Annotated in this window: 83 protein-coding genes, 1 tRNA gene, 3 rRNA genes and 1 pseudogene (1 of these 88 cut by a window edge); 60 read left to right on the top strand and 28 right to left on the bottom strand. The window is 69.5% G+C overall.

The genetic code is table 11. The annotated features are described in order from the left end of the window. Positions 1 to 61: 61 nt before the first annotated feature. The 7 genes from OHT76_RS30825 to OHT76_RS30855 all read right to left on the bottom strand — a co-directional run bounded on the left by OHT76_RS30825 (position 62) and on the right by OHT76_RS30855 (position 6730). Complete coding sequence (locus OHT76_RS30825; RefSeq protein WP_328874115.1) at positions 62 to 757, bottom strand: LAETG motif-containing sortase-dependent surface protein; 696 nt, start codon at positions 755 to 757, stop codon at positions 62 to 64. Positions 758 to 907: 150 nt separating this feature from the next. Next, positions 908 to 2029 carry an LOG family protein gene (locus OHT76_RS30830; protein WP_328874116.1) on the bottom strand — a complete coding sequence of 374 codons (1122 nt, stop codon included), beginning with the start codon at positions 2027 to 2029 and terminating at the stop codon, positions 908 to 910. A gap of 26 nt (positions 2030 to 2055) precedes the next feature. Beyond that, a complete protein-coding gene (locus tag OHT76_RS30835) occupies positions 2056 to 2463 on the bottom strand; it encodes a VOC family protein (protein WP_328874117.1) in 408 nt (135 codons plus the stop codon). Between the two features lie 98 nt (positions 2464 to 2561). Further along, positions 2562 to 3914 carry a hypothetical protein gene (locus tag OHT76_RS30840; RefSeq protein ID WP_328874118.1) on the bottom strand — a complete coding sequence of 451 codons (1353 nt, stop codon included), beginning with the start codon at positions 3912 to 3914 and terminating at the stop codon, positions 2562 to 2564. After that, a complete protein-coding gene (locus OHT76_RS30845; protein WP_328874119.1) occupies positions 3896 to 4636 on the bottom strand; it encodes an ABC transporter ATP-binding protein in 741 nt (246 codons plus the stop codon). Before OHT76_RS30845 ends, OHT76_RS30840 begins: the two co-directional genes overlap by 19 nt. A 179-nt stretch (positions 4637 to 4815) precedes the next feature. Continuing rightward, positions 4816 to 6180: an aspartate aminotransferase family protein gene (locus tag OHT76_RS30850; protein ID WP_328874120.1), complete on the bottom strand. Its 1365-nt coding sequence runs from the start codon at positions 6178 to 6180 to the stop codon at positions 4816 to 4818. A 19-nt stretch (positions 6181 to 6199) separates the two neighbouring features. Then, positions 6200 to 6730, bottom strand: a complete 531-nt coding sequence (locus OHT76_RS30855; RefSeq protein ID WP_328874121.1) for an Lrp/AsnC family transcriptional regulator — start codon at positions 6728 to 6730, stop codon at positions 6200 to 6202. Between the two features lie 169 nt (positions 6731 to 6899). Between OHT76_RS30855 and OHT76_RS30860 the strand changes: the two genes are divergently transcribed. The 4 genes from OHT76_RS30860 (at position 6900) to OHT76_RS30875 (ending at position 11946) form a co-directional block, all read left to right on the top strand. Further along, entirely contained in the window at positions 6900 to 8339 is a 1440-nt protein-coding gene (locus OHT76_RS30860) for a gamma-aminobutyraldehyde dehydrogenase (RefSeq protein WP_328874122.1), read from the top strand. A 124-nt stretch (positions 8340 to 8463) separates the two neighbouring features. Then, a complete protein-coding gene (locus tag OHT76_RS30865) occupies positions 8464 to 9645 on the top strand; it encodes a polyamine ABC transporter substrate-binding protein (RefSeq protein ID WP_328874123.1) in 1182 nt (393 codons plus the stop codon). A gap of 52 nt (positions 9646 to 9697) precedes the next feature. Then, complete coding sequence (locus tag OHT76_RS30870) at positions 9698 to 10237, top strand: hypothetical protein (protein WP_328874124.1); 540 nt, start codon at positions 9698 to 9700, stop codon at positions 10235 to 10237. A gap of 65 nt (positions 10238 to 10302) precedes the next feature. Next, positions 10303 to 11946 (top strand): RNA polymerase sigma factor, encoded by a 1644-nt coding sequence (locus tag OHT76_RS30875; protein ID WP_328874125.1) that lies wholly within the window; start codon positions 10303 to 10305, stop codon positions 11944 to 11946. On the opposite strand, the gene OHT76_RS30880 is transcribed toward OHT76_RS30875, so the two are convergent. Beyond that, positions 11891 to 12619, bottom strand: a complete 729-nt coding sequence (locus OHT76_RS30880; RefSeq protein ID WP_328874126.1) for a glycerophosphodiester phosphodiesterase — start codon at positions 12617 to 12619, stop codon at positions 11891 to 11893. The two genes, OHT76_RS30875 and OHT76_RS30880, sit on opposite strands and share 56 nt — an antisense overlap. Before the next feature lie 23 nt (positions 12620 to 12642). Continuing rightward, positions 12643 to 13776 carry an adenosine deaminase gene (locus OHT76_RS30885; protein WP_328876660.1) on the bottom strand — a complete coding sequence of 378 codons (1134 nt, stop codon included), beginning with the start codon at positions 13774 to 13776 and terminating at the stop codon, positions 12643 to 12645. 631 nt (positions 13777 to 14407) lie between these two features. On the opposite strand from OHT76_RS30885, the gene OHT76_RS30890 reads away from it, so the two are divergent. Further along, a complete protein-coding gene (locus tag OHT76_RS30890) occupies positions 14408 to 14905 on the top strand; it encodes a DUF4190 domain-containing protein (protein ID WP_328874127.1) in 498 nt (165 codons plus the stop codon). Between the two features lie 204 nt (positions 14906 to 15109). On the opposite strand, the gene OHT76_RS30895 is transcribed toward OHT76_RS30890, so the two are convergent. Beyond that, positions 15110 to 15664 (bottom strand): NADAR family protein, encoded by a 555-nt coding sequence (locus OHT76_RS30895; protein ID WP_328874128.1) that lies wholly within the window; start codon positions 15662 to 15664, stop codon positions 15110 to 15112. A 211-nt stretch (positions 15665 to 15875) separates the two neighbouring features. On the opposite strand from OHT76_RS30895, the gene OHT76_RS30900 reads away from it, so the two are divergent. From OHT76_RS30900 to OHT76_RS30935, 8 genes are all read left to right on the top strand, one after another. Beyond that, positions 15876 to 17411 carry a gamma-aminobutyraldehyde dehydrogenase gene (locus OHT76_RS30900; RefSeq protein ID WP_328874129.1) on the top strand — a complete coding sequence of 512 codons (1536 nt, stop codon included), beginning with the start codon at positions 15876 to 15878 and terminating at the stop codon, positions 17409 to 17411. Positions 17412 to 17465: 54 nt separating this feature from the next. Continuing rightward, the gene (locus OHT76_RS30905) at positions 17466 to 18713 is read left to right on the top strand and encodes a polyamine ABC transporter substrate-binding protein (protein WP_328874130.1); all 1248 of its coding nucleotides are present in this window, start codon (positions 17466 to 17468) and stop codon (positions 18711 to 18713) included. Continuing rightward, positions 18710 to 19867, top strand: a complete 1158-nt coding sequence (locus OHT76_RS30910; RefSeq protein ID WP_443049856.1) for an ABC transporter ATP-binding protein — start codon at positions 18710 to 18712, stop codon at positions 19865 to 19867. Before OHT76_RS30905 ends, OHT76_RS30910 begins: the two co-directional genes overlap by 4 nt. Further along, entirely contained in the window at positions 19867 to 20790 is a 924-nt protein-coding gene (locus OHT76_RS30915) for an ABC transporter permease (protein ID WP_328874131.1), read from the top strand. The genes OHT76_RS30910 and OHT76_RS30915 overlap by 1 nt, the downstream gene beginning before the upstream one ends. After that, the gene (locus tag OHT76_RS30920; RefSeq protein WP_328874132.1) at positions 20791 to 21591 is read left to right on the top strand and encodes an ABC transporter permease; all 801 of its coding nucleotides are present in this window, start codon (positions 20791 to 20793) and stop codon (positions 21589 to 21591) included. 35 nt (positions 21592 to 21626) lie between these two features. Next, on the top strand, positions 21627 to 23045 hold the full coding sequence (locus tag OHT76_RS30925; RefSeq protein ID WP_328874133.1) for an NAD(P)/FAD-dependent oxidoreductase: 1419 nt from the start codon (positions 21627 to 21629) through the stop codon (positions 23043 to 23045). 122 nt (positions 23046 to 23167) lie between these two features. Beyond that, entirely contained in the window at positions 23168 to 23620 is a 453-nt protein-coding gene (locus tag OHT76_RS30930; protein ID WP_328874134.1) for a hypothetical protein, read from the top strand. Positions 23621 to 23755: 135 nt separating this feature from the next. Beyond that, entirely contained in the window at positions 23756 to 25510 is a 1755-nt protein-coding gene (locus OHT76_RS30935) for a chitinase (protein WP_328876662.1), read from the top strand. Here the strand turns inward: OHT76_RS30935 and OHT76_RS30940 are convergent. Continuing rightward, entirely contained in the window at positions 25449 to 26291 is an 843-nt protein-coding gene (locus OHT76_RS30940) for a phosphatase PAP2 family protein (RefSeq protein ID WP_328876663.1), read from the bottom strand. The genes OHT76_RS30935 and OHT76_RS30940 overlap by 62 nt on opposite strands. A 164-nt stretch (positions 26292 to 26455) precedes the next feature. After that, on the bottom strand, positions 26456 to 27790 hold the full coding sequence (gabT, locus tag OHT76_RS30945; RefSeq protein ID WP_328874135.1) for a 4-aminobutyrate--2-oxoglutarate transaminase: 1335 nt from the start codon (positions 27788 to 27790) through the stop codon (positions 26456 to 26458). A 241-nt stretch (positions 27791 to 28031) separates the two neighbouring features. Here gabT and OHT76_RS30950 point away from each other — a divergent pair, with 241 nt between their 5' ends. The 3 genes from OHT76_RS30950 to OHT76_RS30960 all read left to right on the top strand — a co-directional run bounded on the left by OHT76_RS30950 (position 28032) and on the right by OHT76_RS30960 (position 33499). Beyond that, entirely contained in the window at positions 28032 to 30131 is a 2100-nt protein-coding gene (locus tag OHT76_RS30950; protein WP_328874136.1) for an ATP-binding protein, read from the top strand. A gap of 100 nt (positions 30132 to 30231) precedes the next feature. Continuing rightward, positions 30232 to 31917 carry a PucR family transcriptional regulator gene (locus OHT76_RS30955; RefSeq protein WP_328874137.1) on the top strand — a complete coding sequence of 562 codons (1686 nt, stop codon included), beginning with the start codon at positions 30232 to 30234 and terminating at the stop codon, positions 31915 to 31917. A 136-nt stretch (positions 31918 to 32053) separates the two neighbouring features. Continuing rightward, positions 32054 to 33499 (top strand): aldehyde dehydrogenase family protein, encoded by a 1446-nt coding sequence (locus tag OHT76_RS30960; protein WP_328874138.1) that lies wholly within the window; start codon positions 32054 to 32056, stop codon positions 33497 to 33499. A gap of 63 nt (positions 33500 to 33562) precedes the next feature. Here OHT76_RS30960 and OHT76_RS30965 read toward each other — a convergent pair whose 3' ends face one another. After that, the gene (locus OHT76_RS30965; RefSeq protein WP_328874139.1) at positions 33563 to 33889 is read right to left on the bottom strand and encodes a hypothetical protein; all 327 of its coding nucleotides are present in this window, start codon (positions 33887 to 33889) and stop codon (positions 33563 to 33565) included. A 157-nt stretch (positions 33890 to 34046) separates the two neighbouring features. Beyond that, positions 34047 to 36866, bottom strand: coding sequence for a glycoside hydrolase family 3 C-terminal domain-containing protein (locus tag OHT76_RS30970; RefSeq protein WP_328874140.1), 2820 nt, complete (start codon positions 36864 to 36866; stop codon positions 34047 to 34049). A gap of 324 nt (positions 36867 to 37190) precedes the next feature. Here OHT76_RS30970 and OHT76_RS30975 point away from each other — a divergent pair, with 324 nt between their 5' ends. From OHT76_RS30975 to OHT76_RS30995, 5 genes are all read left to right on the top strand, one after another. Next, positions 37191 to 38885 (top strand): extracellular solute-binding protein, encoded by a 1695-nt coding sequence (locus tag OHT76_RS30975; protein WP_328874141.1) that lies wholly within the window; start codon positions 37191 to 37193, stop codon positions 38883 to 38885. A 27-nt stretch (positions 38886 to 38912) separates the two neighbouring features. Then, a complete protein-coding gene (locus tag OHT76_RS30980) occupies positions 38913 to 39947 on the top strand; it encodes an ABC transporter permease (RefSeq protein ID WP_328874142.1) in 1035 nt (344 codons plus the stop codon). After that, positions 39944 to 40879, top strand: a complete 936-nt coding sequence (locus OHT76_RS30985; RefSeq protein ID WP_328874143.1) for a carbohydrate ABC transporter permease — start codon at positions 39944 to 39946, stop codon at positions 40877 to 40879. Before OHT76_RS30980 ends, OHT76_RS30985 begins: the two co-directional genes overlap by 4 nt. 144 nt (positions 40880 to 41023) lie before the next feature. Continuing rightward, entirely contained in the window at positions 41024 to 43198 is a 2175-nt protein-coding gene (locus OHT76_RS30990; RefSeq protein WP_328874144.1) for a glycosyl hydrolase family 95 catalytic domain-containing protein, read from the top strand. 36 nt (positions 43199 to 43234) lie between these two features. After that, the gene (locus OHT76_RS30995; protein ID WP_328874145.1) at positions 43235 to 43954 is read left to right on the top strand and encodes a glycoside hydrolase family 12 protein; all 720 of its coding nucleotides are present in this window, start codon (positions 43235 to 43237) and stop codon (positions 43952 to 43954) included. A gap of 53 nt (positions 43955 to 44007) precedes the next feature. Here OHT76_RS30995 and OHT76_RS31000 read toward each other — a convergent pair whose 3' ends face one another. Next, positions 44008 to 46053, bottom strand: a complete 2046-nt coding sequence (locus OHT76_RS31000) for a glycoside hydrolase family 31 protein (protein WP_328874146.1) — start codon at positions 46051 to 46053, stop codon at positions 44008 to 44010. A gap of 288 nt (positions 46054 to 46341) precedes the next feature. Continuing rightward, the gene (locus tag OHT76_RS31005) at positions 46342 to 47349 is read right to left on the bottom strand and encodes a LacI family DNA-binding transcriptional regulator (protein WP_328874147.1); all 1008 of its coding nucleotides are present in this window, start codon (positions 47347 to 47349) and stop codon (positions 46342 to 46344) included. 341 nt (positions 47350 to 47690) lie between these two features. Between OHT76_RS31005 and OHT76_RS31010 the strand changes: the two genes are divergently transcribed. From OHT76_RS31010 to OHT76_RS31040, 7 genes are all read left to right on the top strand, one after another. Beyond that, positions 47691 to 49622: an acyl-CoA dehydrogenase family protein gene (locus tag OHT76_RS31010; protein ID WP_328874148.1), complete on the top strand. Its 1932-nt coding sequence runs from the start codon at positions 47691 to 47693 to the stop codon at positions 49620 to 49622. 285 nt (positions 49623 to 49907) lie between these two features. Next, positions 49908 to 51143: a 1-deoxy-D-xylulose-5-phosphate reductoisomerase gene (gene dxr, locus OHT76_RS31015; RefSeq protein ID WP_328876664.1), complete on the top strand. Its 1236-nt coding sequence runs from the start codon at positions 49908 to 49910 to the stop codon at positions 51141 to 51143. 8 nt (positions 51144 to 51151) lie between these two features. Next, entirely contained in the window at positions 51152 to 52444 is a 1293-nt protein-coding gene (locus tag OHT76_RS31020) for a M50 family metallopeptidase (protein WP_328876665.1), read from the top strand. A gap of 169 nt (positions 52445 to 52613) precedes the next feature. Beyond that, positions 52614 to 53771, top strand: coding sequence for a flavodoxin-dependent (E)-4-hydroxy-3-methylbut-2-enyl-diphosphate synthase (ispG, locus tag OHT76_RS31025; RefSeq protein WP_328874149.1), 1158 nt, complete (start codon positions 52614 to 52616; stop codon positions 53769 to 53771). A gap of 220 nt (positions 53772 to 53991) precedes the next feature. Then, positions 53992 to 54840, top strand: a complete 849-nt coding sequence (locus OHT76_RS31030; RefSeq protein ID WP_328876666.1) for a GNAT family N-acetyltransferase — start codon at positions 53992 to 53994, stop codon at positions 54838 to 54840. Between the two features lie 26 nt (positions 54841 to 54866). After that, entirely contained in the window at positions 54867 to 55397 is a 531-nt protein-coding gene (locus OHT76_RS31035) for a GNAT family N-acetyltransferase (RefSeq protein WP_328874150.1), read from the top strand. Positions 55398 to 55468: 71 nt separating this feature from the next. Continuing rightward, positions 55469 to 57172, top strand: coding sequence for a proline--tRNA ligase (locus OHT76_RS31040; protein ID WP_328874151.1), 1704 nt, complete (start codon positions 55469 to 55471; stop codon positions 57170 to 57172). A 198-nt stretch (positions 57173 to 57370) separates the two neighbouring features. On the opposite strand, the gene OHT76_RS31045 is transcribed toward OHT76_RS31040, so the two are convergent. The 3 genes from OHT76_RS31045 to OHT76_RS31055 are packed head-to-tail and all read right to left on the bottom strand — an operon-like array spanning position 57371 to position 59270. Next, complete coding sequence (locus OHT76_RS31045) at positions 57371 to 58276, bottom strand: aminoglycoside phosphotransferase family protein (protein ID WP_328874152.1); 906 nt, start codon at positions 58274 to 58276, stop codon at positions 57371 to 57373. Positions 58277 to 58302: 26 nt separating this feature from the next. Continuing rightward, positions 58303 to 58767 (bottom strand): ferritin-like domain-containing protein, encoded by a 465-nt coding sequence (locus tag OHT76_RS31050; RefSeq protein ID WP_328874153.1) that lies wholly within the window; start codon positions 58765 to 58767, stop codon positions 58303 to 58305. Further along, positions 58764 to 59270, bottom strand: a complete 507-nt coding sequence (locus tag OHT76_RS31055) for a hypothetical protein (protein WP_328876667.1) — start codon at positions 59268 to 59270, stop codon at positions 58764 to 58766. The genes OHT76_RS31050 and OHT76_RS31055 overlap by 4 nt, the downstream gene beginning before the upstream one ends. Before the next feature lie 195 nt (positions 59271 to 59465). Between OHT76_RS31055 and rimP the strand changes: the two genes are divergently transcribed. From rimP to OHT76_RS31100, 9 genes are all read left to right on the top strand, one after another. Next, the gene (gene rimP, locus OHT76_RS31060) at positions 59466 to 59975 is read left to right on the top strand and encodes a ribosome maturation factor RimP (protein WP_328874154.1); all 510 of its coding nucleotides are present in this window, start codon (positions 59466 to 59468) and stop codon (positions 59973 to 59975) included. A 2-nt stretch (positions 59976 to 59977) separates the two neighbouring features. Beyond that, positions 59978 to 60964: a transcription termination factor NusA gene (gene nusA, locus OHT76_RS31065; RefSeq protein WP_186287342.1), complete on the top strand. Its 987-nt coding sequence runs from the start codon at positions 59978 to 59980 to the stop codon at positions 60962 to 60964. A gap of 90 nt (positions 60965 to 61054) precedes the next feature. Further along, entirely contained in the window at positions 61055 to 61333 is a 279-nt protein-coding gene (locus tag OHT76_RS31070; RefSeq protein WP_328874155.1) for a YlxR family protein, read from the top strand. A 147-nt stretch (positions 61334 to 61480) separates the two neighbouring features. Continuing rightward, the gene (gene infB / locus OHT76_RS31075) at positions 61481 to 64600 is read left to right on the top strand and encodes a translation initiation factor IF-2 (RefSeq protein WP_328874156.1); all 3120 of its coding nucleotides are present in this window, start codon (positions 61481 to 61483) and stop codon (positions 64598 to 64600) included. Between the two features lie 132 nt (positions 64601 to 64732). After that, complete coding sequence (locus OHT76_RS31080; protein ID WP_328874157.1) at positions 64733 to 65026, top strand: DUF503 domain-containing protein; 294 nt, start codon at positions 64733 to 64735, stop codon at positions 65024 to 65026. Between the two features lie 32 nt (positions 65027 to 65058). After that, positions 65059 to 65505, top strand: coding sequence for a 30S ribosome-binding factor RbfA (rbfA, locus tag OHT76_RS31085; protein WP_328874158.1), 447 nt, complete (start codon positions 65059 to 65061; stop codon positions 65503 to 65505). Then, entirely contained in the window at positions 65502 to 66407 is a 906-nt protein-coding gene (truB, locus tag OHT76_RS31090; RefSeq protein ID WP_328874159.1) for a tRNA pseudouridine(55) synthase TruB, read from the top strand. The genes rbfA and truB overlap by 4 nt, the downstream gene beginning before the upstream one ends. 244 nt (positions 66408 to 66651) lie before the next feature. Next, complete coding sequence (locus tag OHT76_RS31095) at positions 66652 to 70212, top strand: trypsin-like peptidase domain-containing protein (protein ID WP_328874160.1); 3561 nt, start codon at positions 66652 to 66654, stop codon at positions 70210 to 70212. 119 nt (positions 70213 to 70331) lie between these two features. Next, complete coding sequence (locus OHT76_RS31100; RefSeq protein ID WP_328874161.1) at positions 70332 to 71288, top strand: bifunctional riboflavin kinase/FAD synthetase; 957 nt, start codon at positions 70332 to 70334, stop codon at positions 71286 to 71288. 74 nt (positions 71289 to 71362) lie between these two features. Here OHT76_RS31100 and OHT76_RS31105 read toward each other — a convergent pair whose 3' ends face one another. The 3 genes and pseudogenes from OHT76_RS31105 to OHT76_RS31115 all read right to left on the bottom strand — a co-directional run bounded on the left by OHT76_RS31105 (position 71363) and on the right by OHT76_RS31115 (position 76061). After that, positions 71363 to 74557, bottom strand: a complete 3195-nt coding sequence (locus OHT76_RS31105; RefSeq protein WP_443049935.1) for an AAA family ATPase — start codon at positions 74555 to 74557, stop codon at positions 71363 to 71365. Positions 74558 to 75202: 645 nt separating this feature from the next. After that, positions 75203 to 75304, bottom strand: a pseudogene (locus tag OHT76_RS31110) (SCO5717 family growth-regulating ATPase); the annotation flags it as partial. 463 nt (positions 75305 to 75767) lie between these two features. Beyond that, on the bottom strand, positions 75768 to 76061 hold the full coding sequence (locus tag OHT76_RS31115) for a DUF397 domain-containing protein (protein ID WP_315887579.1): 294 nt from the start codon (positions 76059 to 76061) through the stop codon (positions 75768 to 75770). 307 nt (positions 76062 to 76368) lie between these two features. On the opposite strand from OHT76_RS31115, the gene rpsO reads away from it, so the two are divergent. From rpsO to OHT76_RS31140, 5 genes are all read left to right on the top strand, one after another. Continuing rightward, positions 76369 to 76656, top strand: coding sequence for a 30S ribosomal protein S15 (gene rpsO / locus OHT76_RS31120; RefSeq protein WP_015657483.1), 288 nt, complete (start codon positions 76369 to 76371; stop codon positions 76654 to 76656). 290 nt (positions 76657 to 76946) lie between these two features. Next, on the top strand, positions 76947 to 79172 hold the full coding sequence (locus OHT76_RS31125; RefSeq protein ID WP_328874162.1) for a polyribonucleotide nucleotidyltransferase: 2226 nt from the start codon (positions 76947 to 76949) through the stop codon (positions 79170 to 79172). Further along, the gene (locus tag OHT76_RS31130) at positions 79169 to 80548 is read left to right on the top strand and encodes a M16 family metallopeptidase (protein ID WP_328874163.1); all 1380 of its coding nucleotides are present in this window, start codon (positions 79169 to 79171) and stop codon (positions 80546 to 80548) included. Before OHT76_RS31125 ends, OHT76_RS31130 begins: the two co-directional genes overlap by 4 nt. Before the next feature lie 24 nt (positions 80549 to 80572). Further along, positions 80573 to 81325, top strand: a complete 753-nt coding sequence (gene dapB, locus OHT76_RS31135) for a 4-hydroxy-tetrahydrodipicolinate reductase (protein ID WP_328874164.1) — start codon at positions 80573 to 80575, stop codon at positions 81323 to 81325. Continuing rightward, positions 81325 to 81768, top strand: coding sequence for a hypothetical protein (locus tag OHT76_RS31140; protein WP_328874165.1), 444 nt, complete (start codon positions 81325 to 81327; stop codon positions 81766 to 81768). The genes dapB and OHT76_RS31140 overlap by 1 nt, the downstream gene beginning before the upstream one ends. A 63-nt stretch (positions 81769 to 81831) precedes the next feature. Here the strand turns inward: OHT76_RS31140 and OHT76_RS31145 are convergent, their stop codons facing one another. Beyond that, positions 81832 to 82386 carry a hypothetical protein gene (locus tag OHT76_RS31145; protein ID WP_328874166.1) on the bottom strand — a complete coding sequence of 185 codons (555 nt, stop codon included), beginning with the start codon at positions 82384 to 82386 and terminating at the stop codon, positions 81832 to 81834. Positions 82387 to 82522: 136 nt separating this feature from the next. Further along, positions 82523 to 82762, bottom strand: coding sequence for a hypothetical protein (locus OHT76_RS31150; RefSeq protein WP_328874167.1), 240 nt, complete (start codon positions 82760 to 82762; stop codon positions 82523 to 82525). Positions 82763 to 82963: 201 nt separating this feature from the next. On the opposite strand from OHT76_RS31150, the gene thyX reads away from it, so the two are divergent. The 8 genes from thyX (at position 82964) to OHT76_RS31190 (ending at position 93243) form a co-directional block, all read left to right on the top strand. Continuing rightward, positions 82964 to 83704, top strand: coding sequence for an FAD-dependent thymidylate synthase (gene thyX, locus OHT76_RS31155; RefSeq protein ID WP_328874168.1), 741 nt, complete (start codon positions 82964 to 82966; stop codon positions 83702 to 83704). 210 nt (positions 83705 to 83914) lie between these two features. After that, a complete protein-coding gene (dapA, locus tag OHT76_RS31160) occupies positions 83915 to 84814 on the top strand; it encodes a 4-hydroxy-tetrahydrodipicolinate synthase (RefSeq protein WP_328874169.1) in 900 nt (299 codons plus the stop codon). 152 nt (positions 84815 to 84966) lie between these two features. Then, positions 84967 to 86652 (top strand): ribonuclease J, encoded by a 1686-nt coding sequence (locus OHT76_RS31165; protein ID WP_328874170.1) that lies wholly within the window; start codon positions 84967 to 84969, stop codon positions 86650 to 86652. 498 nt (positions 86653 to 87150) lie between these two features. Next, positions 87151 to 88676: ribosomal RNA gene (locus OHT76_RS31170) — 16S ribosomal RNA — on the top strand. 306 nt (positions 88677 to 88982) lie between these two features. Continuing rightward, positions 88983 to 92104: ribosomal RNA gene (locus OHT76_RS31175) — 23S ribosomal RNA — on the top strand. A gap of 92 nt (positions 92105 to 92196) precedes the next feature. Further along, positions 92197 to 92313 (top strand): 5S ribosomal RNA (rrf, locus tag OHT76_RS31180). Together the 16S, 23S and 5S rRNA genes form the textbook arrangement of a ribosomal RNA operon. 115 nt (positions 92314 to 92428) lie before the next feature. Next, the gene (locus tag OHT76_RS31185; RefSeq protein ID WP_328876669.1) at positions 92429 to 93091 is read left to right on the top strand and encodes a DegT/DnrJ/EryC1/StrS family aminotransferase; all 663 of its coding nucleotides are present in this window, start codon (positions 92429 to 92431) and stop codon (positions 93089 to 93091) included. 79 nt (positions 93092 to 93170) lie between these two features. Beyond that, a tRNA-Thr gene (locus OHT76_RS31190) sits at positions 93171 to 93243 on the top strand. A 62-nt stretch (positions 93244 to 93305) separates the two neighbouring features. Here OHT76_RS31190 and OHT76_RS31195 read toward each other — a convergent pair. Then, positions 93306 to 96056 carry a SpoIIE family protein phosphatase gene (locus OHT76_RS31195; protein WP_328874171.1) on the bottom strand — a complete coding sequence of 917 codons (2751 nt, stop codon included), beginning with the start codon at positions 96054 to 96056 and terminating at the stop codon, positions 93306 to 93308. A gap of 436 nt (positions 96057 to 96492) precedes the next feature. Here OHT76_RS31195 and OHT76_RS31200 point away from each other — a divergent pair, with 436 nt between their 5' ends. From OHT76_RS31200 to OHT76_RS31245, 10 genes are all read left to right on the top strand, one after another. Continuing rightward, positions 96493 to 101898, top strand: coding sequence for a HAMP domain-containing protein (locus tag OHT76_RS31200; RefSeq protein ID WP_328874172.1), 5406 nt, complete (start codon positions 96493 to 96495; stop codon positions 101896 to 101898). A 366-nt stretch (positions 101899 to 102264) separates the two neighbouring features. Then, positions 102265 to 102945, top strand: a complete 681-nt coding sequence (locus OHT76_RS31205) for a response regulator (protein ID WP_328874173.1) — start codon at positions 102265 to 102267, stop codon at positions 102943 to 102945. A 134-nt stretch (positions 102946 to 103079) separates the two neighbouring features. Next, positions 103080 to 105782: a DNA translocase FtsK gene (locus OHT76_RS31210; protein ID WP_443049857.1), complete on the top strand. Its 2703-nt coding sequence runs from the start codon at positions 103080 to 103082 to the stop codon at positions 105780 to 105782. A 244-nt stretch (positions 105783 to 106026) separates the two neighbouring features. Further along, the gene (locus OHT76_RS31215; protein WP_328874175.1) at positions 106027 to 106860 is read left to right on the top strand and encodes a helix-turn-helix domain-containing protein; all 834 of its coding nucleotides are present in this window, start codon (positions 106027 to 106029) and stop codon (positions 106858 to 106860) included. Positions 106861 to 106945: 85 nt separating this feature from the next. Then, the gene (gene rimO, locus OHT76_RS31220) at positions 106946 to 108415 is read left to right on the top strand and encodes a 30S ribosomal protein S12 methylthiotransferase RimO (RefSeq protein WP_328874176.1); all 1470 of its coding nucleotides are present in this window, start codon (positions 106946 to 106948) and stop codon (positions 108413 to 108415) included. Further along, positions 108412 to 109125 (top strand): CDP-diacylglycerol--glycerol-3-phosphate 3-phosphatidyltransferase, encoded by a 714-nt coding sequence (gene pgsA / locus OHT76_RS31225; protein ID WP_328874177.1) that lies wholly within the window; start codon positions 108412 to 108414, stop codon positions 109123 to 109125. The genes rimO and pgsA overlap by 4 nt, the downstream gene beginning before the upstream one ends. Continuing rightward, positions 109122 to 109667, top strand: a complete 546-nt coding sequence (locus OHT76_RS31230) for a CinA family protein (protein WP_328874178.1) — start codon at positions 109122 to 109124, stop codon at positions 109665 to 109667. The genes pgsA and OHT76_RS31230 overlap by 4 nt, the downstream gene beginning before the upstream one ends. Before the next feature lie 109 nt (positions 109668 to 109776). Further along, a complete protein-coding gene (locus OHT76_RS31235) occupies positions 109777 to 110157 on the top strand; it encodes a helix-turn-helix domain-containing protein (protein WP_015657463.1) in 381 nt (126 codons plus the stop codon). A 159-nt stretch (positions 110158 to 110316) separates the two neighbouring features. Continuing rightward, a complete protein-coding gene (locus tag OHT76_RS31240) occupies positions 110317 to 110787 on the top strand; it encodes a Dps family protein (protein ID WP_328874179.1) in 471 nt (156 codons plus the stop codon). A 90-nt stretch (positions 110788 to 110877) separates the two neighbouring features. Then, positions 110878 to 111153 carry a hypothetical protein gene (locus tag OHT76_RS31245; protein ID WP_328874180.1) on the top strand — a complete coding sequence of 92 codons (276 nt, stop codon included), beginning with the start codon at positions 110878 to 110880 and terminating at the stop codon, positions 111151 to 111153. Here the strand turns inward: OHT76_RS31245 and OHT76_RS31250 are convergent. The 3 genes from OHT76_RS31250 to OHT76_RS31260 form a co-directional block, all read right to left on the bottom strand. Beyond that, positions 111101 to 111865 (bottom strand): SDR family NAD(P)-dependent oxidoreductase, encoded by a 765-nt coding sequence (locus OHT76_RS31250; protein WP_328874181.1) that lies wholly within the window; start codon positions 111863 to 111865, stop codon positions 111101 to 111103. The two genes, OHT76_RS31245 and OHT76_RS31250, sit on opposite strands and share 53 nt — an antisense overlap. A 66-nt stretch (positions 111866 to 111931) precedes the next feature. Further along, positions 111932 to 112765, bottom strand: a complete 834-nt coding sequence (locus OHT76_RS31255) for an Fpg/Nei family DNA glycosylase (protein ID WP_328874182.1) — start codon at positions 112763 to 112765, stop codon at positions 111932 to 111934. Positions 112766 to 112791: 26 nt separating this feature from the next. Next, positions 112792 to 115343: the 3' portion of an ATP-dependent helicase gene (locus OHT76_RS31260; protein ID WP_328874183.1), read on the bottom strand. The gene runs 2296 nt beyond the window's last position; 2552 of the gene's 4848 nt are visible here — the last part of the coding sequence; the start codon falls outside the window, past its right edge; the stop codon is at positions 112792 to 112794.

Below are 115343 nucleotides of genomic sequence, written 5' to 3' on the forward strand. Positions count from 1 at the left end.
GTGCCCGGAGCTGGAGCGGGCCACCTTCCGGTGAACCCCGGGTGATGGCCCGCTCCGAGGGTCAGCGCGTGCTGCGCTTGCGCAGGCCGAAGAAGACGGCGCCGCCGCCGACCGCGACCAGGGCGACCGCGATGCCCGCGATCAGACCGGTGTTGGAGTCGGCACCGGTCTCGGCGAGGTTGGACTCACCGGCCGGGGACGGGACGTTGCTGGCGGTGTCCGCCGGGGCGGTGCTGTCGCCCTCCGAGGGTGAGGGGACCGGGGTCTCCTCGGCCGGGGTGGAGGCGGAGTCCGACGGTGTCGCGGTCGGCGTGGGGCTGTCCGACGGGGCCGGGGTGTCCTCCTCCTTCTTGCAGGCCGTGGACGGGGTCGTCAGGTTCGGCTTGATGTCCTCGTCGACCTGGTTGCCGGCCTTGACGTGGATCCGGTACTCCGCGTTCGGCTTCCAGTCCTCGGCGAAGGTGATGGTGACACCTTCGCGCGAGCCCTCGACCACCTGCTCGCCGACCTTCTTCAGATCGGCGCCGTTGTTCTGGAGGTAGACGGTGACGGTGGCCGGGACGCCGGTCGGGTCCACGTCGGTGACGGTGATGACACCGTTGTCGCCGTCGCACTTGGCTTCGGCGGAGAACTCGTTGATGTTGCACGCGAACGCGTTGCCGCCGACGCCGAGCGCGAGCGCGGCCGAGGCGGAGGCGATACCGAGCACGCGAGCGGAGCGGGCGACGGTACGGCGGGGTATGGACAGGACTGCCACGTTGGTCCTTCACATGTTGCGCATATGCGGGGGGTTGAGGGAGCGAAGACGCACCGGCATCTCCACTCCCAAGAGGCTCACAGGTTTATAAGCGCTGCGTAAGTAGTGTCAACGCATATGCGGGCCAAGGACCTTGGCTTTGCCCGCTTATTAACCGCCGAGACGTTTCAGTGCCTCCGGAGCCTCCTCGATCCGGTCGACCAAGGCGATACGGGACTCCATCGACCGCTCCCGCGCAAGCGCCTGGAGCAGCGGCCACGTCGGCAGCTTCTCCGTCCAGTGCGCCCGGTTCACCAGCACCATCGGCGTGGGCTCGCCCCGGGACTCGTAGTAGTTCGGCGTCGCGTTGTCGAAGATCTCCTGTACGGTGCCGGCGGCGCCCGGCAGGAACACGACGCCCGCGTTGGAGCGGGCCAGCAGACCGTCCTCGCGGGTGGCGTTGGCGAAGTACTTGGCGATGTGCGCGGCGAAGGCGTTCGGCGGCTCATGGCCGTAGAACCAGGTCGGGATGCCGATGGAGCCGCCGCCCTTGGGCCAGCGGGTGCGCACCTCGAAGGCCGCGGCCGCCCAGTTGGTGATGGACGGGGTGAACTTCGGTTCCTTGGCGAGGAGTTGGAGCGCCTCGGTGAGCATCGCGTCGTTGAACGGGGCGGCGTACGCGCCGAGGTTCGCCGCCTCCATCGCGCCCGGGCCGCCGCCGGTGGCCACCGTGAAGCCCTCGCGGGTCAGCTCCCGGCCGAGGCGGGCGGCACCGGCGTAGGCCTCCGTGCCGCGGGCCATCGCGTGGCCGCCCATGACACCCACGACCCTTGCCCCGCGCAGGAGTTCGTCGAGCGCGTCGGAGACGGCGTCGTCGTGGATCGAGCGGAGCATCGACGCGAATATGTCGCCGTCGGCCTTGGTCCGCTGGAACCAGGCGTAGGAGAGGGCGTCGGGTGTGTGCTCGTACCCCTTGTCGAGTCCGGCGAAGAGTTCGTCCGGCGAGTAGAGCAGGCCCCGGTACGGGTCGAAGGGCAGGTCCGGGACCGGCGGGAAGACCATGGCGCCGTCCGCGCGGATCTTCACGGCCGCGTCCTCGCGCATCGGGCAGCCGAGGAAGACGGCACCCGCCGTGTCCGTGGTGAGCAACTCGCGGGTGCGGTCCGTCAGATCGACGGCCTGGATCCGGTATCCCGCGAGCGTGCCGCGGGCCGAGACGGTGGCGTCGAACTCCTGGAGCGTCTCGATCTCACGGTCGTTGTGGTGGGCCGCATGGGCGGGCATCGTCTGCACGCGCCCATGCTAGACACGGCGGCTGTTCAGCCCTCGATCGCGGCCGGGTCCATCCATACGATCTCCCAGCTGTGGCCGTCGAGGTCGTCGAAGCCGCGGCCGTACATGAAGTCCATGTCCTGGACCTTGTCCGAGGCGGTGCCGCCGGCGGCGACGGCCTTCTCGATCAGCTCGTCGACCTTCTCGCGGCTCTCGGCGCTCAGACAGATCGCCACTTCGCTGGTCTTCGTGGCGTCCGCGATCTCCTTGTCGGTGAAGGTCGCGTAGAACGGCTTGGTGAGGAGCATCGCCACGATGGTGTCGCTGATCACGACACTCGCCGCGTTCTCGTCGCTGAACTGGAGGTTGAGCGAGTAGCCCAGCTCCGTGAAGAACTTCTTGGAGGCGTCGAGGTCGGCGACGGGCAGGTTCACGAAGATCATCTGCTGGTACATCTGAGGTCTCTCCCATCGGGGTCGGTCTGTTCGGTGGGGTAGACCGGGGGGTGGGGCGGAACTCATCGCGGTTCGAAGATTTTTTTCGTACGGATTTTTCAGCGGGCCAAAGGGAGTGCCGCGAGCTCGGCGACGATCAGCGTGAGTGGGCCGAAGACGGTGAGCAGTGCGCCTGCGCGGAGGGCGGCCGCGCTGCGGAGCATCGTGGGTGGGGCGCCGAGGCGGAGCAGGGCGGCCGTGGTGTCGGCCCGTGCCTGCCGTGCTTCTACGGCGGCGGTGAGGAGGGTGGCGATCGCGCAGCCGGTGACGACCGTCGCGCCCAGGGTGGTCAGGGGGCCCAGGGTGCGGCCGTCCGCTGTGGGGTCGTGGAGTACGGCCATGGCGTAGGCGGCGGAGGCTACGGCGCAGACCACGCCGAGGGGGCGGCCGATGCGGGTTGCCTCCTCCATGAGGACCCGTCCGGCGAGGAGGCGGAGGGCGCCTGGGCGGGCGGACTGGAGGAGACGGCCGCAGAGGTGGGTGAGGCCGGGGCCGGCGAGGGCGAGGCCGACTGCGGTGAGGGCCCAGCCGAGGAGCACCGCGGTGGGGCCTGTGGGGAGGCCTCCTGGCATGGGGGCGGTGGTGGTGGCGGTGCTGGCGTAGGCCTCTACGGCCAGGCCTGCGGCGAGGATGGCTGTGCCCCAGGGGAGGCCGGACGGGGTGGCTGTTGGTTGCGCGTCCGAGGCCGGTGCAGGTGGGGGGTTTTCGCTCGCCCGCGCTTGCGGGGTGCCGCCCTTCTTTGGGTCGGGAGCCGACCCAGCGGCACGACTGCCCGCAGGCTCTGTACGTCGCAGGCGGGCGCCGAATCTGCCGTACGCCCCGAACGTTTCCCGTGCCCCCGAGGCGCCGTACGCCCCGAAGCGGCCGAAGCGTCTCGGGCCCTCGGCTGGGGCTGGCCTCGCCTCCCGTGGTCGTAGCGTCACCGCCACCGACACGGATGCCGCCGCCGGTACCAGGCAGAGCAGGGTCAGCGCCGCCGGAAGTGGCAGGGGTTCCGATGCCGCCAGGAACTCCGCCGCCGCTCCGTCGAACGGCATTCCCGTCAGGTCGCCGCGCAAGTGGAGGAAGAAGAGGAGGGCCAGCATGGAGCCGAGCAGGGTGGACAGGATCGTGGTTGTTGCCGCTACCGCCATCAGGCGGACCGGGCCCAGGCCGATCGCCGCCAGGCCCGGCCGGGGGCGGGTGCCGGGGTCCGTTCGGGCTACCGCCACCGCGAAGTAGACCGTTGCCGCCAGCGGTGCCGCGCACCAGGTGAGGCGGAGGAAGGACGCGCCGGGGGAGTCGGGGTGGGTCATCGCATGGCCGAGGGCGCACAGGAGGAGGAAGCCCGTGCCCGCCGAGGCCATCGACACCAGCAGGCGGCGCAGCTGTACGGCGGGGTGGGCGCGGCGGGTCAGGCGGAGAGCGAGCACGCGGCCCGGCCTTCCGACTCGGCCATGGGAGGCAGGTGGACCGTGTTCACGCGACGGCCGTCCAGGAGCGAGACCGTGCGGTCCGCCAGGGCCGCCGTCTCCGTGTCGTGGGTCGCCAGGACCACCGTGATGCCGTGTGAGCGGGCCGCTGTCGTGAGCGTACGCAGGACATGCGCTCGGTCGGCCCGGTGCAGCGGGGCCGTCGGTTCGTCGGCGAACAGGACCGTCGGGGAAGGGGCCAGCGCGCGGGCGATGCAGACGCGCTGACGCTGGGCCTGGGTCAGTTCGCGCGGGCGCTTGCGGGCACCGTCGCCGATGTCGAGGCGCTCCAGCCACTCCAGCGCGGCCGTCTTGGCGCGCCGACGGCTGGTGCCGCGCAGCATCAGGGGGAGCGCGGCGTTCTCCCAGACGTTGAGCTCGGGGACCAGCACCGGCTCGGGGTCGATCCAGCCGAAGCGGTCGCGGCGCAGCCGTTCGCGGCTGACGAGGCCCATGGTGTGCACCGGCACGCTGTTGAACCACACCTCGCCGCGCCGCGTCGGGGCCAGCCCCGCCAGGCAGCTGAGCAGGGTCGTCTTGCCGCTGCCGCGCGGGCCGCACACCGCGAGGATCTCGCCCTCGCGCACGCCGAGCGAGACGCCGCTCAGCGCGGGTGAGCCGTCCTGGTGTGTGAAGTGCAAGGAGCGTGCCCAGAGCACGTCGTTGTCCGGCGGAGCCTCCATGGGCGTACACCTCGTTCTGGTCCGTAGTGCCTTGCAGTCCCCCGTGCGGGGGAACGAAAGCAGGGCCGATCGGTTACCAGGCACGCTAGGGATCCGGGGCAGCGGCGCTGGACAGCACGCGGCCCGGGTGCACCCTTCTCACTCGCATGGGTGCACCCGGGCCGCGGAACCGCCGGGGGTTAAAGCTTGGTCCACGCCTCCGTCAGCGTCCCGCGCAGGATCTGCTCGATCTCGTCGAACGTGTCCTGGTTGGAGATCAGCGGCGGAGCGAGCTGGATGACCGGGTCGCCACGGTCGTCGGCACGGCAGTACAGGCCGTTGTCGAAGAGGGCCTTGGAGAGGAAGCCGTACAGGACGCGCTCGGTCTCCTCGTCGTTGAAGGACTCCTTCGTGGCCTTGTCCTTCACCAGCTCGATGCCGTAGAAGAAGCCGTTGCCGCGGACGTCGCCGACGATCGGCAGGTCGTGCAGCTTCTCCAGCGTGGCGCGGAAGGCGCCCTCGTTGTCGAGGACGTGCTGGTTGAGGCCCTCGCGCTCGAACAGGTCGAGGTTGGCGAGGCCGACCGCCGCGGAGACCGGGTGGCCGCCGAAGGTGTAGCCGTGCAGGAAGGTGTTGTCGCCCTTGTAGAACGGCTCGGCCAGACGGTCGGAGATGATGCAGGCGCCGATCGGGGAGTAGCCCGAGGTCATGCCCTTGGCGCAGGTGATCATGTCCGGGACGTAGCCGAACTTGTCGCAGGCGAACGTCGTACCGAGCCGGCCGAAGGCGCAGATGACCTCGTCCGAGACCAGCAGGACGTCGTACTTGTCGCAGATCTCGCGGACCCGCTGGAAGTAGCCGGGCGGGGGCGGGAAGCAGCCGCCCGCGTTCTGTACGGGCTCCAGGAAGACCGCCGCGACCGTGTCCGGGCCCTCGAAGAGGATCTGCTGCTCGATCTGGTCGGCGGCCCAGCGGCCGAAGGCCTCGGGGTCGTCACCGAACAGCGACGCCCGGTAGATGTTGGTGTTCGGGACCTTGTGCGCACCCGGGACCAGCGGCTCGAAGGGGGCCTTCAGGGCCGGCAGGCCGGTGATGGACAGGGCGCCCTGCGGGGTGCCGTGGTAGGCGACCGCGCGGGAGATGACCTTGTACTTGGTGGGCTTGCCGGTGAGCTTGAAGTACTGCTTGGCGAGCTTCCAGGCGGTCTCGACCGCCTCGCCGCCACCGGTGGTGAAGAAGACCTTGTTCAGGTCGCCCGGGGCCTCGTGGGCGAGCCGCTCGGCCAGCTCGACGGCCTTGGGGTGGGCGTAGGACCAGACCGGGAAGAAGGCCAGCTCCTGCGCCTGCTTGGAGGCGGTCTCGGCGAGCTCGGTGCGGCCGTGGCCCGCCTGGACCACGAACAGGCCCGCGAGACCGTCGAGGTAGCGCTTGCCCTTGTCGTCGTAGATGTAGGTGCCCTCGCCCCGGACGATGGTGGGGACGGGCGAGTTCTCGTACGAGGACATGCGGGTGAAGTGCATCCACAGGTGGTCGTACGCGGTCTGGCTGAGGTCCTTGGAGCTCACGGTTATCGGGTCCTCACGGCTATCGGGTTCCCCACATGTAGGTCTGCTTCTTGAGCTTCAGATAGACGAAGCTCTCGGTGGAGCGCACTCCGGGGATGGCTCGGATGCGGCGGTTGATGACTTCCAGCAGGTGGTCGTCGTCCTCGCAGACGATCTCCACCATCAGGTCGAAGGAACCCGCTGTCATCACCACGTACTCGCATTCGGGCATCGCGGTGAGCGCGTCGGCGACGGACTCCACGTCCCCCTCCACATGGATGCCGACCATCGCCTGACGCCGGAAGCCCACGGTGAGCGGGTCCGTGACGGCGACGATCTGCATCACGCCCTGGTCGAGCAGCTTCTGGACGCGCTGGCGCACGGCCGCTTCGGAGAGGCCCACGGCCTTGCCTATGGCGGCGTACGGCCGGCGGCCGTCCTCCTGGAGCTGTTCGATGATGGCGAGGGAGACCGCGTCCAGATGCGGCGAGCTGCCGTTCCTGGATTCGCGGGGGGACTCGCGGGAGTCCCTGGGGTCTGCGCTTCGACTGGCCACGAGCTCACTGTGCACGAGGTCTCGACAGTTTCGCAAGGGTCCGGCGATGAAATTCGTTGTTTACGTGAGCGAGTCCTGCGGATTTCGCAGATCTGACGCCGATGGGGCTGTTGAAAACGTCGGAGTGCCGACTAGGGTAGGTGTCTCAGCAATCGGACAGTTTGAACCTGACAGGAGGCCGGCAGTGAGCACCGAGCTGCGTCGTCTGCGCAATTACATCGACGGTGAGTTCCGCGACGCCGCCGACGGACGGACCACCGAGGTGGTCAACCCCGCGACGGGCGAGGCGTACGCGACCGCGCCGCTGTCCGGGCAGGCGGACGTCGACGCCGCCATGGAGGCCGCCGCCCGCGCCTTCCCCGCCTGGCGCGACACCACCCCCTCCGAGCGCCAGAAGGCCCTCCTGAAGATCGCGGACGCGTTCGAGGAGCGCGCCGAGGAGCTCATCGCGGCCGAGGTGGAGAACACCGGCAAGCCGATCGGGCTCACCCGGTCCGAGGAAATCCCGCCGATGGTGGACCAGATCCGGTTCTTCGCCGGTGCGGCCCGCATGCTCGAGGGGCGCTCGGCCGGTGAGTACATGGAGGGGATGACCTCCATCGTCCGCCGCGAGCCGGTCGGCGTCTGCGCGCAGGTCGCGCCGTGGAACTACCCGATGATGATGGCCGTATGGAAGTTCGCCCCGGCCATCGCCGCGGGCAACACCGTCGTACTGAAGCCGTCGGACACCACCCCGGCCTCGACCGTCCTGATCGCCGACATCATCGGCTCGATCCTGCCCAAGGGCGTCTTCAACGTCATCACCGGCGACCGTGACACCGGCCGGCTGATGGTCGAGCACCCGGTCCCGGCGATGGCCTCCATCACCGGTTCGGTGCGCGCGGGCATGTCGGTCGCCGAGTCCGCGGCCAAGGACGTCAAGCGGGTCCACCTGGAGCTGGGCGGCAAGGCGCCGGTCGTGGTCTTCGAGGACACGGACATCGCGAAGGCCGTGGAGGACATCTCCGTCGCGGGCTTCTTCAACGCCGGCCAGGACTGTACGGCCGCCACGCGCGTGCTCGTCCAGGAGTCCATCCACGACGAGTTCGTGGCCGCGCTCGCGAAGGCCGCCGCCGAGACGAAGACGGGTCAGCCGGACGACGAGGACGTGCTCTTCGGTCCGCTGAACAACCCGAACCAGCTCAAGCAGGTCTCCGGCTTCATCGAGCGCCTCCCCGCGCACGCCAAGGTCGAGGCCGGCGGTCAGCGGGTCGGCGACAAGGGCTACTTCTACGCGCCGACCGTCGTCTCCGGTCTCAAGCAGGACGACGAGATCATCCAGAACGAGGTCTTCGGGCCGGTCATCACCGTCCAGTCCTTCTCGGACGAGGCGCAGGCCGTCGAGTGGGCGAACGGTGTGGAGTACGCCCTCGCGTCCTCGGTGTGGACCAAGGACCACGGGCGGGCGATGCGGATGTCGAAGACGTTGGACTTCGGCTGCGTCTGGATCAACACGCACATCCCGCTGGTCGCGGAGATGCCGCACGGCGGCTTCAAGAAGTCCGGCTACGGCAAGGACCTGTCGGGGTACGGCTTCGACGACTACACGCGGATCAAGCACGTGATGACGTCGCTGGACGGCTGAGTGTTGTTGTAGCGCCGCGGGTATTCGGCACCACGTCATCGATTGACAAGGTGTCGGGTACCCGCGGTTTCGTTTGACGTGGCGTCCATTGTCCGGCTCCCGAGCCGGGCGGCATGCTGCCGGGATGCTGCCCACCTCGCCCAAAGCCTCCCGTGTCTCCCGCCGGTCCCTGCTGCTCGCGTTGGGCGGTGCCGCACTCGCGGGGTGCGGGGTGCCCGCCGCCTACGTCAAGCCCGGGGACCGGGCAGGGGCCGATCTCTCCGCCACCGACCGACGGCTCACCTGGGCGAACTGGCCGCTGTACATAGACGTCGACGACGAGGACGAGACCAGGCGGCCCACGCTGGACGCGTTCGAGCGGCGCACCGGCATCTCGGTGGACTACGTCGAGGAGATCAACGACAACGACGAGTTCTTCGGGAAGATCAGCCCCTCCCTGATGAACCATCAGCAGACGGACCGCGATCTCATCGTCATCAGCGACTGGATGTGCGCGCGGTTCGTACGGCTGGGCTGGGTGCAGGAGATGGACCGCACCCGTCAGCCGAACGTGACGCGGTACCTCGACCCGCTGCTGCGCTCGCCGGCCTTCGACCCCGGCCGCAAGTTCACGGTGCCGTGGCAGTCGGGGATCACCGGAATCGCGTACAACCGCCGCCGATTGGGCCGGGAGATCCGGCAGGTCTCGGACCTTTGGTCGAGCGACCTGAAGGGCCGGGTATCGCTGCTGTCGGGCCTGGACGAGGCCTTCGCGCTGCTGATGCAGGGCAACGGCGTCGACATCACGAAGTGGACGGCGGACGACTTCCACACGGTGTGCGACCAGGTCGAGCGACAGGTCGACAACGGCCATATCCGCCGCTTCACCGGCAACGACTACATCAAGGACCTCTCCAGCGGCGACGTCCTGGCCTGCCAGGCGTACTCCGGCGATGTCATCCAACTCCAGGCGGACGACCCCGACATCGAGTTCGTCGTCCCCGAGGAGGGCGCCGAACTCTGGTCCGAGTCCCTGATGGTCCCCAACCTCGCCCGCCACAAGACGAACGCCGAGCGCCTGATCGACTACTACTACGAGCCCGAGGTGGCGGCGGAGTTGGCGGCCTGGGTGAACTACGTCTGCCCGGTCCCCGCCGCCCAGGACGTCCTGGCCTCGGCGAAGGACGAGGAGACCGCGGCCCTCGCCGAAGACCCCCTGATCTTCCCGGACTCGGCCATGCGCGAGCGCCTCGCCATCGCCCGGGACATCACGGGGGAGGAGCGGGTGGGGTTCGCCAGGCGGTGGAACACGCTCGTGGGGTTGTAGATCACACCCGGCATGCTTTTGAACATGTTCAACAACGGCGTACGCTGCCGTCATGAGCGACAGAGCCGCCCTGTTGAAGGGCATTCGCGTCTGGCTGGTGTTCTTCGTCGTATGTCTGGTGCTGAGCGGCGCCACGGCCTTCCCCCTGGTGCACGAACTGCGCTGGACCGAGGACGTGTTGAAGTCGCTGTCGGTGGGGGACCAGCTGCCGGCGCTGATGGAGTGGATCGAACGTGTACGGCTCGGTCTCGACACCGCCGACGCCGACTACCCCTTCCTGCTCTACGGCACGGACTGGCTGGCCTTCGCCCATCTCGTCATCGCGGTCGCCTTCTACGGGCCCTACCGCGATCCGGTCCGCAACATCTGGGTCGTCGAGTTCGGGATGATCGCCTGCGCCGGCATCATCCCGCTCGCCCTGATCTGCGGACCGATCCGCGGGATTCCCTTCTGGTGGAGCGTGATCGACATGGCGTTCGGGGTGTTCGGGGTGATTCCGCTCTATCTCGTACGGCGGAAGATCAAGCGGCTGGAGGCGCTGACCGAGAAAAGTGTTATCGAGGGAGTCCCCACTCCGTCTCCCTCCCTGTGATCTCCCTCATGGCCCCTCCCTGACACAGCGCGTACGAAGAGGGAACGACACAGGAGAGGACGTACGTGGACGAGGCAGCCGGCAGGCAGTGGCGCTCCACCATCGCGGCCGCGCAGGCGGGGGACCGGCGTGCGCTGGACGAGCTGGTGGCGGGGTGGCTTCCCCTCGTCTACAACGTCGTCGGGCGGGCCCTCAACGGGCATGCCGATGTCGACGACGTCGTCCAGGAGACCATGCTGCGGGCCGTCGGCAACCTCGGGTCGCTGCGCGATCCGGACAGCTTCCGGTCCTGGCTCATCGCCATCGCCATGCGGCAGATACGGGACCGGGCACGCCGTCGGCAGTCCGCGCCGCTCGACGACTCGGCGGCCCAGCAGGACTTCGCCGAACTGACCGTGCTGCGCCTCGGACTCGAGGGCCAGCGGCGCGAGGTCGCCGAGGCCGTGCCGTGGCTCGACGACGAGGACCGGCAGTTGCTGTCGCTGTGGTGGCTGGAGGTCGCGGGCGAGCTGAGCCGGCGTGAGCTGGCGGCCGCGGCCGGGATCAGCCGGCAGCACGCGGCGGTGCGTGTGCAGCGGGTGAAGGAACGTCTGGAGACCGCCCGCGGCATCGTCCGGGCGCTCGACGGCGCCTGCCCCGACCTGCGCGAACTCACCTCCCGCTGGAACGGCCGTCCCGACTCGGTCTGGCGCAAGCGGCTGGCCCGGCACATCAGGGGCTGCGGCTACTGCGGCGACGCGCGCGAGACCGTCGTACCGGCCGAACGGCTTCTCGTCGGCCTCGCTCTCGTCCCGCTTCCGGTCGGCTTCACGCTCTCCCTGGCCTTCGGCGGCAAGACCGCCGCGGCGGCGGCCTCCGTCGGCTGGTCCGCCAAGGTGCTGGGCGCGCTCACCCAGCCCGTCGTCGCCGTCACGGCCGGCGCGACCATCGTCGCGGGCGGCGCCTACGTCGTCACCCAGCCGTCCGACGACCCGCCCCCGCGCGCCACAGCACCCAAGACGGCGGTGACCACCCACTCACCGTCGCCCACCCCCACCCCCACTCCGTCCCCGTCGGTGACCCAGCGGAAGGTCCAGCTCTACGGCACAGTCGTCGACGTCGTCGATCAGGCGCCGGACCCGAACGCGGACCCCGGCACCCTGCCCCGTCGCCCCGAGACCGGGCTCACCAGCACCTGGGGCGCGAAGGCCGTCATGCAGCACCGAGGGGAGAGCGTGACGCTCAGCGGACGGGGCTATGTGCTGGTGCGCTGGCAGATCGCCCCGCACGACCGGTCCGGTGGGCTCGCCATGCCGACCTGGACCGGGCTGAAGGGGAAGCTGTTCCATGTCGCGTCCGGGGGCGGACGTCGTATGGACGATGTCGTCGGGGACGGTTCCGATCGCGGGTACGTCACCGGCATGGGCGGCCCGGACATCGGCTACACCGTGCTGCCCGACGGCACCCAGCAGATGTGGCAGAACGAGTACTTCTACCTCGACGGCACCGTCACCCTGCACCAGAACGAGCGCGGCGCCTCCTACGGACTGACCGTCATGCCGACGGACTGGGCCGCAGCGGACAAGGACGTCCACTACGGCCCCGACCAGGGCGCGATCCGCTACGGCCTGGTCCGTGACACCGGCGACGACACCGCGCCCGTGCCGCAGTACGTCACGCGCGCGACCCCCGCCGATCCGGCGACGGTGGAGCGGCGTTCGCGCGTGTGAGCGCGTGCAGCGTGTCGATACGGTTCGTGGTGATCGAGTCGACGCCCAGGGCGATCAGCCGACGCATCGAGCGGCGGGTGTCCGGGGTCCAGACCGACAGCAGGTGCCCACCGCGATGGACCCGCTCGGCGAGGGCTCGGTCGACCAGCCCGAAACGGTAGTTGAGCCAGCGCGGCCGCACCGCCTCCAGTAGCCCGGGCCGCGGCGGCGCCAGCGTCGTCCAGGTCAGCGCGATCTCGGCGGCCGGGTCCGCGGCGCGCACGGCGAGCATGGCGGGGGCGCCGGCGCAGTAGTACACGCGGTCGGCCGCGCCCGACTCCCGTACGACGTCCACGACCCGGCGCGCGGCGCGCAGATCCGGTGTGCCGGGCAGGTCGAGCATGACGCGGGTGCCGTCGGTCCGGGCGAGGGCCTCGGCCAGCGTCGGAACCTTGCCGACCGTGTGCTCGCGTACCTCGTCCGCCGAAAGCGCGAGCAGCGGGCGGTCCAGCTCCCACAGCCGCTTCAGCGACTCGTCGTGCAGCAGCACGGGCACGCCGTCCCGGGTCAGCCGTACGTCGATCTCTACGGCGTCGGCGCCTCTGCTGATCGCCGAACGCAGGGAGTCGAGCGTGTTCTCGCGGAAGAGGTAGGGGTCGCCGCGGTGGGCGACGGCGGTGATCGTCTGGTTCATGCGGCTCATGTGATTGATCGGGCTCATGGGGCGAGCCAGGTGGCGGTGTACGTGTCGATCTCGGCCTTGATGCGGGCCTTGCCGGGCTCGTCGAGGAAGGACGCGTCGACGGCGTTGTGCGCGAGCTGGGCGAGGCCGCGCTCGTCGAGCTCCAGCAGACGGGCGGCGACCGCGTACTCGTTGTTGAGGTCGGTGCCGAACATCGGCGGGTCGTCGGAGTTGATGGTGACCAGGACGCCGGCCCGCGTGAACTCCTTGATGGGGTGCTCGTCGAGGGTGCGGACCGCGCGGGTGGCGATGTTGGAGGTGGGGCACACCTCCAGGGCGATGCGGTGCTCGGCGAGGTGCGCCAGGAGCTTCGGGTCCTGGGCGGAACTGGTGCCGTGGCCGATGCGCTCGGCGCGCAGGTGGGTCAGGGCGTCCCAGACCGTCTCCGGTCCTGTGGTCTCACCGGCGTGCGGCACGGAGCGCAGGCCTGCGGCGATGGCCCGGTCGAAGTACGGCTTGAACTGCGGCCGCGGTACGCCGACCTCGGGGCCGCCGAGCCCGAACGACACCAGGCCCTCCGGGCGCAGCCGGTCGTCGGTGGCGAGCCGCACGGTCTCCTTGGCGGATTCCAGCCCCGCCTCGCCGGGGATGTCGAAGCACCAGCGCAGTACGGTCCCGAACTCCGCCTCCGCCGCCTTGCGGGCGTCCTCTATGGCGTCCATGAAGCCGCGCTCGTCGATGCCGCGGCGGGTGGAGGAGAACGGGGTGATGGTCAGCTCGGCGTACCGCACCTGCTGGCGGGCCAGGTCCCGGGCGACCTCGTACGTCAGCAGACGTACGTCCTCCGGGGTGCGGATCAGATCCACGACGGACAGATACACCTCGATGAAGTGGGCGAAGTCCGTGAAGGTGAAGTAGTCGACCAGGGCCTCGGGGTCGGTGGGCACCTTGGAGTCGGGGTGGCGGGCGGCCAGTTCCGAGACGATGCGGGGGGAGGCGGAGCCGACGTGGTGCACATGCAGTTCGGCCTTGGGCAGTCCGGCGATGAAGGCGTGCGGGTCGCGCGAGGCGCTCGCGATGCCGGTTGCGGTGTGGTCGGTCAAGGTTCCTCCCCGGGAACGGCGTCCCCGGCCGGGGTGCGGCGGGACGCGGGTGATCGGCTGATCGATGACTCCGGGATCATCGTAGGCCGCGGCCTTGCGGTCGTGGGCGGCGCCGTAGCATGACGGGACGCAGACGGAGGGGGGCCCGCGCATGTCCGACGAGACGTCTGTGCCGGGGGCGGCGGAGGGTGCTGGGGCTGTGCCGGGGGCGGCGGATGCTGGGGCCGGGGATGGGGCCGGGCCGCGGGTGGAGCTGACGAAGGGTGGGCAGGACGCGGGGGTGTCTCGGGGGGAGCCGAGTCCCTGGGCGCCTCCGATGCCGGGTGGCTCCGGGGCCCGGGGTGAGCCGGACTCTTGGGTGCCTTTGACGCCGGGTGGCTCCGGGTCTCGGGGTGGGCCGGACTCTTCGGTGCCTTTGACGCCGGGCGGTTCTGCGCCTCGGGCTGAGGTGAGCCCTTGGGCGCCGCCTGCGCCGGGGGTCTCTGCGTCTGGTGAGCCGGAGCCTTGGGTGCCTCCAGCGCCGGGCGGTTCTGCGTCCCAGGGGGAGCCGAACCCTTGGGCATCGCCTGCGCCGGGGGCCTCTGTGTCTCGGGGTGAGCCGGACCCCTGGGTGCCTCCAGTGCCGGGCGGGTCGGGCGTCGCCGACGGGCCCGGGCATACCGTGGCCTCGGGGGCGTCTGCCTGGTCCGCTCCTTCGGTGCATGACCAGGAGACGGTTACGTCGATGCCGGATGCTCCGGCGCAGGCGCAGCCGGGGTCCGTCCCGGGCAATCCCTTCGCACCGCCGGGTCCGGCGCAGGGCTTTGCCGCGAACCCCTTCGCCGCGCCTGCCGTGCACCCGCCGTATGCCCAGGGCGAGCCCGTGCCTCCGCCGCCCATTGCCCCCGACGGGCCGGGGCAGGTTCCTTACGGTTACCCCGGTGCCTACGGTTGGCCCGGGATGCATCCCATGCCCAGCAACGGCATGGGTACGGCGTCGCTTGTGCTCGGGATTATCTCGGCAGCCGTCTTCTGTCTGTGGCCGCTCGCCATTCTGTCGGGCGTTCTGGCGCTGGTCTTCGGTCTGCTGGGGCGTGGGAAGGTTCGGCGGGGTGAGGCGAACAACTCGGGGCAGGCCTTGGCTGGGGTGATCTGTGGTGCCTCGGGGATTGTGCTGGGGCTGGCGATGCTGGCGTTCGTGATCGCCACGTCGTAGGAACCGCCGGGTTCTTCTCGCCCCCGCCGCCCCTACCCGTCCCATCCCAGGGGGCTGCCGCCCCCAGACCCCCGCTTCGGCCCTGAAGGGGCCTCGTCCTCAAACGCCGGACGGGCTAAAAACAGCCCCTCCGGCGTTTGAGGAGCGGGGTCCGGGGCGGAGCCCCGGGATGGGACGGGTAGGGGCGGCGGGGGCGAAAAACCCCTACCCCCGCAACCGCTCCCGCGCCTCCATCAACGCGAACCCCAACAAATTCGGCCCCCGCCACCGCTCCGGATCCATCGCCGCCCCGTCACTCGCCGCGAGCCCGATCCCCCACACCCGATCCACAGGACTCGCCTCCACCAGCACCCGCTCCCCGGTCCCCAGCAGAAACCCCCGCAGCGCGTCATCCGACCCGAACTTCTGCACGCTGCCCTCGACCACGATGCCGAACCGCTCGCGCGCCCATATCCCCTCGTCGAACCCACGCACCAGCCGCCCGGCGTTCTTCGCCTCGGAGGGATGCGAGGCGGCCAAGACCTTCCGCTCGGCCTTGGGGTCGCCGAACAGGCGGGCCTTTGCGGCCATCATCCAGTGCTCGGCCGTCGCGTACACCACGCCGTCCACCGTGAACGGCGACGGCCACCACTGACTCAGACAGCTCGCACCGATGCGGCCATCGGGCCTCGGCCGGTGCCCCCAGAAGTGCAGATACTTGATCCCCGCCCCCGCGCGGACCTCCCTGACCAGGGCATCCCGAGAATCGATCTTTCCCATGCACGCGAGTCTGGCACGCACCACTGACACTCCGTCCTGGCTTTTTCCGGTTCACTCGACACCTGGTCGACAGATTCCGTCGCGTAACCAAAAGGCAACAACGGAATCACTTGTTGGAGGACTCCCGCTCTGTCAGGATCGGCACTCAAATCGAGCTGGAGCTACGCCACCCGCCCCCGTGGACAGCGGGGCGAAGGCGGAGGAGAGCGACATGCACAACCCGGGCAAGACCACCCCGGAACGATTCCCGGCACACGAGCGCTTCGCGTCCGGTGCGCAGTACATCGGCGGCCGTGCGACCAAGGGCACCTCGGGCCGTACGCACAGCGTCGTCGACCCGGCCACCGGCGAGGAGGTCCTCACCTACGAACTGGCGGGGACCGAAGACGTCGACGCCGCCGTCGCCGCCGCCCGCGCCGCCTTCCCCGGCTGGTCCGGCGCCACCCCCGGCGAGCGCTCCGACGCGCTGCACAAGCTGGCCGCCGTCCTCGCCGAACGCGCCGAGGAGTTCGCCCGCGCCGAGTCCCTCCAGTGCGGCAAGCCACTGAAGCTGACCCGTGAGTTCGACGTCCCGGGGACCATCGACAACACCGCGTTCTTCGCGGGTGCCGCCCGCCATCTTCAGGGGCAGTCCGCCGGTGAGTACTCCGGTGATCACACCTCTTACGTGCGCCGCGAGCCCATCGGAGTCGTCGGCTCCATCGCCCCCTGGAACTACCCCCTCCAGATGGCCGCCTGGAAGATCCTCCCGGCGATCGCCGCGGGCAACACCATCGTGCTCAAGCCCGCCGAGCTCACCCCGCTGACCTCGCTGCTCTTCGCCGAGGCCTGCACCGAGGCGGGTATCCCCGACGGTGTCGTCAACATCGTCACGGGCACCGGCAAGGAGGCGGGTGAGCATCTCGTCGGGCATCCGGACGTCGTCATGACCTCCTTCACCGGGTCCACCGCCGTCGGCAAGCGCGTCGCCGAGATCGCCACCGCCACCGTCAAGCGGATCCACCTGGAGCTCGGCGGCAAGGCGCCCTTCGTCGTCTTCGACGACGCCGACCTGGAGGCCGCCGCCAACGGCGCCGTCGCGGGCGCTCTCATCAACACCGGCCAGGACTGCACGGCCGCCACGCGCGCGTACGTCCAGCGACCGCTGTACGAGGCGTTCGTCGAGAAGACCGCCGCCCTCATGGAGACCGTCCGGCTCGGCGACCCCTTCGCCGCCGGTACCGACCTCGGCCCGCTCATCTCCCACGTCCAGCGCGACCGCGTCGCCGGGTTCGTCGACCGGGCGCGTGGCTACGCGCGCGTGGTGACCGGCGGGGAGGCCCCGCAGGGGGAGCTGAAGAAGGGCGCCTTCTACCGGCCCACCCTCGTCGCCGATGCCGCTCAGGACAGCGAGATCGTCCAGTCCGAGATCTTCGGTCCTGTTCTTGTCGTCCTGCCCTTCGACACCGACGACGAAGGGATCGCGCTCGCCAACGACACCCCGTACGGCCTCGCCGCCTCCGCCTGGAGCCGGGACGTCTACCGCGCCAACCGCGCCACCCGTGAGATCAAGGCGGGCTGTGTGTGGGTGAACGACCACATTCCGATCATCAGCGAGATGCCCCACGGCGGGTACAAGGCGTCCGGCTTCGGCAAGGACATGTCAGCCTACTCCTTCGAGGAGTACACGCAGATCAAGCACGTGATGTTCGACAACACCGCGGTCGCCAGGAAGGACTGGCACCGCACGATCTTCGGGGACCGATAGCAGCCAGGCCGCCCGACCCGCGGCCGCCCACCCTCCCGAAAGGGCACCAAGCGCATGGAGCAGTTCGAGCCCGACCGCCTTTCCCCGGCCCAAGTGGCCGCCATGCGGCGCAGCTTCCGCAACGGCAGGGCGTCCCTCTCCCGCCGTTCGCTGCTGCGCGCCTCCACCGGCGGCGCGCTCGCGGTCGGCGGTCTGGGAACGCTGAGCGCCTGCGGCATCCCGGCCGCGGGCAAGACCGAGGGCGGCGTCTCCGCCGACGACCACTCGGCCAAGGAGAAGTCCGTCAGCTTCTCCAACTGGACCGAGTACATGGACGTCGACGAGAGCGAGAAGCACCACCCGACGCTCGACGCGTTCACCGAGCGGACCGGCATCAAGGTCAAGTACACCGAGGACATCAACGACAACGTCGAGTTCTTCGGCAAGATCAAGCCGCAGCTGGCGGCCGGCCAGGACACCGGGCGCGACCTCATCTGCGTCACCGACTGGCTCGCCGCCCGGCTGATCCGCCTCGGGTGGGTCCAGAAACTGGACCCGGCCAACCTGCCGCACGCCTACGCCAACCTGTCCTCCCAGTTCCGCTCCCCGGACTGGGACCCGGGGCGCGCCTACTCGTATGTATGGCAGGGCATTTCGACGGTCATCGCCTACAACAAGAAGGCGCTGGACGGCGTCGAGGTGAAGACCATCTCCGATCTGCTCGACAACCCCAAGCTCAAGGGCCGGGTCGGCTTCCTGTCCGAGATGCGCGACAGCATCGGCATGACGCTGCTGGACATGGGCAAGGACCCGGGGAACTTCACCGCCGACGACTACGACGCGGCCATCGCCCGTATCCAGAAGGCCGTCGACAAGGGCCAGATCCGCCGCTTCACCGGCAACGACTACACCTCCGACCTGTCCAGCGGCGACTTCGCCGCCTGTATCGCCTGGGCCGGAGACGTCGTACAGCTCAAGGCGGACAGCCCGGACATCGACTTCATCATCCCGGACAGCGGATACATGACGTCGACCGACAACCTGCTGGTCCCCAACAAGGCCCGGCACAAGACCAACGCCGAACGGCTCATCGACTACTACTACGAGCCGAAGGCTGCCGCCGAACTCGCCGCGTACATCAACTACGTCTGCCCCGTCGACGGGGTCAAGGACGAGCTGGCGAAGATCGACGAGGATGCGGCGAACAACCCGCTGATCATCCCCGACAAGGCCATGGCCGCGAAGTCCCGCGCCTTCCGCTCGCTGAGCTCGAAGGAAGAGACCGAATTCGAAACGAAGTTCGCGAAGCTGACTGGGGCGTGATCGACGTGACCACCAAGAACGACAACACCGGCGACGTCCGTCTCACGGGCATCAGCAAGACGTACGGCGCCTTCACCGCCGTACACCCGCTGGACCTGACCGTGCCGCAGGGCTCCTTCTTCGCCCTGCTCGGCGCCTCCGGCTGTGGCAAGACCACAACGCTGCGCATGATCGCGGGACTTGAGGAGCCGACCTCCGGCACCGTCTTCCTCGGCGACCAGGACGTGACCCGGCTGCCGCCCTACAAGCGGCCCGTGAACACCGTCTTCCAGTCCTACGCCCTCTTCCCGCACCTCGACATCTTCGAGAACGTCGCCTTCGGCCTGCGCCGACGCGGCATCAAGAGCGTGAAGAAGCAGGTCGAGGACATGCTGGAGCTCGTGCAGTTGGGCGAGCAGGCACGTAAGAAGCCGCATCAGCTCTCCGGCGGCCAGCAGCAGCGCGTCGCGGTCGCCCGCGCGCTGATCAACCACCCCAAGGTGCTCCTCCTCGACGAGCCGCTCGGCGCCCTCGACCTCAAGCTGCGCCGCCAGATGCAGCTGGAGCTCAAGCGCATCCAGACCGAGGTCGGCATCACCTTCGTGCACGTCACGCACGACCAGGAGGAGGCCATGACCATGGCCGACACGGTCGCCGTGATGAACGCGGGCCGCGTCGAGCAACTCGGCGCCCCCGCCGATCTGTACGAGAACCCGAAGACCACCTTCGTGGCCAACTTCCTCGGCACCTCCAACCTCATCGAGGCCGAGGTCGACGCCAAGAGCGGCGAGGACATCGTCCTCAAGGCGGGCGGCGGCAAGCTCGTCCTGCCCGAGGCGCGCTGTTCCGCCCCCACCACGACCGGCGGCAAGGTGCTGGTCGGCGTACGGCCGGAGAAGATCTCCCTCACGCACGCGGACGACGCCGGCGAGATCCCGGACGGCCGCAACCGCGTCACCGGAAAGATCGCGGACGCGTCCTTCATCGGCGTCTCCACGCAGTACGTCATCGACAGCCCGGTCTGCCCCGAGTTCGCGGTCTACGCCCAGAACGTCGACCGCGACGCCCGTCTCGTCCCCGGCGCCGACGTCGTCCTGCACTGGTCCCCGGCGCACACCTTCGGCCTGGATGCCGCCCAGGACATCGACGCGGGCACCGAGGAAGAGGCGGTCTGATGGCGACGGTCACCGAGGCGCCGCCCCTGGCGCCCGCCCCCGAGAAGAAGCCCCCGCGCAAGAGGGGCCGCTGGACGCCGTACCTCCTGCTGCTGCCCGGACTCGCCTGGCTGCTGGTGTTCTTCGCGCTGCCGATGGTCTACCAGGCCTCCACCTCGGTGCAGACCGGCTCGCTGGAGCAGGGCTACGAGGTCACCTGGCACTTCGCCACCTACTGGGACGCGCTGACCGAGTACTACCCGCAGTTCCTGCGGTCGGTGCTGTACGCCGGTTCCGCGACGATCCTGTGTCTGCTGCTGGGCTATCCGCTGGCGTATCTCATCGCCTTCCGGGCCGGCCGCTGGCGGAACCTGATCATGATCCTGGTGATCGCGCCGTTCTTCACCAGCTTCCTGATCCGCACCCTCGCCTGGAAGACGATCCTCGCGGACGGCGGCCCGGTCGTCGGCGCGCTCAACTCGCTGCACGTCCTGGACGTCACCAGCTGGCTCGGGATGACGGCGGGGGACCGGGTACTGGCCACCCCGCTGGCGGTCGTCTGCGGTCTGACGTACAACTTCCTGCCGTTCATGATCCTGCCGCTCTACACCTCGCTGGAGCGCATCGACGGCCGGCTGCACGAGGCCGCGAACGATCTGTACGCCAAGCCCATCACGACCTTCCGGAAGGTCACCTTCCCGCTGTCGATGCCGGGCGTCGTCTCCGGCACGCTGCTCACCTTCATCCCGGCCGCCGGTGACTACGTCAACGCCGATCTGCTCGGCTCCACCGACACCCGAATGATCGGCAATGTCATCCAGTCGCAGTTCCTCAGGATTCTCGACTATCCGACGGCCGCCGCGCTCTCCTTCATCCTGATGTTCGCGATCCTCATCATGGTCACGCTCTACATCCGCAAGTCGGGGACGGAGGATCTGGTTTAAATGGCCTTCGTCAACTGGCTCCGGCGCAATCTCGTCGTCATCGCGGGCCTCATCACGCTCGGATATCTGCTGCTGCCCAACGTCGTCGTGACGGTGTTCTCCTTCAACGACCCGAAGGGCCGCTTCAACTACGAGTGGCAGAAATTCTCCACCGACGCCTGGACCGATCCCTGTGGTGTCTCGGGGTTGTGCTCCTCGCTCACCCTGAGCCTCCAGATCGCCTTCTGGGCGACGCTGGGCGCCACCGTCCTCGGCGCGATGATCGCCTTCGCCCTGGTCCGCTACCGGTTCCGGGCGCGCGGCGCGGTGAACTCGCTGATCTTCATGCCGATGGCGATGCCCGAGGTCGTCATGGCCGCCTCGCTGCTCACCCTGTTCCTCAACATGGGCGTCCAGCTGGGCTTCTGGACGATTCTCATCGCCCACATCATGTTCTGCCTCAGCTTCGTCGTGACGGCCGTCAAGGCGCGCGTCATGTCGATGGACCCGAGGCTGGAGCAGGCCGCGCAGGATCTCTACGCCGGCCCGCTGCAGACCTTCCTCCGGGTCACCCTGCCGATCGCGGCACCCGGAATCGCCGCGGGCGCGCTGCTCGCCTTCGCGCTCTCCTTCGACGATTTCATCATCACCAATTTCAACGCGGGCTCGACCGTCACCTTCCCCATGTTCGTCTGGGGCTCGGCTCAGCGCGGAACGCCCGTTCAGATCAATGTCATCGGTACCGCCATGTTCCTCATCGCCGTACTGTTCGTCCTGGCCTCGATGGTCATCAGCAACCGCCGCAACAAGCAAAAGGCGTAGCCCTTTTCGATAACCCCCTGTAGGGAGTTGAAATCATGGCCCCAAGCGCCATGAGCCGTTGGACAAAGGCACTTTCTGAAGCACAGCCGGTTCCGTACTGGCTGGACGACCCCGGCAAGCCCCACCCCGAGCCCGCGCTCACCGGCGCCGAGACCTGCGATCTGCTGGTCGTCGGCGGCGGATACAGCGGACTGTGGACCGCGCTCCTGGCCAAGGAGCGCGACCCGCACCGGGATGTCGTCCTGCTGGAGGGCCGCGAGGTGGGCTGGGCCGCCTCGGGCCGCAACGGCGGCTTCTGCGCCGCCTCCCTCACCCACGGTCTGCCCAACGGGCTCGCCCGCTGGCCGGGCGAGATCCACAAGCTTCAGGAGCTGGGCGCCCGCAACCTCGACGAGATCGAGGCGGCGGTCGCCCGGCACGGCATCGACTGCGACTTCGAACGCACCGGCGAGATCGACGTCGCCACCGAGACCTACCAGGCCCGGGAACTGCGCGACTGGTACGAGGAGATCGAGCGCGAGGGACTCGCCGAGGGCGTCGAGTTCCTGGACGCCGATGCCGTGCGGGAACAAGTCGACTCACCGACATTCCAGGCGGGCCTCCACGACCGCCGGGGCGTCGCCATGCTCAACCCGGCCAAGCTGGTCTGGGGTCTGAAGGCGGCATGCGTCCGGCTCGGGGTGCGGGTGTACGAGCACACGCCCGCGCTGGACCTGAAGCCGTACGGCGCCGGCATGGCCGTACGCACCCCGTACGGAACGGTCCGCGCCCGCCAGGTCGCCCTCGGCACCAACATCTTCCCGAACCTGGTCAAGCGGGTGCGCGCCTTCACCGTCCCGGTCTACGACTACGCCCTGATGACCGAGCCGCTCACCGACGACCAGCTCAAGGAGATCGGCTGGCAGAACCGCCAGGGCCTCGGGGACAGCGCCAACCAGTTCCATTACTTCCGGCTGTCCGCCGACAACCGGATCCTGTGGGGCGGTTACGACGCCATCTATCCGTACGGCGGCCGGGTGCGCGCCGAGTACGACGACCGCCCGGAGACGTACGCCAAGCTCGCCGATCACTTCTTCACCTGCTTCCCGCAGCTGGAGGGCCTCAACTTCACCCACGCCTGGGGCGGCGCGATCGACACCTGCTCGCGCTTCTCGGCGTTCTTCGGCACAGCACACGGCGGGAAGGTCGCGTACGCGGCGGGCTATACGGGGCTCGGCGTCGGCGCCACCCGCTTCGGTGCCGATGTGATGCTGGACCTGTTGTCGGGGGAGCCCACCGAGCGGACCGAACTGGAAATGGTCCGGCGCAAGCCGCTGCCCTTCCCGCCCGAGCCGTTCGCCTGGACCGGGATCGCGCTCACCAAGTGGTCGCTGGCCCGGGCCGACGCGCACGGCGGGCGGCGCAACCTCTGGCTGAAGACGATGGACCGGCTGGGTCTCGGCTTCGACAGCTGACGCGCGCCGGATGTGCTCCGGTTCACTTCAAAAGGTTGCGGAAACCCGCGTAATGCCTGGCAGGGACCTCCCTCTCCCTCCTGACGCACAAGGCGTCCACGACGGAAAAGGGAGGTCCCGTCATGACAGGGGCGAAGACGGCGGTCGAGTGGCTCGCGTCCGTGGCACCGGATCCCGAGGCCTGCCGCTGGGAATGGGAACGCAACCCGCTCGGGGTGGCCCTGCTGCCCGCCGGGAAGGCCTGGGACGTGCTCATCCTGCCGGGCGAACTCGGCTACCCGACGCTCGATGTACTGACCCGTATCCTCGACCGGCCCGGCCCGGTGCTCGTCGACTTCGGCGACGCCCGCATGGGCTTCTTGGTACCGCCGGGCACCGCGGCCCGCTGGCTCGGCACCGGCATCCGTACGGCAGGGGCCGGCACCTGGATCGTGGTGCCCTACCCCGGGCGCGCCACCGGCGGCGTCCGCTGGCTGGTCCCACCGGACGGATCCGGCACCCTCACCGACCCCGCACTGCTCGAACTGGCCATGCATGAAGCGGCGGCGGGACTGGCCACGGACGAGGAGGACTGACCGGGAGAAAGCTGACAGGGGGTCTTGACAACCCAATTGGTCTGGACCAAGTTGAGCGCGCTCCACCCTCCAATTCCCCCAAGCCCGGAGGCACTTGTGGATCGCACCAGACATTTGATCGCCCTCTTCACGGCCATGGCCCTGGCCGTACCCGGCATCACCGCGCTCTCGTCGGCCGCCCGTGCGGCCGACGCGGACCTGGCCAGGAACGGAGGCTTCGAATCCGGTCTCACCGGCTGGACCTGTACGGCGGGCACCACCGTCACCTCACCTGTGCGCAGCGGCAGTTCAGCGCTGCGGGCGACTCCGGCCGGCAGCGACAACGCCCGGTGCGCGCAGACCGTCACCGTGCAGCCGAACTCCCAGTACACGCTGTCCGGTTACGTCCAAGGCTCGTACGTCTATCTGGGCGCGAGCGGCACCGGCACCACCGACGTTTCGACGTGGACCCAGTCCGCGCCGACCTGGCAGCAGCTCACCACGACCTTCCGCACCGGACCGTCCACCACCAAGGTCACGATCTACACCCACGGCTGGTACGGCACCGGCGCCTACCACGCCGACGACGTCTCCCTGGTCGGCCCCTCCGTCGACCCCGGCCAACCACCCGCACCGCCCACCGGCCTGAGAACAGGCACGATCACCTCCTCCAGCGTCGCCCTGTCCTGGACCGCGGCAACAGGCGCGACGAGTTACGCCGTCTACCGCGACGGCGTCAAGGTCCAGACGGTGAGCGGCACTTCGGCGACGGTGACCGGACTGTCACCGCAGACGGCGTACGCCTTCCAGGTCGCCGCCGTGAACGACGCCGGCGAGTCCGCGAAGTCCGGCACGGTCACCGCGACGACCACCGCGGGCGGGGGCGGCTCCTCCGACCTTCCGCCGCACGCCCTCGTCGGCTACCTCCACGCCAGCTTCGCCAACGGCTCCGGCTACACCCGTCTCGCGGACGTCCCCGACAGCTGGGACGTCATCGACCTGGCCTTCGGCGAGCCGACCTCGGTCACCTCCGGCGACATCCGCTTCACCCGCTGCCCGGTCGCCGAATGTCCGAACGTCGAGAGTGACGCCGACTTCAAGGCCGCGATCAGGGCCAAGCAGGCGGCGGGCAAGAAGGTGCTGATCTCCATCGGCGGCCAGAACGGCCAGGTGCAGCTCACGACGACCGCCGCGCGGGACACCTTCGTCAGCTCGGTCTCGAAGATCATCGACGAGTACGGCCTCGACGGCCTGGACATCGACTTCGAGGGCCACTCGCTCTCCCTGAACGCCGACGACACGGACTTCAAGAACCCCAAGACGCCGGTGATCGTGAACCTGATCTCGGCCCTGAAGACCCTGAAGGCCAAGTACGGCGACGACTTCGTGCTGACGATGGCCCCGGAGACCTTCTTCGTCCAGCTCGGCTACCAGTACTACGGCACCGGCAAGTGGGGCGGCCAGGACCCGAGGGCGGGCGCGTATCTCCCGGTCATCCACGCCATGCGCGACGACCTGACCCTGCTGCACGTCCAGGACTACAACTCGGGCCCGATCATGGGCCTCGACAACCAGTACCACTCCATGGGCGGCGCCGACTTCCACATCGCGATGACCGACATGCTGCTCACCGGCTTCCCGGTCGCGGGCGACGCGAACAACGTCTTCCCGCCGCTGCGCCCCGACCAGATCGCCATCGGCATGCCCGCGTCCACGAACGCGGGCAACGGTCATGTCCCTCCGGCCGAGGTCGTGAAGACCCTCGACTGTCTGACGAAGAAGGTGAGCTGCGGCTCGTACGCCACGCACGGCACCTGGCCCGCGCTGCGGGGCCTGATGACGTGGTCGATCAACTGGGACCGGTACTCGAACTGGGAGTTCCAGCGGACCTTCGACGGCTACTTCGGCTGATGAGCAGGACGTAGCCGGTGAGCAGGACCGTGCAGAGGCACCAACTGGCCACGACGTCCAGTGGCCAGTGGTAGCCGCGCCGGACCAGGCCGTAGGAGACGCCGAGTACGAGGGCGGCGCAGACGGTCACGCAGATGCGGCGGGCTGCGGAGGTGCGGAGCCAGGGGAGGAGGAGCAGGGTCGCGGCGCCGTAGGCGATGGCGGCGGTCGCGGTGTGGCCGGAGGGGAAGTAGCCGGTGGCCGGGGGCACGACGGGGGTGCCCGGGCGGTCGGTGAGCTCCTTGATGGGTACCACCAAGGCCGGAACCAGTGCCATCAGCAGCGCCGCGGCCGTGGCCGGCCACCACCAGCGGTCTGTACCACTGCGCCGGGAGCGCAGGGCGACGTAGACCAGGCTCACCAGGAGGACGGGCAGCGCGACCTGCACATTGCCCAGATCCGCGAGGAGTTCGGAGTCGCGATCGGGATGGACGAGGGCTCTGCTGAGCCGCTCGTCCACCCTTACCAGCGGGCCGTCGGCCACGACCTGCCAGGTGATCAGCGCGAAGAGAAGGGCCGGAAGCCCGAGAAGTCCCAGAAGGGAGAGGAGGGAGGTCGGCCGCCCCGGAACAGGGGGGGTGGTTCCGAGGCGGCCGTCCGGATCGGATGGTCGCGCGCCCCGGGGGGTTTGGGGCGAGCGACTGTCCGATCGGTGAGGAGATCCGGGGCCAGAGGCCCCGTTTGTGTGCGCGAGGGCACGACCAGGTCGAAGCTGGGGAGGCCCCGGCCTGAAGTCGCCCACAGTCCCCTGTGGGCGGGGTGTATCTCTCATCTGGGTAGAACTTACGACAGGGGGTGCGCCCAAGACAGTCGGAATCGAGTCCTGACAGACACCTCGCACACCTTCTTCACACCCTCTGACCCCCGCGGCCCCAGTCCGCTGGGGCCACTGGGGTCAGAGGTGCGTCAGATGCGGGAGAAAGCCTGCTCGATGATGTCGAGGCCCTCGTTGAGCAGGTCCTCGCCGATGACCAGCGGCGGGAGGAAGCGCAGCACATTGCCGTAGGTGCCACAGGTCAGGACCAGCAGGCCCTCGGCGTGGCAGGCCTTGGCGAGGGCGGCTGTGGCCTCCGCGTTCGGCTCCTTGGTGGTGCGGTCCTTGACCAGCTCGATGGCGATCATCGCGCCACGGCCGCGGACGTCGCCGATGATGTCGAACTTCTCGGCCATGGCGCCGAGGCGGGCCTTCATGACCGCCTCGATGTTCTTCGCCTTGGCGTTGAGGTCCAGCTCCTTCATCGTCTCGATGGAGCCGAGCGCACCGGCACACGCCACCGGGTTGCCGCCGTAGGTGCCGCCCAGGCCGCCGGCGTGGGCGGCGTCCATGATCTCGGCGCGGCCGGTGACGGCGGCGAGCGGCAGACCGCCCGCGATGCCCTTGGCGGTGGTGATCAGGTCCGGGACGATGCCCTCGTCCTCACAGGCGAACCACTGGCCGGTACGGCAGAAGCCGGACTGGATCTCGTCGGCGACGAAGACGATGCCGTGGGCGTTCGCGAACTTCACGATCTCCGGCAGGAAGCCCTTGGCCGGCTCGATGAAGCCGCCCTCGCCGAGCACCGGCTCGATGATGATCGCGGCCACGTTCTCCGGGCCGACCTGCTTGGTGATCTGGTCGATGGCCTGCGCGGCGGCCTCCGGACCGGCGTTCTCGGCACCGGTCGGCCAGCGGTAGCCGTAGGCGACCGGGACGCGGTAGACCTCGGGCGCGAACGGGCCGAAGCCGTGCTTGTACGGCATGTTCTTCGCCGTCAGCGCCATCGTGAGGTTGGTGCGGCCGTGGTAGCCGTGGTCGAAGACGACGACGGCCTGGCGCTTGGTGTACGCACGGGCGATCTTGACGGCGTTCTCGACGGCCTCGGCGCCGGAGTTGAACAGCGCGGACTTCTTGGCGTGGTCACCCGGGGTGAGCTCGGCGAGGGCCTCGGCGACCTCGACGTAGCCCTCGTACGGCGTGACCATGAAGCAGGTGTGGGTGAAGTCGGCGAGCTGCGCGGAGGCGCGTCGTACGACGGCCTCGGCGGAGGCGCCGACGGAGGTCACGGCGATGCCGGAGCCGAAGTCGATGAGGCGGTTGCCGTCGACGTCCTCGATGATGCCGCCGCCCGCGCGCGCGGTGAACACCGGCAGCACGGAGCCCACGCCCTGCGCCACCGCGGCGGTGCGGCGGGCCTGCAGCTCCTGCGACTTCGGGCCGGGGATGGCGGTGACGACGCGGCGCTCCTGCGGAAGGTCGGTCATGAGGGGCTCCTGGGGGTTTTGCGGACGCTTGTCTTCTCTTTTCTCGCAGGCTAGGGCGGGGAGCGGGGGGTGGGCATGCTCCATGTGGGCGTTGTCGACGGGGCCGGTTGTCCGTGGTGGACATAGCGGGAGTCCGGTTCCGGCCAGCATGCCGGGGCGGCTAACCGTGAACTCCCCTTGCGGGGGCGTTAGATTGGCTCGCTGACGGTGGTACGGAACGGCTGGTCAGGGGGCAAGGGCGATGGACAGCGACGGGACGCAGGACGCGCGGGGTACGCATGCGACTCCTGTGCCGCGATCACGCTCCGCTGTTCCACCGAGGCCCTCGGCGCCGCCGATGCCGGACGGTTCGGCGTTCCTGGCGTGGCTGCGCACGCCCCGGCCGGAGGCGCTGCCCGGCGTCTGGCGGTTCGGACACCGGCCGCGGCCCGACGAGGAGCCGGAGCAGATCCCCGGGCGGCAGCTGCTGAGCGGGGCGCTGATCGCGTTCCTGGTGGGCTGGCTGGTCTGGTCGCTGCTGTGGAACGGCTACCTCGGCGGCTGGTGGGTGCTGCCGCTGGAGCTGTTCACCCCGGACTCCTGGCGCGAGAACAACGACCGCGTCGGCAACGCGATCCTCTGGTACAGCTACTACACCCTCATCGCCCTCGCGATCATGTTCGCCGTGGGCCGCCTCGGCCGCTGGAGCGAGGTCTGGCGCCGCTACGGCCCACCTGCCTGGCCCCGCCGGACGGCCCTCCCCGAGCGTCCGCCCGCCCCCGAACAGGACCCCGCCGAGTGGCCGCAGCTCCGCGCCGTCGGTGCCGTCGACGCCGCCGAGCGGCTCGCCGCCGAGGGGAAGGCCGGGATGATGCGGGACGTCGATCACGCCCGGATCATCCGCGCCTGGCAGAGCGTGCGCAGTGGCCGGCACAGCCTCGCCACCTTTACCGGCGCGGTGCTGAAGGACGGCGCCGCCGCCTGTCTGCACCCCTCCGGTGAGCGCGATCTGCCGACCCGGCTGTCCCGGCACGATCTGGTGACGGGGCAGGTCCGCCTCGGCACCACCGCCGACGACCCCCGCAACCCCTACGCCTACCGAGGCACCGGTCTCGCCCTCGGCCCCGATCTGCTCGGCACCTCCCTGCTCGCCGTCGGCCCCGCAGGCTCCGGCAAGACCGGTACCGTCGTCCGTCCGCTCGCCGAGTCGCTGTGCCTGCACGCACTCGCCGGACGCGCCGCGGTCGTGGTGGTCGGCGCCGCGGGCGCGGGGCTCGGCCCGGCCGACGCCTACGACGTCGTCGTACGCATCGGGAATCCGGAGTCCGTGTACGACCTCGACCTGTACGGCGGGACCACCGACCCCGACGAGGCCGCGGCCGTGCTCGCCGAGGCGCTGGTCGGAGACCTCGCCGATCCGCACCCCGGCAGCGACAGCCGCCGCTCCACGACCGTGCTGGCCCAACTGCTCGGCCCGTTCCGGGCGGTGCACGGGCGCTTCCCGTCCGTTCCTGAGCTGCGCCAGCTGCTCGACGGCGCGCCCGGACCGCTTGCCGCGCTGCGTACCGCGCTGGAGGGGTCGGGGCAGGAGTCGCTGCTGCGGGAACTGGACGCGCGGGAGCGGCAGCTGGCGCATCCCGGCGATGTCGGGGGAGTCCTCGCGGACCGGGTGGCGCTGCTGGACCGGCCTGCGTTCGCCGGGTTCTTCGACACTTCCGGGCAGTCGCGGCCCTTCTCGCTCAAGGCCCTCGACCACCCCGTGCGGGTCCGTATCGACCTGCCCGCGCGTGGACATGCGGACGCCTCGCGGATGCTGGCGCGGCTGGTGCTCGCCCAGTTCACGGCGAGCGTGGCCGTGCGCGAGGACCGGTCGCTGTTCGCCTGTCTGATCCTCGACGACGCGACGGGCGTGGTGACGCCCGAGGCCGTACGCGGGATCCAGCGGCTGCGGTCCGGGAACGCCGGCGCGGTGGTGACCCTGCGTTCCCTGGACGACGTACCCAGGCCGCTGCGCGGACCGCTGCTCGGGGCGGCCGGCTGCCGGATGGCGCTGTCCGGGCTCACGCCGTGGGACGGGCAGGACTTCGCCGAGGCGTGGGGCAAGGAGTGGACCGAGGCGCGGGATGTCACCGACCGGCAGATCATCGCGGAGACGCCCGCCGGGAAGGCGCTGCACGCGGTGCGCCGGGTGATCACCGGCAAGGCGCCGACCGCGCGGGCCGTCACCGTGCGGCAGGTCGAGAGGGAGCGCTGGTCGGCGTCCGAGCTGGCGCACGCGGTGCCGCCGGGGCATGCGGTGCTGTCGCTGACGGATGTGCGGGGCGAGCACGCGCCGCCGCTGCTGGTGGATCTGCGGGAGTGACAGCTCGTCCATACGGTGCGGCAGAATCGGCATAGGCTGTTCATACACAGCGGCCAAATGATCACGACGATCACACTGACTTCACCGACCTGAAGGCCTCATGCCCCCCACGCTCGCCTCGCTCGTCCATCACTCCGCGCTCAAACTCACCGTGCGCGCGGGCGAGGACCGTCTGGACGTGCCCGTCCGCTGGGCGCATGTCAGCGAGCTCGCCGACCCCGTCCCCTATATGGAGGGCGGGGAGCTGCTGCTGATCACCGCGCTCAAGCTGGACGCGGAGGACCCCGAGGCGATGCGCCGCTATGTGAAGCGGCTGGCCGGCGCCGGGGTCGTCGGGCTCGGCTTCGCCGTAGGGGTGAACTACGAGGACATTCCGCAGGCCCTGGTCGAGGCGGCCCGCAAGGAGGGGCTGCCGCTGCTGGAGGTCCCGCGCCGCACGCCGTTCCTCGCCATCAGCAAGGCCGTGTCGGCGGCCATCGCGGCCGATCAGTACCGGGCGGTCACAGCAGGGTTCGCCGCCCAGCGCGAGCTGACCAAGCAGGCGCTGACCGACGGGCCCGAGGGGCTGCTCGCCGCGCTCGCCTCGCAGGTCGACGGCTGGGCCGCGCTCTACGACGCCTCCGGCGCCGTAGTCGCCACCGCCCCGGAGTGGGCAGGCCGCCGGGCGGCACGGATCACCGCGGACGTGGAGCGGCTGCGGGAGCGGCCTGCGCCCGCCTCGTCCGTGGTCGGCGGCCCGGAGAACGAGGACCGGGTCGAACTGCACAGCCTGGGCACGGGCCGCAGGCCCCGCGCGGCGCTCGCGGTCGGCACCGCCGCGGCCCTCGGCACCGCCGAGCGCTACGCCGTCCACTCGGCCATCGCCCTGCTCACCCTGACCACGGAACGCTCCCGCTCCCTGCACGCGGCCGAACAGCGCGTGGGTACGGCGGTGCTGCGCATGCTGCTCGCGGGCGAGCCGGACCACGCCCGCGCGGTGGCCGGGGATCTGTACGGCGTCCTGCTGGACGCCCCCTTCCGGATGATCGTCGCGGAGTCGGTGGCGGTGTCGGGCTCGGCGTCGGCCGCCCTGGCAGCCGTGGAGAACCCGTCGCGGGTGCCCACCGCCGCCAAGCCCTCGGCCGCCGCCCTCGCCGCCGCCTCCGACACCGACGGCGATCCGCTCGGCGCCCTCGCCGAGATCGTCGAGTCCGCCGCCGCGCGCGCCGGGGAGGCCGTGCTGGTCGTACCGGAGGGCGAGCGTCTGGTGGTGCTGGCCGCGGACGGCGGCGCCGCGGTGTCGGCGTGCGCGGAGTACGCGACGGCCCTGGAGGCCGCGCGGGCGGGCAGCGCCGTACGGGAGACGGCGGTCGGCGAGGAGGACGAACTGGTCGTCGGGCTCTCCGCGCCGGCCGGTCCGATCGCCGCGGCCGCCGCCTACAAGCAGGCCGAGCAGGCGCTGTCGGTGGCCCGGCGGCGGGGGCGGGTGATCGTGGAGCACGAGCAACTGGCCGCGGGCTCGGTGCTGCCGCTGCTCGCGGACGACGCGGTACGGGCGTTCGCGGACGGGCTGCTCAGGGCGCTGCACGAACACGACGCGACCGGACGCGGCGACCTGGTCGCCTCGTTGCGGGCGTGGCTGTCCCGGCACGGCCAGTGGGATGCGGCCGCCGCGGACCTGGGCGTCCACCGGCACACCCTGCGCTACCGGATGCGGCGGGTCGAGGAGATCCTCGGCCGCTCCCTGGACGATCCGGACGTACGCATGGAGCTGTGGCTGGCTCTGAAGGCGACGTCGGCCGAGTAGCCCACCTCGCCAATCCGTAGTGCCCCCGCCCGCCACTACTACGACTCGGACAAACGCCACACCGCCCCCGCGCCCCTACCGTGGACCCCGAACCAAGGAACACCCACCCCCAACGCGGAAGGGCCGGGACTCGCATATGACTTCCACCCACGCCTTCTGGCTCGCCGGCCGCCAGGTCTCCGGCGAGGACACCTTCGACGTCACCTCTCCGTGGGACGGCCGGGTGGTCGGCAAGGTGAGCGTGCCGACCGACGCCCAGGTCGAGGAGGCCGTGGCCGCCGCGTACGCCGTGCGGGACGAGTTCGCCGCCACCCCGGCGCATGTACGGGCCGCCGCCCTGGACCACGTCAGCCGTCGCCTCGTCGAGCGCACCGAGGAGATCGCCCAGCTGATCTCCGCCGAGAACGGCAAGCCCATCAAGTGGGCCCGCGGTGAGGTCGGCCGTGCCGTCTCCGTGTTCCGCTTCGCCGCCGAAGAGGCCCGCCGCTTCAACGGCGGCGAGGCCCAGCGCCTCGACACCGACCTCGGCGGCCAGGGGCGCCTCGCGCTGACCCGGCGCTTCCCGAAGGGCGTCGTGCTCGGCATCGCGCCGTTCAACTTCCCGCTGAACCTGTGCGCCCACAAGATCGCCCCGGCGATCGCCGCGGGCGCGCCGATCATCCTCAAGCCGGCGCCCGCGACCCCGCTCTCCGGTCTGATCATCGGCGAGCTGCTCGCCGAGACCGAGCTGCCCGCCGGTTCCTGGTCGATCCTGCCGGTCGCCAACGACCGTATGCCCGCCCTCGTCCAGGACGAGCGGCTGCCGGTGATCTCCTTCACCGGTTCCGAGGAGGTCGGCTACGCGATCATGGACTCGGTGCCGCGCAAGCACTGCACCCTGGAGCTGGGCGGCAACGGCGCGGCTGTCGTGCTCGGCGACTGGGCGAGCGAGGAGGACCTCGACTGGGCCGCGACCCGGATCGCGACCTTCTCCAACTACCAGGGCGGCCAGTCCTGCATCTCGGTGCAGCGCGTGATCGCGGACGCCTCGGTCTACGACCGTCTGCTGCCGCGGATCGTCGCCGCCGTCGAGGCCCAGGTCACCGGTGACCCCTCCGACACCAAGACCGACGTCGGCCCGCTGGTCAGCGAGGACGCCGCCCAGCGCGTCGAGGCGTGGGTCCAGGAGGCCGTCGAGGCGGGCGCCTCGCTGCTCACCGGCGGCAAGCGTGACGGTGCCTCCTACGCGCCGACCGTCCTGACCGACCTGCCGGCCGGCACCACGCTGGCCTGCGAGGAGGTCTTCGGGCCCGTCCTGTCGGTGCAGAAGGTGAACGGCGAGGCCGAGGCCTTCGCCGCCGTCAACGACTCCAAGTACGGCCTCCAGGCGGGCGTGTTCACCCACGACCTCCAGGCCGCCTTCCGCGCCCACCGCGCCCTTGAGGTCGGCGGCGTGGTCATCGGCGACGTCCCGTCCTACCGCGCCGACCAGATGCCGTACGGCGGCGCCAAGCAGTCCGGCGTGGGCCGCGAGGGCGTCAAGTTCGCGATGGACGACTACACCTACGAGCGGGTGCTGGTCCTCACCGGCCTCGCCCTCTGAGCCGTACCCCACGGCCCCGACGGCCGGAGCCCACTGTGCGGGGGCTCCGGCCGTCGGCGTACGTCAGCCCTCGGCCTCATAGGCGATCCGGCACCGCTCCACCTGGTCGGCCACCAACTCCATGTACCACCGCATGATCTCGTACGGGATCACCCGCTCGTCGGGGCTGTAGAGGCGGACGGTCGGTGCCAGCTCCGGGTCCTCGTCCGGGACGAGCGCCACCGCGAAGGCCGGTCCGGGCAGATGGGTCTGCGCGCCGGGGGTCTGCGCCCAGGACGGCGGCGCGGGCTCGGCCTCGCTCAGCTCCACGGCCCAGGCGTCGTCGGGCAGCGCGTAGGTGAACTGGACGGCGTAGTGGCGGCCCGCGTGCTCGCGGAGTTCGGTCGGCATGGCGGCAGGCTGACACAGCCGGTGTGCGGTCGTCGCGTTCCTTCCGCCTCCCACCCCTGGCTAATGGGAACCATTTTCATATAGGCTGCCGAAGGGGCCCGGCACCGATGCCTTCCGGTGCCGGGCCCCTTCCTTTGTGTCGGCCTCGTCCGGACCCTCAACCGGAGAAGCCGACGTGCGCGAGCCGCAGCGGGCCGCGCAGTCTGAGGCGGACGTCATGGACGCCCTCGGCCGTGAAGTCGGCGGTGAGTGTCGTGTAGGCGTACGGACCTGACGGGGTGTTCGTTGTCAGGGTCGCCAGTGGTGGGGCGCCGTCCAGTGACACCTCCACCGTTCCCTCGCCGGCCACCGTCGCCGTCACCTGAGTGACCCCCGTCCCGAAGTCGCAGGCGCGGTAGAGGAGTTCGCCCGCCCGGTCCCCGGCCGGTGTCACCGCGTCGCCCGTCGTCTTCGCGCGGTCGACGATCTCGGTGCCGCTCTGCTCGTCGAAGTCGGCCGCATCCAGGCCTCGTTCACGCACCGCGCGCGCGGCCACGGGCTCCCCGTCGAGGACCACCGTCGTCCGCAGCCGGATGTCCTCGCTGGAGCCGCCCGCCATCAGGTCGTACGGGCCCGGGTCGAGGTGACGGCGGCCGTGGCTCACGTCCCAGAACTCGAAGGCGGACAGCAGGACTTCGAAGGCGATCTCGGTGCGCTCGCCCGGGGCGAGTGTGACGCGACGGTGCGCGAGCAGCTCCCGGCGGGGGCGCGGGACCGACGGGTCCACGGCGCGGGTGTAGAGCTGCGCCACCTCGTCGGCAGTCAGCTCGCCCGTGTTCGTCACCGTGAAGGACACGTGCACCGCGTCCTCCGTCACCCGTGTCGCCAAGTCGCCGTAGGAGAACGACGCGTACGACAGGCCGTGGCCGAACGGGTAGAGCGGGGCGCCCTCGAAGTACAGATAGGTCTGCCGGCCGCCGATCACGTCGTAGTCGAGCAGGTCGGGGAGGTCGGCGTCGCTCGCGTACCAGGTCTGCGGGAGGCGACCTGCGGGGGAGACGTCGCCGGCCAGGATCCGGGCCAGCGCGGTGCCCGCGGCCTGGCCGCCGTGAGCCGTCCAGAGCAGGGCCGCCAGGGACCCCGGTTCGACCGCGTACGGATAGGCGGAGACCAGCGCCAGCACCGTCTTCGGGTTGGCGGTGCGGGCCGCGCGCAGGAGGCGCTCCTGGTGCGGGGGCAGCAGCAGGGTCGTACGGTCCTCGGTCTCGCGGCCGTTGATGTGCGGGTCGTTGCCCGCGACCACCAGCACCACGTCGGCCTGGGCCGCGACCCGGGTCACCGCCTCCTCGCCGCGCTCGGTCACGACCAGCTCGAAGACCTCCGGGTCCTCCTCGGCAACCTTCACGCCGTCGGCGGCGACAGAGACGTGGCGACCCGTGCCGATATGCCTCAGGAGGTGACCGTTCCGGTGGGGTTCCAGACGGAACGTCTCCTGCACCACCCAGCCGCCGGGCTGGTCGGCGGACGCGCGTACGTAGCCGTCCTCGGCGACCGACAGATATCGGCCGTCGGGCGCGCGCAGCGTCAGCACGCCCTCGTCCCAGTCCACCAGCGCGAGTTCGGTACCCACGGTGCCGGTGGTCAGCGCCGGGAGATCGGTACGGCCCGCCAGCAGCGCGGGGTCCAGAGCGCCCTCGGCGCCGCGTACCTCGTCGGTGGCGGCGCCTTCCGGGACGTACAGGAAGAGGCCCGTCGAGGTCTTCAGCCGTACCCGGTCCACGCCCTCCGCGAACGCCACGCGCTCGGCGCCGAACCGCTCGTACAGCCCCTCCAGCGGGGTGGAGCGGTGGAGGAGCGTGCCGCTGTACCAGTCGAGCTTGCACTCGTCGGCGAGCAGGCCGACGACGGCGATCCGGCTGCCGGGGGCCAGCGGCAGCACGCCGTCGTTGCGGAGCAGGACGACCGCCTGCTCGGCCGCCTCCTGGGCGAGCGCCCGGTGTTCGGGGGTGTCGAAGGCGCCGGGGTCGTCATGGCCGTCGAACTCACCGAGGCGGAAACGGACCGAGAGCTGGCGGCGGACCGCGGTGTCGATGTCGTCCTCGGTCAACAGGCCCTGCTCGTACGCCTTCCGCACCCGTGCGGTGATCTTCGAGCCGTCCGTGCCGTGGTCCGTGAAGCTGTCGACACCAGCCCTCAGCGAGGCAGCCGTCGCCTCCTCGTGGGTGTCGAAGTAGTGCTCGGAGTCGACCAGGTTGGAGGGCGCGCCCGCGTCCGAGCAGACCAGCAGCTCCTCCTCGGTCCAGGTGCGCAACTGCTCGCGCAGGTACGGCGACACATGGTTGGGGCGGCCGTTGACCAGGTTGTACGCCGGCATCACCCCGGCCACCGCGCCCGCCTCCACCGTCTCGCGGAAGGCGCGCAGGTCGTACTCGTGCAGGACGCGCGGGCGCACCGAGGAGGACGAAGTGTCGCGGTCCGTCTCGTTGTTGTGGGCCAGCCAGTGCTTGAGGACCGGCGCGGTGCGCCAGTACGTCGGATGGTCGCCGCGCAGACCTCGGGTGTACGCGGTGGCGATGGCCGAGGTCAGCTTCGGGTCCTCGGAGTAACCCTCTTCGTTACGGCCCCACAGCGGGTGGCGCAGCAGATTGACCGTGGGGGACCAGACGTTCAGGCCGACGCGCTCGTCGCGGGCGCGCATCGCGCGGGTCTCGCGGGACACCGCCTCGCCGACCCGGCGCACCAGGTCCGGGTTCCAGGTCGCGCCGAGCCCGACCGCCTGCGGGAAGACCGTCGCCGGGCCCATCCACGCCACGCCGTGCAGGGCCTCCTGGCCGGTGCGGAAGGCGGCGACGCCGAGCCGCTCGACGGCCGGGGCGAACTGGTGCAGAAATCCGATCTTCTCGTCGAGGGTGAGCCGCGCCAGCAGATCGTCGACGCGCTTCGCGAACGGCAGATGAGCATCGCGAAAAGGCGGAGTGGGCGGCGGGTGTGCGGTCACGTGTGGATCCCCTTGCGATGGATCGGCGCAGGTCTTTCGAAGCGCTTCGATGCTCATTCGACGCAGGGGTGGGTGTCAAGGGATCGGCACCGTCAGTTCAAGCAGCGCATAAGAAAAAGGTCAGGTCTTCTGGGTCGAGGAATCTTGGAAGCGACCCTTGTGCGCCCCTGGGTGTTCACTTAACCTCACAGCAACATCGAAGCGCTTCGACTGCGGTCGCACCGATTGGTCGGAGGACCGCTTCAGCTCAGCCAGTTCCACTTACGACACCGCAGCCGACGGCCCACCGCCGGGTGTCCAGGTGCGCCATGAAGGGTTGACGCAATGACGCCGAACGCCTCCTCCGCCTCTTCCGCACCCAGCCGGAGAAGCTTCCTCGCCTCGACGGCGGTCGCGACCGCCGCGGTAGCCGGTGGGATGCCGCTACTCGCCGCCTGCGGCGGGTCGGACAGCAAGTCGCGTGAGGGTACGACGTCGGGCAATGACGCGAAGAAGCTCCTGCCGGCGTATGTGGCGAGCAGTGTGGTGACGCCGGACATACCGTCCAAGAACGGCTCGTCGATGGGCTTCACCGCCAAGCTCGACGTCGCCACCCTGAAGACCTCGGTCCCGAAGCCACTCGGCAAGGGCGGCAAGGTCACCATCATGTCGCCGTTCTGGGGCTCCCCGCCCAAGGGCGACAACCCCTACTACACGTCGATGAACGACCTGATCGGCGTCGACGTCCAGTGGCGCAACCAGGACGGCAACACCTACGACCAGAAGCTCGGCGCGGTCCTCGCCTCCAGCGACGTCCCGGACGTGGTCGTCATCCCCGGCTGGAACATGATGGGCAAGATACCCAGCGCCATCGCCGGCAAGATGGCCGACCTCGGCCCGTACCTGTCCGGGGACAAGGTCAAGGAGTACCCGAACCTCGCGGCGATCCCCAGCGACGCCTGGCAGCGCTCCATCTTCAGCGGCAAGCTGATGGGCCTGCCGATGCCCGCCCCGTCCGTCGCGACCATCGTGCCCCTCTACCGTCAGGACATCTTCGACAAGGAGGGCTACGAAGTCCCGCGGTCCGCCGACGAGTTCATGGCCCTGTGCAAGGACATCACCAACGCCCGCGCCAAGGTGTGGGCCTGCGGTGACATGAAGTGGACGGCGATGAACAACTTCGGTGTGCGCGGGGGAGGGGAGAAGCCGCTCTGGTGGGACATGGAAGACGGCAAGCTGATCAACCGCCTCGAGACCCAGGAGTACCTGGAAGCCATCGAGTGGACGCGCAAGCTGTTCGCCGCCGGAGTCGTCCACCCCGACTTCAAGCTGGGCAAGAGCCAGGCGACCGACCCCGCCCCCAAGTTCGCCGCCGGCGAGTTCCTGATCTGGGACAACAACATCGTCAACTGGTACGGCCAGCAGGCCTCCCAGGCCACCCAGAACCCCGACTTCAAGGTCTGGGGCATGGACATCTGGGGCCACGACGGCGGTGACCCGACGCTGTACGCCGCGAACCCGGCCGGCATCTTCGCCTTCATCAGCAAGAAGGCCTCCGAGTCCGTCATCCACGACGCGCTGGCGGTCGCCAACGTCACCGCGGCGCCGTACGGCACCAAGGAGTGGATGATGACCAACTACGGCGTCGAGGGCACGCACTACACGATCAAGGACGGCGTCCCGGTCAAGAACGACCAGGGCAACAACGAGGTCCTCAACGCCTACGTCATGGTGGCGAGCCCCGCCGCAACCACCGCCCACCCCGACCTGCCGGACTACACCAAGGCCATGGTCGAGTGGGAGCAGCGGATGGGCGCCTTCACCAAGAAGTCGTCCTTCTGGGGCCTCCAGATCACCGAGCCCTCCCGCTACACCAACCTCGCCAACGACTTCGAGCAGCTCGAGGACGACATCATCCGCGGCCGCAAGAAGATCAGCGACATGCAGCAGGCCGTCTCCGACTGGAAGGGCAAGGGCGGCGACAAGCTGCGCGACTGGTACAAGAAGCTCCTCGACGAGAACGGCTCGGCGGCGAGCTGACCAGGATCTGAGGCTAGGAGAACCGCTGTGTCCCACAGCACGGTGCCTCGGAGCAGTGCCGAGGCCAGCACGCCGGAGAAGGCCCCGGCGGCGTCCGCCGGCCCCACGGGTGCCCGGGAGAAGCGAGCGTCGGGCACCCTGAGCCTGCGGCTCAGGTTCAGACGCGACCGCACCCTGATCCTCATGACGCTGCCGGCCGTCGTGCTGGTCCTGATCTTCAACTACCTGCCGATCCTCGGCAACGTCGTCGCCTTCCAGGACTACGACCCCTACATCAGCGACAACGGCATCGTCTCCATCCTGAACAGCCCCTTCGTGGGCCTGGAGAACTTCCAGCGGATCTTCGAGGACTCGGCCTTCTGGAACGCCGTCGAGAACACGCTGGTGCTGTTCTTCGTCCAGCTCGTGCTGTTCTTCCCGATCCCGGTCCTGCTCGCGCTGCTCATCAACAGCGTGGTCCGGCCCCGCGTGCGCGCCGTCGCGCAGGCGGTTCTCTACCTGCCGCACTTCTTCTCGTGGGTGCTGGTCATCGCCGTCTTCCAGCAGATGTTCGGCGGCGCCGGGATGCTCTCCCAACTGCTCAGGCAGAACGGGTACGACGGCCTCGACATCATGACCAACCCGGACACCTTCGCCTTCCTGATCACCGCGCAGAGTGTCTGGAAGGACGCGGGGTGGGGGATCATCGTCTTCCTCGCCGCCCTGGCCTCGGTCCCCACGGACCAGTACGAGGCCGCCGCGATGGACGGCGCCGGACGCTGGCGGCGCATGTGGCACGTCACGCTTCCCGCCCTGCGCCCGGTGATCGCCCTCCTCCTCGTGCTGCGCGTCGGTGACGCCCTGACCGTCGGGTTCGAACAGATCCTGCTGCAACGCGACGGCGTCGGAAGGGAGGCGGGGGAGGTCCTCGACACCTTCGTGTGGTGGAACGGCGTGCGCAACCAGGACTTCGGCTACGCAGCCGCCGCCGGCCTGATCAAGGGCGTCGTCAGCATCGGCCTGGTCCTCGCCGCGAACAAGGTGGCCCATCTCATGGGCGAGCAGGGGGTGTACAAGAAGTGACCGCGATCATCGACAAACCGGCGAGCAAGCAGAACTGGTGGGCCGCACCGCCGCGCCCGGCGTGGGAGGAAGAACCTTCGAAGGCCGGCCTCGCGGGCAAGGGCATCGCCTTGACGTTCGCCTGCCTTGCGGTCCTCTTCCCCCTGTGGATCGTGATCGTCACCAGCCTCTCCTCGCGCAAGACCATCGACGAGGCGGGCGGCCTGGTGATGGTGCCCAAGGACATCACCTTCGTCGCCTACACGGAGCTGCTCAGCGGCGGCCAGGTCACCCGCGCCGCGGTCGTCAGCATCCTCGTCACCCTCGTCGGCACGCTGTTCTCGATGACGGTGTCCGTGCTGTGTGCCTACGGGCTGTCCCGGAGCGGGTCCCTCGGCCACCGCTCGATCCTCATGACGCTGCTCGCGACCATGTTCTTCAGCGCCGGACTCATCCCCACATACCTGCTGGTGCAGTCCCTCGGCTTGACGGACAGCTATCTCGCGCTGATCCTGCCGAGCGCCATCAGCATCTTCAACATCCTGGTGCTGCGCGGGTTTTTCATGGAGATCTCGCAGGAACTCATCGACAGCGCGCGGATCGACGGCGCGGGGGATTTCCGGATTCTCCGGCAGATCGTCATGCCGTTGTCGCGGGCCGTCATCGCCGTCATCACGCTGTTCTATGCGGTCGGGTACTGGAGTGCGTGGTTCAACGCGTCGCTGTATCTGAACGATCAGGACATGATGCCGTTGCAGAACGTGATGATCCAGCTGGTGCAGAAGCAAGAGGCGCCAGTTGGGCTGGGGCAGGCGATTAAGACGGGGCAACTGTCGGGGCTCGCTGTGCAGATGGCTGTCATGGTGTTGGCGCTGCTTCCGGTGGCTGTTCTTTCGCCCTTTGTCCAGCGGCATTTCAAGAAGGGCATGCTTACGGGCGCGATTAAGGGTTGACGGGCCGCCTATTCAGGGGGGCTGTTGTTCGTTGGCGGTTGCGGCTTCGTCGTGGCTGGTCGCGCAGTTCCCCGCGCCCCTTCTGTAGGTATCCGCACCGCCTTCTTATACAGCGAGGCATGTCATGCGCACGGCCAACCAATCATGACCGCAGCCCCCGTCCACGGCACCTGGGAATCCACCCCCGCCGCCCGCTGGGAGGACGCCTTCCTGAGCGGCAACGGCCACCACGGCACCCTTGTGTTCGGAGATCCGAACGACGACCGTGTCATCGTCACCCAGCACACCCTGGTCCGCCCGAACGGCAGCGAAGACGCCCGCCCCCCGGAGCTCGCCGCCGAACTCCGGACACTCCAGGACCGCCTGCTGGCAGGCGACACCACCGCCGCCGAAAGCTTCACCGACGGCCGCCCCCTCCAATGGGTGCAGCCCTTCCATCCCGCCTTCCAGATCCGCCTGCGCAGACCGGGGGACACCCCCGGCTACCGCCGATCCGTCGACTTCATCACCGGTGAGACGACAGCCGTCGCCCAAGGCTGGTCCAGCCGTGTCTTCGTCTCCCGCGCGGACGACGTGATCGTCCAGCGCGTCACGGCCGCGGGCCTGAACCTCGACATCACCCTCGACCACCGGCTCCCGGGCGCCCCGGACGGCCTGGGCGTCGGCCAGGGCGCGCTGCTCACCCCCGAGGGCGCCCTGCTCAGCCTGCGCGCCCGCTACCCGGACAGCGACCGGGCGTACACCGGCGTCACCCTCGTCGTGGTCACCGGCGGCACCTCGGCGCTCGTGCCCCCCGGCGTGCGCATCCGGGGCGCCGCCTCCGTCCTGCTGCTCACCCGGGTCCGGCGGCACACCGCGGAACTCGACGTGATCGAGGAGGGACGCGCCCTGCGCGAACTTCCCATGGACTACGACGAACTCCTCGACCGTCACGCCGCCCTCCACCGCACCGCCTACGACCGGGTCACCCTCGACCTCGGCGGCGATCCGGCCGAACGCGCCCTTCCCGGCTCCGAACTGCTCAAGCGGACCCGTAGCGCGGCCCTGCTGGAGCGGCTCTTCGCGGCCGGCCGCTACCACCTGCTCTCCAGCAGCGGCCTGCTCCCGCCCCGGCTGGTCGGCCTGTGGACCGGCGACTGGAACACGGCCTGGTCGGGCGCGTTCACCAACGACGCCAACCTCAACCTCCAGACCGCGTCAGCGGTGGCCGCAGCCCTCCCCGAAGTCACCGAGAGCCTGGCTGCTCTGATCCACCGTCAGCTGCCACACTGGCGGGACAACGCCCGCGCGGTCTTCGGCACCCGGGGCGTGGTCGCCCCCGCCCACACCGACGGCGAGTCCGGGCACACGTACCACTTCAGCCGTGAATACCCGCTGCACCTGTGGACCGCCGGGGGCGACTGGCTGCTCAAACCGCTCGTCGACCACGACGAGACACGCGGCGAACACGACCTCGGGACCGGCGCGATGCTCGCCGAAGCAGCCGAATTCTACGAGGACTTCCTCACCCGCACCGACGACGAGGGCCGCCTGGTCGTCGTCCCGTCCTACTCGCCCGAGAACCGGCCCGCCAACGCGAGCTGGGGCACGATCAACGCGGCCATGGACCTCTCCGCCGCCCGCCACGCGCTCCGCACGGCCGCCGACTACCACCCGGAGCGGGCGAAGGAATGGCGCGCCCTAGCCGACAAGCTCCCGCCCCACCGCGTCAACGACGAAGGCGCCCTCGCCGAATGGGCCCGGCCCGGCCTGGAGGACACCTACGACCACCGCCACCTCAGCCACCTCTACGGCGTCTGGCCCCTCGACGAGATCAACCCCTACGACACCCCGGACCTCGCACAGGCCGCCCACCGCGCCCTCGAACTCCGCGGCGCCGAGAACGACTCCGCGCACGGCCACCTCCACCACGCCCTCGTCGCCGCCCGCCTGCGCGACGGAGAACGCGTCGCCCACGCCCTCGGCCAGGTCCTGGACGGCGACTTCTTCCACGCCTCCCTGATGAGCGCGCACTACCCGAACCGCCACGTCTACAACGCGGACGCCGCGCACGCCCTGCCCGCGGTGCTGATCGAGGCGCTCGTCCAGTCGACCCCCGACCGGCTGGTCCTACTGCCCGCGCCGCCCTTCCCCACCGGCCAACTCACCGGCGTGCGCACGAGGTTCGGGGCCGAGATCGACCTCAGCTGGGGCACCACCCGAAGAGCCGTCATCCGCCCCACCCGCAGCTGCCGTATCGAGCTCAGGACTTCCACCGGCGCGAGACCGCTCGACCTCGTCGCCGGAGAAGACCACGTCCTCACGCCGGGGACGTGGTAACTCCCCGCAATTCCCCCCACCCATGGAAGGGACACCATGGCAACAATCCGCACACTAGGCCGCATCACAAAAGCCTTGCTGGCCCCGGCGCTCGCCCTCGGCGCCACCGTCGGCCTCGCCTCCGCCCCCGCCCACGCCGCCGTCTGGAGCTCCTGCGATCAGTGGGGCAACACGAACCTGAACGGCTACACGCTCTACAACAACATCTGGGGCTCCGGCGCCGGTAGCCAGTGCGTCTGGGCCAACTCCGGTACCAACTGGGGTGTCTGGGCCAACCACCCCAACACCGGCGGCATCAAGTCGTACCCGAACGCCAAGAAGGTCGTCAACAAGACGATCGCCTCGCTCGGCTCGCTGACGAGCAGCTACAACGTCTCCGTCCCGTCGGCCGGCGCCTACAACACGTCGTACGACATCTGGGACACGGACTACGACTACGAGATCATGCTGTGGGTCAACTACAACGGCGCCGTCGGCCCGCTCGGCACTTCCCAGGGCTCGGTCACCCTCGGCGGCCACACCTGGAACGTCTACAAGGGCAACAACGGCGCCAACGAGGTCTTCTCGTTCCTGCGCACCTCGGACTCGAACTCCGGCACGGTGAACATCAAGCCGATCCTCACCTGGATATCGGGCACCAAGGGCTGGATGTCCGGCAACGAGACGATCGGTGACGTCCAGTTCGGCTACGAGATCACCTCGTCCTCCGGCGGCCTGGACTTCGTCACCAACAACCTGACGGTCAGCAGCAGTTGACCGGATAGAAGAGTGTGCGGCCGGTCCCTCCCCTACGGGACCGGCCGCACACGTCATTCGGCGATCGGCAGCTCGGCCCCGTCCCGCAGGAACAGCGGGATGCGGTCCAGCGGAGCGTCGACCGTCACGGCCGTACCGCCCCCGTACGTCTCACCCGTCCACGAGTCCGTCCACGAAGCGCCCGCCGGGAGATACGTCGTCCGGGCCGTGGCACCCGCCGTCAGCACGGGCGCCACCAGCAGATCCCGGCCGAAGAGATAGGCGTCGTCCACCGACCACGTGGCCTGGTCCTCGGGGAACTCCAGGAACAGCGGCCGCATCACGGGCAGCCCCTCCTCGTGCGCCTCGCGCATGACCTGGAGGACGTACGGCTTCAGCCGCTCGCGCAGCCGCAGATACCGCTCCAGGATCGCGCCGGCCTCCTCGCCGTACGACCAGACCTCGTTGGGGCCACCCGTCATGTCAGGGCCCAGCGGCATACCCGGGTCGCGGAAGCCGTGCAGACGCATCAGCGGGGACAGCGCGCCGAACTGGAACCAGCGGACCATGACCTCGCGATACGCCGCGTCCTCCGGATCGCCGCCGTGGAAGCCGCCGATGTCGGTGTTCCACCAGGGGATGCCGGACAGCGCGGTGTTGAGACCGGCCGCGATCTGGCGGCGCAGCGTCGGGAAGTCGGTGCCGATGTCGCCGGACCACAGGGCGGCGCCGTGGCGCTGACTGCCCGCCCAGGCCGAGCGGTTGAGGGTGATGATGTCGGTCTCGCCCTCGGCGCTCAGCCCCTCGTGGAAGGCGCGGGCGTTCTCCGCCGGGTAGAGGTTGCCGACCTCCAGGCCCGGGCCCGCCCAATAGCGGAGATTCTCCTGGAAGCCCGGCTTCAGCTCCGGCTCGCAGGCGTCCAGCCAGAAGGCCGTGATGCCGTAAGGATCAAGGTAGTTGGCCTTCACGCGGGACCACAGGAACTCCCGGGCGTCCGGGTTGGTGGCGTCGTAGAAGGCGACCTGGACGGTGGAGGCGACCTCCTTGTCCGGCCAGTCGGCGTGCGCCATCGGGCCGTACTGGGTGCCGATGAAGTAGCCGCGCTGCTCCATCACCGGGTGGTTCTCGGAGAGGGGGGACACCGACGGCCAGACGCTGACCACCAACTTGATGCCCAGCTCGTCCAGTTCACGGACCATCGCCGCCGGGTCCGGCCACTCGTTGAGGTCGAACTTCCACTCGCCCAGGTGCGTCCAGTGGAAGAAGTCGCAGACGATGGCGCTGATGGGCAGGCCCCGGCGCTTGTACTCGCGGGCGACGGACAGCAGCTCGTCCTGGGTGCGGTAGCGCAGCTTGCACTGCCAGAAGCCCGCCGCCCACTCCGGCAGCATCGGCGTCCGGCCGGTCACCGCGCTGTAGCGGCGCTGTGCGTCGGCCGGATCGCCCGCGGTGATCCAGTAGTCGAGCTGCCGGGCCGAGTCCGCGACCCAGCGCGTGCCGTTGTGCGCCAGCTCCACGCGGCCGATCGCCGGGTTGTTCCACAGCAGGGTGTAGCCACGGCTGGAGGTGAGCACCGGGATGCCGACCTCGGCATTGCGCTGGACCAGGTCCAGGACCAGGCCCTTCTGGTCGAGCCGGCCGTGCTGGTGCTGGCCGAGGCCGTAGAGCTTCTCGTCGTCGTAGGCGGCGAAGCGCTGCTCCAGGCGGTGGTGGCCGTTGCCGACCGCCGTGTACAGCCGCGAGCCCGGCCACCAGAAGTGGGCGCGCTCCTCGGCGAGCAGTTCACCGCCGTCGGAGGTGCGCAGGAAGCGGATCAGGCCCTCGGCGTCGATCTCGACCGTGAGTGTGCCGACGGTCAACTGCCCCCGCCCGTCCTCGATCTTGACGGTGGACGAGGTGGCCGGAGCCTCGGTCAGCAGCGCACCCGGGAGCCGTTCGAGGACCGGCCCACCGAGCCGGGCCCGTACCCGCACCGCGTCCGGACCCCACGGCTCGACGCGGACGGTCTCCTGACGACCGCTCCACTCCAGCGCGCCGTCCCGCTCGCGGAACGTGCCGACGGTGGGGGAGGACTGGGAGAGGCTGACGGTGCCGGTTTGTTTGTAGGCAGGCTGGTTCACTGGCAACCTCCGACGATGCCGTGGATCGTCACCAAGATGATCGGGTAAGCTACGCAGCGTGCGCAGCGAGAACCAAGCACGCACAACCTCCTTGTCTTTCGGGGCAACCGGGCTGGTTCCAACCCGGATGGCGCTGATCGCGTAAGACCCGGTCGTTCGCTGAGCGGCCGAGCGGCGTGAGCCAGGAATCCCCCTGTTCCGGCAGGGGGAGGGTTCAAGAGGCGTACTCCTGAAGGAGTGCAGGCATGGGATGCCCTGGTAGGGGCGGATGAGCGGTGTCGGCGGGCGTCAGGCCGGCACCGGTCCCGTGCTTGCCCGTACCGTCAACTCTGGCCTGATGAGTACGACTTCGTCCTCGCCCCGGCCGTCCAGTTTGGCGACGAGGTGCTCCACGGCATGCCGGCCCATCTCCTGGGCGGGGATGGAGACGGACGTCAGCCGCACCGAGGCCTGGACGGCGACCTGGTCGGGGCAGATCGCCACGACCGACACATCCTCCGGCACGGCACGGCCCTGCTGGCGCAGCAGGGCGAGCAGCGGTTCCACCGCCGACTCGTTCTGCACCACGAAGCCCGTGGTGCCCGGGCGCTCGTCGAAGACCCGGGCGAGCGTGACGGCCATCGCGTCGTAGCCGCCCTCGCACGGCCGGTGCAGCAGCCGTACGCCCAACTCCTGGGCGCGGGAACGCAGTCCGTCCAGCGTGCGCTCGGCGAAACCGGTGTGCCGTTCGTAGACCGCGGGCGCCTCGCCGATGACAGCGATGTCGCGGTGCCCGAGCATCGCCAGATGCTCCACGCACAGCGCGCCGGTCGCCCGGAAGTCCAGATCGACGCAGGTGAGACCGGTAGTGTCGGCGGGCAGTCCGATCAGCACCGACGGCTGGTCGGTGTCGCGCAGCAACGGCAGCCGCTCGTCGTCGAGTTCGACATCCATCAGGATCATCGCGTCGGCGAGCCCGCTGCCGGTGACCCGGCGCACCGCGTCCGGGCCCTCCTCACCGGTGAGCAGCAGGACGTCGTACCCATGGATGCGCGCGGTGGTGGCCACCGCGATGGCGATCTCCATCATCACCGGCACATACATGTCGGTGCGCAGCGGGATCATCAGCGCGATGATGTTCGACCTGCTGCTGGCCAGCGCCCGGGCGCCCGCGTTCGGGTGGTAGCCGAGCTCGCGGATGCTCTGCTCGACCCGCTGCCGGGTGGTCGAGGAGATGGACCGCTTGCCGCTGAGGACATAGCTCACCGTGCTCGCCGAGACTCCGGCGTGCTGAGCGACCTCGGCGAGGGTGACCATCCAGCTCTCCAAGTTTTGTGAAGCGCTTCGACAGTGCGCACTGTGAATAGGGGCGGGTGAGGGTGGTTCGACAGTAGCCCCACCGGGGGTGGGTGTCCATAGGTTGTCGAAGCGCTTCGACAGCGAATTTCGACCGCGGCCTTCTCCCGCGACACCGTAGGCCCCGCCCGCCGAAGAAGGCCAAGGCCCTGACGCCTTGACACCAAGAGGTATTCCGTCGACATCGGCTGAACGGCCGCACGCGGGGTGGTCACCTCGCCCCGGATCGGGTACATACGATCGGGTAGCACCAGTCGGTAACGTCGGTCCTCAAGATCCCTATTCGCGGCGAGGTGAGCCTCATGTCCGCTCCAACGACCAAGCCCACAGTCACCGAACGTGAGGCCCGCCAGGTGGCAGAGGCGGCGCGTGAGCAGGACTGGCGCAAGCCCAGCTTCGCCAAGGAACTGTTCCTCGGCCGCTTCCGCCTCGACCTCATCCACCCCCACCCCATGCCGACCGACGAGGCCGCCCAGCGCGGCGAGGAGTTCCTCGCCAAGCTGCGCGACTTCGTCGAGACGAAGGTCGACGGCGCCCTCATCGAGCGCGAGGCCCGCATCCCCGACGAGGTCATCAACGGCCTCAAGGAGATCGGCGCCCTCGGCATGAAGATCGACACCAAGTACGGCGGCCTCGGCCTCACCCAGGTCTACTACAACAAGGCGCTGGCCCTGGCGGGCTCGGCCTGCCCGGCGATCGGTGTGCTGCTCTCCGCCCATCAGTCGATCGGCGTCCCCCAGCCGCTGAAGCTGTTCGGCACGGACGAGCAGAAGGAACGGTTCCTGCCGCGCTGCGCCCGCACCGACATCTCCGCCTTCCTGCTCACCGAGCCGGACGTCGGCTCCGACCCGGCCCGCCTCGCCGCCTCCGCCGTACCGGAGGGGGACGAGTACGTCCTCGACGGAGTGAAACTCTGGACCACCAACGGAGTGGTCGCCGACCTTCTCGTCGTCATGGCCCGGGTGCCGAAGTCCGAGGGCCACAAGGGCGGCATCACGGCCTTCGTGGTGGAGACCAACTCGCCGGGCATCACCGTCGAGCACCGCAACGCCTTCATGGGCCTGCGCGGCATCGAGAACGGCGTCACCCGCTTCCACCAGGTCCGGGTCCCCGCCGCCAACCGCATCGGCCCCGAGGGCGCGGGCCTGAAGATCGCGCTCACCACGCTGAACACCGGGCGGCTGTCCCTGCCCGCGTCCTGCGTGGCCGCCGGCAAGTGGTGTCTGAAGATCGCCCGTGAGTGGTCGGCGGCGCGCGAGCAGTGGGGCAAGCCCCTCGCCCAGCACGAAGCGGTCGGTGCCAAGATCTCCTTCATCGCGACCACCACCTTCGCCCTGGAGGCCGTACTCGACCTGGCCTCGCAGATGGCCGACGAGGACCGCAACGACATCCGGATCGAAGGCGCCCTCGCCAAGCTGTACGCCTCCGAGATGGCCTGGCTGATGGCCGACGAGCTCGTCCAGATCCGCGGCGGCCGCGGCTTCGAGACGGCCGAGTCGCTCCGGGCGCGCGGCGAACGCGCTGTCCCCGCCGAACAGATCCTGCGCGACCTGCGCATCAACCGCATCTTCGAGGGCTCGACGGAGATCATGCATCTCCTGATCGCCCGCGAGGCCGTAGACGCCCACCTCTCGGTCGCCGGCGACCTCATCGACCCCGACAAGTCCCTCCAGGACAAGGCGAAGGCGGGCGCGAACGCGGGAGTCTTCTACGCGAAGTGGCTGCCGAAGCTGGTCGCGGGTCAGGGCCAACTGCCGTACTCCTACGGCGAATTCAAGCAAGAAGTCGACCTGTCCCCGCATCTGCGCTACGTCGAACGCACCTCCCGCAAGCTCGCCCGCTCCACCTTCTACGCCATGTCCCGCTGGCAGGGCCGGATGGAGTCCAAGCAGGGCTTCCTGGCCCGGATCGTCGACATCGGCGCGGAACTGTTCGCGATGAGCGCGGTCTGCGTACGCGCCGAGCACCTCCGCTCCCGGGGCGAGAACGGCCGCGAGGCCTACCAACTCGCCGAAGCCTTCTGCCGCCAGTCCCGCATCCGGATCGAGGAGCTCTTCGGCCGTCTGTGGACCAACACCGACGACGTCGACCGCAAGGTCGCCAAGGGCGTCATGTCCGGCACCTATGAATGGCTGGAGCACGGCATCGTCGACCCCTCCGGCGACGGCCCCTGGATCGCCGACGCGACCCCGGGACCGAGCGAACGGGAGAACGTCCACCGCCCGATCCGCTGACCGGCCACCGACAGGGTGTTCCCCCTCCGCCCCCGTGAGGGGGACGCCCTGTCCTCCCGGACACCCGTTGCGGCAACAATGGGGGGCATGAGCGACTCTCCAGTCCCCCCAGGGCGCGGGCCGGAAGCCCCGTCTGCCCCGCGACGCCATGCACGCACTCTCGGCGCACCGGGCGCCGACCCAAGTACGTCCAGTACGAGGGTCGACGCCCGGCACGCCGAGAGCACGCACCTGACGCCGCAGGGCCCGCCCTCCGGGCGGACGACGGGGCTTCCGGCCCGCGCCCTGGCCGACCCTCATCTGGTGTACGACCCGCTCGCGGGAGACGGCCCGAAGGACGTGGTGATCCTCGGCTCCACCGGGTCGATCGGCACGCAGGCCATCGACCTCGTGCTGCGCAACCCCGACCGCTTCCGGGTCACCGCGCTCTCCGCCAACGGCGGCCGCGTCGCCCTCCTCGCCGAGCAGGCCCACCAGCTGAAGGTCCGCACGGTCGCGGTCGCCCGCGAGGACGTCGTACCGGAGCTGCGCGAGGCCCTGAGCGCGCGGTACGGCGCCGGCGAGCCGCTCCCCGAGATCCTCGCCGGGCCCGAGGCCGCCACCCAGGTCGCCGCCTCCGACTGCCACACCGTCCTCAACGGCATCACCGGCTCGATCGGCCTCGCCCCGACCCTCGCCGCCCTGGAGGCGGGCCGCACGCTCGCGCTCGCCAACAAGGAATCGCTCATCGTCGGCGGCCCGCTGGTCAAGGCGCTCGCCAAGCCGGGCCAGATCATCCCGGTCGACTCCGAGCACGCGGCGCTGTTCCAGGCATTGGCCGCCGGGACGAGAGCGGACGTACGCAAGCTGGTCGTCACCGCGTCCGGCGGCCCTTTCCGCGGCCGTACGAAGGCGGACCTCGCTCAGGTGACCGTCGAGGACGCCCTCGCCCACCCCACCTGGGCCATGGGCCCGGTGATCACGATCAACTCCGCGACGCTCGTCAACAAGGGTCTGGAAGTCATCGAGGCGCATCTCCTCTACGACATTCCCTTCGACCGCATTGAGGTCGTCGTGCATCCCCAGTCGTATGTTCACTCGATGGTCGAGTTCACGGACGGATCCACGATCGCCCAGGCGACGCCCCCCGATATGCGCGGGCCGATCGCCATCGGTCTGGGCTGGCCCGAGCGCGTCCCCGACGCGGCGCCCGCCTTCGACTGGAGCAAGGCTTCGACGTGGGAGTTCTTCCCGCTCGACAACGACGCGTTCCCGTCGGTGAACCTCGCCCGGCATGTCGGTGAGCTCGCGGGTACGGCCCCTGCGGTGTTCAATGCCGCCAACGAGGAGTGCGTGGAGGCCTTCCGGGCCGGCGCGCTGCCGTTCAACGGCATCATGGAGACCGTGACACGGGTGGTCGAGGAGCACGGCACCCCGGCGACGGGAACTTCACTCACCGTCGCGGACGTCCTCGAAGCGGAGACCTGGGCGCGCACCCGGGCCCGGGAACTGGCGGCACAGACGGCGGAGGCCCGTGCATGACGACCTTGATGTTCATCCTCGGCATAGTGGTCTTCGCCGTCGGGCTGCTGTTCTCGATCGCGTGGCACGAGCTGGGGCACCTGTCCACCGCCAAGCTCTTCGGCATCCGCGTGCCCCAGTACATGGTCGGCTTCGGCCCGACCATCTGGTCGCGCAAGAAGGGCGAGACGGAGTACGGCGTCAAGGCCATCCCGTTCGGCGGCTACATCCGCATGATCGGCATGTTCCCGCCCGGCCCCGACGGCCGCCTGGAGGCCCGCTCCACCTCACCCTGGCGCGGCATGATCGAGGACGCCCGCGAGGCCGCGTTCGAGGAGCTCAGGCCGGGTGACGAGACCCGCCTCTTCTACACGCGCAAGCCCTGGAAACGGGTCATCGTGATGTTCGCGGGCCCCTTCATGAACCTGGTCCTCGCGATCGGCCTGTTCCTCACCGTGCTGATGGGCTTCGGTATCTCCCAGCAGACCACCGCCGTCAGCTCGGTCTCCCAGTGCGTCATCGCGCAGAGCGAGAACCGCGACAACTGCGAGAAGTCCGACCCCGCCTCCCCGGCCGCCGCGGCGGGCCTGAAGGCGGGCGACAAGATCCTCGCCTTCGACGGCGTCCGCACCGACGACTGGAACAAGCTCTCCGACCTGATCCGCGCCAACCCCGGCAAGGAGGTCCCGATCGTTGTCGACCGGGACGGCGAGGAGATCACCCTCACGGCGAAGATCGCCACCAACCAGGTCGCCAAGAAGGACTCCAGCGGCCAGATCGTCCAGGGCGAGTACGTCACGGCCGGCTTCCTCGGCTTCAGCGCCGCCACCGGGATCGTGAAACAGGACTTCGGGGACTCGGTGACCTGGATGGGCGACCGGGTCGGCGACGCCGTCGACTCCCTCGCCGCCCTGCCCAGCAAGATCCCGGCCCTGTGGGACGCGGCCTTCGGTGACGGCGAGCGCGAGGCGGACTCGCCCATGGGCGTGGTCGGCGCGGCGAGGGTCGGCGGCGAGATCTTCACCCTGGACATCCCGGCCTCCCAGCAACTGGCCATGGCGGTCATGCTGGTAGCGGGCTTCAACCTCTCCCTGTTCCTCTTCAACATGCTCCCGCTGCTGCCGCTCGACGGCGGCCATATCGCGGGCGCGATGTGGGAGTCGCTGCGCCGCAACACCGCGAAGGTGCTGCGCCGCCCTGACCCGGGTCCCTTCGACGTGGCGAAGCTCATGCCGGTCGCCTACGTCGTCGCCGGGATCTTCGTCTGCTTCACGCTGCTCGTACTGATCGCGGACGTGGTTAACCCGGTGAGAATCTCCTAGCCATACGGAGTTCGCGACGGCCGGGGACCCTGGGGTTCCCGGCCGTCCACCATTGAGTGGGTTTGCCGTGGGGATGTGCTCGTACGATCGCCGGTGCCGTAATCTCGAAGCCTGGAGCCCGCCGCAGACGGGACCGGACCTTGATCCACGACTTGGGGTTGCACAGCAGATGACTGCGATTTCTCTCGGCATGCCGTCCGTTCCGACCAGGGTTGCCGAGCGTCGGAAGAGCCGGCAGATCCAGGTGGGCACGGTCGCGGTGGGCGGCGACGCCCCGGTCTCCGTCCAGTCGATGACGACGACGCGTACGTCCGACATCGGCGCGACCCTCCAGCAGATCGCCGAGCTGACGGCGTCCGGCTGCCAGATCGTGCGGGTCGCGTGCCCGACACAGGACGACGCGGACGCCCTTGCCACCATCGCCCGCAAGTCGCAGATCCCGGTGATCGCGGACATCCACTTCCAGCCGAAGTACGTGTTCGCCGCGATCGAGGCCGGCTGCGCCGCGGTCCGCGTCAACCCCGGCAACATCAAGCAGTTCGACGACAAGGTCAAGGAGATCGCGCGCGCCGCCAAGGACCACGGCACGCCGATCCGCATCGGCGTCAACGCCGGCTCCCTCGACCAGCGTCTGCTCCAGAAGTACGGCAAGGCGACGCCGGAGGCGCTCGTCGAGTCGGCGCTGTGGGAGGCCTCGCTCTTCGAGGAGCACGACTTCCGGGACATCAAGATCTCGGTGAAGCACAACGACCCGGTCATCATGATCGAGGCGTACAAGCAGCTTGCGGCGCAGTGCGACTACCCGTTGCACCTGGGCGTGACGGAGGCGGGCCCGGCGTTCCAGGGCACGATCAAGTCGGCGGTGGCGTTCGGCGCGCTGCTCTCCCAGGGCATCGGCGACACGATCCGCGTCTCCCTCTCGGCGCCCCCCGCCGAGGAGGTCAAGGTGGGCATCCAGATCCTGGAGTCGCTGAACCTCAAGCAGCGCGGCCTGGAGATCGTCTCCTGCCCGTCCTGCGGCCGTGCCCAGGTGGACGTCTACAAGCTGGCCGAAGAGGTGACGGCGGGCCTGACCGGTATGGAGGTCCCCCTCCGCGTGGCGGTCATGGGCTGCGTCGTGAACGGCCCCGGCGAGGCCCGCGAGGCCGACCTCGGCGTCGCCTCCGGCAATGGCAAGGGCCAGATCTTCGTCAAGGGCGAGGTCATCAAGACGGTCCCGGAATCCAAGATCGTCGAAACCCTCATCGAGGAGGCCATGAAACTGGCCGAGCAGATGGAGGCGGACGGAACCGAGTCGGGCGAGCCGTCGGTTTCGGTGGCGGGCTGACAAGGCGTAAAAATCAGCCCCTCCGGCGTTTGAGGAGCGGGGGTCCAGGGGGCGGAGCCCCCCTGGGGCGGGGTAGAAGGGGCGGCAGCCCCTGGAGGATGGGACGGGTAGGGGCGGCGGGGGCGAGTAACCAGGCGCCCACCTGCGCACAGCGGCGCGGCAAAGCATCCGCAGGTACAGTGCGGAGATCAGCCACCCTTAGCGTGTGAGGCCCCCGCAGTTGTTGACCCAGACCACCTCCCGGGTCCTCGAACCGAGCGACCTGGACGCAGCGCTCGCCGTACTGGACCGCGAGCCGGTCGCGAACGCCTTCGTGGCGTCCCGGGTCCAGGTCGCCGGCCTCGACCCCTGGCGCCTCGGCGGCGAAATGTGGGGCTGGTACGAGGACGGCATGCTGACCTCCCTCTGCTACGCCGGCGCCAACCTCGTCCCCATCTGCGCCACCCCCCGCGCGGTAAGGGCCTTCGCCGACCGAGCCCGCCGAGCCGGCCGCCGCTGCTCCTCGATCGTCGGCCCGGCGGAACCCACCGCTCAACTCTGGCGCCTGCTCGAACCGAACTGGGGCCCGGCCCGGGACGTACGGTCCCGTCAGCCCCTGATGGTCACCGACCGCATGCCGGCCGACATCGCCCCGGACCCCTACGTCCGCCGCATCCGCAAGGACGAGATGGACACGATCATGCCGGCGTGCGTGGCGATGTTCACGGAAGAGGTCGGCGTCTCCCCGATGGCAGGCGACGGCGGCCTGCTCTACCAGGCCCGCGTGGCCGAACTGGTCGGCTCCGGCCGCTCGTTCGCCCGCCTCGACGAGCACGGCAAGGTCGTCTTCAAGGCCGAGATCGGCGCCGCGACCGACCGCGCCTGCCAGATCCAGGGCGTCTGGGTGGCCCCTGAGTACCGGGGCCGGGGCATCGCTGCCCCGGCCATGACGGCCGTACTGCGCTATGCGCTGGCGGATGTGGCGCCGGTGGTGAGCCTGTACGTCAACGACTTCAACACGGCGGCGAGACGGACGTATCGAAGGGTGGGCTTCGAAGAGGTCGGCGCCTTCATGAGCATTCTCTTCTGAGACTCCTCCCGCGCTACGCTCCCGGCATGGACCTCGTCATCGGCCCCCTGGACCTGTCTGCCCACGTCGATGAGGCCCTGGCCGTCCAGGCCGTAGCTTTTGGACTGGGGCCGGACGAGGTGGCCGTACGGCGCCAGATCGTCCTGCGGCACATGGCGTACCCGGGAGCGAGAGCCCTGGGCGCCACCGCGAACGGACGGCTCGTGGGTTTTGTGTACGGCATGCCCAATGACCGCACCCACTGGTGGTCCACGGTCGTGGAGCCGTACCTCCGCGCCCAGGGCAACGACCACTGGCTCGACGACTCCTTCGTCATCACCGAGCTCCATGTCCACCCGGCCTACCAGAACCGCGGAGTCGGCCGCGCTCTGATCACCGCGATCACCGACGCCGCCGGCCTGCCCCGCTCGATCCTCTCCGCGATCGACACCGACAGCCCGGCCCGCGGCCTCTACCACTCCCTCGGCTACCAGGACCTCGCCCGCCAGGTCCTCTTCCCCAGCGCCCCCAAGCCGTACGCCGTGATGGGCGCCCCCCTGCCGCTGCGCCGCCGCTAACCGATTTCCACCGCCCCGTACCCCCCGGCTAACCTCCTGCCATAACCCACACCAGCAGGAGTACGAGAACCATGGCGAACGCACCGGTCCAGCGCATGTCCCAGTTGATGGCGAAGACGCTGCGCGACGACCCGGCGGACGCCGAGGTCCTCAGCCACAAGCTCCTCGTCCGCGCCGGCTACGTCCGCCGCACGGCGGCCGGCATCTGGTCCTGGCTGCCCCTCGGCAAGCGGGTCCTCGCCAACGTCGAGCGCGTCGTCCGCGAGGAGATGGACGCGATCGGCGCCCAGGAAGTGCTGCTCCCCGCGCTGCTGCCGCGTGAGCCGTACGAGGCGACCGGCCGCTGGGAGGAGTACGGCGCCGAGCTGTTCCGCCTGCAGGACCGCAAGGGCGGCGACTACCTGCTCGGCCCGACCCACGAGGAGATCTTCACCCTGCTGGTGAAGGACCAGGCGTCCTCCTACAAGGACCTGCCGGTCATCCTCTACCAGATCCAGCACAAGTACCGCGACGAGGCCCGTCCGCGGGCCGGCATCCTGCGCGGCCGTGAGTTCCTGATGAAGGACTCCTACTCCTTCGACACGGAGGACGAGGGCCTCGCCCAGTCCTACGCCCTGCACCGCCAGGCCTACCAGCGCGTCTTCGAGCGCCTCGGCCTCGACTACCGCATCTGCGCCGCCACCGCCGGCGCCATGGGCGGCTCCAAGTCCGAGGAGTTCCTCGCCCCGGCCGAGGCCGGCGAGGACACCTTCGCGGACTGCCCGAACTGCGACTTCGCGGCGAACACCGAGGCGATCACCTACGAGCTGAAGCCGGTGGACGCCGAGGGCGTGCCCGCGCTCGAAGAGATCCCGACCCCGGACACCCCGACCATCGAGACGCTCGCCGCCCACCTCGGCGTCCCGGCCTCCGCCACCCTGAAGAACCTCCTCGTCAAGGTGGACGGCGAGATCGTCGCCGTCGGTGTCCCCGGTGACCGCGAGGTCGACATGGACAAGGTCGAGGCCCACTTCGCCCCGGCCGTCGTCGAGATGGTCACCGAGGCGGACTTCGTCGGTCGCCCGGACCTGGTCCGCGGCTACGTCGGTCCGCAGGGCCTGGGCGAGAAGGTCACGTACCTCGCCGACCCGCGCGTGGCCCCCGGCACCTCGTGGATCACGGGCGCCAACAAGGGGGGCATGCACGCGAAGAACGTCGTCGCGGGCCGTGACTTCGAGGTCGACACCTACGTCGACGTCGTGGTCGTCCAGGAGGGCGACCCCTGCCCCAAGTGCGGCACCGGCCTCAAGCTGGACCGCGCCATCGAGATCGGCCACATCTTCCAGCTCGGCCGCAAGTACGCGGACGCGCTGAAGCTCGACGTCCTCGGCCAGCAGGGCAAGCCGGTCCGCGTGACCATGGGCTCCTACGGCATCGGCGTCTCCCGCGCGGTCGCGGCCCTCGCCGAGCAGACCGCCGACGACAAGGGCCTGTGCTGGCCGGCCGAGGTCGCCCCGGCCGACGTCCACGTCGTCGCCGCGGGCAAGGCCCTGCAGACCGAACTCGCCCTCGAAGTCTCCGAGAAGCTCGCGGCGAAGGGCCTGCGGGTCCTGTGCGACGACCGTGCCGGGGTGTCCCCGGGCGTCAAGTTCACCGACTCCGAGCTGATCGGCGTACCGCAGATCCTCGTGGCCGGTCGGCGCGCCGCCGAGGGCGTGGTCGAGCTCAAGGACCGCCGGACCGGCGAGCGCGAGGAGCTGACGGTCGAGGAGGCCATCGCGCGCCTGAGCGCGTAAAGGAACCCCTTGGAGAACGCGGCGCCGCCGCACTGATCCGCAGCGGCGCCCGACGCACGGCGGCCACCGCGGCGGCAATCACACTCGCGGCGGCGGCCGGGGTGTGCGCGCTCGTCGGCGCGATGCAGGCGACTCCAGTCCCCGCCCGCACACCAAAGCGGGCCCGCAGAGCAGCTGCCGACTGTCCAGAAACCAGCCTCACAACCAGCCCGCAAACTCCAGCAACAACTCGGCATCCTGCGCCCGCCCCACCCGAAGCGCCCGCACCCCGGACTCCACAGCCCGGAAGAGTGTCCACCCCCGCAAGCGCTCCTGATCGACATCCAACGACTCAGCCAGCCGCTTGATCCGCCGCCGAGTAATAGCCGCCCCGGACGGCGAGGCAATCAAATCCTCCACCCGATCCCGCACCAACCGAGCCAGATCGAACGCACACTCACCCACCACCGGATCCGGCCCCACGGCCAACCAAGGCATCCGATCCCCCGCAAGCACCTTGCTCTGCCGAAAAGTGCCATGCAGCAACCGATGCTCAGGCGGCGCAGCCAACAGCTCCTCACGCGCAACAAGCGCGGCGTCAACCAGCGCAGTCACCCCGGAATCGGCATCCGTCGACGCAGTCGCCCGCATCGCCTCGGCCTGCCGAGCCGTCCGCTCGGCCACCGTCTCGAACGCATGATCCCCCGGCGGCGACACCCAGAGCCGCCGCAAGGTCCCCGCCGCCTCCAGCAACGCCTTCGCCTCCGGCAGCGACCGCACCGACACATCCGGATGCAGCCGCTCCAGCAGCAGCACCCCCTCGGTGGTGAACGGTTCCAGCAGCTGTACGGCGCCGAGGCCGTCCCAGTGCGCCAGCGCCGCCCGCTCGCTCTCGGGACGGGCCCGTGGCGGCGCCAGCTTCAGCACGGCCGGCGTGCCGTCCGCCCGCCGGACCAGCACGACCAGGCTGCTGCGCCCGCCGGGCACCTGCACCCGCTCCACGGTCAACTCGCGTAGCGTCACGGCCTGTTGTGCCGTCTCGGGCAGCTTCTCCAGCCATCCGCCGGCGTCCGGTGCCGTCTCACCGAGCGCCCTGACCAGACGCCGCGGCGGTTCGAAAGCCATACGCGAGAGTTTCCTTCCAGTACGCGTCACGCCGTGGGTGTCGCCGAAGCCGAGCCGGTGGCCGCACGCTCGGCGAGCCCAGGGAAGGCTACGCTCTCGCCGCGCCAGCGCACCGCCCGCACCGCCGCCTCCCGCACCGTCTCGGCGGCCGTACGCCGCCGCTCACCCGTGGACGCCCGCACCAGATCGGAGTACACGCCGGCCACCCGGTCCTCCACCTCGGCGGCAAGCCGGGCCGCCGCCGACGAGTCCGGTACGGCGAACGGCAGTACGTACCCGGCCTCCGCGGCCACCGGCTCCCCGCCCAGGTCCAGCACGTCGCGCACCAGGGCGTCCCGCCGTGCCCGATGGGCGTCGTACGCCCCCCGCGCCTCGGCCCGCCGCCCCTCCCGGACCCGCCCACCGACGACGCCGTACCCGTACACCGCGGCATGCTCGGCGGCCAGGGCCGCCTGGAGGGCCGTCAGCTCGCCGTCCTTCGCCTCACTCACGCGTCACCCTCCGTCAGCAGATACACATGCGCCGCCCCGGCCGCTGCCACCGAGGCGAGCAGCCGGGCGAGTTCACCGGGCAGCTCCAGCAGTGCCTCGGTCCTCCGGTCGGCCAGAGTCCGTTCGGCGGCGGCGAGTTCCGCGAGGGCGCCCTTCTCGTCCGACGGCACCGCCGGCGCGCTCGCCGAAGCGGAGGGCGTGGCCGTCTTGGCCGTCGTACCCCCGAAGGCCTCCACATGCCGGACCACCTCCGCCCGCAGCGGGTCCAGGCGCTCAGCCAGCGTCGGATACGCGGCGATCACGGCGTCGTAGCGGTCCACCAACTCCGCGCTGTCCCGGGCCGCACGCGCGCGTGCGCGGTCCGCGGCCGAGGGGCTGCCGCCTGTGCCGTCGGTGTCCGAGCCGGGGGAACAGCCCACGAGCAGCGCGGCGCCGGTGGCCGCGGCGAGCAGGCTCCTTCTGCGCGGCCCCGAGGGCATGCGCGGCGGCGGGGGAAACGGCACGGCAGACGTCCTCGGTGCTCGTACGGAGAGGGAGGGCAGCACGCCCGTGATCACGGTACCCGTGGACATGTCGAAGACCACTCACCGGCACCCGTCCGCTACCCGATGGACGGCAACACACCCCGGGACCGGATACCCTTTGACCAGACACGCGACCCATCCCACAACAGCACACGCGGCCGAGGAGTCACCCGGATGAGCACCACCCAGAGCGAGAGGCTGCGAGAACTTCTGGAACCGCTCGTCAGCTCTCAGGGCCTCGATCTCGAAGAGATCGCAGTGGACTCCGTCGGACGCAAGCGGGTGCTGCGCGTGGTCGTCGACTCCGACACCGGTGCCGATCTGGACCAGATCGCCGATGTGAGCCGTGCGCTCTCGGCGAAGCTCGACGAGACCAGTGTGATGGGCGAGGGCGCGTACGACCTCGAAGTGGGTACCCCCGGTGCGGAGCGCGAGCTCACCGAGCACCGGCACTACACGCGCGCCGTCGACCGCCTGGTGAAGTTCCAGCTCACCGAGGGCGGGGACCTGGTCGCGCGGATCCTGACCGTGGACGACGACGGCGTGGATCTCGAAGTACCCGGAGTGAAGGGCCGCAAGGCCACGACCCGCAGGCTCGCCTTCGGCGACATCGCCAAGGCCCGCGTTCAGGTCGAGTTCAGCCGCAAGGACAAGAAGGACATGAAGGAAGAGGAGGAGGCGTAGCCGTGGACATCGACATGAGCGCCCTGCGGGGCTTGGTTCGGGAGAAGGAGATCTCCTTCGACCTGCTGGTCGAGGCGATCGAATCGGCCCTCCTCATCGCCTACCACCGCACCGAGGGAAGCCGCCGCCACGCGCGCGTGGAGCTCAACCGGGAAACCGGCCACGTGACGGTGTGGGCGAAGGAGGATCCCGAGGATCTGGAGGAGGGGCAGGAGCCCCGCGAGTTCGACGACACCCCGTCCGGCTTCGGCCGTATCGCCGCCACCACCGCCAAGCAGGTCATCCTGCAGCGGCTGCGCGACGCCGAGGACGACGCCACGCTCGGCGAGTACGCGGGGCGTGAGGGCGACATCGTCACCGGTGTGGTCCAGCAGGGCCGCGACCCGAAGAACGTGCTCGTGGACATCGGCAAGCTGGAGGCCATCCTGCCGGTGCAGGAGCAGGTGCCCGGCGAGACCTACCCGCACGGCATGCGGCTGCGCTCCTACGTCGTCCGCGTGGCCAAGGGCGTCCGCGGCCCCTCCGTCACTCTTTCGCGTACGCACCCGAACCTGGTGAAGAAGCTCTTCGCCCTCGAGGTGCCGGAGATCGCCGACGGTTCCGTCGAGATCGCCGCCATCGCGCGTGAGGCCGGTCACCGTACGAAGATCGCCGTCCGCTCCACCCGCAGCGGCCTGAACGCCAAGGGCGCCTGTATCGGCCCCATGGGCGGCCGGGTGCGCAATGTCATGGGCGAGCTGAACGGCGAGAAGATCGACATCGTCGACTGGTCGGACGACCCGGCCGAGATGGTGGCGAACGCGCTCTCCCCGGCCCGGGTCTCCAAGGTGGAGGTCGTGGACATGGCGGCCCGGTCCGCCCGGGTCACGGTGCCGGACTACCAGCTGTCGCTGGCGATCGGCAAGGAGGGCCAGAACGCCCGTCTCGCCGCCCGGCTGACCGGCTGGCGCATCGACATCCGGCCCGACACCGAGCAGCCCGGGGAATAGAACCGAGCCGCAGGTGGCTTGGATCACGACAACAACCGTTCGATTTTTGCCCCAAAGGGGTGAGGTCGGTGCGGGGAGGTAGACTTAAGAGTGTCTGGCCGGACGCAAGCCCCAGCATGCCCCGAGCGCACCTGCGTGGGGTGCCGGGAGCGAGCGGCCAAGAAGGACTTGCTGCGCATCGTGGCGATTAAGGACGAGTGCGTCCCCGATCATCGCGGTACGCTGCCCGGCCGGGGTGCGTATGTGCACCCCGCCCTGGTCTGTCTCGACCTGGCGGTACGCCGTCGGGCGTTCCCACGGGCGTTGCGCGCCCCGGGTCCGCTCGACACCAAGGCGTTGCGCCTCTACGTCGAGCAGGCAACACCGTAAGAAGCGTCGTGCGGAACCCCCGTGCGGCCCAGGTACCCCGCGAGTTGGAAGTAGGTCGAGATTGCGATGAGCACTCGATGAGCACGCGATGAGTACGCCCATGAAGTAGCGACGGTCCGGCCGCAACCCGGACCTAAAAGGAGCGAAGTGGCTAAGGTCCGGGTATACGAACTCGCCAAGGAGTTCGGTGTGGAGAGCAAGGTCGTCATGGCCAAGCTCCAGGAACTCGGTGAATTCGTCCGTTCGGCGTCTTCGACCATCGAAGCGCCCGTTGTCCGTAAGCTGACGGACGCCCTCCAGCAGGGCAGCGGAGGCGGCAAGCCCGCCCCCGCCCGCAAGGCTGCCCCGGCGAAGCCGGGCGCCCCCTCTCCGGCGCAGGCTGCCCGTCCGGCCGCCCCGCGTCCGCCGGCTCCCAAGCCGGCTGCCGAGAAGCCCGCCGCGGCTCCCGCCGCGCCGGCCGCTTCCGGCCCCCGTCCCACCCCGGGCCCGAAGCCCGCGCCGCGCCCCGCGCCGGCGTCCCCGGCTCCGACCACGCCCGAGTTCACGGCACCGCCGGCGGCTCCCGCCGCACCGGCCGCCGCTCAGGGTCAGGGCTCCGGCCCGCGTCCGGGCGCCCAGCGTCCGGCCGGCCAGGCCCCGCGTCCGGGCGCCCAGCGTCCGGCCGGTCCCGGCCAGGGTCGCGGTGACCGTGGCGAGCGTCCTTCCGGCCCGCGTCCGGGTGGCCAGGCGCCGCGTCCCGGTGCCCGTCCGGCCGGTCCCCGTCCGGGCAACAACCCGTTCACCTCTGGTGGCTCCACCGGCATGGCGCGCCCGCAGACGCCCCGTCCGGGCGGTGCCCCGCGTCCCGGTGGCCCGGGTGGCGCCGGTGCTCCCGGCGGCGCTCCGCGTCCGCAGGGCCAGGGCGGTCCCCGTCCCCAGGGCGCGGCGGGCGGTCCCCGTCCGCAGGCTCCGGGCGGCGCGCGTCCCACCCCGGGCGGTATGCCCCGTCCGCAGGGCGGCGGCCCGCGTCCGGGCGGTGGCCCCGGTGGTGCGCGTCCCAACCCCGGCATGATGCCGCAGCGTCCGGCTGCCGGCCCGCGTCCCGGCGGCGGTGGCCCCGGTGGCCGCGGTCCCGGTGGCGGCGGTCGTCCCGGTGGTGCCGGCGGCGGTCGTCCCGGTGGCGGCGGTGGCGGCTTCGCCGGTCGTCCCGGTGGCGGCGGTGGCGGTTTCGCCGGTCGTCCCGGTGGTCCCGGTGGCGGTGGCGGCGGTTTCGCCGGTCGTCCCGGTGGTCCCGCGGGTGCCGGTGGCGGCGGTCGTCCCGGCTTCGGCGGTCGTCCCGGTGGTCCGGGCGGTCGTGGTGGCACGCAGGGCGCCTTCGGTCGTCCCGGCGGTCCCGCGCGTCGTGGCCGTAAGTCGAAGCGGCAGAGGCGCCAGGAGTACGAGGCCATGCAGGCCCCGTCGGTCGGCGGCGTGATGCTGCCTCGCGGCAACGGCGAGACCATTCGCCTGTCGCGCGGTGCTTCCCTCACCGACTTCGCGGAGAAGATCAACGCCAACCCGGCGTCCCTCGTCGCGGTCATGATGAACCTCGGCGAGATGGTCACGGCCACGCAGTCCGTCTCCGACGCGACCCTCGAGGTCCTCGCCGGCGAGATGAACTACACGGTCCAGATCGTCAGCCCCGAGGAGGAGGACCGCGAGCTGCTCGAGTCCTTCGACCTGGAGTTCGGCGAGGACGAGGGCACCGAGGAAGACCTGGTCGTCCGTCCGCCGGTCGTGACCGTCATGGGTCACGTCGACCACGGTAAGACCCGACTCCTCGACGCCATCCGCAAGACGAACGTCATCGCGGGCGAGGCCGGCGGCATCACCCAGCACATCGGTGCCTACCAGGTCGCGACCGAGGTCAACGGCGAGGACCGCAAGATCACCTTCATCGACACCCCGGGTCACGAGGCGTTCACCGCCATGCGTGCCCGTGGTGCGAAGTCGACCGACATCGCGATCCTGGTCGTCGCGGCCAACGACGGCGTCATGCCGCAGACGGTCGAGGCGCTCAACCACGCCAAGGCGGCCGAAGTCCCGATCGTCGTCGCGGTCAACAAGATCGACGTCGAGGGTGCCGACCCGACCAAGGTCCGCGGTCAGCTGACCGAGTACGGCCTGGTCGCCGAGGAGTACGGCGGCGACACGATGTTCGTCGACATCTCCGCCAAGCAGGGTCTGCACATCGACTCGCTGCTGGAGGCCGTGATCCTCACGGCCGACGCCTCGCTCGACCTGCGCGCCAACCCCAACCAGGACGCGCAGGGCATCTCGATCGAGTCCCGGCTCGACCGCGGCCGTGGTGCCGTGGCGACCGTCCTGGTCCAGCGAGGCACCCTGCGGGTCGGCGAGACCATGGTGGTGGGCGACGCCTACGGCCGTGTCCGCGCCATGCTCGACGACAACGGCAACAACGTCGCCGAGGCGGGCCCGTCGACGCCGGTCCAGGTCCTGGGCCTGACCAACGTCCCGGGTGCGGGCGACAACTTCATCGTGGTGGACGAGGACCGTACGGCCCGTCAGATCGCGGAGAAGCGCGCCGCCCGTGAGCGCAACGCCGCGTTCGCCAAGCGCACGCGCCGTGTCTCCCTCGAGGACCTGGACAAGGTGCTCAAGGCCGGCGAGGTCCAGCAGCTCAACCTCATCATCAAGGGTGACGCTTCTGGTTCCGTCGAGGCGCTCGAGTCCTCGCTGCTCCAGCTGGACGTCGGCGAAGAGGTCGACATCCGCGTCCTGCACCGCGGCGTCGGTGCGGTCACGGAGTCCGACATCGACCTGGCGATGGGCTCGGACGCCATCGTGATCGGCTTCAACGTCCGTGCGGCCGGCCGCGCGGCGCAGATGGCCGAGCGCGAGGGCGTGGACGTCCGGTACTACTCGGTCATCTACCAGGCGATCGAGGAGATCGAGGCGGCCCTCAAGGGCATGCTCAAGCCGGAGTACGAAGAGGTCGAGCTCGGTACGGCGGAGATCCGCGAGGTCTTCAAGTCGTCCAAGCTGGGCAACATCGCGGGTGTTCTCATCCGCTCCGGCGAGGTCAAGCGCAACACCAAGGCGCGCCTCATCCGCGACGGCAAGGTCATCGCGGAGAGCCTCAACATCGAGGGTCTGCGTCGCTTCAAGGACGACGTCACCGAGATTCGCGAAGGGTTCGAGGGCGGTATCAACCTCGGCAACTTCAACGACATCAAGGTCGACGACGTCATCGCGACGTACGAGATGCGCGAGAAGCCGCGCGCGTGATCTGACACGCGACCGGGGCCGGTCGGCGGAAGTTATTTCCGTCGATCGGCCCCGGCCGTTGCGTGTACGGTTCCCGTATCGGCGTCGATGCGTGACGCCCGTACCCCGGACCGGCGGGATATCCGGATACACATGTATGTGGGGACTCTGTCCTTCGATCTGCTCCTCGGCGACGTCCGCTCGCTGAAGGAAAAACGCTCCCTCGTCCGTCCGATCGTGGCCGAACTCCAGCGCAAGTACGCGGTGAGCGCGGCGGAGACGGGCAACCAGGACCTCCACCGCAGGGCCGAGATCGGGCTCGCGTTGGTCTCCGGGGACACGGGACACCTCTCCGACGTACTGGACCGCTGTGAGCGGCTGGTCGCCGGGCGGCCCGAGGTGGAACTGCTCTCGGTTCGACGCAGGCTCCACAGCGACGAAGACTGAAGCAAGAGATAAGCACTTAAGGAGACGGACCAGTGGCCGACAACGCGCGGGCGAAAAGGCTGGCGGACCTCATCCGGGAGGTGGTGGCCCAGAAGCTGCAGCGCGGGATCAAGGACCCGCGGCTCGGCTCGCACGTCACCATCACGGACACCCGGGTCACGGGTGACCTGCGGGAGGCGACCGTCTTCTACACGGTGTACGGGGACGACGAGGAGCGGGCCGCAGCGGCCGCGGGTCTGGAGAGCGCCAAGGGCGTCCTCCGCTCCGCGGTCGGCGCGGCGGCGGGTGTGAAGTTCACCCCGACGCTGACCTTCGTGGCCGACGCGCTCCCGGACACCGCCAAGACCATCGAGGACCTCCTCGACAAGGCGCGCCAGTCCGACGAGAAGGTGCGCGAGGTCTCGGCCGGCGCCAAGTACGCCGGCGAGGCCGACCCGTACAAGAAGCCGGGCGAGGACGAGGACGAAACCGCCGAATGACCCAGCAGAACCGGACGCCCGACGGCCTTGTCATCGTCGACAAGCCGTCGGGCTTCACTTCGCACGACGTGGTCGCCAAGATGCGCGGGATCGCCAGGACCCGCCGCGTCGGCCACGCCGGCACTCTCGACCCCATGGCGACGGGCGTGCTCGTCCTCGGCGTCGAGAAGGCCACCAAGCTCCTCGGTCACCTCGCGCTGACCGAGAAGGAGTACCTGGGCACCGTCCGGCTCGGCCAGACGACCCTGACCGACGACGCCGAGGGCGAGATCACGGGGTCGCAGGACGCCTCGAAGGTCACCCGCGACGCCGTCGACGCCGGGATCGCCAAACTGACCGGCGAGATCATGCAGGTGCCGTCCAAGGTCAGCGCCATCAAGATCGACGGCGTGCGCTCCTACAAGCGGGCGCGCGAGGGCGAGGACTTCGAGATCCCGGCCAGGCCCGTCACCGTCTCCTCCTTCACGGTCTACGACATGCGGGAGGCCGTCGCCGAGGACGGCACCCCCGTCGTGGACCTGGTGGTGTCGGTCGTCTGCTCCTCCGGCACCTACATCCGGGCGCTCGCCCGTGACCTCGGCGCCGACCTGGGCGTCGGCGGCCACCTCACGGCGCTGCGCCGGACGCGGGTGGGCCCGTACAAGCTCGATACGGCGAAGACGCTGGACCAGCTCCAGGAGGAGCTGACCGTCATGCCGATCGCCGAGGCCGCCACGGCCGCGTTCCCGCGCTGGGACGTGGACGCCAAGCGGGCGCGCCTGCTCACGAACGGTGTGCGGCTCGAGATGCCCGAGGAGTACGCGGGCCGGGGCGCTGTCGCGGTCTTCGACCCCGAGGGACGCTTCCTGGCGCTCGTCGAGGAACACAAGGGCAAGGCGAAGAGCCTGGCCGTCTTCGGCTGAGCACGGGGTCCGCCCGCGGAGCGGCGGGCACGGGGTCGTTCTCTGCCCGCCGCTCCACGGTCCCCCTCGGTTCCCCCACCCCTAGGGTGTATCCACCTAGCCCCGTCTGTTCACCCTTCCGTGCAGGCGCTCGGAGTGAACCGAGGGAGCGGAAGGGGGCGCGTTCACCGCGCGATCTGTCCCGCTGATCACCGCGCGCCTACCGTCGAAGACAGGTACGACGGTACGGCGCGGAGGTTCGACCATGGCGGCACGGGGCCCGCGGATTCCCGGGGAGTCCGGTGGGGCTTACGAGGACGCCCTGGTGCGGATCCACGATCTCGCCGGCAGGCCCCGGGGTCTGGGCTTCGTGGCCGACCACCACGGCACGGTGATCACCAGCCACGAGGCGGTGGACGGCCTGCCGCGTCTGGTCCTGCACGCGGCCGAAGAGCGGACCTGCGTCGTGCCGGCCGACGCGGTGACCGAACTCCCCGACCTGGACCTGGCCCTGATCCACACCGAGGGCCTCGGCGCGGAGCCGTTGCCGGTGACGGTACGGGACAGCACCGAGCCCGGCCGATACGTCAGGATCGCGGCGGACTGCTGGCGCGAGGCACGGGTGCTGGGCGCGGCGCCGGTGACGTACACGGCGACGGACCGCTTCCACCTCCTCGACAACGCTCTGGAACTTGCGATCGGCACGGCGGGCCGGGACGCCCTGCGCCTGGGCGGCGGGGCGGCGGGCGGCCCGGTCGTGGACGCGGAGACGGGCGCGGTGATCGCGGTACTGGGCACAGCGCTCCAGAGCGGCAACCGAGAGGGCGGCTACGCGATCCCCCTCTGCCCACCCGCGCCGGGCCCCCTGGCCGACGTACTCGCGTCGAACGCGATGACAGTCCCCTCCTACGGCGCCGACCTGAACCTGGCAGGCGTACTGGAACTGACGGCGACATCGGTGGGCCAGGACGGCCCACCCGGCGAGCCCGGAACGGTGGAACGGCCGTCGGTGACAAGGCAGTTCGAGGAGTTCACCGCACGCGCGGGCACGTCCGTCCTCGCCCTCGTGGGCGCCCCGGGCAGCGGCCGTACGACAGCCCTGGCAGCCCTGGCGACCCGCCGCCACCAGGCCCCCACCCTGTGGTTGCGCGGCGCCGACCTGAAGGCCGACGACAAGTCGGTGGCGGACGCGGCGAGCAGGGCGCTGGCAAGGGCGGCCCGAATCGTGGCGGCGTCCCGATCGACGACCCCGTCCAACCTGGGCGACCTCACCCCCGAACGCCTGTCCCAGGTGTCCCGAGCGACAGCCCGCCCCCTACTCCTGCTGCTGGACGGCCCCGAGGAAATGCCCCCACTCCTGTCCCACCGCCTGGCGGACTGGACGACGGGAACGGCGGCGTGGCTGAAGCAGACGGGCACGCGGTTGGTGGTGGCGTGCAGGGAGGAGTACTGGGAGGGGGCGGGGGCGGAGTTCCCGGAGGGAATGCTGTACTCCGCAGCCCTTCCAGCCCGTCCGGCGTTTGAGGACGAGGCGGCACCACCCGGCGCAGGCCCGCACAATCCAGCCTGTCCGGCGTTTGAGGACGAGGCCCTCTCAGGGCCGACGGGGGTCCAGGGGGCGGAGCCCCCTGGCGGGGTCGAAGGGGCAGAGCCCCTGGAGGATGGGACGGGTAGGGGCGGCGGGGGCGAAATCCCTCGGCGGTTGCCCAAGTGCGTACGCCTCACCGACCTGACCCCCACCGAAGCCCACCAGGCCCGCACCCACTACGGCATCCCCGACCACACCCTCACCCCCCAAGACGCCCGCCACCCCCTAACCCTCCGCCTCCTCTCCGAGGTCCGCACCGCCCTCCCCGACCCCCCGCAGCACACCCCCCTCGACCGCGACGACGTCTTCGCCGCCCACCTCGACCTCATGTGCCTGCGCATCGCAGTACGCCTCGCCGCAGAGAACGGCCTCCGAGGCACCGCGGTCAAACGCCTGGCCGCAAAAGTCTCCGGCCAGATCCACGAGGCAGCCAGACGAAGCCTCGGCCCGGGCCAGGGCGAACTCGACCGGAAGTCGTTCGAGGCCCTGTTCCCCTGGGGCCCCGCAAGGCTCGGCGGCACCGGCTGGGCCTCCGCCGTCCTCACCGAAGGCCTCCTCGTCCCCGCAGGCAGTGGCTACCGCTTCGCCCACGAGGAGTTCGCCGACTGGATCCAGGGCATGCACCTCGACCTCGACGAGGCCCTGCGCGCCCTGATCCACAGCCGCCGCAACCAAGACCCCCACCCCCTCCCCGTCCCGCACCACCGCATCGGCCCAGTCGTCGAGGCCCTGCTCCTCCTGGCCCGCCGCCACACCCCCCTCCAACTCGCCCTCCGCCTCCAGGAGTTGACCCAGGCCCTGGAAGCCGACCCGCACTCCTGGTGGGCCGCCCGCCTCCTCGCCCAGTCCCTGCTGCGCGTACCGGACGCCACCCCGTACATGGACGTACTGCGCACCCTCGCCGACCGGATCGTGGCCTGGCGGCAGCAACTGCAGCCCGTACCACCGGAGTTCGGCCCGGACTTCTGGACCGCGCTGCCCCTGCCGGAGGAGACGCGTCTCGACCTGCTCCGGCACCTCGTCCTGGCCGACACGAAAACCGGCCCCCGTTACCTCGACGCCGTGGCCCAACTCCTCGCCGCCGACGCCACCGCCGTACAACCGCACCTCACCCGCTGGTTCCACGACGACCGCCCGCTGCCCGCGACCCCGCACGCCACCGTCGCGAGGGCCGCGCAGGCGCTGCTGCACACGCATCGGCACGGCGCGCTGGACGATCTGACCGAGACGCTCGTCGAGGTCGCGCACCGGCGGGCCGACGAGCTGCTCGGTGTGCTGGCGGAGGAGGAGCCGTCCGCGATCTGCCGGGCCGTGGACCGGTGGGCGCACGACGAGCGGCCCGCGAGGAGGGTGGCGGCGGTGGCGTACGGATTGCGCGCGGCCCCGCACGTACGTACGACGGCCGACCGCGAACTCCTCCGTTACGCCGCCCTCGCCCTGCTCTCCCGCCCCGCCGACTGCACCCTGCACGGCGCCGCGCTCGCCCTGCTGGTCCGCGATCCGCTCACCCGCTCCCGCCATCTCCCGCTCGCGCTACGGCACTTCGCGTCCGGCGACCCGCAGTTCCCGCCGAGCGCCCTGGTCGGCGCCCTCACCACCCACCCCGAGCCGGTCCTCGACGCCTTCCGGGAACGGTTGCTCCGACCGGACGCGGGCCCGGCGCTGCGCACCCTCGCCGACGTCACGACGCCGCCGCTGGCCCGCCGGGTCGCCGCCCTGGTCCAGGAGGCGGTGGAGCGGCGCCCGGAGCGAGCCGGGGACGTCGCCGCGTACGTGGACCGCCGCCTCGACCAGGGCCCGGCCGCCCGAGCCGTACTGTTCCCGCTGGTCACCGGCCTGCTGGACGGCGGCTCCGAGCAAGTACGGGCTGCCCTCGCCGGCGTCCTCGCGGCCCCCGGCACCCCCGACTCCCGCCCCCTGCGCCATGAACTCCTCGACTTCCTCCTCGCCCACGAACGCGACCCCGCCGTCCTGGACGCCGTCCTGCACGCGGCCGCCCAGCAGGGCGGCGAGGGACTGCGCGACCTGGTCCACCGCACCGGGCTCCTCCTGGTCCGCACTCCGGACGGGGCGACCCTTTTCGACCGCGGGCTCGTCGACCTGGGCCGCCATGTCCCGGGCTTCGCCGCCCGGGTGGCCGGCTGGCTCACCGACGCGCCCCAGGACTGGGTGGCCGTGGTCGGCCCCAGCACCCGCCGGATGATCGAGAACCTGGCCGGCGTCCGGGTTCCCGCGTGACCGGTACGTGCTACCCGTCACAGCCTCCATGCCGATGCGGGGCGGGAGCACGCGGCATGGCACCCTTAGACCTGCGTAGAAGGTAGTGACGGACAAAGGTTCGACGAGGAGCGGTCACAGTGCAGCGCTGGCGTGGCTTGGAGGACATCCCCCAGGACTGGGGGCGCAGCGTCGTCACCATCGGTTCCTACGACGGTGTCCACCGCGGACACCAGCTCATCATCCGGCACACCGTGGACCGGGCCCGCGAACTGGGCCTGCCCGCCGTGGTCGTCACCTTCGACCCGCACCCCAAAGAGGTGCTGCGGCCGGGCACCCACCCGCCCCTGCTCGCCCCGCACCACCGGCGGGCCGAACTCATGGCGGAACTGGGCGTGGACGCGCTCCTGGTGCTGCCGTTCACCACGGAGTTCTCCAACCTCTCCCCGGCGGACTTCATCGTCAAGGTCCTCATCGACAAGCTGCGCGCCAAGGCAGTCGTCGAGGGCCCGAACTTCCGCTTCGGCCACCGCGCGGCGGGCGACGTCGTGTATCTGGCCGAGCTGGGCAAGACGTACGACTTCGATGTCGAGGTCGTCGATCTGTATGTGTCCGGTGAGGCGGGCGGCGGTCAGCCGTTCTCCTCGACCCTGACCCGGCGCCTGGTCATCGAGGGCGATGTCGAGGGCGCCGCGGAGATCCTCGGCCGCCCGCACCGGGTCGAGGGCGTGGTCGTACGCGGCGCCCAGCGCGGCCGCGAGCTGGGTGTCCCGACGGCGAACGTCGAGACGCTCCCGCACACCGCGATCCCCGCGGACGGCGTCTACGCCGGCTGGCTGCACGCCCAGGACGAGGTGATGCCGGCCGCGATCTCGGTCGGCACGAACCCGACGTTCGACGGCACCGAGCGCACGGTGGAGGCACACGTCATCGACCGCGTGGGCCTCGACCTCTACGGCCTGCATGTCGCCGTCGAGTTCCTGGCCTTCGTGCGGGGGCAGGTGAAGTTCGAGTCCCTCGACGCGCTGATCGAGCGGATGGCGGAGGACATCAAGATCAGCCGCGATCTGACGGCTGCGGCGGAGGCGAAGCGGTAGCGGTCGCTACGACGCCGAAGGGCGGCCGGCGCCTTATGGGCACCGGCCGCCCTTTCTGTATGGCTACGGCCTACCTACTGCGGGGGCTGCTGGGGGTACGGGTAGGGCTGCTGGGGGTACGGCTGCCCCGGCATCGGGGGCTGGCCGGGCTGAGCGTACGGCTGTCCGGGCTGAGCGTGCGGCTGGCCGGGAATCGGCTGGCCCGGCATCGGCGGGGCCGCCACCGGCGGCGGATTGCCGTCGCTCGTCCACAGACCGTGCATCTGCTGATGGCGTACGAAGTCCTCGGCGACCATCGCAGCGAGGTTGAAGTACGACTCCCGCACCTTGGGCCGCATCATGTCGAGGTCGACCTCGGCGCCGGCGGCGAGGTGCTCGTCGAAGGGCACGACGATGACGCCACGGCAGCGGGTCTCGAAGTGGCTGACGATGTCATCGACCTTGATCATCTTGCCGGTCTCGCGCACACCCGAGATGACGGTGAGGGAGCGTGAGACGAGATCGGCGTACCCATGGGCCGACAGCCAGTCCAGCGTCGTACTGGCGCTGCTCGCACCGTCCACGGACGGCGTCGAGATGATGATGAGCTGGTCGGCGAGGTCCAGCACACCGCGCATGGCGCTGTAGAGCAGACCGGTACCGGAGTCGGTGAGGATGATCGGGTACTGCTTGCCGAGCACGTCGATGGCGCGCCGGTAGTCCTCGTCGTTGAAGGCGGTGGAGACGGCGGGATCGACATCATTGGCGATGATCTCGAGCCCCGAGGGTGCCTGGGACGTGAACCGCCGGATGTCCATATAGGAGTTGAGGTACGGGATCGCCTGGACGAGGTCCCGGATGGTGGCCCCGGTCTCCCGGCGCACACGGCGGCCGAGGGTACCGGCGTCCGGGTTGGCGTCGATGGCGAGGATCTTGTCCTGCCGCTCGGTGGCGAGGGTGGAGCCGAGGGCGGTGGTGGTGGTGGTCTTCCCCACGCCACCCTTGAGGCTGATCACGGCGATCCGATAGCAGGACAGCACGGGCGTACGGATCAGCTCGAGCTTCCGCTGCCGCTCGGCTTCCTCCTTCTTCCCACCGATCTTGAAACGTCCCCCGGCCGCGGCCGGCCGCCCGCTCTTCGCCTTCTGCTTCTTGTTGTTGAGCAGCCGATCGGACGACAACTCCACGGCAGCGGTGTAACCGAGCGGCGCGGCCCCGGGGTTGGTCGGCTGCCGCTGATCATGCTGCATGGGCTGAGGCCAGGCGGCGCCGGCGCGGGGGTCGACGGGGGGCTGGGGCTGCGGGGGGACGCCGGGGTGAGCCTGCGGCTGTCCTTGCGGGGGCATGCCGGGCTGGGCCTGCTGGTGTGCGTCGGGCTGGGGTTGGGGCTGGCCCTGCGGCTGTGCCTGGGGCTGACCCTGTTGGGGCATGCCGGGGTATCCCTGCGGCTGGCCCTGGGGGCTGCCGGGCGGCACGGGGCCCTGGCCCGGTACGGATCCCGGCTGGCCGGGGGGCTGAGGGAAGCCGTAACCGCCGGGCTGCGCGGGGGAGTTGGGGGCGGGCTGCGCAGGCGGGGCTGCCGGGGTGCCGGGCTGCTCGGGCTGTGCGTGCAGGGACGCCGGGGTGCCGGGCTGCGGGAAGCCGTAACCGCCCTGGGGGTTGGGTACCGGGGCAGGGGTGCCGGTCGGCGGCTGGGCGGGGGGCTGTTGCGCGGGCGCGGTGGGGGCGCCGGGGTGGGGGAAGCCGTAGCCACCCTGCGGTGCGGGGGCGGGAGTGGGCTGTGCTCCCGGCTGGGGGAAGCCGTAACCGCCCTGCGGTGTAGGGGCCGGGCTGGGGGCGTCGGTCGGCGGCTGCTGCGCCGGCGTGGTGGGGGCGCCGGGGTGGGGGAAGCCGTAGCCGCCCTGCGGTGCGGGGGCGGGAGCAGGCTGTGCTCCGGACTGCGGGAAGCCGTAGCCGCCCTGGTGCGCCGCCGCCGGGCTGGGGGTGTCGGCAGGCTGCGGGGCCGGGGGCTGTTGCGCGGGCGCTGCGGGGGTGCCGGGCTGAGGGAAGCCGTAACCGCCCTGGGGTGTGGGCGCCGGGGCAGGGGTGTCGGCAGGCTGGTGCGTAGGCGCTGCGGGGGTGCCGGGGTGGGGGAAGCCGTAGCCGCCCTGCGGGTTGGAGGTGGGGGCGGGTTGTGCTCCCGGCTGGGGGAAGCCGTAACCGCCCTGCGGTGTAGGGGCCGGGCTGGGGGCGTCGGTCGGCGGCTGCTGCGCCGGCGTGGTGGGAGCGCCGGGCTGCGGGAAGCCGGGGACCGGCTGCGGCGGGGTCGCGGGCGGCTGGTTCCAGGCGGCGGGCGCGGGCTGCGGGGCCTGCGGCTGGAACGGGGGCTGCTGGGCGGGTACGGGCGGCTGCTGTTGCGCCGCCGCGGGCTGCGGCTCGGCGGGAGCCGTCGGCTCCGGCTGCTGCGGCTGTACGGGCCACTGGGGCGCCGACGCCGGGGCGGCGGGCTGGTACGTCGGCGGCAGCGGCGGCATCCCGGCCTGCGGTGCCGGCGGGGGAGTCCAGGCGGGGGCCGCGTCCTGCGGAGCGCTGGTCGCAGTGGGTACGGCGTCCTGCGGCTCGGCGTCGGCGGGTACGGCGTCTTCCGGTTCCCCGTCAGCCGGTACGGCGTCCTGCGGCTCGGCGCTCTCCGGCTCGGCGCCGGGCTGGTCCTCGTCCGTCGGCTCGGCCTCGTCGGTCACGGCGTCCGCAGTTGCGGAGTCCGACGGCGCCTTGTCCGAAAGCTCCGGCTCATAGGGCTCGGCGTCGGCGGGTTGGGCTTCCTCCGGCTCCGTATGCATCGGCGCGGCGTCCACCGGCTCCGCGTCCACCGGCTCCGCGTCCGCAGGCTCCTCGGCCGACTCGCCCTCCACGGCGTCCGTTTCGGCCGTAACGACATCGGAGACCTCGTCCTCGGACGCCTCCGCCTGCTCCACCTCGTCCGAAGCGTCTTCCTGACGCTCGGGCTCGGTCTCGGCCTCGGGCTCATCCTCGACCTCAGCCACGGCCTCCGCCTCGGCGGACTCGTCGGCGTCGGACGCGTCGGCCTCGTCCTCATCCACCGACCGCAGCCGCGCCCCGGCCTCCGCCGCGCGCTCCTCGATCTCCCGCTTCAGCGCGACCGCGGAGAACCGCATCGTGGCGCCGCTCTCCAGATCACCGTTCCCGGAGTCGGACTCCTCGGCGGCCGGAGCCGTTGACGAAGCCTCGGAAGGCGAAGAAGCCGGCGCGCTCCACTGCGACTGGAACCCACCCACGGGAATGTTCGGCACGGCGGTAGGCGAAGCGGCGTCAGCCTGGGGTGTTGACGGCTCGGCTGGCGCCCCCTGCGGCTCGAACCCACCCACGGGAAAGTTCGGCACAGCCGAAGTCGATGCGGCGTCAGCCGGGGGAGTCGACGGCCCTGCAGGCGCCCCCTGCGGCTCGGATCCGCTCCCTTGGAAACCACCCACGGGAATGTTCGGCACAGCCGAAGGCGAACCGGCGTCAGCCGAAGGAGTCGGCGGAGTTGACGGCCCGGCAGGCGTCCCCTGCGGCTCGAATCCGCTCCCTACCGGCAACTTGGGCACCGCGACCGGCCCCCCTGCCGCCGGCGGAGGCGGCGTGAACGGAGCCCCGGGCGCCGGCGCGGGTGGAGCCAGCGGAGTGAAAGGCGCCCCAGGCGCGGGCTGGGCAGGCGGCGCGGGCGGCGTAAACGGCGCCCCCGGAGCCGGAGACCCCTGCGGAACCGGCGGCGTCAGCCCCGGCAACGAGGAGGGCAGCGAAGTAGGAGAGGGAGTGAAGGTCGGCCGAGCGGCAGGACCACCTGCACCCGCAGTCGCGCCCGAAGAACCCGAAGAACCCGAAGAACCCGAAGACCCCGAAGCCCCGGACCCGCTCTCGTCCCGCCCCGAACCGGCGGAGCCACTCGCGTTCTGCGTGTACCAGGCAGGCGGCGCATAGTCGATGGTGAACTCGCCCGTGACCTCGTTGGCCGACTCCGCATCGGGCTCGCGGATCCCGTCCCGATCGCTGCTCACAGTTCCTCCTGGTGTGGTCGAGCACCCCCATGCCGTGCCGGGGCGACCATTGCTCGTCGTCCGAAGTCGTTCGAGGTAGTCCGTTCCAGTCGGCTCTCCCCCTGGGACACCGACGCCCGGTCCACGGGTTCTGGCGTCGCGCCCGGTCCCAGCCTAATCACCACAGGCATCACCTCGGCAGGCCCGTCCACCCCCGAGCACCTGCCCACTGCGTCACAGCCTGCCCCGAAGTTACGTACGCAGCCCTCCTATTGGTGAACAAACCGGACGATACCTGTGAACAATCCGCAACGAAAGCGAAGCAACCGATCAAGTCGCCCCGCAAAAAGCCGCCGCCGAGCAGCCGCAGAACCCCGCCGCCAGGCACCCCCCGAACACCGCCTCCCGACAAACGAATTGGCGGCCGCGGAGAGGCGATAAACCCGCACCCCCACGACCGCCCCGCCCCTCGATCACTCCGTGATCACTCCGCGTCAACACCACCATTGTGCGGCGCAGGCTCCAGGTCGAACTCCCCGTCCCGCGCCCCCAGCACGAAGGCCCGCCACTCCGCCTCGGTATAACGCAGCACCGTCTCCGGTTCCAGCGACGACCGCATCGCCACCGCCCCACCGGGCAGGTACGCGATCTCGACCCGCTCCTCGTGCGTCTCCGTGCCCGGCGCGCTCTGCCACTCGACGCCCGAGATGTCGAGGGCGTACAGCTCGTCCCGCTCCCGCTCCTTGCGCGCCTTGATTTCCTCTTCCGTCTCCGCCATGCCCAGCGACCCCTTCCAGACTTCCGAACTTCCGACGTGCGAGTTCCGGCGCACGCGACAGACGTACGCTTGATCGGCGCGCTCACCCTAGTGGCCCATTACCCACCCAAAGGGCGGTTCCGGAACCCATGCGAGGGCGCCCACCTCTGCCTGGTACCCTGAGTGACGGCCGTTTGTGTACGCACCCCCGGAGCGCTCGCTCTGGAGGCCGCGCCCAGCGGATCCCCGCCTCCCGAGTAACGGAAGCTCCCCCGAGACACAGACCGGGGGCACTCGGTGGCCATTCAGAAGACTACGAGGAGTACGCGTGCCGCTCGACGCCGCTACGAAGAAGCAGATCATCAGCGAGTTCGGTCAGAAGGAGGGCGACACCGGCTCCCCCGAGGTCCAGGTCGCCATGCTTTCGCGCCGGATCTCGGACCTGACCGAGCACCTCAAGACCCACAAGCACGACCACCACTCCCGCCGTGGTCTGCTGATCCTGGTCGGTCAGCGCCGCCGCCTGCTGCAGTACCTCGCCAAGAAGGACATCCAGCGCTTCCGTGCGCTGGTCGACCGTCTCGGCATCCGCCGCGGTGCTGCGGGCGCCAAGTAAGACGCCGTGAAGGGAGCGGTTCCCGAAACGATCGGGGGCCGCTCCCTTTGCCGTACGTACGGAAACGTGCGGAGTGTCACACCCGCTTTGTAGTGTGGTAGCACAACGCAATAGCACGAGGAGAAGTGCACCTCGCCGCCGCCGGTCCTCGGTAGTGGCCCCCGGGCAATGCGAACCCGGGTGCTTCGATCGAAGACCGGCCCGCACCAGACGGAGCGCTTCTCCGCCCACGTCCCCCCGCCACACGGGCGGATCGGGACAAAAGACGAAAAGTAACGGAGAAAACGCTAGTGGAGAACGAGACCCACTACGCCGAGGCTGTCATCGACAATGGCGCCTTCGGTACCCGCACCATCCGCTTCGAGACGGGCCGCCTGGCCAAGCAGGCCGCCGGTTCCGCCGTGGCGTACCTGGACGACGACACCATGGTGCTGTCGGCCACCACCGCCTCCAAGAACCCCAAGGACCAGCTCGACTTCTTCCCGCTGACGGTGGATGTCGAGGAGCGGATGTACGCCGCCGGCAAGATCCCCGGCAGCTTCTTCCGCCGTGAGGGCCGTCCCTCCGAGGACGCCATCCTCACCTGCCGCCTCATCGACCGCCCGCTGCGCCCGTCCTTCAAGAAGGGCCTGCGCAACGAGATCCAGGTCGTCGCCACCATCATGGCGCTCAACCCCGACCACCTGTACGACGTCGTGGCCATCAACGCCGCCTCCGCGTCCACGCAGCTGGCCGGTCTGCCCTTCTCCGGCCCGATCGGCGGCGTCCGCGTCGCGCTGATCAACGGCCAGTGGGTCGCGTTCCCGACGCACACCGAGCTCGAGGACGCCGTCTTCGACATGGTCGTCGCGGGCCGCACCCTGGAGGACGGCGACGTCGCGATCATGATGGTCGAGGCCGAGGCCACCGACAAGACCATCCAGCTGGTCAAGGGCGGTGCCGAGGCGCCGACCGAGGAGATCGTCGCCGCCGGTCTGGAAGCCGCGAAGCCCTTCATCAAGGTGCTCTGCAAGGCCCAGGCCGACCTCGCCGCGAAGGCCGCCAAGCCGACCGGCGAGTTCCCGATCTTCCTCGACTACCAGGACGACGTCCTGGAGGCGCTCTCCGCCGCCGTCAAGCCGGAGCTCGCCTCCGCGCTGACCATCGCGGGCAAGCAGGAGCGCGAGTCCGAGCTGGACCGCGTCAAGGCGCTCGCCGCCGAGAAGCTCCTGCCGGAGTTCGAGGGCCGCGAGAAGGAGATCTCCGCCGCGTACCGCTCGCTCACCAAGCAGCTGGTCCGTGAGCGCGTGATCAAGGAGAAGAAGCGCATCGACGGCCGTGGGGTGACGGACATCCGTACCCTCGCCGCCGAGGTCGAGGCCATCCCGCGCGTGCACGGCTCCGCGGTGTTCGAGCGTGGCGAGACCCAGATCCTGGGCGTCACCACCCTCAACATGCTCCGCATGGAGCAGCAGCTGGACACCCTCTCCCCGGTGACCCGCAAGCGCTACATGCACAACTACAACTTCCCGCCGTACTCCACCGGCGAGACCGGCCGCGTCGGCTCCCCGAAGCGCCGCGAGATCGGCCACGGTGCGCTCGCCGAGCGTGCCCTGGTCCCGGTCCTGCCGACGCGCGAGGAGTTCCCCTACGCGATCCGCCAGGTCTCCGAGGCGCTGAGCTCCAACGGCTCGACGTCCATGGGCTCGGTCTGCGCCTCCACCATGTCGCTGCTGAACGCCGGTGTGCCGCTCAAGGCCCCCGTCGCCGGTATCGCCATGGGCCTGATCTCCCAGGAGATCGAGGGCGAGACGCACTACGTCACCCTCACCGACATCCTCGGTGCGGAGGACGCCTTCGGCGACATGGACTTCAAGGTCGCCGGTACGAAGGAGTTCGTGACCGCCCTCCAGCTCGACACCAAGCTGGACGGCATCCCGGCCTCTGTCCTGGCCGCGGCCCTCAAGCAGGCCCGTGACGCCCGCCTCCACATCCTCGACGTGATGATGGAAGCGATCGACACGCCGGACGAGATGTCCCCGAACGCCCCGCGGATCATCACCGTCAAGATCCCCGTGGACAAGATCGGTGAGGTCATCGGCCCCAAGGGCAAGATGATCAACCAGATCCAGGAGGACACCGGCGCCGAGATCACGATCGAGGACGACGGCACCATCTACATCGGTGCCTCCGACGGCCCGGCCGCCGAGGCCGCCCGCACCACGATCAACTCGATCGCCAACCCGACCATGCCGGAGGTCGGCGAGCGCTACCTGGGCACGGTCGTGAAGACGACCACCTTCGGTGCGTTCGTCTCGCTGCTCCCGGGCAAGGACGGTCTGCTGCACATCTCGCAGATCCGCAAGCTGGCCGGCGGCAAGCGCGTGGAGAACGTCGAGGACGTGCTCGGCGTGGGTGCCAAGGTCCAGGTCGAGATCGCCGAGATCGACTCGCGCGGCAAGCTCTCCCTCATCCCGGTGATCGAGGGCGAAGAGGCTGACGCCGAGGCTGACAAGAAGGACGACGCCGACAAGTGACGTCGAGTAGCTCCAAGGCGACGGCCCGCACCTCTTCGGAGGCGCGGGCCGTCGCCCGTACCCAAACCCTGATCAAGGGCACCAACGGCATCGGCACCGTCCGCAAGACCACCCTCCCGGGCGGCCTGCGCATCGTCACCGAGACCCTGCCCTCCGTCCGCTCCGCGACCTTCGGCATCTGGGCCCACGTCGGCTCCCGCGACGAGACCCCGTCGCTGAACGGCGCCACCCACTACCTGGAGCACCTGCTCTTCAAGGGCACGCAGCGTCGCTCCGCCCTGGACATCTCCTCGGCCCTCGACGCCGTCGGCGGCGAGATGAACGCGTTCACGGCGAAGGAGTACACGTGCTACTACGCGCGCGTGCTCGACACCGACCTGCCGCTCGCCATCGACGTCGTCTGCGACATGCTGACCGGCTCGCTCATCCTCGAAGAGGACGTCAACGTCGAGCGCGGCGCGATCCTCGAAGAGATCGCGATGACCGAGGACGACCCGGGCGACTGCGTGCACGACCTGTTCGCGCACACGATGTTCGGCGACAACCCCCTCGGCCGCCCGGTCCTCGGCACGGTCGACACGGTCAACGCCCTCACCGCCGACCGCATCCGCCGCTTCTACAAGAAGCACTACGACCCGACCCACCTGGTCGTGGCGGCCGCGGGCAACATCGACCACAACAAGGTCGTACGACAGGTCCGAGCCGCCTTCGAGAAGTCTGGCGCCCTGAAGAACCTCGACGTCACGCCGATCGCCCCGCGCGGCGGCAAGCGCGCCCTGCGCACCGCGGGCCGCGTCGAGCTGATCGGCCGTAAGACCGAGCAGGCGCATGTCGTCCTCGGCATGCCCGGCCTCGCCCGCACGGACGAGCGGCGCTGGGCCCTGGGTGTGCTCAACACGGCCCTCGGCGGCGGGATGTCGTCCCGCCTGTTCCAGGAGGTCCGCGAGAAGCGCGGCCTGGCCTACAGCGTGTACTCGTACACCTCCGGCTTCGCCGACTGCGGCCTGTTCGGCGTGTACGCCGGCTGCCGTCCCTCGCAGGTGCACGACGTCCTGAAGATCTGCCGCGACGAGCTCGACCAGGTCGCCGAGCACGGTCTGTCCGACGACGAGATCGGCCGCGCCATCGGCCAGCTCCAGGGCTCCACGGTGCTGGGCCTCGAGGACACCGGCGCGCTGATGAACCGTATCGGCAAGAGCGAGCTGTGCTGGGGCGAGCAGATGTCCGTCGACGACATGCTGGCCCGGATAGCCTCGGTCACCCCGGACGACGTCCGCGCGGTCGCCCGGGACGTCCTGGGACAGCGGCCCTCGCTGTCGGTCATCGGCCCGCTGAAGGACAAACAGGCGTCCCGTCTGCACGAAGCGGTCGCGTAAGCCTCTCCCGAAGGAAACAAGAAGATGAGCAAGCTGCGAGTGGCGGTCCTCGGTGCCCGGGGCCGGATCGGTTCCGAGGCGGTACGGGCCGTCGAGGCCGCCGACGACATGGAGCTGGTCGCCGCCCTGAGCCGGGGCGACAAGCTGGAGACCCTGGCCGAGACCGGCGCCCAGGTCGCCGTCGAACTGACCACACCGGACTCGGTGATGGACAACCTCGACTACTGCGTGAGCCACGGCATCCACGCGGTCGTCGGTACGACGGGCTGGACCGACGAGCGCCTCGCGCAGCTGACCGGCTGGCTGGCGAAGTCCCCGGAGACGGGCGTGCTCATCGCGCCCAACTTCTCGATCGGGGCCGTGCTGACCATGAAGTTCGCGCAGATCGCGGCGCCCTACTTCGAGTCGGTCGAGGTCGTCGAGCTGCACCACCCGAAGAAGGTGGACGCGCCCAGCGGCACCGCCACCCGCACTGCTCAGCTCATCGCCGAGGCCCGCGCCAAGGCCGGCTCGGCCCCCGCGCCGGACGCCACGACCACCGCCCTCGACGGCGCCCGGGGCGCCAGCGTGGACGGGATCCCGGTCCACGCGATCCGGCTGCGCGGCCTGCTGGCCCACCAAGAGGTCCTGCTGGGCGGCGAGGGCGAGACCCTCACCATCCGCCATGACTCCCTGCACCACAGCAGCTTCATGCCGGGCATCCTGCTCGGCGCCCGCCGCGTGGTGGCCGCCCCCGGCCTCACCTTCGGCCTGGAACACTTCCTGGACCTGGGCTGATGCGCGCCAAGCTGTCCTACGCCATAACGGCGGCCGTCCTCGTCGTCTACTTCGTCCTGGTCGGCAGCCGAGGCCTGATGCTCATCAAGGCCGGCACCCTGCTCACCGTCACCTTCGGCGTCGCGGTGCTGATCCTGCCGGTGATCGGTCTGTGGTTCCTGTGGAAGAACACCGAGTTCGTCCGCAAGGCCAACCAGCTCGCCGCCGAACTCGACGCCGAAGGCGGCCTGCCCGTCGACGAGTTGAAGCGCACTCCCAGCGGACGCATCGACCGTGACTCGGCCGACGAGGTCTTCGCCCGCCGCAAGGCCGAGACGGAGGATGCGCCGGACGACTGGCGCAGCTGGTTCCGCCTCGCCGTCGCCTACCACGACGCCCGCGACACCCCGCGCGCCAGGAAGGCGATGCAGCGGGCGATCTTCCTGCGGGAAACCGCACGCTGAGAACTCCCCGCCATACAAAGGGGCCCGGTCCGCACATACGGACCGGGCCCCTTCGTGTGTGTCTCAGCGGCGCCCGTACTCCGCAGCCCACGCCTCGACCGTGTCCGCGGCCCGGTCGAACGCGTCCGGCCGCGCCAGGAAGTCCGCGTTGTGCGTGCTCATCAGCGGCGCCAGATCCTCCGCGGCCCGATCGGCGCGTACGAGGGTCAGAGCCTGCCCCTGCACGGTGCGCGGCAGGCCGAGCCAGCGCACCGGCTGCTGCACCGTGCGCACCGCGACCACCCGCTCCCAGGGCGTCGTCCGCGTGACGAAGAAGCCGACATGGCGCAGGCCTTGGGCGCTCACCCACACGCCCATGCGCAGCAGACGCAGCGCGACGGCGATCACGGCCAGCGCGATGCCGAAGACCACTGCGCCCTCGCCCGGTGTGCCGGTCAGCGCGATGATGACCGCCGCGAAGAGGACGTAGGAGGCAAGCAGCAGCAGAAGCGCGGCCACGCCCACCCGCCAGGGTCCGGGACGGTAGGGGCGCCGCCAGCGGTCACGGTCGTCGAAGGGCAGCGCGACATCGTCGGCTGTCTCGAAGGCTCGGTCGGCCGTCAGGAAGGGCAGGGGCACGGCTGGTCCTCACTCAATCCATGCTGGGGCTGTGCCCGGTGAGGCTATCGACCCGTGTCCCGGCTCACCACCCTTGGGGGTCCATGGGGGTATCTCCCACGCCATTCGGGCGGTGGGGGAGGGGCCAGTCCCGGCCTCAGCGGCCTTCGGAGGCCTGCGACTGCTGGGTCTGCTGTGAGGACTGGTCGGCGGAGAGCGCCGGCATCCCGAGGACAAGGGAACCCGCCAGCGCGGACACGATGGTGAGCCCCAGGAGCCAGCGCCCGGCTATCTGCCCGGCGGTCGCCCGCTCTCGGGGCGGGGGAGCGACATTGCTACGGAACCGGTCCGCTTCGGCAAGGAAGGCGAAGGGTACGGGCTCACGCCGACGGAACATCGGAGGTCCTGCTCCTCTTGGGACTCGAACGAATCACTGTCACCAACACAGACGAGCGGGTGCCGCAAATGGTGCCCGGTTACGCCGAATTGGCAGAAGTTCTCCGAAGTTGTCGCGGACCGGTACCGAACGCCCCGTTGTCAGTGCCGGGCCGTAGAGTGGGCGCCGCCCGAGTGAAGTGATGGAAGGACCCTCCGAGTCGTGACCGACACCCCCGCCGACGCCCTCAAGCCCAGCTTCCGCAGCGATGTCACCGTCGAGCTGGTCAAGCACAGCGCGGCCGACTCCGACGTGCTGTGGGCCGCCCGCGTCTCCACCGCCGGCGAGCAGTCCCTGGACGAGCTGAAGAAGGACCCCGAGCGCTCCAAGGGCCTCATCAACTACCTGATGCGGGACCGGCACGGCAGCCCCTTCGAGCACAACTCGATGACCTTCTTCATCAGCGCCCCGATCTTCGTCTTCCGCGAGTTCATGCGGCACCGAGTGGGCTGGTCGTACAACGAGGAGTCGGGCCGGTACCGGGAGCTCCAGCCGGTCTTCTACGTCCCCGACGAGTCCCGCAAGCTCGTCCAGGAGGGCCGCCCGGGCAAGTACGTCTTCGTGGAGGGCACCCAGGCCCAGCAGGAGCTGACGGGCCGGGTCATGGAGGACTCGTACCGCCAGGCCTATGAGTCCTACCAGGAGATGCTCGCCGCCGGCGTCGCCCGCGAGGTCGCCCGCGCGGTCCTCCCGGTCGGCCTCTTCTCCTCGATGTACGCGACCTGCAACGCCCGCTCGCTGATGCACTTCCTCGGCCTGCGCACCCAGCACGAGCTGGCGAAGGTCCCGTCCTTCCCGCAGCGGGAGATCGAGATGGTCGGCGAGAAGATGGAGGCGGAGTGGGCCAAGCTCATGCCGCTCACCTACGCCGCCTTCAATGCGAACGGACGTGTGGCGCCGTAGCGCACCTGAGTTCCCGGCCGGGCACACATGTGCGCATCAGCCTCACGAAGTGTCCGTATTGCGGCATTTAGAGAAGTTCATCTAGCCTGATCAAACGGACCCGGCACTGCTTGAACCCCCGAGCAGGCAGTGCCGGGCTCCATCTTTGTCCTGACTTTTCCCTCACCCCTAGGGCAGACCACGCCTTGAGCAGCGAGTAGCGTGTAACCCATGGCTCCGACCTCCACTCCGCAGACCCCCTTCGGGAGGGTCCTCACCGCTATGGTCACGCCCTTCACGGCGGACGGCGGCCTCGACCTCGACGGCGCGCAGCGGCTCGCCACGCACCTGGTGGACGCAGGCAACGACGGCCTGATCATCAACGGCACCACCGGCGAGTCCCCCACCACCAGCGACGCGGAGAAATCGGATCTCGTACGAGCCGTACTGGAGGCGGTCGGCGACCGCGCCCACGTTGTGGCCGGTGTCGGCACCAACGACACCCACCACAGCCTTGAGCTCGCCCGCCAGGCCGAGAAGACCGGCGCCCACGGCCTCCTGATCGTGACGCCGTACTACAACAAGCCCCCGCAGGAGGGCCTGTACCGGCACTTCAAGACCATCGCCGACGCCACCGAGCTGCCGGTCATGCTCTACGACATCCCCGGCCGCAGCGGCGTCCCGATCAGCACCGAGACACTCGTCCGGCTCGCCGAGCACCCCCGGATCGTCGCCAACAAGGACGCCAAGGGCGACCTCGGCCGCGCCAGCTGGGCCATTGCCCGCTCCGGCCTCGCCTGGTACTCCGGCGACGACATGCTGAACCTGCCGCTGCTCTCGGTTGGCGCAGTCGGCTTCGTCTCCGTCGTCGGCCATGTCGTCACCCCCGAGCTGCGCGCTCTCGTCGACGCGTACACCAGCGGTGACGTCCAGAAGGCGACCGAGATCCACCAGCAGCTGCTCCCGGTCTACACGGGCATGTTCCGCACCCAGGGCGTCATGACCACCAAGGCCGCGCTCACCCTCCAGGGCCTGCCCGCGGGACCGCTGCGCGCCCCGATGGTCGAGTGCTCGCCCGAGGAGATCGAACAACTCAAGATCGATCTTGCCGCGGGCGGGGTACAGCTCTAGCACCAGACTTCGCGCGGTCGGCCGCGCATCGACTTCACAACTGAATAAGCAGGCCACCGGTGCCTGCGCCACAACGACAACTGCTTCTGCACGAACGTCATGCGCGCCACGTGCCCTACCGGTACGTGGCGCGCGTGGTTGAGGAGAGTCTTTTGAGTCATCCGCATCCTGAACTCAGCTCGCCCCCGCCGCTCCCCGAAGGCGGCCTGCGGGTCACCCCGCTGGGCGGCCTCGGCGAAATCGGCCGAAACATGACGGTCTTCGAGTACGGCGGCCGCCTGCTGATCGTCGACTGCGGAGTGCTCTTCCCCGAGGAGGAGCAGCCCGGAATCGACCTGATCCTGCCGGACTTCTCGTCCATCAGGGACCGCCTCGACGACATCGAGGGCATCGTCCTCACCCACGGTCACGAGGACCACATCGGCGGCGTCCCCTTCCTGCTCCGCGAGAAGCCGGACATCCCGCTGATCGGCTCCAAGCTGACCCTCGCGCTCATCGAGGCCAAGCTCCAGGAGCACCGCATCCGGCCCTACACCCTGGAAGTGGTGGAGGGGAACCGCGAGCGCATCGGCCCCTTCGACTGCGAGTTCATCGCCGTCAACCACTCCATCCCCGACGCCCTGGCCGTCGCCATCCGCACCCCTGCGGGCATGGTGGTCCACACGGGCGACTTCAAGATGGACCAGCTCCCGCTGGACAGCCGGCTCACCGACCTGCACGCGTTCGCACGCCTGAGCGAGGAGGGCATCGACCTCCTTCTCTCGGACTCGACGAACGCCGAGGTCCCGGGCTTCGTCCCGCCCGAGCGTGACATCTCCAACGTCCTGCGTCAGGTCTTCGCGAACGCCAGCAAGCGGATCATCGTGGCGAGCTTCGCCAGCCACATCCACCGCATCCAGCAGATCCTGGACGCGGCCCACGAATACGGCCGCCGGGTCGCCTTCGTCGGCCGCTCGATGGTCCGCAACATGGGCATCGCGAGGGACCTGGGCTATCTGAAGGTCCCGCCGGGCCTGGTGGTCGACGTCAAGACGCTGGACGACCTCCCGGACAGCGAGATCGTGCTGGTCTGCACGGGCTCGCAGGGCGAACCGATGGCAGCCCTGTCGAGGATGGCCAACAGGGACCACCAGATCCGCATCGTCGACGGCGACACGGTGATCCTGGCGTCCTCGCTCATCCCCGGCAACGAGAACGCGGTCTACCGCGTGATCAACGGCCTGACCCGCTGGGGCGCCAATGTCGTCCACAAGGGCAATGCCAAGGTGCACGTCTCGGGCCACGCGTCCGCGGGCGAGCTCCTGTACTTCTACAACATCTGCCGCCCGAAGAACCTGATGCCGGTCCACGGCGAATGGCGCCACCTGCGTGCCAACGCCGAGCTGGGCGCCCTCACCGGTGTCCCGCACGACCGCATCGTCATCGCCGAGGACGGCGTCGCCGTCGACCTCATCGAGGGCAAGGCGAAGATCTCCGGCAAGGTCCAGGCGGGTTACGTCTACGTCGACGGCCTGTCCGTCGGTGACGTGGGCGAGCCGGCACTGAAGGACCGGAAGATCCTCGGCGACGAGGGCATCATCTCGGTCTTCGTGGTCGTGGACTCCTCCACCGGCAAGATCACGGGTGGCCCGCACATCCAGGCCCGCGGTTCCGGTATCGACGACTCCGTCTTCGGGGACGTCATCCCGAAGATCACGGAGGTACTGGAGCGCTCGGCCCAGGACGGCGTCGTGGAGCCCCACCAGCTCCAGCAGCTCATCCGCCGGACCCTGGGCAAGTGGGTCTCCGACACCTATCGCCGCAGGCCGATGATCCTCCCTGTGGTGGTGGAGGTCTGACGGACCGTCGGCCCTCGTACGCGTGAACCCGGAGCGGGGCGCCTCGATTTGCATCGAGGCGCCCCGCTCCAGTAAGTTTACGGCTCCGCCTGAACGGGAACCCGGCCGCCTCGTGCGCCGGAACCAGTCCCCGAAGGGGGCGGGAAATCCGACTCAGAACTTCTGATAAAGTCGGAACCGCCGGAAAGGGAAACGCGAAAGCGAGAACCTGGAAAGCACCGAGGAAATCGGATCGGAAAGATCTGATAGAGTCGGAAAAGCAAGAACGAAGGGAAGCCCGGAGGAAAGCCCGCGAGGGTGAGTACAAAGGAAGCGACCGTTCCTTGAGAACTCAACAGCGTGCCAAAAGTCAACGCCAGATATGTTGATACCCCGTCCGTCGGAATACTCCGATGGTCGAGGTTCCTTTGAAATAACACAGCGAGGACGCTGTGTGCGAGGGGATTATTCCTCCTCTCGCACCGCTCTCGTGGTGTCAAACCGGATTACCGGTAAACATTCACGGAGAGTTTGATCCTGGCTCAGGACGAACGCTGGCGGCGTGCTTAACACATGCAAGTCGAACGATGAACCACTTCGGTGGGGATTAGTGGCGAACGGGTGAGTAACACGTGGGCAATCTGCCCTTCACTCTGGGACAAGCCCTGGAAACGGGGTCTAATACCGGATAACACTCCTGCCTGCATGGGCGGGGGTTAAAAGCTCCGGCGGTGAAGGATGAGCCCGCGGCCTATCAGCTTGTTGGTGAGGTAATGGCTCACCAAGGCGACGACGGGTAGCCGGCCTGAGAGGGCGACCGGCCACACTGGGACTGAGACACGGCCCAGACTCCTACGGGAGGCAGCAGTGGGGAATATTGCACAATGGGCGAAAGCCTGATGCAGCGACGCCGCGTGAGGGATGACGGCCTTCGGGTTGTAAACCTCTTTCAGCAGGGAAGAAGCGAAAGTGACGGTACCTGCAGAAGAAGCGCCGGCTAACTACGTGCCAGCAGCCGCGGTAATACGTAGGGCGCAAGCGTTGTCCGGAATTATTGGGCGTAAAGAGCTCGTAGGCGGCTTGTCACGTCGATTGTGAAAGCCCGGGGCTTAACCCCGGGTCTGCAGTCGATACGGGCTAGCTAGAGTGTGGTAGGGGAGATCGGAATTCCTGGTGTAGCGGTGAAATGCGCAGATATCAGGAGGAACACCGGTGGCGAAGGCGGATCTCTGGGCCATTACTGACGCTGAGGAGCGAAAGCGTGGGGAGCGAACAGGATTAGATACCCTGGTAGTCCACGCCGTAAACGGTGGGAACTAGGTGTTGGCGACATTCCACGTCGTCGGTGCCGCAGCTAACGCATTAAGTTCCCCGCCTGGGGAGTACGGCCGCAAGGCTAAAACTCAAAGGAATTGACGGGGGCCCGCACAAGCAGCGGAGCATGTGGCTTAATTCGACGCAACGCGAAGAACCTTACCAAGGCTTGACATACACCGGAAAGCATTAGAGATAGTGCCCCCCTTGTGGTCGGTGTACAGGTGGTGCATGGCTGTCGTCAGCTCGTGTCGTGAGATGTTGGGTTAAGTCCCGCAACGAGCGCAACCCTTGTCCTGTGTTGCCAGCATGCCCTTCGGGGTGATGGGGACTCACAGGAGACCGCCGGGGTCAACTCGGAGGAAGGTGGGGACGACGTCAAGTCATCATGCCCCTTATGTCTTGGGCTGCACACGTGCTACAATGGCCGGTACAATGAGCTGCGAAACCGTGAGGTAGAGCGAATCTCAAAAAGCCGGTCTCAGTTCGGATTGGGGTCTGCAACTCGACCCCATGAAGTCGGAGTTGCTAGTAATCGCAGATCAGCATTGCTGCGGTGAATACGTTCCCGGGCCTTGTACACACCGCCCGTCACGTCACGAAAGTCGGTAACACCCGAAGCCGGTGGCCCAACCCCTTGTGGGAGGGAGCTGTCGAAGGTGGGACTGGCGATTGGGACGAAGTCGTAACAAGGTAGCCGTACCGGAAGGTGCGGCTGGATCACCTCCTTTCTAAGGAGCATCTAGGCCGCCAAGCTTGCTTGGTGGTCCAGAGCCACTACGTCGGCGAATGATCGACGGTGGTTAGCTCATGGGTGGAACGTTGACTATTCGGCACACTTGATCGTCTTCTCCTTCCAGTACTGCTCTTCGGAGCGTGGAACGTCGAGGGGAGCGGGGAGTGTGCCGGGCACGTTGTTGGGTGTCTGAGGGAATGGTTTTTCCTCAGTCGCCGGCCCCAGTGAACTCCGGTTTGTGCCGGGGGTGATGGGTGGCTGGTCGTTGTTTGAGAACTGCACAGTGGACGCGAGCATCTGTGGCCAAGTTTTTAAGGGCGCACGGTGGATGCCTTGGCACCAGGAACCGATGAAGGACGTGGGAGGCCACGATAGTCCCCGGGGAGTCGTCAACCAGGCTTTGATCCGGGGGTTTCCGAATGGGGAAACCCGGCAGTCGTCATGGGCTGTCACCCATACCTGAACACATAGGGTATGTGGAGGGAACGCGGGGAAGTGAAACATCTCAGTACCCGCAGGAAGAGAAAACAACCGTGATTCCGGGAGTAGTGGCGAGCGAAACCGGATGAGGCCAAACCGTATGCGTGTGAGACCCGGCAGGGGTTGCGCATACGGGGTTGTGGGATCTCTCTTTCACAGTCTGCCGGCTGTGAGGCGAGTCAGAAACCGTTGATGTAGGCGAAGGGCATGCGAAAGGCCCGGCGTAGAGGGTAAGACCCCCGTAGTCGAAACATCAGCGGCTTGCTTGAGAGACACCCAAGTAGCACGGGGCCCGAGAAATCCCGTGTGAATCTGGCGGGACCACCCGCTAAGCCTAAATATTCCCTGGTGACCGATAGCGGATAGTACCGTGAGGGAATGGTGAAAAGTACCGCGGGAGCGGAGTGAAATAGTACCTGAAACCGTGTGCCTACAAGCCGTGGGAGCGTCGGACATCAAGCTTGCTTGGTGTCTCGTGACTGCGTGCCTTTTGAAGAATGAGCCTGCGAGTTTGCGGTGTGTTGCGAGGTTAACCCGTGTGGGGAAGCCGTAGCGAAAGCGAGTCCGAATAGGGCGGTATAGTAGCGCGCTCAAGACCCGAAGCGGAGTGATCTAGCCATGGGCAGGTTGAAGCGGAGGTAAGACTTCGTGGAGGACCGAACCCACCAGGGTTGAAAACCTGGGGGATGACCTGTGGTTAGGGGTGAAAGGCCAATCAAACTCCGTGATAGCTGGTTCTCCCCGAAATGCATTTAGGTGCAGCGTCGTGTGTTTCTTGCCGGAGGTAGAGCACTGGATAGGCGATGGGCCCTACCGGGTTACTGACCTTAGCCAAACTCCGAATGCCGGTAAGTGAGAGCGCGGCAGTGAGACTGTGGGGGATAAGCTCCATGGTCGAGAGGGAAACAGCCCAGAGCATCGACTAAGGCCCCTAAGCGTACGCTAAGTGGGAAAGGATGTGGAGTCGCACAGACAACCAGGAGGTTGGCTTAGAAGCAGCCACCCTTGAAAGAGTGCGTAATAGCTCACTGGTCTAGTGATTCCGCGCCGACAATGTAGCGGGGCTCAAGCGTACCGCCGAAGTCGTGTCATTCATACAATAGGGCCAACGCCTGTATGGATGGGTAGGGGAGCGTCGTGTGCCGGGTGAAGCCGCGCCGGAAGGCAGTGGTGGACGGTTCACGAGTGAGAATGCAGGCATGAGTAGCGATACACACGTGAGAAACGTGTGCGCCGATTGACTAAGGGTTCCTGGGTCAAGCTGATCTGCCCAGGGTAAGTCGGGACCTAAGGCGAGGCCGACAGGCGTAGTCGATGGATAACCGGTTGATATTCCGGTACCCGCTGTGAAGCGTCAAACACTGAACCAGGCGATGCTAAGTCCGTGAAGCCGCCCCGGAGCCTTCGGGCAAAGGGGAGTGGTGGAGCCGACGGACCAGACTTGCAGTAGGTGAGTGATGGGGTGACGCAGGAAGGTAGTCCAGCCCGGGTGGTGGTTGTCCCGGGGTAAGGGTGTAGGCCGTGCGATAGGCAAATCCGTCGCACATGAGGCTGAGACCTGATGCCGAGCCGATTGTGGTGAAGTGGATGATCCTATGCTGTCGAGAAAAGCCTCTAGCGAGTTTCATGGCGGCCCGTACCCTAAACCGACTCAGGTGGTCAGGTAGAGAATACCGAGGCGTTCGGGTGAACTATGGTTAAGGAACTCGGCAAAATGCCCCCGTAACTTCGGGAGAAGGGGGGCCATCACTGGTGAGAGGACTTGCTCCTCGAGCTGGGGGTGGCCGCAGAGACCAGCGAGAAGCGACTGTTTACTAAAAACACAGGTCCGTGCGAAGCCGTAAGGCGATGTATACGGACTGACGCCTGCCCGGTGCTGGAACGTTAAGGGGACCGGTTAGTCACTCTTCGGGGTGGCGAAGCTGAGAACTTAAGCGCCAGTAAACGGCGGTGGTAACTATAACCATCCTAAGGTAGCGAAATTCCTTGTCGGGTAAGTTCCGACCTGCACGAATGGCGTAACGACTTCTCGACTGTCTCAACCATAGGCCCGGTGAAATTGCACTACGAGTAAAGATGCTCGTTTCGCGCAGCAGGACGGAAAGACCCCGGGACCTTTACTACAGTTTGATATTGGTGTTCGGTTCGGCTTGTGTAGGATAGCTGGGAGACTGTGAACTCTGGACGCCAGTTCAGGGGGAGTCGTCGTTGAAATACCAGTCTGGTCGTGCTGGATGTCTAACCTGGGTCCGTGATCCGGATCAGGGACAGTGTCTGATGGGTAGTTTAACTGGGGCGGTTGCCTCCTAAAGAGTAACGGAGGCGCCCAAAGGTTCCCTCAGCCTGGTTGGCAATCAGGTGTTGAGTGTAAGTGCACAAGGGAGCTTGACTGTGAGACCGACGGGTCGAGCAGGGACGAAAGTCGGGACTAGTGATCCGGCGGTGGCTTGTGGAAGCGCCGTCGCTCAACGGATAAAAGGTACCCCGGGGATAACAGGCTGATCTTCCCCAAGAGTCCATATCGACGGGATGGTTTGGCACCTCGATGTCGGCTCGTCGCATCCTGGGGCTGGAGTCGGTCCCAAGGGTTGGGCTGTTCGCCCATTAAAGCGGTACGCGAGCTGGGTTTAGAACGTCGTGAGACAGTTCGGTCCCTATCCGCTGTGCGCGTAGGAATATTGAGAAGGGCTGTCCCTAGTACGAGAGGACCGGGACGGACGAACCTCTGGTGTGCCAGTTGTCCTGCCAAGGGCATGGCTGGTTGGCTACGTTCGGGAGGGATAACCGCTGAAAGCATCTAAGCGGGAAGCCTGCTTCGAGATGAGTATTCCCACCTCCTTGAGAGGGTAAGGCTCCCAGTAGACGACTGGGTTGATAGGCCGGATATGGAAGCACGGTAACGTGTGGAGTTGACCGGTACTAATAGGCCGAGGGCTTGTCCTCAGTTGCTCGCGTCCACTGTGTTGGTTCTGAAACCACGAACAGCCCTATGCCATGGTCACGGTGTGGTGCGGCAGTTCACAGTTTCATAGTGTTTCGGTGGTCATAGCGTGAGGGAAACGCCCGGTTACATTCCGAACCCGGAAGCTAAGCCTTACAGCGCCGATGGTACTGCAGGGGGGACCCTGTGGGAGAGTAGGACGCCGCTGAACAAATCTTGAAAAGGGTTGGATCCTGAACTTCGGTTCGGGGTCCAACCCTTTTTTGCTGTGCGTCACTTGAAGTTCACGTTGCGGAACCAACATCCGCAGCATGGGTACTGCTGCAATGCTCAGGGCCGCCGGCGTCGGAGTCGGTGACGAGGTCGTCGTACCGGCCTTCGGGAACGCCGAGGTCGCCGAGGCCGTGATCCTGGCCGGGGCGCTTCCGGTGTTCGCCGACATAGACCCGGTCACGTACTGCCTGGACGCCGTTGCCGTCGAGGCGGTCGTGACCGCACGGACCGCGGCCGTAGTCGCCGTACACCGCTTCGGGCGGTCCGCCGACATCGCGCGGCTGCACGGGGTGGGGCAGCGGCACGGGCTGCTCGTGCTGGAACAGGGCGAGTCCGAGGCGCCGTATGACGAGATTGCTCAGCGTCGGCAGCGGGCCGCTTATCTGGACTCGAAGCTGAAGGGTGTGTGGACGCCCGACGGGGGCGATGGGCACACCTACCAGCAGTACGTCGTGCGCGTGCCCGGGAACGGGCGGCCCGATCGGGACGCCTTCGCTCGCGCCGTGCGGGCTCGCGGAGTTGACTGCAAGGTGCCGGTGAAGACGCCCGTGCACCGGCTGCCGGAGTTCCGTCGGTGTGTGTCGTTGCCGGAGACCGAGCGGGCCGCCGACGAGACGCTCACGCTGCCTGTGGATGCCGCGTTGACCAAGCGGGACATGCAGCGAATCGTCTCCGCATGCAACGCGCTGGGTGGGTTGCTGCAGCCCGCCGTCTGAAGAACCGTTGGTTCGAAGCATGCGCGAATTGAGGGTATGATTTAGCTCGTTGCCGCGGGGCAGATCCCGAAGGCAACAGGCCCCTATAGCTCAGTCGGTAGAGCGTCTCCATGGTAAGGAGAAGGTCAACGGTTCGATTCCGTTTGGGGGCTCAAGAAGAAAAGGCCTCCGCCCTTACGGGCGGGGGCCTTTCTCGTATCCGTCCTTGTCTCTGTCAGTCAGTGTGGAGGCCCGGCACGCGCATTGCGAGGATCGCCATGTCGTCGGACGGGGCGTCCGAGGCGAAGCGCTCCACGGCGCGCATGATGCGGGCGGCGACCGCGCCTGCCGTCAGGCCCGTGCAGGTCGTCAGGACGTCGATGAGGCCGTCGTCGCCCAGCATGCGACTGCCTTCGCGGCGCTCGGTCACACCGTCAGTGACGCACAGCAGGACATCGCCGGGGTCGAGCGTGACGGTCTGCTCGTAGAGCTCCAGGTCCTCCATCACGCCCAGCAACGGCTGGGGTTCGGCGGCCGGTTCGACCGTGCCGTCCTGGCGCAGGCGGAGCGGGAGGGGATGGCCGGCGCAGACCACCTTCAACTCCGCGCTGCCGTCCTGCTGCGGGCGCAGCTCGCCGTACAGGAGGGTCAGGAAGCGGCTGCGGGCGCCCTCGTCGAGGATCGCGGAGTTGAGGCGCTCCAGGACCGCGGGGCCGCTGAGGCCCTCGCGGGCCAGGAGGCGCAGCGCGTGCCGGGCGAGGCCCGTGACCGCCGCCGCGTTCGGGCCCGTACCGCAGACGTCGCCGATGGCGAAGCCGTAGGCGCCGTCGCTGATCGGGAAGAGGTCGTAGAAGTCGCCGCCGACTTCGTTGCCCTCGCCGGCCGCGCGGTAGATGACCTCGACCTCGACGCCGTCGATCTCGGGGAGTTCGGGCGGCAGGAGGCTGCGCTGGAGGGACTGGCTGATGGCCGTGCGCTCCGAGTACAGGCGGGCGTTGTCGAGGGCCAGGGCGGCCCGGCGGGAGAGGTCTTCTGCCAACTCCAGGATTTCCTGGCGGAAATGCTCGTCGGTGGGCTTGCCGAGGGTCAGCATGCCGATGACGCGGTTACGGGCCACCAGGGGGAGTACGACCGTCTCGCCGCCGACCGCCGATGCCGTGGCGAGGGTGGGGCCGATGCCCGAACTGACGCGCGGGAGCGGCTCGCCGAGGCCCAGGCTGCGCATGGAAGTGCGCAGGGCGGCCTGGTGAGCGGCCTCCGCGGGGGCGGACCAGATGCGGGCGCCGGGGGTGGGGACCGGGTCGGGCGGGGCGATCTTCGAGAGCAACGATTTGATGCCGTCGATGAGTTCCTCGTCCTCGTGCAGGACGTACGACAGGTACGGCTCGGAGGCCTGGTCGGCGATGGTGTAGACCGCGCACCAGGTGGCCAGGGTCGGGACCGTCATCTGGGCCATCAGGGCGAGAGTCTGGTCGCGGTCCAGGGTGCCGGCGAGCAGGTCGGAGGCTTCGACCAGGAAGCTCAGCGAGCCTCGGCGCAGGCGCTCCAGTTCGCCGAGGCGTGCCGACTCGACGGCCAACGCGATGCGGTCGGCGGCGAATTGGAGCCGTAGGGCCTCTTCGTTGGAGTATCTGCCGGGGGCCTCCGCCGCGACGCCGAGGGAGCCGGTGAGGCGGCCCTCGACCTTCAGGGGGACGGTCACCACCGAGCGCATGCCGGTGCCGCTGAGCAGCGGGACGGCGCCGGGGACGGCCGTCAGGTCGTCGTGGACGGCCGGCATGCGGGCCGAGCCGTAGCGGCCCGGGCCCGCCTCGACGGGCACGCGCGCGAAGCGCTGGCGGGCGGAGGGCAGGCCGGTGGAGGCGCGGACCTCCAACTCGGTCTCGTCGTCGGTCGCGAGGAGCAGGAAAGCGGAGTCGCCGTCGAGCATGTCGCGGGCGCGCTCCACCGTGCGCTGCAGAAGGCCGTCCAGGTCGTCCGGGGCCGGGGAGCCGATGAACACCTCGAAGGGGTCGGTGCTCTGGCCCTCTCCGCCGCCGCCGGCGTCGGAGGACGGCATGCGCAACGGCGTCTGGAGGACCGCGCGTTCGTGATCCCGGACGAGCAGGCAGACCGTGGAGGGCTCGCCGCCGGTGTCGCGGACGCGGAGGTGGGAGGCGTACACCGGGGTCACCCGGCCGTTGGCGCCGCGGATGCCGTAACTGCCCTCCCAGCGGGAGAGTTGGAGGGCCTCCGCGATGCCGGTGCTGGTGCCCGGGGTGTGCGGCCAGGCGGCGAGGTCGGTGAGGGGCTTGCCGGTGACCTGCTCGGCGGGGTAGCCGAAGAGTTCCTCGGCGTCCTCGTTCCACGCCGAGATGGCGCCCGTACGGTCGATCTGGACCACGGCGACGCGGACGCGGCCGTCGGCGAGCGGGAGGAGGTCGGCGGGGAGGGAGGGGCCGGCGGCCCGGGTGCCCACCGGGCGCTCAGGAAGGTCGAGTTGGAACCAGACCTGCTTGTGCGTGGGGGTGTACTCGACGCCCCAGCGGCCGGCCAGGGCCGCGCACAGTTGGAGGCCGCGGCCGCCCTCGCGGTCGGGGCTGCCCATGTTGACGGCCGTGCCCTGGAGCGGGATCTCGCGCTCCGGGTAGCGGTCGGCGACCTCGATCCGGACGCCGTCGTCGGCGCGCAGACACAGGACGTCGGCGGAAGTGCCCGCGTGCACCACGGCATTGGTCACCAGCTCGCTGGTGAGGACCACGGCGTCGTCGACGATGTCGGCGAAGCCCCAGCCCTGGAGGGTGTCGCGGACGAAGGAGCGGGCGCTCGCGACCGATCGCCCGACGGGCTCGAAGCTGGCGGCCGCGCGCGCGGTGATCACAGAACTCCTCGACCGGTTGTCGACATGCAGGGCTCCGTGGCCGGCCGGCTCCTGCCGCTGATGCGGCAGGCTGCCCGTCGGCCGGGGGTCCGAGGGCTGCTCCCCCGGGATCAGTCCGGTGGTCATGTGTGCGGCCGCCCCTCCGATGCCCGCTCGTTTCCGTGCCACCGCCCTAGCCGGACGGACCGGTGCGGCTGGACAGCCGCATGCAAGGTTACTTACCTTCGCCGTCCATGCGGATGCCGGTCTGCAGTGTTTCCGCCCGGAGGGTGTGCGGACGGTGTGCGAAGCTGCCGAACTGTTATGGCCGGGTTCAGCCGGGGTGAAACACTGGGCAAGCTTCTTGTGAAGGTCCGGGCAGGCTGATTGTCCATCGCGGACGGCGGGCAGCAGCCCGTGGTGCGGCCTGGTATATCCGGCAGAAATACCCAGCAGTAACCGGTACGCGAGCATGAGTGCCGGGAGCACGGCAGTGACGGTCGACCCCTGCGGGAGGGACACAGTGGAGTCTGGCGCAGCGACGCGGGGCACGAAGACGCGCGCGAAAGGCGGACAGTCCCTGATGAACCAGCGCAAACCGCGCGGTGGGACCACCGCGGTGGACACGGCCGCCCTGAACCGACTGCTGGCGGCGCTCGTGTCGATGCGGGACGGGAACTTCCGCAAGCGGCTAACGGTCTCCGGCGACGGCGTGATGTCCGAGATCGCGGCGGTCTTCAACGAGGTGGCCGACCGCAATCTGCATCTGACCGGCGAACTGTCGCGGGTGCGGCGCATGGTCGGCCGAGAGGGCAAGCTCACGGAACGACTGGAAACAGGCGCCTGTGAGGGCTCCTGGGCGACCGCCGTCGACAATTCCAACGCCCTGGTCGACGATCTCGTACGGCCCGTCTCCGAGGTCGGCCGGGTGCTGTCCGCGGTCGCGGAGGGCGATCTGTCGCCGCGTATGGAGCTGCGGACGCAGGCGCCGGACGGGACCGGGCATCCGCTGCGCGGGGAGTTCCTGAAGGTCGGCCGTACCGTCAACAATCTCGTCGACCAGCTGTCCACGTTCACCGACGAGGTCACACGCGTGGCCAGCGAGGTGGGCACCGAGGGCAAGCTGGGCGGGCAGGCACGCGTGCGTGGCATGTCGGGTTCGTGGAAGGACCTCACGGACTCCGTCAACACGATGGCGTACCGGCTGACCGCGCAGGTGCGGGACATCGCGCTGGTGACCACCGCGGTTGCCAAGGGTGATCTGTCCCGGAAGGTCACGGTCCATGTGGCCGGCGAGATGCTGGAGCTGAAGAACACCGTCAACACGATGGTGGACCAGCTGTCGTCGTTCTCCTCCGAGGTGACCCGGGTCGCGCGCGAGGTGGGCACCGAGGGCGAGCTCGGCGGGCAGGCGCAGGTGCCGGGTGTGGCGGGCGTGTGGAAGGACCTCACCGATTCGGTGAACCTCATGGCCGGTAACCTCACGGCCCAGGTGCGGGGTATCTCACAGGTCACCACCGCGGTCGCCAACGGCGATCTGTCGCAGAAGGTGACCGTGTCGGCACGTGGTGAGGTGGCGCAGCTCGCGGACACCATCAACCAGATGACCGAGACGCTGCGGATCTTCGCGGACGAGGTCACGCGCGTGGCCAACGAGGTCGGCGCCGAGGGCCGGCTGGGCGGCCAGGCGAATGTGCCGGGTGCCGCGGGCACCTGGAAGGACCTGACGGACTCCGTCAACACGGTCTTCCGGAACTTGACGATCCAGGTGCGGGACATCGCCGCGGTGACGACGGCCGTGGCCAACGGTGATCTCTCGCAGAAGGTCACCGTCGATGTGGCCGGCGAGATGCTGGAGCTCAAGAACACCGTCAACGGCATGGTGGACCAGCTGTCGTCCTTCGGTTCCGAGGTCACGCGCGTGGCGCGGGAGGTCGGTGTCGAGGGTGAGCTGGGCGGGCAGGCGCAGGTGCCCGGAGCGGCGGGGACGTGGAAGGACCTTACGGACTCCGTCAACACCGCGTTCCGCAACCTCACCGGACAGGTGAGGAACATCGCCCAGGTGACGACGGCCGTGGCCAACGGCGACCTCTCGCAGAAGGTCACCGTGGACGTCTCCGGCGAGATGCTCCAGCTGAAGAACACCGTGAACACGATGGTGGACCAGCTGTCGGCCTTCGCCGACCAGGTGACGCGGATGGCGCGGGACGTGGGCACGGAGGGCCGCCTGGGCGGTCAGGCGGTCGTACCGGGTGTGTCGGGGACGTGGAAGGAGCTCACCGACTCCGTCAACTTCATGGGCGGCAATCTGACCTCGCAGGTGCGGCAGATCGCTCAGGTGACCACGGCGGTGGCCCGGGGTGACCTCTCCCAGAAGATCGACGTGGACGCGCGCGGGGAGATCCTCGAGCTGAAGAACACCATCAACACGATGGTCGACCAGCTCTCCGGCTTCGCCGAGCAGGTGACCCGGGTGGCCCGCGAGGTGGGCACCGAGGGGCGCCTGGGCGGGCAGGCGCAGGTGCCCGGTGTGGCCGGTGTGTGGCGCGATCTGACCGACTCCGTGAACGGCATGGCCGGCAATCTCACCGCCCAGGTGCGCAATATCGCGCAAGTCGCCACCGCGGTGGCCCGGGGTGACCTCTCCCAGAAGATCACCGTGGACGCGCGCGGGGAGATCCTGGAGCTGAAGAACACCCTGAACACGATGGTCGACCAGCTGTCGTCGTTCGCGGAGGAGGTCACCAGGGTCGCCCGTGAGGTGGGTACGGAGGGCCAGCTCGGCGGGCAGGCCGAGGTGCAGGGTGTCTCCGGCACCTGGAAGGACCTCACCCAGTCCGTGAACTTCATGGCGAACAACCTGACCATCCAGGTGCGCCAGATCGCCGAGGTCACGACCGCGGTCGCCAAGGGCGACCTGTCCAAGAAGATCACCGTCGACGCGAAGGGCGAGATCCTCGAGCTCGTCACCACCGTCAACACGATGGTGGACCAGCTGTCCTCCTTCGCCGAGCAGGTGACCCGGGTGGCCCGCGAGGTGGGCACCGAGGGCATCCTGGGCGGCCAGGCGCATGTGCCCGGCATCACGGGCATCTGGAAGGACCTCAGCGGCAACGTCAACCTGATGGCCAAGAATCTGACCATGCAGGTACGGAACATTTCCCAGGTCGCGAACGCGGTCGCCAACGGCGACCTCACCCGGACGGTGACGATCGAGGCGCGCGGCGAGGTCGCGCAGCTCGCGGACACCTTCAACACCATGGTGAAGACGCTGAGTTCGTTCGCCGACCAGGTCACCAAGGTGGCCCGTGAGGTGGGCACGGACGGCATCCTGGGCGGCCAGGCGCGCGTGCCGGGTGTGGCCGGTACGTGGAAGGACCTCACCGAGTCGGTGAACCAGATGGCGTCCAACCTGACCGGTCAGGTGCGGAACATCGCCATGGTGACCACCGCCATCGCCAAGGGTGATCTGACCAAGAAGATCGACATCGACGCGCGGGGCGAGATCCTCGAACTCAAGACGACGATCAACACGATGGTCGACCAGCTCTCCTCCTTCGCCGAGGAAGTAACCCGAGTCGCCCGCGAGGTGGGCACCGAAGGACAGCTCGGCGGCCAGGCACGCGTGCGTGACGTCGACGGAACCTGGCGCGACCTCACCGAGTCCGTGAACGAGATGGCCGGGAACCTGACCCGGCAGGTGCGTGCCATCGCGCGCGTGGCGACCGCGGTGACCCGTGGTGACCTGAACCTGAAGATCGACGTCGACGCCTCCGGCGAGATCCAGGAACTCCAGGACTACATCAACAAGATGATCGCCAACCTGCGCGACACCACGATCGCCAACAAGGAGCAGGACTGGCTCAAGGGCAACCTCGCCCGGATCTCCGCGCTGATGCAGGGCCGCCGTGACCTCCAGGACGTGGCCTCGCTGATCATGAGCGAGCTGACGCCGGTGGTCTCCGCGCAGCACGGCGCCTTCTTCCTGGCGATGCCCGACGCGAGCCATGTCGGCGAGGACCAGTACGAGCTGCGGATGCTGGGCTCGTACGGCTACTCGATGGGCTCCATGCCGACCTCGTTCCGGCCGGGGGAGGCCCTGGTCGGTACGGCGGCCCAGGAGAAGCGCACGATCCTTGTGGAGAACGCGCCCAGCGGCTATCTGAAGATCTCCTCCGGGCTCGGCGAGGCCCCGCCCGCGCAGGTGATCGTGTTGCCGGTGCTGTTCGAGGGCAAGGTGCTCGGGGTGATCGAGCTGGCCTCCTTCACGCCGTTCACGCAGATCCAGAAGGACTTCCTGAACCAGATCGCGGAGATGATCGCGACCAGCGTCAACACCATCTCCGTCAACACCAAGACCGAGCAGCTGCTGAAGCAGTCCCAGGAGCTGACCGAGCAACTCCAGGAGCGGTCGGCCGAGTTGGAGAACCGGCAGAAGGCACTCCAGGCGTCCAACGCCGAACTGGAGGAGAAGGCCGAGCTGCTGGCCCAGCAGAACCGCGACATCGAGGTGAAGAACACCGAGATCGAGGAGGCCCGGCAGGTCCTGGAGGAGCGCGCCGAGCAGCTCGCGGTGTCGATGCGCTACAAGAGCGAGTTCCTGGCCAATATGTCGCACGAGCTGCGTACGCCGCTCAACTCGCTGCTGATTCTGGCCAAGCTGCTCGCCGACAACGCCGAGGGCAACCTCTCACCGAAGCAGGTCGAGTTCGCCGAGACCATCCACGGCGCGGGTTCCGACCTGCTCCAGCTGATCAACGACATCCTCGACCTGTCCAAGGTCGAGGCGGGCAAGATGGACGTCTCCCCGACGCGCATCGCCCTCGTCCAGCTCGTCGACTACGTCGAGGCCACCTTCCGCCCGCTGACCGCGGAGAAGGGCCTGGACCTGTCCGTACGGGTCTCCCCTGAGCTGCCCGCCACGCTGCACACCGACGAGCAGCGGCTGCTCCAGGTGCTGCGCAACCTGCTGTCCAACGCGGTGAAGTTCACCGACTCCGGCTCGGTCGAGCTGGTCATCCGGCCGGCCGGGGCGGACGTACCGGTGGCGATCCGGGAGCAGTTGCTGGAGGCCGGTTCGCTGCGGGACGCGGACGCCGACCTGATCGCGTTCTCGGTGACCGACACCGGCATTGGCATCGCGGCCAGCAAGATGCGGGTGATCTTCGAGGCGTTCAAGCAGGCCGACGGCACGACCAGCCGCAAGTACGGCGGTACGGGCCTGGGGCTTTCGATCTCCCGGGAGATCGCGCAACTGCTCGGCGGCGAGATTCACGCGCAGAGCGAACCGGGACGCGGCTCGACCTTCACGCTGTACCTGCCGCTGCACCCGAGCGAGCTGCCGCCGCAGGGCTACCACCAGCAGCCCATGCCCGCCCTGCAGGCCGGGGACCTGATGGTGTCGGCCGCGGACCTGTCCGAGCTGTCCGACGTGGAGATCGAGACGCCGGCCGAGGTGAAGTCGTACCAGGAGACGCAGAACGGCGCCGCCGCGCTCTTCCGGCGGCGTCGCCGCAGGACCGCCGCCGAGCTCGAACAGCGGCCCGCGCTGCAGGAGCAGTGGCCGTCGGTGGAGCAGGAGCCGGTGCCGCTGGTGCGCCGGGGCATCCGGTTCGGCGGGGAGAAGGTGCTGATCGTCGACGACGACATCCGCAATGTCTTCGCGCTCACCAGCGTCCTGGAGCAGCACGGACTGTCGGTGCTGTACGCCGAGAACGGCCGTGAGGGCATCGAGGTACTGGAGCAGCACGACGATGTGGCGGTCGTCCTGATGGACATCATGATGCCCGAGATGGACGGGTACGCGACGACCACGGCGATCCGCAGGATGCCGCAGTTCGCCGGGCTCCCGATCATCGCGCTGACCGCCAAGGCCATGAAGGGCGACCGGGAGAAGGCGATCGAGTCGGGCGCCTCCGACTACGTCACCAAGCCGGTCGACCCCGATCACCTGCTGTCGGTGATGGAGCAGTGGATGCGGGAGGAGTGACGGGAGCGGCCGGGCTGCTCACGGGCCCGGTGTGCGGGCTTCGTACGGGGTTCGTACGGGCCCGGTGTGCGGGCTGGGGAAGGGCCTGGTGAGAACCTACGGTGTTCACACGGCGTTGCTGACTCAGTGTGCTCGACGCCGTGTAGAAGTACGGGATTCGGGGAACCTTCTGGTCTCCCGCTACGTTTCTGCTACGTGCACAGTGACATCGCGGTGACAGGGTGTGGCGACAGGCGGGGTGCGGCTACCATGACCGGCACGAGGACGGGCGGCGCAAGGGAGTCGTCCCCTGGGGCGGCACCCGCCGGTGCTTCCCCAAGTCCTGCGGACAGGGGAGGCCCCATGCCGGGGCGAGGAGGGCGGGCCATGGTGCAGAAGGCCAAGATCCTCCTGGTCGATGACCGGCCGGAGAATCTGCTCGCGCTGGAGGCGATCCTCTCTGCGCTCGATCAGACCCTGGTGCGGGCATCGTCCGGGGAGGAAGCGCTCAAAGCACTGCTCACGGACGACTTCGCGGTCATTCTGCTGGACGTCCAGATGCCGGGAATGGACGGTTTCGAAACCGCCGCGCACATCAAGCGCCGGGAGCGGACCCGGGACATCCCGATCATCTTCCTCACCGCGATCAATCACGGTCCCCATCACACCTTCCGCGGGTATGCCGCCGGTGCGGTGGACTACATCTCCAAGCCGTTCGACCCGTGGGTGCTGCGGGCGAAGGTCTCCGTCTTCGTCGAGCTGTACATGAAGAACTGCCAGCTCAGGGAGCAGGCGGCGCTGCTGCGGCTCCAGTTGGAGGGCGGCGGCAAGTCCGCCGGCGCCGAGACGAAGGAGCCGGCGGGGCTGCTGGCCGAACTGTCGGCGCGGCTCGCGGCGGTCGAGGAGCAGGCCGAGGCGCTGTCCAAACAGCTCGACGACGAGTCGGCGGACGCGGCGGCTGTCGCCACGGCAGCCCACCTGGAACGCAAACTCACCGGACTGCGGCGCGCGCTGGACGCGTTGGAGCCGGGCGCCGGAAACACCTCCTCGGTGCCCTCGCAGAACTGACGCCCCGACGAGGCGCGTTGGAGATGTCGTCTTTGTGAACACGCGTCAGTTCAGGGCCGTCGTAACGGCGACACGAACGGGTGAAGCAGTAGGCACACGTGTCCGCTGTCGTCTCCACCGGTAACCTCACACCTATGGCCTCACGTCCCTCCGCAGCCAAGAAGCAGCCCGCGAAGAAGGCTGCCGCTCCCGCGAAGGGTCCGGCGAAGAAGGCCGCCGCCAAAAAGGCTCCCGCGAAAAAGGCGCCCGCCAAGAAGGCCGCGGCGAAGAAGCCCGCGCCCAAGCCGGCCCCAAGCCCCACCGGGGGCATCTACCGGCTGGTGCGTGCCGTCTGGCTCGGGCTCGCGCACGCCGTCGGCGCCATCTTCCGCGGCATAGGGCGGGGCGCCAAGAACCTCGACCCGGCCCACCGCAAGGACGGCATCGCGCTGCTGCTCCTCGGGCTCGGGCTGATCGTCGCCGCGGGTACCTGGTCCAATCTGCGCGGTCCCGTCGGCGATCTGGTCGAGATGCTGGTGACCGGCGCCTTCGGCCGGCTCGATCTGCTGGTGCCGATCCTGCTCGCGGTGATCGCCGTACGGTTCATCCGGCACCCGGAGCAGCCCGAGGCCAACGGCCGGATCGTCATCGGCCTGTCCGCCCTGGTCATCGGCGTCCTCGGCCAGGTGCACATCGCCTGCGGCTCGCCCGCGCGCAGCGACGGCATGCAGGCGATAAGGGACGCCGGCGGCCTCATCGGCTGGAGCGCGGCGACTCCGCTGACGTACACGATGGGCGAGGTCCTCGCCGTACCGCTGCTGGTGCTGCTCACGATCTTCGGGCTGCTGGTGGTCACGGCGACCCCGGTCAATGCCATCCCGCAGCGGCTGCGGCTGCTCGGGGTGAAGCTCGGGATCCTCGACGATCCCGAGGCGGAGGAGTTCTCCGACGACGACGAGCGCTACGACGACCAGTGGCGCGAGGCGCTGCCCGCGCGCACCCGCCGGCGCGGTCCCGCGTCCGAGTCCTACGACCCCGACAGCGCCGAGCGGGAGGCTCTGTCGCGGCGTCGTGGGCGGCCCCGGCGCTCCGCCGTGCCCCAGCCCGACATGAGCCGTCCCATGGACGCCGTGGACGTCGCAGCGGCGGCCGCCGCCGCGCTGGACGGAGCCGTGCTGCACGGGATGCCGCCCTCGCCGATCGTCGCCGACCTGACCCAGGGTGTGAGCGTCGGGGACCGCGAGGAGACCACTCCGACGCCGACGCCCGTCCCGGCCGCGCGGCCCAAGCAGGAGAAGCTGAAGGCCGAGGTCGCCGACCTCACCAAGCCCCCGCCCGAGGCCCCCACCGACCTGCCGCCGCGTGCAGAGCAGCTCCAGCTGTCCGGCGACATCACCTACGCGCTGCCCTCACTCGACCTCCTCACGCGCGGGGGCCCCGGTAAGGCCCGCAGCGCGGCCAACGACGCCGTCGTCGCCTCGCTCACCAACGTCTTCAGCGAGTTCAAGGTCGACGCCGCCGTCACCGGCTTCACGCGCGGGCCGACGGTCACGCGCTACGAGGTCGAGCTGGGCCCGGCCGTGAAGGTCGAGCGGATCACGGCGCTGACCAAGAACATCGCGTACGCCGTGGCCAGCCCGGATGTGCGGATCATCTCGCCGATCCCCGGCAAGTCGGCCGTGGGAATCGAGATCCCCAACACCGACCGGGAGATGGTCAACCTCGGTGACGTGCTGCGCCTCGCCGCCGCGGCCGAGGACGACCACCCGATGCTGGTGGCGCTCGGCAAGGACGTCGAGGGCGGCTATGTCATGGCCAACCTCGCGAAGATGCCGCACGTCCTGGTCGCCGGAGCCACCGGTTCCGGTAAGTCCTCGTGCATCAACTGCCTGATCACCTCGGTCATGGTCCGCGCGACCCCCGAGGACGTCCGGATGGTCCTCGTCGACCCCAAGCGGGTCGAGCTGACGGCCTATGAGGGCATCCCGCATCTGATCACGCCGATCATCACCAATCCCAAGCGGGCCGCCGAGGCGCTGCAGTGGGTCGTACGGGAGATGGACCTCAGGTACGACGACCTGGCGGCGTACGGCTATCGGCACATCGACGACTTCAACCAGGCCATAAGGGACGGCAAGGTCAAGTCGCCGGCGGGCAGTGAGCGTGAGCTCCAGCCGTATCCGTATCTGCTGGTGATCGTCGACGAGCTCGCCGATCTGATGATGGTCGCGCCGCGGGACGTCGAGGACGCGATCGTGCGGATCACGCAGCTCGCGCGCGCCGCCGGTATCCATCTGGTGCTCGCCACGCAGCGGCCGTCGGTGGATGTGGTCACCGGTCTGATCAAGGCGAACGTGCCCTCGCGGCTCGCCTTCGCCACCTCCTCGCTCGCCGACTCGCGGGTCATCCTCGACCAGCCCGGTGCCGAGAAGCTGATCGGCAAGGGCGACGGGCTCTTCCTGCCGATGGGGGCGAACAAACCCACCCGTATGCAGGGCGCGTTCGTGACCGAGGACGAGGTCGCGGCGGTCGTCCAGCACTGCAAGGACCAGATGGCGCCGGTCTTCCGGGACGACGTCACCGTGGGCACCAAGCAGAAGAAGGAGATCGACGAGGACATCGGCGACGACCTCGATCTGCTGTGCCAGGCGGCCGAACTGGTCGTCTCCACGCAGTTCGGGTCGACCTCCATGCTCCAGCGCAAGCTGCGGGTGGGCTTCGCCAAGGCCGGGCGGCTGATGGACCTGATGGAGTCGCGGAACATCGTCGGGCCGAGCGAAGGCTCCAAGGCACGTGATGTTCTTGTGAAGCCTGACGAGCTGGATGGCGTGCTGGCACAGATCCGCGGGGAGGCTTGAGGAGAGTCCTGCGCGGGCCGGGCCACCGATGGTCGATCGTGACTCACCCGTAAGGGATCATTGAGCAACCGTTTCCCTTCGGCGTACGTCAAGTTGAGGGAAGCGAAAAGCTGCTGCCCCACCATCGGTGTGCCGGGCCATACCGATGGCGTACAAAGTCCTACCGCCCGGTTGCCCCACCCTTTCGCACCCCCCCTAGACTGAACCTCCAGCACAGGTGGCTACACGCTCGAAAGGCGCCCCCGTGTCCATCGGCAACTCCCCTGAAGACGAGCGTCCGTTCGAAGACGTTTCCGACGAAGCCCGCCTGTCCGTCGGCCGGGCCCTCCAGCAGGCACGTATCGCTGCCGGGCTGACCGTCGACGACGTCAGCAACGCCACCCGGGTCCGCCTGCCCATCGTGCACGCCATCGAGGCGGACGACTTCGGCCCGTGCGGCGGAGACGTGTACGCCCGCGGCCACATCCGGACCCTGGCCAAGGCCGTCGGTATCGATCCGGCCCCGCTGCTCGCCCAGTACGACGCGGACCACGGCGGGCGTCCGGCGCCGACCCCCGCGGCCCCGCTGTTCGAGGCGGAACGCATCCGTCCGGAGCGGCGCGGGCCGAACTGGACCGCGGCGATGGTCGCCGCGATCGTGGCCGTGGTCGGCTTTGTCGGGTTCACCGCGTTCAAGGGTGACGACGGCGGCTCGGCTTCGGTCGCCGAGGGTGCCACGCCCTCGACCAGTAAGCCCGCCACGTCCAAGCCCAAGACCGAGAAGCCCGAGGACCCGAAGCCGGACCCGACCGACAGCGCCATCGCCGCCGCGCCGCAGGACAAGGTGACGGTCCAGGTCAGCGCGGCCGACGGCAGGAGCTGGATCTCCGCCAAGGACCACAACGGCCGGCTCCTCTTCGACGGCCTGCTCAAGCAGGGCGAGTCCAAGACCTTCCAGGACAGCGAGAAGATCAACCTCGTGCTCGGCGACGCGGGCGCGATCCAGCTCTACGTCAATGGCAAGAAGATCGACGACGACTGGCAGCCGGGGGCCGTGGAGCGCCTCACGTACACGAAGGGCGATCCTCAGGTCGGCTGAGAGCGCTGCGTAAACGACGGGGTTGGCCAAGATCGGCCAACCCCGTCGGCGTTCGGTGTCAGTCGGACAAAGTAGTCTTGAGCCCATGCCTGAACGCCGTACCGTCGCACTCGTCACTCTTGGCTGCGCCCGCAACGAGGTGGACTCGGAGGAGCTCGCAGGCCGCTTGGAGGCGGACGGCTGGGATCTCGTGGAGGATGCCTCCGACGCGGATGTCGCCGTCGTCAACACCTGTGGCTTTGTCGACGCCGCCAAGAAGGACTCCGTGGACGCCCTGCTGGAGGCCAACGACCTCAAGGGGCACGCAAGAACCCAGGCGGTGGTGGCGGTCGGCTGCATGGCCGAGCGGTACGGCAAGGAGCTCGCCGAGGCCCTTCCCGAGGCCGACGGCGTGCTCGGCTTCGACGACTACTCCGATATCTCCGACCGGCTTCAGACCATCCTGAACGGCGGTATCCACGCCTCGCACACCCCGCGCGACCGGCGCAAACTGCTGCCGATCAGCCCTGCCGAGCGGCAGGAATCCGCCGCGGAGGTGGCGCTGCCCGGGCACGCGCCCGTCGATCTTCCGGACGGCCTCGCGCCCGCCTCCGGCCCTCGCGCGCCCCTGCGCCGCCGGCTCGACGGCGCCCCCGTCGCCTCGGTGAAGCTCGCCTCCGGCTGCGACCGGCGCTGCTCCTTCTGCGCCATCCCCTCCTTCCGCGGCTCCTTCATCTCGCGCCGCCCCAGCGACGTACTGAACGAGACGCGCTGGCTCGCCGAGCAGGGCGTCAAGGAGATCATGCTGGTCTCCGAGAACAACACCTCCTACGGCAAGGACCTCGGCGACATCCGCCTGCTGGAGTCCCTGCTGCCCGAGCTGGCCGAGGTCGACGGCATCGAGCGAGTGCGCGTCAGCTACCTCCAGCCGGCCGAGATGCGACCCGGGCTGATCGACGTCCTCACCTCCACGCCCAAGATCGCGCCCTACTTCGACCTCTCCTTCCAGCACTCCGCGCCCGACGTGCTGCGCGCGATGCGTCGCTTCGGGGACACCGACCGCTTCCTGGAGCTGCTCGACACCATCCGGAGCAAGGCCCCCCAGGCGGGCGTGCGCTCCAACTTCATCGTGGGCTTCCCCGGCGAGACCGAGGCCGACCTGGCCGAGCTGGAGCGTTTCCTCAACCATGCGCGGCTGGACGCCATCGGCGTCTTCGGCTACTCCGACGAGGAGGGCACCGAAGCGGCGACGTACGAGAACAAGCTCGACGTGGACGTCGTCGCCGACCGGCTGGCACATGTCTCCCGGCTGGCCGAGCAGCTTGTCTCGCAGCGGGCCGAGGAGCGCCTGGGCGAGACCGTGCAGGTGCTCGTGGAGTCAGTGGACGAGGAGGGTGTCTACGGCCGCGGCGAGCACCAGGCGCCGGAGACGGACGGCCAGGTGCTGCTCACGAGCGGCGCGGGCCTGAGTGTCGGTCGTATGGTCGAGGCGAAGGTGGTCGGCACCGAGGGTGTCGACCTCGTGGCCGAGCCGCTTCAGGGCTGGCTCGTACCCGGTGAGGAGGCGGCCAGATGACCGGAGTCCCGGCATCCGCCGCGGGCGGCTCCTCCAAGGCGACGCCGGCGGCCGCGGCCTCCGGTGAACCCGGGGGCGCGAAGCCGGTCCGGGGTGGGAAGATCGCGGCGGCGGCCGTCAACCAGGCCAGCGTCTGGAACATCGCCAACCTCCTGACCATGCTCCGGCTGCTGCTCGTCCCCGCGTTCGTCATGCTGATGCTGGCCGACGGCGGCTATGACCCGGCGTGGCGCTCGCTCGCCTGGGCGGCCTTCGCCATCGCCATGATCACCGATCTGTTCGACGGTCATATCGCGCGGACGTACAACCTGGTCACCGACTTCGGGAAGATCGCCGACCCCATCGCCGACAAGGCGATCATGGGGGCGGCGCTGATCTGTCTGTCCGCCCTCGGTGATCTGCCGTGGTGGGTGACCGCGGTGATCCTCGGCCGGGAACTCGGCGTCACCTTGCTGCGTTTTCTCGTCATCCGGTACGGCGTCATCCCGGCGAGCCGGGGCGGCAAGCTCAAGACGCTCACGCAGGGCGTGGCCGTCGGCATGTACATCCTGGCGCTGACGGGGTGGCTGGCCACTCTGCGGTTCTGGGTGATGGGTGCGGCGGTCGTCCTGACCGTGGTGACCGGGCTCGACTATGTAAGACAGGCCATTGTGCTGCGCAGACAGGGAATCGCCGAGCGCAAGGCCGCGTTGGAGGAGACGGAAGCGTGAATTCCCCGGCCGCCGACGTGGTGCGACTACTGACAGTGAGGGGCGAGACCCTCGCTGTCGCGGAATCGCTCACCGGTGGCCTTGTTGCGGCGGAAATCACAGCGGCCCCCGGGGCGTCCAAGGCCTTCCGGGGTTCGGTGACCGCCTACGCCACCGAGCTCAAGCACCGGATGCTCGGCGTCGACACCTCCCTGCTGGAGCGGCGCGGAGCGGTGGACCCGCAGGTCGCGGCCCAGATGGCGGCCGGAGTGCGGAAGGCTCTGGGAGCCGACTGGGGCATCGCGACGACCGGCGTCGCAGGGCCCGAGGAGCAGGACGGGCAGCCCGTAGGCACCGTTTTCGTGGCCGTGGATGGCCCCTGGGCAGCGGATTCCGGACCCGCTGGTGGCGGGAAAGTGGCCTCGCTGCGGTTGAACGGCGACCGGGCGGAAATTCGTATGGAGAGTGTACGGAGCGTACTCGCGTTGCTCCTTCAGCAGCTTGCGAGCGAACAGACCGAGAATGAGCGGGCACAGGATACGGAACAGAACGGGGGGTTTTGATGTTTGCAGCCCTGAGTGAACACGACATCGCTCCCCGCACGGCCGCAGCGCGAGGCGGTACGGTGGGGCGTGAAGGATGCGGCTACGCGGTCCGAGGAGGGAGCCACCGATGATTCTGCTCCGTCGCCTGCTGGGTGACGTGCTGCGTCGGCAGCGCCAGCGCCAGGGCCGTACTCTGCGCGAAGTCTCCTCGTCCGCCCGAGTTTCGCTCGGCTATCTCTCCGAGGTGGAGCGGGGGCAGAAGGAGGCTTCCTCCGAGCTGCTCTCCGCCATCTGCGACGCGCTGGACGTACGGATGTCCGAGCTCATGCGGGAAGTGAGCGACGAGCTCGCCCTCGCCGAGCTGGCCCAGTCTGCTGCGGCCACCCCCAGCGAACCTGTGCCCACGTCGGTGCGACCGATGCTGGGTTCCGTTTCGGTGACCGGTGTGCCACCGGAACGGGTGACGATCAAGGCGCCCGCGGAAGCTGTGGACGTGGTCGCCGCGTGAGTGTCACGCGCGTGGGCGCATGAGCTGATCATGCGCTGAAGAAGTGTGCGAAGCCCCGGCCGGGGTTTCTCCAGGCGAACTGGAGAGGCGACGGCCGGGGCTTTCGTGCATCGTGGAGGGCGTGGGACTCGGGGCCGGCACACCGATCGGAGCATGTGGATGTACGTCGTCAAGAGCCCGTTGTCCGACGCCGACCTGAAGACCGTGTCCGAGGCGCTGCAGGGCGCTCTCGTCGATCTCGTGGACCTCGGCCTGGTGGCGAAGCAGATCCACTGGAACGTGGTCGGACCGCGGTTCCGTTCCGTGCATCTCCAGCTCGACGAGGTCGTGGACACCGCGCGGGCGCACTCCGACACGGTCGCGGAGCGCGCCTCGGCCCTCGGCGTCCCGCCCGACGGGCGCGCCGCGACGGTGGCCGGGGGCAGCGGCATCGCGGCCGTGCCCGACGGCTGGGTCAAGGACGTGGACGCGGTGGGGACGCTGGTGAAGGCGCTCGGCGCGGTGATCGTCCGGATGCGGGAGCGGGTCGGGGCGACCGGTGAGGCGGACCCGGTCAGCCAGGACATCTTCATCACCATCACGGCGGATCTGGAGAAGCATCACTGGATGTTCCAGGCCGAGAACGGGTGACGCTGCTTCCGTGTGCCGCTGGTGCGCCCTGCCGGTGGGTGCGGGTGGTGATCTAGCTTCGGGCTGTTCGGCGGGCTGGAGGTGGCGGTCATGGCGGGGATAGTGCGCCGGGGGGTGGCGCTCGGGCTCGGGGCGCTGTGGTGGTGGGCCGTGCTGCGGCTCGCCGTGGCGCCGGACGCCGGGGTGGTGGAGGGCGCGATTGCCGCCGGGGGGTGGGGGCTGAGCCTGTTGCCGGTGCACTGTGTGCCGAAGGCGCGGGCCGCGGGCGCGCTGGCCACGGGGCGGTGGGTACAGGCGTGGCGGGCGGCCGGGATCACCACGGCATCGCCACACCCCCGTTCGGACGCAGGATCTGACCCGTCGTGAAGGCCGAGGCGTCCGAGGCCAGATACAGCACCGCGTGCGCGACGTCCTCCGGTTCGCCGACGCGGCCCAGGGGCGCCATACGTGTCATGAGCGCCTCGGTGTGCGCCTGTGCTTCGTCGTCGTGGCGGTCCGTCATGGGGGTGCGGATCCAGCCCGGCGCCACGGCGTTGACCCGGATGCCGTGCCGGCCCACCTCGGTCGCGAGCGTCTTCGTCAGCTGGACCACCGCCGCCTTGGCCGCGCCGTAGCAGAGCAGTCCGGGGCCGCCGGTGTCGACGGCGCCCGAGGCCATGGTGACGATGCTGCCCCGGATGCGCTGGGCGAGCATCAGGCGGGCGGCCTCCTGGCAGGCGTAGAGGACACCCTTGAAGTTGACGTTCAGGACGCGGTCGAGGTCCTCGTCCCTCGTCTCCAGGACCGGACTGCTGTGCATGATCCCGGCGACCGCGGCCAGCACGTCCAGGCGCTCACAGGATTCGACCGCCTGCTTGAGCTGGGTGCGGTCCGTGACGTCCAGAGGGTGGGTGTGGGCGGTGCCGCCTCGGTCCTTGATCAGGGTCGCCGTCTCGTGCAGGCCCTGCGGGTCGCGGTCCGCGCAGTGCACGGTCGCGCCGGCTTCCGCGAGCAGAATGGCCGACGCGCGGCCGATTCCGCTCGCGGCGCCGGTGACGAAGGCGGTGCGTCCGGTGAGGTCGTACGCGGTGACGGCCATGAAGGGACGGTACGAGGGTTTCTGACAGGCCGTCAATTGTTGTGTCGGGCTGTTTCTGGCGGATCGTCAATTGCTGGTACGGCGGTGATGTCCCGGTGTCGGGGCCGGGCCGGTCTGGCAGCTCGGGCACCAGTAGGTGGGGCGTTCGCGGGAGCCGTCGCCCTGGTTGGCGGAGCGGATCGAGGTGCCGCAGCGCAGGCAGGGGCGGGGTGCGCGGCCGTAGACGAAGAGGTCCTGGCCGCGGCGGCCGGTCGTGCCCGTCGTGTTGCGGACCGGGCGGTCGCGGTTGGCCTCCAGGAGCTTCTTGGCGAGAGCGGGGAGTTTTGCCGCGCGGTCGGGCGGGAGGGCGCCGACCGGGAGCCAGGGGGTGGCGCCGAGGAGGAAGCAGAGCTCGCTCTTGTAGATATTGCCGATGCCGGCGAGGTTGCGCTGGTCGAGGAGGGCCTCGCCGAGGGGGCGGGCGGGGTCCGAGAGGAGGTTGGCCAGGGCCTGGTCGGGGTTCCAGTTCGGGCCCAGGAGGTCGGGGCCGAGGTGGCCGACGGCCCGGGACTCGTCGGTGGTGCGGAGCAGTTCGAGGACCGGGAGGCGGTAACCGACGGCTGTGCGGTCGGCGGTGGCGAGGACCGCACGGATCTGGTGGGTGGGGCCGCCGGTCCAGCGCTGACGGTCGGTGTACACCTTCCAGGAGCCGTCCATGCCGAGGTGGGTGTGCAGGGTCAGGCCGCCCTCGATCCGGGTGAGGAGGTGCTTGCCGCGCGGGGTGACGTCCAGGACGGCGCGGTCGGTGAGGTCGACGGTGGCGTACTTGGGCACCCTGAAGTCGCTGCGGGTCAGCACCTTGCCCGCGAGGGCTTCGTGCAGCCGTCTCGCGGCCTGCCAGACCGTGTCTCCTTCGGGCATGGGTCAAGGGTGGCATGCGCCCCGGGTCACGCTCGTAGGCGCAGACCGCGGGGGGTGGCGATGAAGCCCGCTCCTTCGAGGAGGGCGCCGAGGGGGGACGTCAGGGCCGAGGCGCCGTTGACGCGTTCGACGGTGACCGTGCCCAGGGAGCCCGCGCGGGCTGCCGCGGCCAGGGCGTCGGCGGCCGCCTGGAGGCGGGGGTCGTCCGTCGGTGCGTCGTCCGGGGCGGTGGACCAGGCCAGCAGGGTCTTGCCGCCGCGCTCCATGTAGAGGGTCAGCTCGCCGTCGACCAGGACGACCAGAGAGCCCGCCTTGCGGCCCGGTTTGTGTCCGGCGCCGGTGGGGGGCTCGGGCCAGGGAAGGGCGGCGCCGTACGCGTTCGCCGGGTCGGCGGCGGCGAGGACTACGGCACGGGAGTCGGGGGTGGGGCGGCGGCGGTTCGGGGGCGGGGGGAAGTCGCGGGGGGAGAGGTACTCGTCCGGCCTGGTGGGGGTGTGGGGGGCGCCGTCGTCGTAGCTTTCGGCGAAACCGTGGTCCGTGAAGGGGTTGGTCGGGAAGGCGTCCGCCGGGAAGGCCTCGTTCGGGAAGGCGTCGGTCGGGAAGTGTGCGGCCGGTGTCGGCAGCGTCTCGCCGCGGTCGCGGGCGTTCGATACTGCGCGCAGGCGGTCCACCGCGCCGTCCATCGCGAACTGCGCGGCGCCGAGGCCCTCCACCACATAGCCGCGCCGGGCCTGACCGCTCTCCTCGAAGACGGACAGGATGCGGTACGTCGCCGAAAACCCGCCCTCGACGCCTTCCGCGGAGACCGCGCCCCGGGTCACCACGCCGTGCCGGTCGAGGAGGGTGCGGGCCAGGGCGTGTGCGCGCACGGTGGGGTCGGGTTCGTGGGCCGGGAGCAGGGCCCAGCGCCCGGCGACCGTCGGCGGGCCCGAGCGGGAGGCGGGGCGGGCGGCGGCTGTGAGCGAGCCGTAGCGCCCGCGCGGGATCGTGCGCTTGGCGCGGTGAGCCGTGGACCCCGCAGTGCGGCCCGAGCCCAGCAGCGAGCGCATCGGGGCCAGGGTGTCGTTCGTCAACCGGCCCGACCAGGCCAGCTCCCAGACGATGTCGGCGAGTTGAGGGTCGGTGGCGTCGGGGTGGGTGGTGGCGCGGACCTGGTCGGCGATCTGCCGGAAGAACAGGCCGTAGCCCCCGGACAGCGCGTCCAGGACGGACTGGTGAAGCGCCGTCAGCTCCAGGGGATGGGGCGCCGACAGCAGCAGGGGAGCCGCGTCCGCCATGTACAGGGAGACCCAGCCGTCCTTGCCGGGCAGGGCACCCGCGCCCGCCCACACCACCTCTCCGGCGGCGGTCAGTTCGTCGAGCATCCCGGGCATGTAGTTCGCGACCCGGGACGGCAGGACCAGCTTCTCCAGAGCGGAGGCGGGCACCGACGCGCCCTGCAACTGCTCGATGGCGCGCACCAGTCCATCGATGCCGCGCAGCCCGTGCCCCTTGCCGATGTGCTGCCACTGCGGGAGGAACTGGGCGAGCGCGGCCGGGGGCACCGGCTCCAGCTCGTGCCGCAGCGCGGCCAGGGAACGGCGCCTGAGGCGGCGCAACACCGCCGCGTCGCACCACTCCTGGCCGATCCCGGCCGGATGGAACTCTCCCTGTACGACCCTTCCCGCCGCCGCGAGCCGCTGGAGGGCGCCCTCGGTGACGGCCACGCCCAGGCCGAAGCGGGCCGCAGCGGTGACCGAGGTGAACGGGCCGTGGGTGCGGGCGTAGCGCGCGAGGAGGTCGCCGAGCGGGTCCTTCACCGGTTCCGTGAAGGCCTCCGGGACGCCGACCGGCAGTGCGGTGCCGAGGGCGTCGCGCAGCCGGCCCGCGTCCTCGATCGCCGCCCAGTGGTCGGCGCCGGCGACCCGGACCTTGATCGCGCGGCGGGCTCCGGCGAGCTCCTGCGCCCACTGCGGCTCCGCGCCCCGTTCGGCGAGCTCGGCGTCCGTGAGCGGGCCCAGGAGGCGCAGGAGGTCCGCGACACTCTCGGCGTCCTTTGCACGGCGGTCCTCGGTGAGCCACTGGAGCTCCCGCTCCAGCTCGGTCAGCACCTCCGCGTCGAGCAGCTCGCGCAGCTCCGCCTGGCCGAGCAGCTCGGCCAGCAGCCGGGAGTCGAGGGAGAGGGCGGCGGCGCGGCGCTCGGCGAGCGGGGAGTCGCCCTCGTACAGGAACTGGGCGACGTAGCCGAAGAGGAGGGAACGCGCGAAGGGGGAGGGCTCGGGGGTGGTGACCTCGACCAGGCGCACCTTGCGGGATTCCAGGTCGCCCATCAGCTCGGTGAGGCCGGGGACGTCGAAGACGTCCTGGAGACATTCGCGGACCGCCTCCAGGACGATCGGGAACGAACCGAACTCGCTGGCCACCTGGAGCAGTTGGGCCGCGCGCTGGCGCTGCTGCCACAGCGGGGTGCGCTTGCCGGGGTTGCGGCGCGGGAGCAGGAGGGCGCGGGCGGCGCACTCCCGGAAGCGGGAGGCGAACAGGGCCGAGCCGCCGACCTGGTCGGTGACGATCTGGTCGACGTCGCCCTTGTCGAAGACGA

Origin of the sequence: Streptomyces sp. NBC_00287, assembly GCF_036173105.1 — a bacterium.
In the GTDB taxonomy this organism is placed as follows: domain Bacteria; phylum Actinomycetota; class Actinomycetes; order Streptomycetales; family Streptomycetaceae; genus Streptomyces.

Coding starts and splice junctions, on each gene's coding strand:
- OHT76_RS30835 (WP_328874117.1), bottom strand. CDS start 2,463: ATGTACCAGCAGATGATCTTCGTGAACCTGCCCGTCGCCGACCTCGAC.
- OHT76_RS30845 (WP_328874119.1), bottom strand. CDS start 4,636: ATGGAGGCTCCGCCGGACAACGACGTGCTCTGGGCACGCTCCTTGCAC.
- OHT76_RS30865 (WP_328874123.1), top strand. CDS start 8,464: ATGCTGCCCACCTCGCCCAAAGCCTCCCGTGTCTCCCGCCGGTCCCTG.
- OHT76_RS30870 (WP_328874124.1), top strand. CDS start 9,698: ATGAGCGACAGAGCCGCCCTGTTGAAGGGCATTCGCGTCTGGCTGGTG.
- OHT76_RS30880 (WP_328874126.1), bottom strand. CDS start 12,619: ATGAACCAGACGATCACCGCCGTCGCCCACCGCGGCGACCCCTACCTC.
- OHT76_RS30895 (WP_328874128.1), bottom strand. CDS start 15,664: ATGGGAAAGATCGATTCTCGGGATGCCCTGGTCAGGGAGGTCCGCGCG.
- OHT76_RS30900 (WP_328874129.1), top strand. CDS start 15,876: ATGCACAACCCGGGCAAGACCACCCCGGAACGATTCCCGGCACACGAG.
- OHT76_RS30905 (WP_328874130.1), top strand. CDS start 17,466: ATGGAGCAGTTCGAGCCCGACCGCCTTTCCCCGGCCCAAGTGGCCGCC.
- OHT76_RS30915 (WP_328874131.1), top strand. CDS start 19,867: ATGGCGACGGTCACCGAGGCGCCGCCCCTGGCGCCCGCCCCCGAGAAG.
- OHT76_RS30920 (WP_328874132.1), top strand. CDS start 20,791: ATGGCCTTCGTCAACTGGCTCCGGCGCAATCTCGTCGTCATCGCGGGC.
- OHT76_RS30925 (WP_328874133.1), top strand. CDS start 21,627: ATGGCCCCAAGCGCCATGAGCCGTTGGACAAAGGCACTTTCTGAAGCA.
- OHT76_RS30930 (WP_328874134.1), top strand. CDS start 23,168: ATGACAGGGGCGAAGACGGCGGTCGAGTGGCTCGCGTCCGTGGCACCG.
- OHT76_RS30935 (WP_328876662.1), top strand. CDS start 23,756: ATGGCCCTGGCCGTACCCGGCATCACCGCGCTCTCGTCGGCCGCCCGT.
- gabT (WP_328874135.1), bottom strand. CDS start 27,790: ATGACCGACCTTCCGCAGGAGCGCCGCGTCGTCACCGCCATCCCCGGC.
- OHT76_RS30950 (WP_328874136.1), top strand. CDS start 28,032: ATGGACAGCGACGGGACGCAGGACGCGCGGGGTACGCATGCGACTCCT.
- OHT76_RS30955 (WP_328874137.1), top strand. CDS start 30,232: ATGCCCCCCACGCTCGCCTCGCTCGTCCATCACTCCGCGCTCAAACTC.
- OHT76_RS30960 (WP_328874138.1), top strand. CDS start 32,054: ATGACTTCCACCCACGCCTTCTGGCTCGCCGGCCGCCAGGTCTCCGGC.
- OHT76_RS30965 (WP_328874139.1), bottom strand. CDS start 33,889: ATGCCGACCGAACTCCGCGAGCACGCGGGCCGCCACTACGCCGTCCAG.
- OHT76_RS30975 (WP_328874141.1), top strand. CDS start 37,191: ATGACGCCGAACGCCTCCTCCGCCTCTTCCGCACCCAGCCGGAGAAGC.
- OHT76_RS30990 (WP_328874144.1), top strand. CDS start 41,024: ATGACCGCAGCCCCCGTCCACGGCACCTGGGAATCCACCCCCGCCGCC.
- OHT76_RS30995 (WP_328874145.1), top strand. CDS start 43,235: ATGGCAACAATCCGCACACTAGGCCGCATCACAAAAGCCTTGCTGGCC.
- OHT76_RS31005 (WP_328874147.1), bottom strand. CDS start 47,349: ATGGTCACCCTCGCCGAGGTCGCTCAGCACGCCGGAGTCTCGGCGAGC.
- OHT76_RS31010 (WP_328874148.1), top strand. CDS start 47,691: ATGTCCGCTCCAACGACCAAGCCCACAGTCACCGAACGTGAGGCCCGC.
- OHT76_RS31020 (WP_328876665.1), top strand. CDS start 51,152: ATGTTCATCCTCGGCATAGTGGTCTTCGCCGTCGGGCTGCTGTTCTCG.
- ispG (WP_328874149.1), top strand. CDS start 52,614: ATGACTGCGATTTCTCTCGGCATGCCGTCCGTTCCGACCAGGGTTGCC.
- OHT76_RS31035 (WP_328874150.1), top strand. CDS start 54,867: ATGGACCTCGTCATCGGCCCCCTGGACCTGTCTGCCCACGTCGATGAG.
- OHT76_RS31040 (WP_328874151.1), top strand. CDS start 55,469: ATGGCGAACGCACCGGTCCAGCGCATGTCCCAGTTGATGGCGAAGACG.
- OHT76_RS31045 (WP_328874152.1), bottom strand. CDS start 58,276: ATGGCTTTCGAACCGCCGCGGCGTCTGGTCAGGGCGCTCGGTGAGACG.
- rimP (WP_328874154.1), top strand. CDS start 59,466: ATGAGCACCACCCAGAGCGAGAGGCTGCGAGAACTTCTGGAACCGCTC.
- OHT76_RS31080 (WP_328874157.1), top strand. CDS start 64,733: ATGTATGTGGGGACTCTGTCCTTCGATCTGCTCCTCGGCGACGTCCGC.
- truB (WP_328874159.1), top strand. CDS start 65,502: ATGACCCAGCAGAACCGGACGCCCGACGGCCTTGTCATCGTCGACAAG.
- OHT76_RS31095 (WP_328874160.1), top strand. CDS start 66,652: ATGGCGGCACGGGGCCCGCGGATTCCCGGGGAGTCCGGTGGGGCTTAC.
- OHT76_RS31115 (WP_315887579.1), bottom strand. CDS start 76,061: ATGGCGGAGACGGAAGAGGAAATCAAGGCGCGCAAGGAGCGGGAGCGG.
- dapB (WP_328874164.1), top strand. CDS start 80,573: ATGAGCAAGCTGCGAGTGGCGGTCCTCGGTGCCCGGGGCCGGATCGGT.
- OHT76_RS31140 (WP_328874165.1), top strand. CDS start 81,325: ATGCGCGCCAAGCTGTCCTACGCCATAACGGCGGCCGTCCTCGTCGTC.
- OHT76_RS31150 (WP_328874167.1), bottom strand. CDS start 82,762: ATGTTCCGTCGGCGTGAGCCCGTACCCTTCGCCTTCCTTGCCGAAGCG.
- dapA (WP_328874169.1), top strand. CDS start 83,915: ATGGCTCCGACCTCCACTCCGCAGACCCCCTTCGGGAGGGTCCTCACC.
- OHT76_RS31185 (WP_328876669.1), top strand. CDS start 92,429: ATGCTCAGGGCCGCCGGCGTCGGAGTCGGTGACGAGGTCGTCGTACCG.
- OHT76_RS31195 (WP_328874171.1), bottom strand. CDS start 96,056: ATGACCACCGGACTGATCCCGGGGGAGCAGCCCTCGGACCCCCGGCCG.
- OHT76_RS31200 (WP_328874172.1), top strand. CDS start 96,493: ATGAACCAGCGCAAACCGCGCGGTGGGACCACCGCGGTGGACACGGCC.
- OHT76_RS31205 (WP_328874173.1), top strand. CDS start 102,265: ATGGTGCAGAAGGCCAAGATCCTCCTGGTCGATGACCGGCCGGAGAAT.
- OHT76_RS31210 (WP_443049857.1), top strand. CDS start 103,080: ATGGCCTCACGTCCCTCCGCAGCCAAGAAGCAGCCCGCGAAGAAGGCT.
- rimO (WP_328874176.1), top strand. CDS start 106,946: ATGCCTGAACGCCGTACCGTCGCACTCGTCACTCTTGGCTGCGCCCGC.
- pgsA (WP_328874177.1), top strand. CDS start 108,412: ATGACCGGAGTCCCGGCATCCGCCGCGGGCGGCTCCTCCAAGGCGACG.
- OHT76_RS31235 (WP_015657463.1), top strand. CDS start 109,777: ATGATTCTGCTCCGTCGCCTGCTGGGTGACGTGCTGCGTCGGCAGCGC.
- OHT76_RS31240 (WP_328874179.1), top strand. CDS start 110,317: ATGTACGTCGTCAAGAGCCCGTTGTCCGACGCCGACCTGAAGACCGTG.
- OHT76_RS31245 (WP_328874180.1), top strand. CDS start 110,878: ATGGCGGGGATAGTGCGCCGGGGGGTGGCGCTCGGGCTCGGGGCGCTG.
- OHT76_RS31250 (WP_328874181.1), bottom strand. CDS start 111,865: ATGGCCGTCACCGCGTACGACCTCACCGGACGCACCGCCTTCGTCACC.
- OHT76_RS31255 (WP_328874182.1), bottom strand. CDS start 112,765: ATGCCCGAAGGAGACACGGTCTGGCAGGCCGCGAGACGGCTGCACGAA.